This is a genomic window from Salinivibrio proteolyticus (assembly GCF_001996165.1).
Taxonomy (GTDB): Bacteria; Pseudomonadota; Gammaproteobacteria; order Enterobacterales; family Vibrionaceae; genus Salinivibrio; species Salinivibrio proteolyticus.
Genome location: NZ_MUFP01000003.1, coordinates 1 through 115,343 on the forward strand (window position 1 = coordinate 1; position 115,343 = coordinate 115,343).

Genomic DNA, 115,343 nt, shown 5'->3' on the forward strand with positions numbered 1-115,343 from the left:
TAATGCCGATCAGTTAAGCAAAAAATGATCGGTTGAACGATCCTGAGAGGGTGTCAAAATCCGAGTGTTTCTGCACACTCGGATTTTTTATGTTCTTAAGACAAGCCCTCGACCGAATACATCAATTCTCTGCTGACCAACTCAATGGTCTATCCGATCTCCTTTGCCCTGAACTCATTCACCAATGTCTTGAGGACACAGGCGTCGCGACGATTCGTAAGCGTAGGCTCCCCATGGAATTGATGGTATGGAGCGTTGTGGGAATGTCACTTTATCGGCATCTATCGATGAGTAAGGTGGTCTCTCAACTAGATATATTGCTACCGGGCAAGAAACCCTTTGTTGCGCCGAGTGCGGTTATCCATGCCCGTAAGAAGTTGGGGCACAAGCCAGTCGAAGCGGTGTTCAACCAAACTCAGCAATTGTGGCATGAGAAGACCCCACATCCTGACTGGTACGGACKCACTTTACATGCTGTTGATGGCGTAGTTTGGCGAACACCAGATACGGCCGACAACGATAAGGCTTTTAGCCGAACCGGYAATAAAACAACGACGTCAGACTATCCTCAAGTTCGCATGGTCTGCCATATGGAATTAACGAGCCATCTGCTTAACAGTGCTGCCTTTGACTCCGTCTCCGTCAGTGAGGTTGACCTCACCGCTCAGCTTATCGATAAAGCCCCAGATAATAGCCTCACCCTGTTTGACAAAGGCTTTTATGCCTTAGGGCTTCTCCATCGTTGGCAAAGCCAAGGTACGGAGAGGCACTGGCTAATTCCGTTACGAAAAGGGGCGCAATATAAGACATTGAGAAAACTGGGGCGTGGTCAGGAGCTAATTGAACTCTCGCTAACTGCTCAAGCGAAAAAGAAATGGGCTGATGCGCCAGATACACTGGAGGCGAGACTCATTACCACCAAGGTCAAAGGGAAAGAGGTCAAACTGCTGACGTCAATGACCGACCCCAAGCGGTATATAGGGACCGATATTACAGAGCTCTACAGTCATCGTTGGGAAATCGAATTAGGCTATCGAGAGATGAAGCAGTACATGCTTCAAAATAGCCTAACGCTAAGAAGTAAAACACCGGCGTTAGTTAACCAGGAGCTTTGGGGGATGTTGCTCGCCTACAACCTACTGCGTTTTATGATGTGCCAGATGGCGTATTCATTGAACACGGTAATGCCATACCAAATAGGCTTTAAGCAGGCATCAATATTTTTAGTGAGTCAGTTGCAGGTGCTCCCGGCTGTCGCACCTGGAAGGTACCCAGAAGTGCTCCGATATATCCTCGACATGGCAGAGAGCTTTGTACTTCCAGAGAGGCGAGAGAGGACATACCCAAGAGCAGTAAAGAAAAGGCCCAATCGCTATGCGACTAGGCCTTCTAAAAGACGCAACTCAGCTTAATTCACATGCATTANAGTCAGTTGCAGGTGCTCCCGGCTGTCGCACCTGGAAGGTACCCAGAAGTGCTCCGATATATCCTCGACATGGCAGAGAGCTTTGTACTTCCAGAGAGGCGAGAGAGGACATACCCAAGAGCAGTAAAGAAAAGGCCCAATCGCTATGCGACTAGGCCTTCTAAAAGACGCAACTCAGCTTAATTCACATGCATTACGCGCTAGGCGGGCTTTTTTGTGCTCACGGGATGGGCAAGTGCGATTTAGACACCGCCATCAGCGTGGGTGATCACGACCAGCGGTTGACCAAGGCTGGATTGACGCAAGGCTTCCTGCTCCAGCTCGGCACTCAGCAATGGGCTGGTATCCAGCAACGTGGTGTCTAAGGTTAAGGTGAGCGCATCACCGTCCGCACAAAGGCGACTGAGTGGCCGTACGCGGCTGTCTCGGCGGTGGCACAAAATCACCGCCAAACGCAGCAAACGTAGGAGGCGATTGGCACTTTGCGCTGACAAGGCATGTTGGCCATCAATGCGAACCAGTTGCTCACGATAGTAGCGAAGCAAGGTAGCAATCAGCTGCTTTTGAGCGCGCGTAAAGCCGGGTAAGTCGAGATGGGTGATCAAATAGGCCGCATGGTCGCCGTCTTGTTTAAAGCCAATGCTTAAGCCTATTTCGTGCACACAGGCTGCTGCATGAAGCAAGCTACTGGCGTGGGGCTCTGGCACCCAGTCAGGCGGACATTGGTGAAGTAAATCCAACGCCGTTTGTGCCACCGTCATGCCATGCGCTTCATCGAGCTGATAGCGAGATTGAATACTGGCGATGGTGCGCGCACGTATATCGCTGTGGCGCATTGCGGTCATCATTTCATACACCAGACCTTCACGGAGTGCGCCGCCAGCCAGTGTCATGCTGGTGACATCCAAGCATTCAAAAATGGCGATCAGTATCGATAACCCGCTTGGGAAAACCAAGGCGCGTTCAAGCGTGAGGCCGTCAATGTCGAGGGCATCCATTTGTCCGCACGCAATGGCTTGGTCGCGTAGACGATGGAGTTTTTCCAGCGTGATGACTTCATCCATGCCTTGCGTCACCATAATTTCTTGCAAGGCTTGCACTGTTCCGCTGGCGCCTACGCAACAATCCCATCCGAGGGCGCGATAGGCGGCCATATGAGGCGCTAATTCCGCTTTGGCTCCGGCAATCGCGGCATCGAACGCCGCTTGATTGAGTACACGGTCGGCAAAGTAGTCTTCAAGGAAGGTCACACAGCCCATGTTAAGGCTTTGCAGTAGCGCAGGCTCAAATTGTTGGCCAATGATGAGCTCGGTGCTGGCCCCGCCAATATCCACCACCAAGCGTTTTCCTGGGCCGCCCGAAGTATGGGCTACCCCTTGGTAGATGGTGCGCGCTTCTTCTTCACCAGAGATGATCTCGATGTTGTGGCCTAATAGCTGGTTCGCTTTGGCGAGAAACGCATCAGCGTTCGAGGCTCGGCGTAATGCGGCCGTCGCCACCACCCGAATATGATCGGCTTCAAAGTCTTGCAAGCGTTCAGCGAAAAGCGCGAGGCATTCCCAGCCGCGCTGCATGGCTTCGTCACTGAGCTGACGTTGTGCGTTCATTCCCGCCGCTAAGCGGACTTTGCGCTTAATTTTGGCCAGTGTTTGCACACTGCCAGCCACTTGACGCACAACCAGCATGTGAAAGCTGTTAGAGCCTAAATCAATCGCCGCATAAAGCGACGATGTGTGAGCGGTGGTTCCATCACGACGCATGGCGCGACCTTACCTCATAACTGCCGAATGTTATGCCGACTTTTGTGGGCGTCGACGTTGACGGTTGCGGTTGTTGCCGCTGTTGTTTTTGCCAGTATTACGACGACTGTTCACCTGACGCTTGGCAATCTTTTTCGGGGCCGGTAAGTCCGTGAGCAGTGCGCTGCGATCAAATTCGCTGACTGGAATACTGTGTTCAATGTATTCCTCAATGGCGGGCAAATTGATGGCGTATTCTTCACAGGCAAAGCTGATAGAGCTGCCACTGGCACCAGCACGACCGGTACGACCAATGCGGTGGACATAGTCTTCGGCATCGTCGGGCAAGTCGTAGTTAAATACGTGGGTGACTTGCGGAATATGCAAGCCGCGCGCGGCGACATCGGTGGCCACCAACAAATCAATCTCACCTTTGGTGAATTGTTCGAGGATTTTCACCCGCTTTTTCTGCGGAACGTCACCAGTCAGTAGACCAACGCGGTGATCGTCTGCAGCAAGGTGGGCCCAAATCGACTCGCAGCGATGCTTAGTGTTAGCAAAAATGATCGCGCGCTCCGGCCAGTCTTCTTCGATCAAGGTTTGCAGCAACGGCATTTTTTCGTTGTTGGAAGGCTGGAAAAGCTCTTCTTTAATGCGATGGCCGGTTTTTTGTTCTGGCTCGATCACCACATGCTCTGGGTTGGTCATGTGCTCGAAGGCCAGTTCTTGAACGCGATAAGACAAGGTGGCAGAAAACAACATGTTCAAGCGCTTGTTAGCCGCAGGCATACGGTTAAACAAGAAGCGAATATCTTTGATAAAGCCTAAATCGAACATGCGATCCGCTTCATCTAACACCACCGCCTGAATGCCATGCAAATCAATCACTTTCTTCTTGTAGAAGTCGATGATACGGCCGCAGGTGCCGATTAAAATATCAACGCCTTGTTCAAGTGTCTGTTGCTGTTTGTCATAACCTTCGCCACCATAGGCAAGCCCTGCGGTAATCGAGGTATTTGCGAGTAATGGTTCCGCATCGTTATAGATCTGAATGGCCAATTCGCGCGTAGGAGCTAATATGATTGCCCGTGGTTGGTTAGTTTTCCGTGACGCTGGTGCGTCAGTGGTTAACAAGTGATGAAACGTCGCAGCCAGAAACGCCAGGGTTTTGCCTGTCCCCGTTTGCGCCTGTCCTGCAATGTCTTGGCCGGTGAGCAGGACCGGCAATGCCTTTGCTTGGATAGGCGTACATTGGGTGAACCCTTTGGCCTCCAAGCTCTTGAGAACATCGGCGTGCAAGCCGAGCTCGGCAAATTTCTGCTCTGTGATATGCGTCATTTTCATCCGGATAGAATATCAGCTTAGGCTTGCAATACGGAAGCGAATCCAGTCAAATAGTGCCATTATTTACTGGTCGCAATTTAGCCAGTAACAAAAACATGTATTGGAGTAGAAGATGAGCGACAAAATTTTGCAGCTAACCGACGACAGCTTTGACGCAGACGTTTTAAATGCTGCAGGACCTGTACTGGTTGATTTTTGGGCAGAATGGTGTGGGCCATGTAAAATGATCGCGCCAATTCTGGACGAAATCGCTGACGAGTACGAAGGTAAAGTCACCATCGGAAAACTGAACATTGACCAGAACGCAGGTACACCGCCTAAGTTCGGCATCCGTGGTATCCCGACATTGCTGCTATTTAAAGATGGCGGCGTGGCAGCAACTAAGGTTGGTGCATTGTCAAAAACTCAGTTGAAAGAGTTCCTTGACGCTAACCTATAATGTTAAGACGGCCGCCACTGCCTCCCAGTGGCGGTCGTTTTTCTGTCAACTAGACGATACCCCATTTTGGTGCTACCTTATTGCACGGAAATTGTACTTCTGTTCATCTCTCGAACATGCCACTGGTCTCGACACGCTAACTAATTTCAGACCTCAACTTTGACAAACAAGACACTCACCACTATGAATCTTACCGAACTGAAGACTCAACCCGTCTCGACGCTGGTTGCGCTTGGCGAAAGCATGGGACTCGAAAACCTAGCTCGCTTGCGTAAACAGGACATCATTTTCTCGATCCTCAAACAGCACGCAAAAAGCGGTGAAGACATTTTCGGCAATGGCGTGCTGGAAATTCTTCAAGACGGGTTTGGCTTCCTGCGTAGCGCAGATAGCTCGTATTTGGCCGGCCCAGATGACATCTATGTGTCGCCAAGCCAAATTCGTCGCTTTAACCTGCGCACAGGCGATACCATCGCGGGTAAAATTCGTCCCCCTAAAGACGGCGAGCGCTACTTCGCGCTATTGAAAGTTAACCAAGTTAACAGCGACAAACCAGACAACGCCCGCAGTAAAATCCTCTTCGAAAACTTAACCCCTTTGCACGCCAGCGAACGTATGGTGATGGAGCGCGGAAACGGCTCGACAGAAGACATCACTGCCCGTGTGCTCGACTTAGCCTCGCCAATCGGTAAAGGCCAACGTGGTTTGATTGTTGCGCCGCCAAAAGCGGGTAAAACCATGCTGCTGCAAAACATCGCGCAAAGCATCGCTTACAACCACCCAGAATGTGAGTTGATGGTGCTGTTGATCGATGAGCGTCCGGAAGAAGTGACCGAGATGCAGCGCTTGGTGAAAGGGGAAGTGGTTGCATCGACTTTTGATGAGCCAGCGAGCCGTCACGTACAAGTGGCCGATATGGTGATTGAAAAAGCCAAGCGTTTAGTCGAACACAAAAAAGACGTAGTGATCCTGCTGGACTCAATTACTCGTCTGGCGCGTGCTTACAACACAGTTGTACCGTCTTCCGGTAAAGTATTGACCGGTGGTGTCGACGCCAACGCCTTGCACCGTCCTAAGCGCTTCTTTGGTGCGGCCCGTAACGTGGAAGAAGGTGGTAGCTTGACCATTATCGCGACTGCGCTGGTGGATACAGGCTCGAAGATGGACGAAGTCATCTACGAAGAATTTAAAGGTACAGGTAACATGGAACTGCACCTGTCACGTAAGATTGCCGAGAAGCGTGTCTTCCCAGCCATTGACTTCACGCGCTCTGGTACCCGTCGCGAAGAATTGCTGACTAAAGCGGATGAACTACAGAAGATGTGGATCCTGCGTAAGATTGTCCACCCAATGGGGGAAATCGAAGGCATGGAGTTCTTGATTGATAAGCTGGCCATGTCGAAGACCAATGATGAGTTCTTTGACGCCATGCGACGTCAAAACTCCTGATCCGGATCGTAATTGTGAGAAGCACTGTCTGCGGGCAGTGCTTTTTTATTGCCTATTGAGCGATGACTTCGCACAATGGTCTCACCCGACATGGATGTAGCCGGATTGCTACAAGTGGTACAGGATTGCAACGGATGGCAAGATGTTTTCGCGTGTTAGTGCTGATAGCATGCCTAGTCGTAGGCACAATGCCCAGCCGCGCGGCGGTCACGGAGGCGTCAACGCCGAGCGGACAAATCGTGACACAGGCGTTTATTGATGGCCTGTTAGAGACGCCTTCTACCCAGCAAGCCATGGCGATCGCGTTTCAGCGACAAATGGCTGATGATATTGACGGATTGCGTGCTCACCTGCAAAGTCTGTCGCCGCTGATCCAAGAGGCGACCTTGTACCGACTCCTTTCCACACCCACACGGTTAGATAACCCCGATTGGCGCACTTTCTTGCGCGATCTCAGTCACCAGCAACCGCATTTTTTATTACGTCATCAGCAAGACGGTTATTGGGTCACCACCCCTGCTTTCCACTATGCGGCCGCCGCACGTCAGCAATTAAACCGGTATCAGCACGAGCAACTGACCCAAGAGCTCGGCATGCTATTAAGCTATCGCCAGCTGATGATTGCTGATTGGGTGAAACCTGACGACCCTGATTATGCGCGGCGCCGTGATGCCTTGGTGGCGATGATTGGTGACTATGAGGCCAATGGTTTGGCCTATTTGGCCGAGCAATACCTGCATGACCCACGGTTGCTCTGGCTGCCTGACAACGCGATCTTGGCGGTGCTCGCCGAGAAAACGCAGCATCCGGGACTGTACGCGCGATTATGGCGTCGAGGCACGGATGTGTATAGCTTAGAGGCCTTACATGCCCTGAAAGGACAGGTGAGTGATAGCTTTTCGGTAAGCCAAATGATGGCCGCGGCAAGAAACCCCTCTTTGCGCGACACCGCGATTCGCCAGCTTGCCAGCTTGTCACCGTTGCCAGCGCCGGTTGCTGATTTTCTCGTGGCACAGTTGTCATTGCGTCAAGGTGATCAGGTAGCGCAACTGCTCGTCGAGGCGGGTAAAGGGGAATGGCTAACCGGCTTACAAGCCGAGTTGGGCCCGCTAGGCCGTCAGCACATTGCATCTGCGCTGTCGTCGCGCTAATGTCACCGCTTCACCGATCTGGATACCGGTTTGCTTGGTATCATTAAGGCGTTTATTAACCCGTTGAGCCTGATATGAAATTTTCCGATCTGCGCGATTTTATCGACTATCTTGAAGCCCAAGGCGAGCTCAAACGCATCGCCCAACCGGTGGACCCTGATCAGGAGATCACCGAGATTTGCGACCGTACCCTGCGAGAGGGCGGTCCGGCGTTATTGTTCGAAAACCCCGTTGGCTATGAGATGCCCGTGCTTGCCAACCTCTTTGGAACCCCAAAACGCGTTGCGATGGGCATGGGGCGTGAGGATGTGCTTGAGCTGCGAGAGGTGGGTAAACTGCTTGCCTACTTGAAAGAACCTGAGCCGCCCAAAGGCTTTCGAGATGCGCTCGATAAACTGCCCGTGTTTCGTCAAGTGCTCAACATGCCAGCGAAAACCGTACGGCGTCCGCGTTGCCAAGAGGTGGTGCTGAGCGGCGATGAGGTCGATCTGGATAAGATTCCGGTGATGCGTTGCTGGCCCGGTGATGTGGCACCCTTGCTGACTTGGGGACTGACCATTACCCGCGGACCCAACAAAAAACGGCAAAATCTGGGTATTTACCGCCAGCAAAAAATCGGCAAAAACAAAGTGATCATGCGTTGGCTAGCCCATCGCGGTGGCGCGTTAGATTTGCACGATTGGATGCAAACCCATCCTAATGAACCATTTCCGGTGACCGTGGCTTATGGCGCTGACCCTGCCACCATTCTCGGGGCAGTGACACCGGTGCCGGATACCTTGTCCGAGTATGCGTTTGCTGGCTTATTGCGCGGCAGTAAAACCGAAGTGGCCAAGTGTATCAGCAACGATTTGGATGTGCCTGCTAGTGCGGAAATCGTGATGGAAGGTTATATCGACCCCAATGAATACGCGGATGAAGGGCCGTATGGCGATCATACCGGTTATTACAATGAGGTTGAGCGTCACCATGTGTTCACTGTGACGCATCTGACCATGCGCAAAAAACCGATTTACCATAGCACCTACACGGGGCGCCCACCGGATGAACCTGCCGTTTTAGGCGTGGCACTTAACGAAGTGTTTGTGCCGATTTTGCAAAAGCAGTTCCCAGAGATTGTCGATTTCTACCTACCGCCTGAAGGATGCTCGTATCGCATGGCGGTGGTGACCATGAAAAAACAATACCCCGGTCATGCCAAGCGGGTGATGATGGGCGTGTGGTCGTTCTTGCGTCAGTTTATGTACACCAAGTTTGTGATAGTGTGTGACGATGACGTCAACGCACGTGATTGGAATGACGTCATTTGGGCGATTACCACGCGTATGGATCCCGCGCGCGATACCGTGATGGTGGAAAATACCCCTATCGACTCGCTCGACTTTGCTTCACCTGTGGTGGGGCTGGGCTCGAAAATGGGCCTCGATGCCACCAACAAATGGCAAGGGGAAACCGATCGCGAGTGGGGCACGCCCATTGCTAAAGACCCAGACGTGGTTGCGCGCATCGACGCGATTTGGGATGAATTAGGGATCTTAGACTAATCCTATTGGAATGCGCTAGCATTCACCGTTAACGATAAAAACACAGCCCAAGGCGGTAGTGATGCCGCCTCTTATAACCTCATCGGCTGTAGCAAAACGAACAGAGGAACAGAATGTCGATACTATGTGAAGTGACAGCCGTTGAGCCGTTGGCGTGTCACACCTACCGCATTGTCCTGAAGCCGCAGCAAGCGGTGCGTTATCAACCAGGGCAATACGTGATGGCGGTGATGGGCGAAAAAGATAAGCGCCCGTTTTCGCTGGCAAGTAGCCCTTGTCGTCAAAATGGCGGTGAACTCGAGCTGCACGTTGGTGCGGCGGACGAGAATCCGTTTGCGTTAGAAGTGGTTGAGAAAGCCAAAGCCGTACTAGAAAGCGGTGAAGCGGGCTTTGAAATTACTGAGCCTGCCGGTGATGCTTGGCTGCGAGAGAGCGATCGTCCCTTGCTACTGATTGCTGGCGGGACCGGTTTTTCTTACGTGCGCAGCATGGTCGATCACTGTATTAGTCAGAAGATACAGTCGCCGATCTTTATTTATTGGGGCGCCCGTACCCCTTGTCAGCTTTATGCCCATGACGAGATGCAAGCATTGGCGGAACAGCATCCGCACATTACCTTTATGCCTGTTGTGGAGCAAGCTGAAGGCGAGTGGCGCGGTAAAGTGGGCAATGTGTTAGAAGCGGTGATGGAAGATTTTGTCAGCCTTGGCGCTTATGACATTTATATCGCGGGCCGTTTTGAAATGGCAGGTGTGGCACGCGACATGTTCTGTAAAGAGCGCGGTGTGAGTCGTGATCATCTCTACTCAGACGCGTTTGCCTTTATCTGATTGAGCCTTCTTTATCGGCTAAGTAAACAGGCAGGGATTTCCCTGCCTGTTTTGTACTTGAGACACCGAGGTCTTGGGACGGCCTACCTACCGCTGGGCGGCACCCCGCTGGGCCTCGACGCGGCGCTTTACCCACGTTTGGTTAAACCACAGCGCGGCTAAAATCAGTATCCCACCGCTGAGTAGCGGCAGAAGGTCCGCGTCGCGGTTCCAAATCAGCACGTTCACCACAATCCCGGCTGGGATCAGCGCATTGTTCATCACCGCGAGTGCCCCCGAGTTGACCAGCGTAGCGCCCTTATTCCAAAAGAAATAGCCCAGCCCTGACGCGATAGTGCCTAGGTAAATTAATACACCCCACTGGGTTGGCGTAGCAGGCAGTTTGTCGCTGTTGCCCAACAGTGCAAAAGCCAGCACGCCCACCACTAAGGCGCCAAGATAAAACCAACCAAACACCGCATGTTGGGGAAGAGGCGTTTGTTCCTTCTCAATCAGGTATTTGTAACCGACTTGGCCAATCGCAAAGCAAAGGTTCGCCCCTTGCACCACCAAAAAGCCGATCAGAAAGTCTGGGTTGACGGTGGCGTAGCGGATCACCACGGCGCCGAGCACCGCCATCGCGGCGGTGACCAGATACCACGCGCTAAACTGACGCTTCAAGGCATCGTAAATCAATGTGACGTAGAGCGGGGTAAAGACGGTAAACAGCAGCACTTCTGGCACTGACAAGAATAGGAAAGACTGATAGAAGAAGCAGTACATGATGCCGAGCTGACATGCCCCGACCAGCATCAGTTGAGCGGCAAAGGCCGGCCTTACTTGGCGAGGACGCAAGAAGGGTAAAAAAACCAACCCAGCGAGTACAATCCGCATCAGGACTGCGAAATAACTGTCCACTTGGCCGGCGAGATACACCCCAATCAAACTAAATGAAAAGGCCCACAGCAGTGTGACCCCGCTAAGATACCCCATGACTCGGTTCCTTCGATATCGTAAATAAAAAGGCAGTGTACCGTTTCATTACGGGGACGCAATTGGTTCGCTGAACACAGTGCAATAAGGTCAAAAAGAAGGCGGATTGACCGCCTTCATCGCCCTGTGTGACGCCAGAGATTAGTCGCGGATCGGCACCATCAACAGATCGACCGGTGTTTTGTTGATAAGCTGCTTGGTAGATGAGAGCAGTGAGCTCCAAAAGTCTTGGTGATGGCCAACGACAACCAAATCAATTCCCATGTTTTGAATCGATTCTGTGATCTCTTCAGCAAGGTCGCCGCTGCTAACCAGGGTATGAGTCACTGGCACCTGTGCGTTGCCCGCCAGTTGATTTAGTTTGTGCTGAGCTTCTTCAATGACGCGGTTACGCGATTCGACCAAATTAATATCGATAAGTCCGGTATAAAGCTCGGCGTAATTCACATCGATGTGGACCAGTGATAATTTCGCGCCGACAGCTTGGGCAAGAGAATCGGCTTTGGCAACCAAACGTTCGCTGTCTTCCGACAAATCAACAGCAACCAAAATATGCTTATATGACATAGAGTTATCCTTTTTATGTGAGGTTGTCATCGCAGTCTAGCGAGCTTGCGTATTAAAAACAGTCACTGCGATCGCATTCCGATTAAGAATTCGACAATGATGTTTGTCATAAATTCGGCAGATGACTCTGCACCACACACGTTTGTCGGCGATATCCGCTTGAAAAGGGACGTGCTGCTGGTCAGAATGACAGCTAACCCCAAATAAAGAGGACGTTTTATATGTTAGCACCCGCCATGGTTGACAGGCTCAATGAGCAGATCAATTTGGAGTTTTTCTCATCAAATCTATACTTACAAATGAGTGCTTGGTGTGAAGACAAAGGATTTGAAGGCGCTGCGCGATTCCTCCATAAGCACGCGCAGGAAGAAATGCAGCATATGCAGCGTCTTTTCACCTACGTGAGCGAGACTGGTGCGATGCCTATTTTGGGCTCAATCGACGCACCGCGCCACGAGTTCGCATCATTGGGCGAAGTGTTCCGTGAAACCTATCAACACGAGCGTTTAATCACGGAAAAGATCAATAGCCTAGCGCACGTTGCGTTTACAACTCAGGATTATTCAACCTTTAATTTCCTGCAGTGGTACGTGGCTGAGCAGCACGAGGAAGAAAAGCTGTTTAAAGGCATACTCGATAAGATCGAGTTGGTGGGCGAAGATGGCAAGGCCTTGTTCTTTATTGATAAAGACTTGTCTGCCATGGCTCAAGAGGACTCATCGTCAGTGATGGACGGCACCGCAGGGCTGTAAGTTTATCTTTCTCCCTCGGCCGCCTCACTGGGTTGCGGAGGGAGATGTATATGAACGGTGATATCCTAATTGTGGCAGTGTTTGCCGTCACATTGGTTAATTTTGCGCGCTACTTGTCTTCACTACGCGCACTGGTTGTGATGTTACGCGACGCCAATCCATTGCTTTATCAGCAAATTTGTCGTGGAGATAACAACTTTTTCTCACTCTCACCCCAAGGCGATATTTCTCGTCAAAAGCGCCTGTACCAGTACATTCGTAGCCAAGAGTACTTGCACCATCATGACGAGCTGTTTGTGGGTAAGTGCAATAAAGTTCGTCACCTGTTTATGCTCAATGTGGCATTGTCCGGTGCCTTGCTCGCGACCTTTTTTCTTGTCGCTTTTGCGGGCTGGTAAGCGAACGCTCTCATATCCAACAAAATGCTGACTCAGGTCAGCATTTTTTTTGTTAGGCTGACAACATTCTGAGAAAAACCGTCTGTTGAGGAAAGCATGCAAAGCCTGATTGACTGGTGGCAGGCCCTACATCAAGCCGCCGCGTGGGAATGGATTTCCGATGTGGTCACTTTAACTGGTYTTAGTGCTATCGCGTGGGCGATTTGGCATGTACTGGTGGGGCGACTCAAAGCGCTGGCGGAAAAGACCATTACCCGCTGGGACGATATTATTTGGCCGGCTATCGATACACCGCTAAGTACGCTGATTTGGCTATGGCCTGCCTCGCACTCCATTGAAATTATCATTGATAATACCGCTGGCGATGTCTCGCTCAGTTGGCTCACCTTGGTGCAAGACTTGGTGGTGGTGTGGGTGGTCATTTGGATTTTGCTGCGCTTGGTCAACAGTGGTGAAGAAGTCATGATTGAAACTGGCAATCGTGATCACACCACCATCAACACCATGGGTAATGTGCTGCGTGCGCTGTTTGTGTGCGTGGGGATTATTTCCCTGCTGCAAAGCCTCGGGGTCAGTGTTTCCGGCCTACTGACCGTTGGTGGGGTCGGGGGTTTAATTGTTGGTTTTGCCGCCAAGGACTTGTTGTCGAACTTTTTTGGTGGGGTAATGATTTACTTTGATCGCCCATTTAAAGTGGGCGACTGGGTACGCTCCCCCGATCGCAACATTGAGGGCACGGTGGAAAAAATTGGTATTCGCATGACGGTGGTACGCACCTTTGATTTGCGCCCTTTATACGTGCCCAACTCGGTATTCAGTAACGTAGTGGTGGAAAACCCCTCGCGGATGCTGAATCGCCGCATTTATGAAACCATCGGACTGCGCTATCAAGACGCCGATAAAATCAGCGCGGTGATTGATGATGTGTATGCCATGCTGGAAGCCCACCCAGACATCGAGACGCGACAAACCTTGATTGTGAACTTCAACAGCTTTGGGCCACACTCGCTCGATTTCTTTATTTACACCTTCACCAAAACGGTGAACTGGCAACGTTATCACCGTGTGAAGCAGGACGTACTACTGCAAGTGATTGGTATTATTCATCAGCACGGTGCGGATATTGCCTTCCCAACCCGTACGTTACATATGGACCCCGGTATGATTGAGCAACACGCAGGTGCCATGATGGCACCGCCTGAGGTGCAGGCGCGTTAAAACACGCTTGCCGCTCACGTGCGGGCTGCTACAATGCCGCTCCCACAGGGTGAGCAGAGAATAAACAGGTAAGCGTGTGACTGAGTATGATGTAATTGTGATTGGCGCCGGTGCGGCAGGATTGATGTGTGCGGCACAAGCTGGCCAACGTGGCCGCCGTGTTTTGGTGGTGGACCATGCCAAAAAACCGGGCCGCAAGATCCTGATCTCTGGCGGCGGGCGCTGCAATTTCACCAACTATGACGTCACCGCCAATAACTTCTTGTGTGAGAACCCGCACTTCGTCAAATCCGCATTGGCGCAATACAGCCAATGGGACTTTATTGGCCTAGTGGCCACCCATGGTGTGGCCTATCACGAGCGTGACCACGGCCAGCTATTTTGTGATGACAGCGCCAAAGATATCGTTAACCTGCTCTTGGCTGAATGCGACCAAGCCACCATCAGTCAACGCTATCGCTGTGAAGTGCATGATATCGTGCAAGAAGAAACCGGCTTTTGCCTTAAACTCAATGGTGAGCCGGTACGCTGCCAGTCGTTGGTAGTCGCCACGGGCGGCCTTTCGATGCCCAAGCTTGGCGCTACCCCCTTTGGTTACCAGCTTGCTGAGCAATTTGGTCTAAAAGTGCTGCCCACTCGCGCCGCCTTGGTGCCGTATACCTTGCACCAAGAAGACAAAACGCGCTTTGCCGATATTTCCGGGGTGTCGGTGCCATGTTCGATCACCACTGAGTCTGGGGTGTGCTTTACCGAGAATCTGCTCTTTACCCACCGCGGTTTATCGGGACCGGCGGTATTGCAAACCTCCTCGTTTTGGCAGCCGGGCGAAGCGGTCACCATCGATTTACTCCCCAGTGAGTCGCTAAAAGACGTGCTGGTGGCGATGCGTGATAAGCACCCCAACCAAACCTTAAAAACCTCACTGTCTCGCCTATTCCCCAAACGCTTGGTCGAGGTCTTGATTGCGCGCGATAGCTTGCCGGATAAACCGCTCAAGCAGCTCGATGACAAACAGCTCGATCAACTTCATCACTACTTTCACCAGTGGTCCATTGCTCCAAACGGCACTGAAGGTTACCGCACCGCAGAAGTGACGCTTGGCGGGGTAGATACCCACGCAATTTCCTCGAAAACCCTTGAAGCGCGAGATATTCCCGGCCTGTATTTTATCGGTGAAGTGCTAGATGTTACCGGCTGGCTCGGCGGCTATAACTTCCAATGGGCCTGGAGCTCCGGCTGGGTAGCCGGGCAGTATGTGTGAATGTGCTGTGACAATAAAGCGGCGTTTGAGATAGGCTTTTAGGCTCGAACAGTATTTCGTTAGAGGAGGGTTCTTTTATTCAACAACGCCTATATGGCTCGTAAAGGCTTTCACCATTAAGTAATAGCAAGGAAGTATCAATAGGTAGTGTTGATCTCATCATCTTCACAACCGAAGGATTAGTCGAATGGCTTAAGCTATATAAACATCAATCAAGTAGAAGCTTGATCAGTTCAAATAGTTAATCATCGGTCATCTACTGGCAAAACTTATTCGTGTTAATATGTTTGGCGTTGCTAAATAACGGATCTGGATAGCTTATGGATATAAAACACGCAAGTGGTTTTTCCTTTCTTGAAGAACACGACCCACTTTTTGTTGAGCTCGCGTCGGGGGCAGAGCGTGTTTTTTCAAGCGATCCGAATACAACGTTAATCAAACTCAGACAGCTAGGGGAAGCTCTGGCACAACACATTGCAGTACTTACTGGTATTGAGTTTGATGAGAAGACTACCCAAGCCGATCTCTTATTCCGTCTTAATCGTGAACTGAGGTTAGAACCAGTTATACGCGAACTTTTCCATACCCTCCGCATCGAAGGCAACAAAGCGACTCACCAGTTCCGAACTCAACACCGAGAAGCTCTTGACGGCCTTAAGGTGGCTAGAGCTCTCGCGATTTGGTTTCATCAATCTTTTGGCAAACAAGGCTCAAGTTTTAAACCAGGGCCATTCATCCCGCCCTCGGATCCCAGTACCCAACTGCGTCAACTTCAGTCTGAAATTGAGAAGCTTAAAACGGATCTCACCAATGCCAATATAGAGTTAGATTCCAGCAAACAACTGAATGACTTAATCAAGCAAGAAAAAGTAGAGTTTGAAGCGTTGGCTTTAGCAATGGATGAAGAGTCCAAACAACTTGCTGAGCTAGCCAAAGAACACGAGCTGGCATTAGCTGAACAGAAAAAAGAATACGAAACCAAACTGCGGGCTCTTCAGAAAAAGCTAGAGTTGCAGGATGAAAAAGCCTCGGCAGCTCAGAAACAGAAAGCAAGTGCTAATGCACGCAGAGCAAGCCAGCATATTGTTTTAAGCGAAGAGTTAACGCGTATTCTGATTGACCAACAGCTCATGGAAGCGGGTTGGTCTGCGGATAGCCAAGAGCAAACCTATCAAAATGGTGCTCGCCCAGAAAAAGGTGTTAATAAGGCGATTGCAGAATGGCCAACAAAATATCACGCTGAAGGCGGCAGAGCAGACTATTTGCTGTTCCATGGCTTAATACCAATCGCTGTGGTAGAAGCAAAAAAAGAAAACACTAATGTCGCGGGTAAGATTCCTCAAGCAGAGCGTTATAGCAAAGGTTTTCAGCTCGAGGGTCAAATGCAAGGTGCGTGGGAAGTTGAGGAACAAACGGTGGCATGGCCAGATGAACTCGATGGCCACTACAAAGTACCATTCGTCTACTCCTGCAATGGTCGCCCATATATCCCACAGCTTGCGGAGCAGTCTGGGACTTGGTTTCGTGATGTGCGTGACTTTAGTAATACTAAGCGTGCTTTACAGCAGTTCCACACGCCTGATGGTTTAATTGACTTGTTGAAACGGAGTAAACAAGAGGCGGAGCAAGTTTTACAGCAAGAAGGCTTTGCGTATCTAAAGCTGCGTGATTACCAAGAAAAAGCAATTGCGGCGGTAGAAAACACATTAGCTCAAAACATTCGTCGCGCGCTACTGGCGATGGCGACGGGAACAGGAAAAACACGAACCATCATTGGTTTGATGTATCGTTTCTTAAAAGCAGAGCGTTTCAAGCGTATCTTGTTCTTGGTTGATAGAACAGCTTTGGGGCAGCAAGCAATCGATTCATTCAATGAAGCACCACTGGAGCAAAACCAAACCTTATCCAAGATCTATAATGTTGCAGAGCTAGGTGATATGGCCGCTGAAGCTGAAACTCGGGTGCAAGTGGCCACCGTTCAGGCGATGGTGAAGCGTATATTTATGGGCGATAACCCACCGCCAATGGACCAATTTGACTGTATCATTGTTGACGAAGCGCACCGAGGCTACACCCTAGATCAAGAAATGACTGAAGGAGAGTTAGCTACTCGAGATAACAGTCAGTATCTCTCAAGTTACCGCCGAGTACTCGATTACTTTGATGCTGTTAAAGTTGGTTTAACCGCTACTCCAGCGAAGCATACCAGTGAGATATTTGGTAAGCCTGTTTACACCTATTCCTATCGCGAAGCAGTCGCCGATGACTGGCTGATCGACCATGAGCCGCCGATTCGTTACGAAACGCTGCTGACTCAAAAGGGTATAGCCTTTGAAAAAGGAGCCCAAGTCTCTGCGATCAACACCCAAACAGGTGAGGTTGAATCATCAGAACTGGACGACGAACTAAAGTTTGAGGTTGATGCGTTTAACCGCAGAGTGATCAATGAGAACTTTAATCGAGTCATCTGTGAGCAACTGGTACAGGAACTTGACCCATTCGGTGACGAAAAAACCATGATCTTCTGTGCCACGGACCTACATGCCGATATGGTGAAACGTCTGTTAGACACGGCATTTAAAGCGCTTTACAACGGAGAATATAATCAAGCTGCAGTAGCTAAGATTACTGGCCAAAGTGACAAAGTCGATAAGCTCATTCGCCAATACAAAAATGAGCGCTATCCGAACATTGCTATTACGGTCGATTTACTGACGACAGGTATAGATGTACCGAAAATAGCTAATCTTGTTTTTCTTCGTCGCGTAAAGTCACGGATTTTGTATGAGCAGATGATCGGGCGTGCTACTCGTCGTTGCGATGAGATAGGCAAGACTGTATTCCGCATTTACGATCCGGTAGATATTTACGCCGCGCTGAGTGAAGTCAACACCATGAAGCCTTTGGTGAAAGATCCGAATGTCACAATTGAACAACTTGTTGATGAGTTGACGGATCCAGAAACGTTGGATAAAGCACTAAATAGTCCAGGAGAGCAGCAAGGTGAATCACATGCGGATGTCATTCTTAGCCAACTGAGTCAAAAACTCATGCGTGTATTGCGTAAGGCCGAGAAAAAATCTGAATCAACACCAGAATTGAAAGAAAAGTTAGGTGAATTACAGGAATTATGGGGAGTAGAGCCTAAGATGCTACACAAATATTTGCATCAGTTAGGCCCCAAACAAGCTGCGCAGTTTGTGAGCCAGCAAAGTGGCTTGCTAAATCAATTGGCCGAGGTATCGTTGCTGATTGGCAGCGAACGTAAACCTTTGATTTCCAACCACGAAGATGAAATCCGAGACCGTACTCAAAGTTATGGCGCTTACCAGCGTCCGGAAGATTACCTTGATAGTTTTAACCAATTCATCAAAGAGCAGTTAAATCAATCAGCTGCATTATCGGTAGTGGTAAACAAGCCAAGAGATCTAACCCGAGAGCAGCTTAAGGATGTGCGCTTACTTCTTGATGGCGCGGGATATGCCGAGGCGAAACTACAAAGCGCGGTACGCAACCAAACCAACCAAGATATTGCAGCCAGTATCATCGGCCATATTCGCCGAGCGGCTTTTGGTGAGCCATTAGTACCATTTGAACAACGTGTCGCTCAGGCGATGGATCGGATTTACACCAATCATCAGTGGACACCAGCACAGCGCAAATGGCTTGACCGACTTGCCAAACAGCTTGTGCATGAAGTGATTGTCGACCGTGAGTTTGTTAACCAACGTTTTGCCGATCATGGTGGCGCCAAGCAGTTAGATAAAATTTTGGTAAACCAATTGGATACCGTACTCGCTGAGCTGAGTGAAGCTATGTGGCCAGTACAAAGCGCCAGTTAATCAGCAACCATTTAAATCACTTGGCGCATCTTATCGATGAGTTAAGAAAGAGAATTAGGAAACAAAATGACTAACGATAATATCGTACAAAAACTCTGGAACCTCTGTGACGTGCTGCGCGATGACGGTATCAACTACTCCGACTATGTAACTGAACTAGTACTGCTACTGTTCATTAAGATGGTGCACGAGAATACCGAAGCCGAAATATTGGATAAGCATATTTTGCCAGAAGGTTGTCGCTGGACGGATTTGAACGGTAAATCAGGCATTAACTTGCTCAACCACTATAAGCAAATGTTGCTCGACCTCTCTAAAGACACCGATCCGCTCATTAGTGCGATTTATGCCGATGCACAAACCCGTTTGCGCGAGCCTCGCCATCTAGAGCAGCTCGTTAAATCACTCGACCAGATTAAAGATTGGTTTAGCGATGAAAAAGATGGCCTTGGCAACCTATACGAAGGCTTGCTGCAAAAGAATGCCAATGAAACTAAATCCGGTGCAGGGCAATACTTCACACCAAGAGTGCTAATTGACTCTATGGTACGTTGTATCAAGCCTCAGCCAGGAGAAGTGATTCAAGACCCTGCAGCCGGTACAGCAGGCTTCTTAATTGCCGCTGACCGCTACATGAAAGGTCTGACTGATGATTATTTCGATCTCGATGCTAAGCAGCAGGCGTTTCAAAAGAACAAAGCATTGATTGGTGTGGAGCTTGTACCGTCGACGCGTCGCCTAGCATTAATGAACTGTTTGCTGCATGGCATGGAAGGTGATGATGAAGGCGTGGTTCACTTAGGGAACGCCTTAGGTCAGGTAGGTGCAAACCTAGAAAAAGCGGATGTAATTCTGGCCAACCCACCATTTGGTACCAGCAAAGGCGGTGAGGCGTCGATTACTCGCGATGATTTGACCTACCCAACGGGCAACAAGCAACTGGCTTTCTTGCAGCATATCTACCGCAATTTGAAGCCGGGTGGACGCGCTGCAGTGGTATTGCCTGATAACGTGCTGTTTGAAGCAGGGGTCGGAACGGATGTTCGTCGGGACCTGATGAACAAATGCAACCTCCACACTATTTTGCGACTACCAACCGGCATTTTCTATGCCCAAGGAGTTAAAACCAATGTGCTCTTTTTCACCAAAGGCAGCGCAAAGGACAAGTTGCAAGAGGAAAACTGCACAGAGAATGTGTGGGTATACGATCTTCGTACCAATATGCCTAGCTTTGGTAAACGCAATCCATTTAATGACAGCCATCTTGCGCCTTTCGAAAAGGTCTATGGTGAAGATGCCAATGGCCAAAGTCCGCGCCAAGAGGGGGATTGGTCATTCGATGCGTTTGAAATTGAAGTCGACAAGTCCGCTAGCGAAGAAAACCAACACGTTGATAACGATTTAGCTCACAGCCGCTGGCGTTGCTTTAGCCGTGATTGGATTCGTCAAAGCAAAGGCGATTCTCTTGATATTAGCTGGCTAAAGGACAAGGACAGTGTCGATGCCTCAAGTCTTCCTGAGCCTAGTGTGTTGGCAAAAGAAGCCAAGCAACAATTGAATGATGCTTTGGCTGAAATTGACAACTTGCTTGCAGAACTTGGCGAGGAAGTATAGTCATGTCAGAAGTTAATTTTCCATCTGACTGGGTAGCTTGCTCAATCTCTGATGTAGCCCAAGTTAATCCCAAAAAAATAGATGCAGAACCAGATACAACATCTGGCTTTGTACCAATGGCCTTAGCTCCGGTTTCATTTTCTGATTCATTGCGTTATGAAGAGAAATACTGGAAAGAAATCAAGAAGTCTTACACTAACTTTCAAAACGGAGATGTTCTCTTTGCCAAGGTAACACCTTGTTTTGAAAATGGTAAAGCAGCTATTGTTGATGGGTTGCCCAATGGTATAGGTGCAGGAAGCTCGGAGTTTTATGTCTTAAGACCTCATACTCCTTACTTCTTGCCTGAGATTTTATTTGCGCTAATCAAAACACAAAAATTTGCGAATGATGGTGCGGCAAATATGACTGGGGCAGTTGGCCTACGACGTGTACCAAGAGCCTTTGTTGAAAGCTTTGATGCTCCGATGATTCCAATAGCTGAACAAAAAGTCATTGCCGAAAAGTTGGGCAACCTGCTAGCGCAAGTTGAAGCGACCAAAGCTCGACTAGATAGTACGCTCGAAACGCTTAAGCAGTTCCGTCAATCGGTGTTGGCTGCTGCAGTTAGTGGGAAGTTGACGGAGGATTGGAGAGCAGAGAATCCTTCGCTGGACCCAATTGAATTAAGCGAAGTCGGAGCCTATTGGTCAGAGCAATATAAGAGCAGTGGAAAACGACTTCCAAAATTGAAGCTGCATGAGACTGAAGCTTTAGACGGACTACCAGATACATGGTTAGATACTAAAATCGGGCATGTTTTTGATGTGCATGTAGGTGCAACGCCTAGTCGCAGTAACCATGATTATTGGGATGGTGGTATTCATTGGGTAAGCAGCTCAGAGGTTGCTTTTTGCCGGATTTCATCAACCAAAGAGACAATCACAGAATCAGGGCTTAACAATACTTCTACTAACCTACACCCTCCAGGTACAGTTATGCTAGCGATGATTGGGCAGGGAAAAACTAGGGGACAGGTTGCAATACTTGATATAGAGGCTTGTCATAATCAAAACACGGCGGCACTTCGAGTACCTAAAGGTTTTGCAGTTTCAGAGTTTTTATACTTTTTTTTGACAAAGCAATATGAAGAGACACGAAGAGTTGGTGGTGGTAATAACCAGAAGGCTTTGAATAAGAGCTTTGTGCAATCCTTGCCACTCCCGTTGCCCCCACTAGAAGAACAGCAAGAAATCGTCAATCGTGTAGAAAAGCTCTTTGCTGGCGCAGATGCCTCCGAACAACAAGTCAACCAAGCTCTAGAGCGTGTTAACAACCTCACACAGTCTATCCTTGCCAAAGCTTTCCGTGGTGAGCTAACTGAGCAATGGCGCAAAGACAATCCTGAGCTAATATCGGGCGAGAACTCTGCCGAGGCATTGCTTGAAAAAATCAAAGCTGAGCGGGCTGCTGTGAAGCCTAAACGTAAAAAAAGGAAAGTTAACGCATGACTGAGAACCCGCAGCGAAGCGAGCAAGAGACGCTGATTGGTCAAAAGCGCGGCTTTAGTGACTTTGTCGTTTATGTTGATGAAAGTGGTGACCATAGCCTGACATCTATCGATCAGGATTACCCTGTCTTCGTGTTGGCGTTTTGCATTTTTTATAAAGGGCACTATTTATCTAACGTTGTACCCCAACTTCAACAGCTTAAGTTTGACTACTTTGGCCACGATTTGGTGATTTTACATGAGCATGAAATCCGCAAAGAGAAAGGTGATTTCACCACATTCAAAAATCGAGCGGACAAAAATCAATTCCTAGGTCGTTTAAGTGAAATCATTGACGAAAGTAATTTTATCTTGGCTTCTTGTGTGATTGAGAAGAATGAGATACGTAACCCTGAAGAAATGGGTAACCCTTATCATATTGCTCTCAAGCACTGCTTAGAGACTTTGTATGATCTGGTGACAGAAAAAGGTCAGCAAGAGCTTGAGACTCATGTCATCGTAGAGTGCCGAGGCAAGAAGGAAGACAACGAGCTCGAGTTGGAATTTCGCCGAATCTGCGATGGTGAAAACAAGTACCAGCGAGATTTTCCCTTTAAGATCCGCATGGCGTCGAAGACTTCAAACTCGGCTGGGTTACAGTTGGCAGATTTAGTGGCAAGACCTATTGGTAGGCATGTAATCTACCCAGCTCAGGTAAACCAAGCATTCGATATCTTGCAGAAGAAATTTTACTGTGAAGGTGGCCGATGTGCAGTTGGTCAAGGCTATGACCAATGGGGATTAAAGCATTTTCCGTAGTATTTGAGAGGGGCTGTACTAAGTTTACCAGCCTCCAGATAGCGAAAAACCTCGATGATACTCACCGAGGTTCCGACGCCGACCGGGCACTCCCAATCCACTTGCGCTTAGTATAGTGGACAGCCCAGAAAAAATTCAAGCACTATCTTACCACATTGCGTGGTAAATCATTTCCTCATAAGCGCGGGGTGATGACGCAAGCGTAAAGGATAACACTCGTGAAGTTACTCTCGTTAAAGCTGAACGGTCAGTACAAAGGGCTTAAAGATCAGCATTTTGATTTCTCTCGAACTCAGGGAAACATCGTTGCATTAATCGGTCTCAACGGTTCTGGTAAATCGCAGTTACTTGAGTTAGTGGCGGAAATATTTGGCTATTTAGAGCGTGATTTACGCAAAGATTTTAAATGTCGCAATTGGTTCCCATCACTGGCCATCGAAATTTGTTATACCAATCAACCCTATGACTCTGAAGATCACGTTAACCGTTATTCTGTCAACATTAATGAACAAGGTGCTGTAACTATCTATTGCGATGACATATTGATTGATCTGGATAGTGACGGAAGCTCAGGGATAGAAGAACAGATTTTACCAAGCCAAGTTATTGGTTATTCATCAGGTTTGAACGAGAACTTGCAGCGTGCTTTCATGAAGAATACGGTGCAATACTTAGACGTAATGAATGCTAGGCGAGCTTGGGAACGACGACTATCTTCAATCAATCAATCTCGAGATGAAAAAGGGAAGTACCTAACCGAAGAGGATATCGATTTAATTGGTCGTCAATCTTCAGAGGCATATAATTACTATCAGACACGATACCCATCAATATTTCCACACTTACCACAAGGCTCAACAGTAGCAGATATTACCGATATTGGTCTGAGGGCTACCCCTCTCCCACGTCTTAAATATTTTGACCAAGATACGACTGCTTTAATGTTGGCAAGCATGGGAATGTTGCCAGAAGAAGTGCAGTTGCGCGTTTGGCAAGGCAAACAGCGCTTCAACAAAATTCATTCCGTTACGTTTCGTTATGATCTGCGCAAATTCACTCACGATGCGGGTGCACTATTGGACATCGCCAAGCTGATTGAATGTTTAGCTGATAGTCCATCCTGTAGCTTTCAGCCGTTACCGAGAGTGAGTAAAACCTCAGAAGAATTTTTTAACCAGTTCGAATTGGACTACCTAGCGGGCGAAATCACGATTGATTTTAGTGACTATCGTGTGCAAGAGATTTTGGAAAGTAGCTTTTTTACTTCACAAGTATTATTTGAGAAGTTATATCGCTTGCACCTTCTGGCGGCAGAATTTTGGAAGGGTGAAACCAAGCGCGAGCTGAGACAAGATAATTTCGACCGTTCAGCAAAAAGACCACAGAAGTGGAAGTCGCCAATTCACGTTCTATCGCTCAAGTTGACGGACGGTCATCAGTGTATAGAATTTGATGACTTATCCGACGGTGAAGCTCAGCTGATTCAGATTTTATCCGTAGGTTATATCTACAAAGACAGTAGAGCATTGTTTTTACTTGATGAGCCGGAAACTCACCTCAATCCATCCTGGCGCACATACTTCCATTCTTTTGTAGAAGGTGTTGTAGGCGAAGATAATGAGAAAGGTCAGCTATTCATATCGACCCATTCACCTTTTATGGTTTCTTCACTTAAGAGAAGTAATGTCTATCAATTTCATCGTTCTGAAAACGGTTCGATAGATATGAACATGGCAAGAAATGAGACCTATGGTGCTTCGTTTGATGTATTGATTAAAGACCTGTTTGAGCTTCGCTCACTCATCTCTCAGAGTGTGATAGATGAAATCCGAGAGCAGCTAAAGTGTGGCGATAGTCACGCCGCACAATGGATAGAGCAGAACCTAGGGTTATCAGCAGAAAAAGCTTATTTGATTAGGAAATTAAGCCAGTAATGTTATTTCGTTTATCACTCAACACACCTAAATTCGAGGTGTTCAGGCTGTTGAATGCTGAACTGTTACACTTCCTTGAACATTCACTAAATAAGAATGACTTTGATCGAGGCCTATTCACTCAAGGTGATATTGGTCAATCTTGCTGGGATAACGCGAGAGAGAACGATGCTAGAGCAACAAAAGACTTAACGAGGGATAAGTTTGAAAAGCTATTTATTGCCTTAAACCAATCAGGAGAAGCGATTAAACGACAACTGTTCGAAGCAATGCGTGACCAGCAAAACATGAGAGACTTTTTCACAGCCCCGAACAGAGATCTCCTTCTCTTTCTTCCACAACCTTGCTTTGTTGCTTTGAAAAAAGTGGCAACTCATCTGTACTGCGCAACGAAAGATTTGGGGCCAATAATTGCAGCATCTGGTGGTAGTGACATTATGTCTCACTTCAATGCGTTCCGCGCACATGCTGTTAATGGAAATGTTTGTAAGGCTTGTGGGATGGAGAAGCTTGCTGTTTTTAGGGCTGGAGTGGTAGATGGAGATCAGTGGCGTGCTGATTATGATCATCAGCTTTGCAAGTCCAAATACCCTATTTTTGCTGTTCACCCAGATAATCTGATCCCTTTATGCGATGTCTGCAACCAAGACGCCAAGAAAGCAAAGGATTTATTCAGAGATTCAGATGGTCATGAGCGACTTACCTTCTATCCATTCAATGAAGAAGCGAAAGAATTGATTTCAATACAATTTGAAAACTTGCGAGATCCTGAGCCTACTATCAAAGTTAGGTGGGCAACACGTGATGATGAGCTTCTTAACAAGCTCGACACGTGGGACGAGGTTTATGAAATACGAAATCGAGTGGAAGGCCAGTTTCGCTCGCTGGAAGCAATCATTGAAGATGAAATTAGCCCAATGGATCAAGCACACCTTGAAATGAGAATACGAGATGAAGCACGCCCCAAATCGATAGATACACTGAAAAGAAAGGAGTGGGCGTTTTGGTATCAGAAGCTATTTTCGGTGCTTGAACAAATCGATATGAGCCCCTTTATTGCTAAATGGGACTTTGTACAGCAGCAAGCCTCTGATGGAGGTGACTATATTATGAACGATTAGGTTTTCCTGAACGATAGCTTTTATCGCTGATTTACAAGAGTCCGAGTGATGAAAAGTCTATCAAGTAATGACCCCGCCAACGTCGTATTGCTTGGCAAACTTGCCGCTGAACAACTGAATAAAAGGGAGCTGTCCGTTATAAACCTCCTCTCCACCAGCCCAAATTCAAATTTATCTCAAGCGAGATCAGATGTTTGCTTTTGTGTTGTTTGCAACAAACTGCCTATCATAAGCGATGGTTGGTTTATGTGATCTTTATTCTAAATATTCTCTAGTTGACTGTTTTTTGTCTAAAAAATGGCAATCTTTGTTGCGCGCTGTTACATTAGCGCGCGCTTGCCATGTCGGATAAAAATTATCCGGCGCTGTGAACCCGCGACGCGCAGGATGGGCTCGCGGTACCCTAGGGACGGGGTGACGGCTGTTCACTATTGCTACCTCGGTTATCGGGGAGTTTGGAATTAACCTGTCGTTGCTTTGAGAGCCGTTCCCATGCAGTTATCACTAAAACAAAAATTAATTGGGGCATGCTTATCTGCTGTATTGCTGATGGCCGCCTTTCTCACCTGGCTTGCTGTAAGCCAAATTCAAGCCCAAACCCAGTCGAGCATCTATAGCCGCGTCAGTGGTATCGCCGATGCGGCGACCGAGTCGATCAGCGGTTGGGTGCAAATCCGTGCTGATATCACCAGTGCCTTTACCGATTACACCAGCAGTAGCCATCGTGTGAGCTATTTACAGCAAGCGCGTGAGGCCGGTGGGTTTGACGATATCTATTATGGTACTCCCCAAGGCGCCATGTATCGCTCGCGCCCAGAACGCAACCGCGATGATTATGACCCTCGCGCCCGCCCGTGGTACAAGCAAGCCGTGAGTGCAGGTAGCCCGATTATTACCACCGCCTACAGTGATGCGATTACCGGTGCGATGTTGGTGACCTTGGCCGAGCCGGTGCGTCGTAACGGCGAATTAATCGGTGTGGTGGGCGCAGATGTGTTGATTGACCAGCTGATCCGTGACGTGACCCAATTAAAAGTGGGCAAAAATGCGAACGCGATGCTGTTAGGCGCCGATGGCACCTTCCTCGCCCACAAAGACAAAGCGCGCTTGCTAAAACCGTATCGCAGCTTGTCTCCTGAGCTGAATGAAAACCGCGTGCGTCAGGCGTTGGCACAGCAATCGCTGGTGGAACTGCCTGTCGATGGGGTTGATAAACTGTTTTATTTTGCCTCGGTTCCTAACACTGATTGGGTACTGGCCATTGAGCTGGATAAGCGCACCGAATACGCCAGCCAGCGTAATACCTTGTTCAATCTGGTGCTAACCGCGGTGGTGATCACTTTGTTGGTGGCCGGTGCCGTGACGTGGTTGATGCACGTGTTGTTCCGTGACTTGCTCAATGTATCCGCCGCGCTAGAAGAAATTGCCTCCGGTGAAGGGGATTTAACCCAGCGCCTTGAGCCACACAGCAATGATGAAATTGGCAAACTCGCCAACAACTTCAACCGCTTTGTCGGCAAAATGCACACTATGGTGTCGCATTTGCGCCAGCTGTCTGGCTCGCTCAAGCAACAAGCCGAGCTAACCGCAGCACAAGCCGAAGAGCGCTCTACCCGGATTGGTCATCAGCAAGATGAAATCAATATGGTGGCGACCGCTATTCATGAAATGGCCTCGGCGACCCAAGATATTGCCGGCAATGCCGATAATACCGCGCGCACCGCCCAAGAGACTGAAAGCGTCGCCAACGATGGCGGCCAGCAAGTGGAGCAAAGTAAGCACTCGATCACCGAGCTTGCCCGTGAAGTGGAAGCGGCGACCGGTGTGATTGGTGAGCTCGACCAGCATGCGCATAGCATTACTAGCATCTTGTCGACCATTCAAGAAGTGGCCGAGCAAACCAATCTGCTGGCGTTGAATGCCGCGATTGAAGCAGCACGCGCCGGTGAGCATGGCCGTGGCTTTGCGGTAGTGGCCGATGAGGTTCGGATTCTAAGCCAGCGCACTCATGCTTCAACCACCGAGATTCAGCAGATGATTGATACCTTGCAGCAGGCAACCGGTCGCGCGGTGACCATGATGCAAGACAGCCAGCAGCGTGCTCATGCCAGTGTCGAAGATGCTAGCGCGGCGAACGAAAGCTTGAGCCAGATTGTCGCGGCGGTGAGCCAAATTAGCGATATGGCCACCCAAATTGCCTCGGCAGCGGAAGAGCAATCGAGCGTCACCGCGGAGATCACCCGTAACTCAGAGGGCATTCGCGATGTGTCCAATGAGCTATCGACCGAAGCGGATGAAGCCGCGCGTCAAGCCGCGACGTTATCCGAGCTTTCTCATAGCCTCGAGCAAGAGATCAGCCGCTTTAAGCTGTAGCCCATAAACGACGTAAACGCCGAGCATGGCAGCGCGCTGTGCTCGGCGTTTTTTTGTTCACGCGTTTGGCGTCAGCACCTTGGGGGCGGGGAGCGGTGTAGTGTGATGGTGGCGATCGGCCTCGTAGCTCTCCATAAAGTGGACAAGAAAATGGTCCAGCTGCGTGGCGGCGTTCACGTCGCCTTGGCTTCGTAGTAATGCACTCACCGCTTCACTGGTACACAGGTGTCCCGGTGGCTGGTTGCGCCTAAGCGTATATTGCGAGGCGGCAGTCGACGGCAAACTGACCCGCGGCAGACGGTTGAGCCACGGGCTTTTATTGAGCATTTTTCGCGCCTGCTGCCAGGTTGCATCCAGCACCACAAACTGTAACGGCGCGCGAGAAACTGACCTATCCGCGCAAGAGATAGACCGAACCGCGTCAGCGAATAGTCTATCGGCGGGGACGGCATCATCACTGGGAAACAACAACCAAGGTGACACATCACCGCGCGCCCAGCTGTCGAGCAAGGCTTGCGGTGGTTGTTTGCGTTGCCAAATCTCTATCTGAGTGTGGGGTAGCGCCGCTTTAACCAGTTTGCCGGTGTTGGATTGGCGCGCCGCTTCGTTTTCGTGCATCACCAGCACGCATTGCAATTGGCTTTCTAGCGGCCAATAGCAGTGACAGATACAGTGATAGGTAAAACCGCACTGGCGGCAGGGCGAACGGGCCATCAGACTCTCCTCAAGGTGTCAGGTTGCTATTGTGCGCAAGTCCGACAAGGAATGCGAGCCCGCGTGGCACGGGCACGCGCGTCTGCGTTATTCTTCTCCCAATACCGCCCCTTGTTGGGTGGCATAGATGCCATCGGCAAATAATGCGGTGTCTGAGCCATCCGGTTTGGGCGCGCGAGGCGCAGTGCTGGGGTTGAGTGGATAACGCTGCCCATCAAATCGCATCACATGGTGGCCGGCAGGCGCACCGCCACCACCGACCGGCACGACCAAATCATGCCAACCCTGGCTTTGGCTGCGAGCTAATAAAAGGGGCACATGCACCAGTGTCATGCGGCTATTAAACTGCCAGCCTTGCGCCTCGCCTTTAAACACCAATAAGGTGCAGCCGCCACTGCCACAGCTGTCGGTCAAAACCAACAGCTCAGGCTGCCCGTCTTGATTGAGGTCGTGGGTAAGCCAGCGATAAGTGAGTGGGCCGGATTGACCGTTATCGCGAAGGTAGTCTCTGAGTGCTTGTTCAACGCGCGGGTTTTTCTCGGCGCTGCCTTTAACGCCGGTTTGGTTCGATACGTTCACGGCATCCCCGACTTTGAGCCTTAGCGTTAACCCGTCGTGACCCAGTGAATAGGTGTTGCCATTAAAGGTTTCCTCGGAGGCGGTGAGGGTAAACCCGTTGCGTGTATATATGCGCTCAGACACCACCATCTGCTCACCGCTGCGGGTGGTGAGCACTTGCACTTGATTTTCTCCGACCGGCTGCCAAATCCCGGTTTCTTTGGTCACCGTTTCCCCTTGCGGGTGGTAAGTGGTGATGGCGCTATGATCAGGCAGCAAGGTAAGCTGTGTGGTTAAAACCGGCTGACCGGGGCTTTGACTTTGCCCTTGATATTCGCCCGCCCAATGCTGCGAGTGATCATACGAGGGCAGCAGAGCACAGCCTTGGTAAGTGCGTTGGGACGTTTTTAGGGTCGCGCGCCAACCGTACAAGGTGGTATCACTTTGCTGGCAGCCAGTTGCGGTTAGCGTTAATGCGGCATTGCGCGCACGGAAATGGGCGGTGCTGTCATCCATCTGCTTTCCTGTCAGCGGTATCTCTTGGCTATCCCCGTCGCTTTCCCACGCCATATTATGTTCGCCAACGGCGGCGGACCACATGCGTGGTGATTGTCCGTCCGCCAAGACGGCGTGGCGGGGTTGCGCGCAGCTATTGAGTTCGGTAGTGACTAGATTGATACGCGTCATGGTGACTGACGCAGGGTAGTCCGCGCTGAAACCACGGCTTTCCACTGGGGTAAAGAAGCCTTCAAATTCACCATACACAGGCCCACCCAGTTGATCGAGTGCCGTGCGTTGCTCATGGCTTAAGTTCAGCCAGTATTGCTTTTGACTGCCACAGGGTGTGAAGCTGGCCGTTTCAGGGCTGACAGAGACCATACCACTGAGCATAAACGGGGTCGGTGTATGGCTGAGCCCCGAGTCTAGCGTGTCACTGCGATGCCCCAGTTCAACAGGGCCTTTCGATGAGGTACAGCCGACTAACGTGAGTAGGCTAGCGGTGGCGATCACCAGTAAGCGATGGGGACGTTGCACACGACACTCCTTGTGAATAATGGGCTCGTGCCAGACTTGCACCGACACACACTGACGGGCAAGATTGCCGACAACTGTATCGAGTGAGAGTGAGCCAACATGGGTTATTGGTTATTTAAAACAGAGCCAGATACGTTTTCGATAGACACCTTAAAGCAGCAAAAGGTTTCATGCTGGGAAGGGGTACGCAATTATCAAGCGCGTAATATGTTGCGTGATGAGGTTAAGGTAGGCGATCAGGTGTTGATTTACCATTCCTCTTGTAAGCATGTTGGAGTGGCTGGTGTGGCGACCGTGACTCGCGAGTGTTATCCCGACCATACCCAATTTGAGCCAGACAGTGGCTACTTTGACCCTAAAGCCACGCTAGAATCCCCGCGTTGGTTTATGGTGGATGTGGCGTATCAGCGTCATTTACCGTTGATTACGCTGGCGCAGATGAAGCAAAACCCTGCGCTGGCTGAGATGCCGTTGGTGAAAAAAGGTAACCGGCTGAGTGTGATGCCGGTTACCGCAGCGCAATGGCAGGCCATTCTGACGATGGCGGGGGAGTCGTGCATCGTCAGATGACATCCTTGGCTCACAGTGTGAGCCAACCGCTTAGGATTGTGGTGCGAGCAGATGCGCGTTTAAGTAGCGTGCAACTGCCTCATCGGCGTGGCTGCCAATAATTGCGTTGTCCGACAAGGTGGCTTTGACGCGCGCTTGTGCGGTAGCCATCACCAAGCCGCGACCGGCGGCGCGCAGCATCTCGACATCGTTCATGCCATCACCAAACGCGATACAGTCGGCCAGATTGAGCTGATGACGACGCGCGACTTCTTCGAGTGCGGCTCCTTTGGACACCCCATTGCCCATTACTTCCAAGCAGAAGGGAGTCGAGAAAGCGATACTGATGCTATCGCCGTATTGCGACAAAAACTGATGCTCATATTTGAGTAAGTGGTCGTGATCATGACGAATAAAGAAAATCTTCGCGATGTTATCGACCGGTGGATTCTCCACATCAAACTCTTTGGCGTTAAAGCCAGAGTCTTGGTGATAGCGTGCGAGCTCTTCATCCATTTTGCTCAACAGCCAATCATTATCGCGATATAGGTGAATGGTGACGGTTGGGTCGTGCTTCACCTCGTTAATCAGGTTTGCGACGATCGCGGGATCAACGTTGTGCTGATACACCAGTTGGTCATTGCTGTCGTGTACACGGGCACCGTTAGAAGTGATCATGTAAGCAGGGATCCCCACGGTTTCACGAATGCTTGCCACATCAACATGATGACGTCCGGTGGCGAACACAAAGTGAATGCCTTGCTGGTGGAGTTGTTGCAGCACCTGCTTGGTATAGGGGGCGATACGGTGCTCGGGGGTTAGCAAGGTACCGTCCAAATCAGAAGCGACGAGTTTGTACATCATGTCCTCATTGGTTCAGGCGATCATAATCACAGTATGCTCTGAGTCTACTGCAACTTATTGGGGTTAAAAAGGGAACAGTATCACTGTCTTTTTTCCGCTTTTACTCGCCAACATAGCGCGAGAAAAAGGCATCAATCTCACGCAGTGCTGTGACTCTGTGATTATCCGTTTCGAATAAAATTTCATGCCGAGCACCGTCGAACGTTCGCCATTGGCTGGATTGACCGGCTTGTTTACGCACGGCGTGAAATTGCGACATCGCTGGATTAGAAACGATCAATTCTTCGCCCGCTTGGCAGATAAACGTCGGGGTGGTCAGCGAGGGAGCAAGGGCCAGACAGCGCGTCCCCGCGGCTAATCCTTCCGCTATCCAACGCGCGCTGGGCCCACCGATTTGTAGCTGTGGTTGGTTGATATAAAGCTGGCGAAACCACGCATAACGGGCACGAGAATGCGTGAGACGATTTTGCTCAAAGGGTACGTGGCGATAGCCGACTTGGCCGGGTCCAAAGCGTGGAGGATGTTGATAGCGCGCTAAGGAGCGACATAACCAAGGTGCGATACGTCCAAGCCAAGGGCTCACTTGCACACCAAACATGGGGGCCGTCAGCGCGATAGCCTGCACAGCCCCCGGATACTGGTGGGCGTATAAGGTGGCAATTGCCCCGCCCATTGAATGGCCGAGCATAAACCAATCATCATAATGACGGTGGGCGCGGACTTGTTGCATGAAGGTCGCCACATCCGCGACATAATCATCAAAGCGTTCGACATGGCCCAGATCGCGTGGCTTTAAGACCAAGCGTTGAGACAAGCCTTGGCCGCGGTGGTCAAAGCTGTAGACGTCATAGCCCATCTGAAAGAGATCGTAGAAGATCTCTTGGTATTTCATCACGCTTTCAATCCGGCCATTAATCACCACCACCGCTTTGGTGTGCTTGGGGTGAGTAAAACTGCACCAATGCAGTCTCAGGCCGCCTTCGCCATGAAATGTGCCTTGTTCGCGCTGTTGCCAAAAGGGGGTAATGGCGTCTTTAAAGGCATCGGTAAATTGGGCTTCCCGCGCCATTGCGTCAGGGTCAAAGGCCGCCGGTTTATCGGCATGAGCTGGGGTTGTCATTGTCATTGCTTACCATCGCTGTGATAAAGCTACTATAACCGCCTTCGGGTAGGGATGAAAATGACGGGATAATGAAAAGAAAAAGGCAAGCATGGCTGCATGCTTGCCGAAATCATCCCGCTGGGGGAATTACTGATTGAAGTTGTAATACGTTTCTGCGCCGGGGCCGACAGGCAAACCTAGCACAAAGACCCAGACGTAGAACAAGATGCTCCATCCCACCATAAAGATCATCGAGTAGGGCAGCATGGTCGCAATCAAGGTGCCCATACCGAGGTTTTTCACATAACGGGAGGCGACCGCCAGAATCAGGCCAAAGTAGCTCATCATCGGCGTAATAATGTTGGTGACGGAGTCGCCAATCCGATACGCCGCCTGAATGGTTTCTGGGGCATACCCCACCAGCATCAACATAGGCACAAAAATCGGTGCGGTGATAGCCCATTGCGCGGACGCCGAGCCGAGCGAGAGGTTAATCAGGCCACACATCAAGATGAAGGCAAAGAATAATGCTGGCCCGGTTAAACCGATGGTCTGTAAAAAGTCAGCGCCGCCGACCGCAATCACTTGGCCAAAGTTGGTCCATTTGAAGAAGGCGACAAATTGGGCGGCGAAAAATACCAATACGATGTACATGCCCATAGCGCTCATCGACTTAGACATTGAATCAATCACGTCGCGATCGTTATTGATGGTGCCGACGGTGCGACCAAATACAATACCGGGAACGGCAAAGAACACCATGATAAAGGCAACAATCCCTTTCAAAAACGGTGACCCTGCCACTTCACCGGTTTCTGGGTGACGAAGTGGTCCCCACTCTGGGACGATGGTCAGCGCCAAGATACCACTGACAATCAACATCGAAATGCCGGCATTACGAAGACCGCGCTTCTCGTCCTCACTCAGTTTGCTGGCAGAGGCAGCGGTGACATCTTCCGAGGCTTGGTTGTGGTCATATGCCCCTAACTTGGGCTCGACAATTTTATCGGTGATCCACGCGCCGACAGAGGCGATAAAGAAGGTGGAGACAAACATGAAGTACCAGTTCATCTCTGGGCCGACGCTGTAGTCTGGGTCAATCATTTGTGCTGCCGACTCGGTGATCCCAGACAATAAAGGGTCGACCGTGCCTAACAATAAGTTCGCCGAGTAACCGCCGGACACGCCTGCAAACGCGGCGGCAAGGCCAGCCAATGGATGACGACCCAATGAGTGGAAGATCATTGCGGCAAGTGGGATCAGAACGACATAACCTAGCTCCGCAGCGGTATTCGACACGATACCGGCAAACACGATGGTAAAGGTCACGGTACGGCGCGATGCCCCCATTACCAGCCCGCGCATCGAGGCCGACAATAGCCCCGAATGCTCTGCGACCGATACACCCAGCATGGCTACTAGCACGGTGCCGAGTGGGGCAAAGCCTGTAAAGTTTTTCACCAAGTTGGTGACTATCATTTGCAAGCCTTCGGCGTTTAGTAGGCTTTGCACATAAATCATGCCATCAGCGGCACGTCCTTTCGCGCCCTCAGGGCGAGGGTCGGCGACGGCAAGATCAAAGTAACCGGCAATACCGGACGCGAGTAGAATCGCGACACAGAAGATTGCGAACAGTGTCACTGGGTGAGGAAGCAAGTTGCCGAGCCATTCGACGGTATCGAGAAAGCGCGTAAACAGCGTGCGCTTGTGCGGCCCACCTTGTTGCTCAGTGGTACTTGAGTGCATGTCATCGTCTCCTTGGTTGAACTGCATTTTCCCGTCTCTGGGAAAAGGAGGCCGGATGTTAATTGTTTTTTTAACTATATTGCAAGATTAAACACTAATTTTTAACTCAATAACCCGATCCGTGTACTGGTTTTATGGATAAAAACTGACATATTTGACTGTATCTTTGCGCATTTGTCGGTTATCTCACCGTAAGTTCGCGTAATATGTTGGGAGCGTCTGACAACCTGAAGCGTAAAAAGGTGTTAACAAATGCAGGATGATTCTTCCCAAGGGCATATCGACTATCTCGATGGCTTACGTGTGCTGGCCGCCCTGTTTGTGGTGGCGATTCATGTATTGGGCCCCTATCGTATGGAACTGGGTCAAATTCCAGACAGTGATTGGCTGGTGGCGGTAGGACTCAATACCGCCAGCCGCTGGGCAGTACCGGTGTTTATCATGATCTCGGGCTTGCTGTTGTTGTCGGCGAGTAAACCCTTTAACTGGTCACACTTTTTGCGTCGGCGGGTGATGAAAGTCGTGGTGCCTTTTGTGGTGTGGTCTGGCGTGTTTGCGGTGATTGCGGGGCTTTCAGCGCAAGGCTTTTCCCTAGCGACCACGCTCTCGACTCTACAAGCGGCGCCATGGCATGAAACCTATTACCACTTGGGCTTTTTCTATTACTACATTCCCTTGCTGCTTTGGGTGCCGGTGTTGCGACCAGCATTAGCTCGTTTGCCGTCTGCCGCCGTCGCACTGGTCGGCTTACTGTGGATTGGCGTGACAGCTTGGTATTTAGCCGGAGGACAAGGATGGTGGCGTAATGACTTCATCTTGTATGGCGGCTATTTATGGCTAGGTTTTTGGTTGCACCAGTACCCGCGTGCTCGGGGGTTGTGGTGGGGCTTGGGCCTGGCGGCACTGGGTGCAACCATGTATCAGGTTTTAGCGACCAGCCTTGCCCACCAACGCTATATCACCCAAGGTTGGCTGTCATACACCACGGTGAATACCGTTTTAATTAGCGCCGCAGTGTTTCTGGCTGTGCGTGCGTTGATGGCGGGGCGGGCAAGCCCGGCATGGCTCGCGAAACTGAGTCGTTATAGCTTGGGCATTTACCTTCTCCATCCGCTATTTTTGTGGCCAATACGTGCTTATTGGCCCACGTTATCGCCGGCGTGGTGGTGGATCCCAGTGCTCACTCTGTATGCCTTCAGTGGCGCCGCCTTAGTCACGGCGTGGCTGCAGCGCCACCGAGGCACTGCTTGGCTGGTTCCTTGATGGGCGGCCAAGCGGTCAGACGTGTAGGGTTAATCTGTTGGTCAAGATCGCAATCGTGATAGACCCGCCATCCAATCGACACAAAAACCGCCATACTGTATAAACTGGTTAGTGACCAGCGAAGGGAGAAACCATGGATGAAGTAGCAGTGGTGATCAAACACAGTCGGCGTTTAGAAAGCCTGCTGCGTCAGCATTACCACGCGGATGGAAAAGGCTTGCATCAGCTTATCGATAGCTGCCAAAAACGTTTGCCCAATGATGTGATCGGCAAGCTGCGTTTTGTGGCGACGATCCGCAACAAAGTGGTGCATGAAGAAGGCTTTGAAGTGGACGACTTACGCCAATTCGTGTCCGTGTGCAAAGCGTGTGAAGCGGAGCTGGTCCCGCGCAGTCATCGTTTGATTTGGCGGCTGGCAGCCGGTCTTATTTTTCTCTTTACTGCCGGCGCGCTTTGGTTTTATGCACAAGTATGGCCTCAGTGGAGTGGCTAACACCAAAGGCGAATGGCGTTGCTTTCTCTTACCATCATTTTTTCTAACTGGATCTTGTTCTCACCAAGGGTAGCTGGACATCTGCCCAACGCGGCATAGACTTGGCGTCCTTGTCGTGAAAGGAATGATAATCATGTGGAGCTGGTTCGCTGTCTGTTGTTCTGGACTGCTACATATCTCCGCAGCCTACCGTGGTCCTCGCTGGCAGTTTTATCTGTTTAAGCCGCTCACTATAGTGCTGCTGGTACTGATTGGCAGTACCCAGATTACCGAGTCGACTTACGCTCAGCTCGTGCTCTCGGCACTGCTGCTTTCGCTGGTCGGTGACATCTTCTTAATGCTGCCCAAAGATCGGTTTGTGCAGGGGCTCACCAGCTTTTTGTTTGCCCATATCGTCTATACCGTCGCGTTCTGGTATCAGTTTGATGGCCATATTGTGTGGTGGTTGCCGTCCTTGCTATCCGGGCTCGGGATCATTGTCTTTTTGTTATTGCTGCCCAGCCTCGGTAAGTTAGCGTTGCCAGTGGCTGTTTATATTGCCGTGATCGTACAAATGGCTTGGGCGGCCGGCGAGTATTGGCTCAATACCCACTCGACGCCCGCAGCATTGGCATTTGGCGGGGCCATTTTGTTTATGATCTCAGATACGGTGTTGGCGTTTTCACGCTTCAAAGGTGAATTTCGTGCTTCTCAGGCAGTGGTGATGACGACCTACTTTATGGCTCAAGCCCTGATCACCGCGTCAGTGATTTACGCATCGTGAGGCGACGGGGTGGAAAAGGTCTATCAAGCCAGTAATACACTTGAAGCACACAGCCTGAAGGGGTTGCTGGCGAGCCATAATATCCCGTGTTTGCTAAAAGGTGAGGCCTTAAGCGCTGCAGTCGGTGAGCTGCCGACCGACGTACAAGGTGTCACGCTTTGGGTGGCACCAGAGCATACCCATCAAGCGCGCGTGTTACTCCAAGAGTACGAAGCACAAAGTCAGACGCGCTGGGTGTGCGGTCATTGTGGTGAGGATAATGCGGGCAGTTTTGAGTTGTGCTGGCAATGCCAACACAACCGTGATGACTAGCTCAGACCATATATTTTCGACGAATATCGAGCAGCGCGAAAATACCAAAAATCAAAATGGACCACTTCTCCCAACGCGTCATCGCAATTTTATCGCCAAACGCGCCTAAGAAGATCAGCATCTGCAATCCATGCATCACCAATAAAAAGCCAGTCATAATATACAGCGCCATCGCGGCCACGCCCGGGAAGGGGTGAAACATATTGGCAATCAATACCAACCAGACAAAGGCGATGGCAGCTTTAGCCAGAATAATCAGTGCTTTCATGCATCCTCTCTAAAATACAGTCGATAGTTGACTTGGCCCGCGGATTTATCTCGGTGCAACCGCCAATTCGCCGGTGCATCGTGCGTGCTGAGTTCATTCTCGGCTTCGACATAAATACAGGCATCGGGTGACAGCCAACCTTGCGATTCTAGCGCATTCAGGGTGTCTGCCAGTAATCCTTCTCGAAAGGGAGGATCAACAAAGACGATATCAAACGGTTCACCCTGATGGCCTGCGCGCAGTTTGGCTAAGGCGTCGCCTTGTACCACATTCGCCTGCGCTGCATGTAACTGGGTGAGGTTGGTGCTCAGCTGTTTGGCCGCTTGAGGATTCATTTCGCAAAATGTGACCCATGCAGCACCGCGTGAGAGAGCTTCAAACCCCAACCCGCCGCTACCGGCAAAAACATCCAAGCAGCGGGCACCAGGCAGATAGGGGGCTAACCAGTTAAACACCGTTTCTTTGACTCTGTCTGTGGTGGGGCGCAGGCCTTGCGCATCCTGTACTGCCAACTTACGGCCACGCCAGCGGCCAGCAATAATTCTCACAGTACCTGCCGCACGTGATGGCGAAGCAGATGAAGGTTTCCGGGAGGCGCGTTTAACCATAGATTTTTTGACCGTAAAGAAGGTGATAGACTATGCCGATTCGGTAATGTGCCGCTGATTGTACCAAGCATGCTTTAGGATTTGCCAATGGCAGAAAAAAAGAAACGTGGATTAATGTCGTGGCTGGGTTTCGGCCGCAAAAAAGAACAGCCAGAACCAGAACAAGAATCGCATACTCAGCCGTCAGACGTGGCGGAAGACGCGGTGGAGTCAGCCACATCGGTTGATAGCCTCAATGATCAGGCTGCATCACAAAATGAACAAGAAAGCCTTGCGCCTGAGGTAGAAAGCGACACGCATACCGTGCCAGAGCCAGAGCCAGAGCCAGAGCCAGAGCCAGAGCCAGAGCCAGAGCCAGAGCCAGAGCCAGAGCCAGAGCCAGAGCCAGAGCCAGAGCCAGAGCCNNGAGCCAGAGCCAGAGCCAGAGCCAGAGCCAGAGCCAGAGCCAGAGCCAGAGCCAGACTCACACTCACAATCTACTGCGATTCGCGAGCGGGAAAAACCGCAGCGCGAAGGCTTTTTTGCCCGCCTAAAACGTGGCTTACAAAAAACCAAGACCAACTTAGGATCTGGGTTCTTTGGCCTATTTAGTGGCAAAAAGATCGATGATGAACTGTTCGAAGAGCTTGAAGAACAGTTGCTGATTGCCGATGTGGGCATGGAAGCAACCACCAAAATCATTGATAACCTGACCGATAAAGCTAGCCGTCGCGATCTGAAAGATGGGGAAGCCCTGTATGGCATTCTCAAACAAGAAATGGCGCAGATGCTGGAAAAAGTCGAACAGCCGCTGGTGATTAGCGATCAAAAGCCCTATGTGATCTTAATGGTTGGCGTGAACGGGGTGGGCAAAACCACCACCATCGRCAAGATGGCGCGTCAATTCCAAGACCAAGGCAAATCGGTGATGCTAGCTGCTGGTGACACCTTCCGAGCCGCCGCTGTCGAGCAACTTCAGGCTTGGGGCGAGCGTAATCACGTACCTGTGATTGCCCAGCACACCGGCGCTGACAGTGCCTCTGTGCTTTATGATGCGATTGAGGCGGCGAAAGCCCGTAATGTGGATGTGGTAATTGCCGACACCGCGGGACGCTTGCAAAACAAAGCCAACTTGATGGAAGAGCTGCGTAAAATTGTGCGTGTAATGCAAAAACTGGATGTTGGCGCGCCGCATGAAGTGATGCTGACCCTTGATGCTGGCACCGGACAAAACGCGATCAGCCAAGCGAAACTGTTTAATGACATTGCGCCGCTAACCGGTATTACCCTCACAAAATTGGACGGGACCGCCAAAGGTGGCGTCATTTTTGCCGTGGCTGAACAATTTAATATTCCCATCCGCTATATTGGGGTAGGCGAAGGCATTGAGGATCTTCGCACCTTCAATGCCAATGACTTTATCGAGGCCTTATTTAGCCGGGAGGAGTAACCGTGATCCAGTTTCAGCAGGTCAGCAAAGCCTATCGAGGCGGCCGCCAAGCACTGCAAAAAGTGAATTTCGACTTGCCTAAGGGTGATATGGCGCTACTTACCGGCCACTCTGGCGCGGGAAAGAGCACCTTGCTGAAGCTGATTTGTGCCATTGAGCGGCCCAGTGATGGGCAGATTTTTTTCAATGGTCATGATATTTCTCGGATCCCTCGTCAAGATGTTCCCTTTTTGCGCCGTCATTTAGGGATCATCTTTCAAGATCACAAGCTATTGATGGACGCGACTGTGTATGAAAACGTCGCGCTCCCTTTGCGTATTGAGCAACAGTCAGACAACGAGATCAAAAAGCGGGTTTCGGCGGCGCTGGATAAAGTCGGCTTACTGGATAAAGCGCGTTGTTATCCTATTCAGTTGTCAGGGGGTGAACAGCAACGTGTTGGAATTGCCCGTGCGGTGGTGAATCGTCCCCAAGTGCTGCTGGCCGATGAGCCAACCGGTAATTTGGATGCTGCATTATCGGCGCAAATCATGGAGCTCTTTCGCTTGTTCAACCAAGTGGGCGTTACCATTCTAATGGCCACCCATGATACGTCCTTGCTTGAACAATATCGCCATTTGCGTCGTTTTGAACTCAATCAAGGCAGCTTGGCGGAGGTACGTCATGGCTGAAGGCTTTGTACAAACCCAGCGCCGACACGCACGCGCGGCATGGCAAGATCTCTTTCAACGCCCGGTTGGGAATTTGCTCACTCTGACGGTACTGGCCGTTGCCCTGTCTTTGCCAGTCACTTTCTACTTACTGGCTAAAAACGTCTTGGCAGTGACCGACCAATGGCACAACCCAGCGGAGTTGAGTGTCTATCTTGATAAAGCGCAGACCGAGGCACAATCGCAAGCCCTTGCTAGCGATATTCGCGGTTGGTCTGATGTGGCCAGTGTGACCTATATTTCGCCTTCACAAGGGCTCGATACTTTGCGTGTCCAACGTGGCTTTGAGCAGGCCGTTAGCTTGCTCGACAACAACCCACTTCCGGCGGTGTTAGTGGTCGTGCCGCGCGTCGATGTGTCTGACTCTGACAGCGGAACACAGGTTGCGCTCAGCCAAGTGGCGCAAGGGTTATCGGCGAAGCTCACTGCATTGGATGGTGTCGAAGAGGTTCGTCTCGACAGCGATTGGCTAGCCAGACTGGAAGCGATCAAGCACATTGCTATCACCTTGGCTTGGTTGTTCTCGGGGCTGATGCTGGCAGCGGTGCTGCTAGTGGTCGGCAATACCCTGAGGCTACAGGTGCTCCATCATCAATCCCGTATTCAAGTGATGAAGATGGTGGGGGCAACCGACAGCTTTATTTTGCGTCCCTATCTCTACATGGGCGCTTGGTTAGGCGGATTGGCGGCGGTGTTGGCATGGGTGATTACCGCATTAAATACGTTTTTAATGGATGCGGCGGTTAGTCAATTGGCACAGCTTTATGACAATCGCTTTACGCTCACCGGACTTGGTTGGGATGAATCTTTGCTATTGTTGATGGTGTCCACCTTATTAGGGGTGTTGGCCGCGGTGTTGGCGACACGTCGTCATCTAAAAGAAATTGAACCTGTGTAGACTTATTGCGGTCATAGAGCACGAGACACACAACAGGGCTTGCAGTTTTACCCCGCTTGGGTATATTTTTGCATGCTTAATCAGCAATTCGGTCTTCGACGATTCGGAAACGAGGTTTGAATGACAAAAGAGATGTACGCACTGGCCCCCATCGCACAGGATAACTTAGACAGTTACCTGCAGGCGGTGAATAGCCACCCCATGCTCACTGCCGAAGAGGAGCATGCGTTGGCCGAGCGTCTCCATTACCATGGTGATCTTGAGGCAGCGAAATCGCTGATCCTCTCACACTTGCGTTTTGTTGTTCATATCGCCCGTGGATACACCGGATACGGCTTACCCATGGCAGATTTAGTGCAAGAGGGTAACATCGGCTTGATGAAAGCGGTCAAACGCTTTAACCCAGAAGTCGGCGTTCGCCTTGTCTCCTTTGCGGTGCACTGGATCAAAGCCGAAATTCACGAGTACGTGCTGCGTAACTGGCGTATCGTTAAAGTGGCAACCACCAAAGCACAGCGTAAGCTGTTCTTTAACCTGCGCAAAAACAAAAAGCGCTTGGGGTGGTTTAACAACGATGAAGTGAACATGGTGGCGGAGCAACTTGGTGTTGATGCAGCAGAAGTCCGCGAGATGGAAGCACGTCTCGCCGCGCAAGATGCGACCTTCGAAGCCCCAGCAAACGCCGATGATGAGCGTGATGGCGCCGCCATGGCTCCAGTCTACTATTTAGAAGACAAGAGCTCTGACGTTGCGGCCTCGCTAGAGGCGGAAAACTGGGAATCGCACGCGAACCGTCGTCTTGCCCATGCACTGGCTGCATTGGATGAGCGAAGCCAACACATTGTTCGCGCACGTTGGTTGGATGATGACAAGGCCACGTTGCAAGACTTGGCGGATCATTACCAAGTGTCGGCTGAGCGGATTCGCCAGCTTGAAAAAAATGCGATGAAGAAATTGAAACACGCCATGGGTGACGCTCTATAGCGCTATCCATGCGAATAAACCGGCCTGCGGGCCGGTTTTTTTATATCTGTTGATCATCAGAGTCGGAAAGTTTCACGCAACTTATTCACAGCTTATCCATGATCAGATCTATATCTAGTGGATCCTCTTCGACGATCTTCGCTTATCAACGCAATCCACACCTTTTTCCACAGACGATCAATAAATAACCATAACCTAACCTGTCTAACAAGCGAGGCGGCCTAAACTCAGGTACAATGCCGCTTATAACGAGCGGCGCGATAGCATCGTGCTACATAACTTTGGGAATAACTCTGTGAGTGGAGTGGAATTAGGTATGGATCAGTTTGCTCATATCTCTGTGACCGATGCGTGGGAAATGCTGCGTGATGATCAGCAAAATGCAGTATTAGTGGATATTCGCGATCCACAAACCTTTCAAGTGGCGCACTCTCAAGGTGCCTTTCACTTAACCAACGACACCTTGGTCGCCTTTATGGATCAGGTCGACTTTGATCAACCCGTACTGGTGATGTGCTACCACGGCATTAGCAGCCAAGGGGCGGCACAGTATTTAATTAACCAAGGGTTCGAGTCTGTCTACAGTGTCGATGGTGGCTTTGAGGCTTGGCATCGTCAGGCCCTGCCGACTGAGTCAGGACTGGAATAGGCGCAAGGAGCCTCTATGCAAAAAATGGCGGTACTGCCTAACGCTCGGCTGGCGCAGGCATTTGTCGATTATGCAGCAGCGCATAAGGTGGCGATTGAACTGGCTCCGGAAGCGGATGCCCAAGTGGCGTTATGGCTGGTCGATGACAGCCAAGCCGCCTGGGTTGAACAAGAACTGGCCCGTTTTGTGGCGGAGCCTATGCATAGCCGCTATCAAGCTGCTTCTTGGCAGGTAGCGGAAACCCGTCACGCTCGGTTTCATTATCCCTCCGCAGGGTTATGGCAAACGGTGAAAGACAAATCTGGACCAGTGACGATTACCGTGATGATCGCGTGTGCCGCCTTGTTTGCCATGATGATCTTGGGCGGGTTTGAGGTCGTCGTGCGCAGCTTGCTGTTTCCCGCTGACAGCGAGCAGCGCTGGCAATTGTGGCGGTTGTTTAGTCACGCCTTGCTTCATTTCTCGGCGCTACACATCGTCTTTAACTTGCTGTGGTGGTGGGTACTTGGGGGACGTATCGAGCAACGGGCTGGTGGCAGCAAGCTGATGCAGATTTTCCTCTTTGCCGCCCTTTTTTCCGGTCTGGGGCAATATTGGCTGGAAGGGCCTTATTTTGGCGGCTTATCCGGCGTGGTTTACGCGCTTTTAGGCTATTTATGGTGGTTAACGTGGCTCGCCCCCGAGCGCGGGTTAACCATTGAGAAACCGTATGTCGTGTTTATGTTGGCATGGTTAGTGATTGGGTTCTTCCAACCACTGGGTATGAATATCGCCAATATGGCGCACGTGTTTGGTTTAGGCGTCGGTTGCTTACTCGGCCTTTGGGATGCCAAACGCGCGGCCTAACATTGTCCGTCAAACAAACGCAAACGAAAAAGAGCAGATTACTGCTCTTTTTTTATTCGAACGCACATTTTTATTGTTCTAGATCGATAATTTATGTTCGGATTCACGGTTTTTGTTTTCATTTTGAGTAAATATTCCACCCGTTGAGCGTATTCGAATATTTCAATGCTCACTCTTTTGATTTGTAACCCTTTTACCTATCCATCGCGTACATCTTACTGAGGAACCCTCTCATGTTTGGAATCTTTCGTCCGGCACCTCACCGGCAAAGATTGCCAGAATCGCAAGTCGGCTCAACCTACACCCGACTGCGTTGGCAATTGTTTATTGGTATTTTTATCGGTTATGCCGGTTACTACCTAGTGCGTAAAAACTTCAGCTTGGCGATGCCATTTCTTATTGAAGAATATGGTTTTAGCCGCGGCGATCTTGGCTTTGCATTAGCTGCTGTCTCGATCGCTTACGGTCTGTCCAAGTTCCTCATGGGCAGCGTGTCTGACCGCTCTAACCCTCGCTACTTCTTAAGTGCTGGCCTGTTAATGTCATCGTTGGTGATGTTCTGCTTTGGCTTTATGCCGTGGGCAACCAGCAGTATTACCATCATGTTTATCCTGCTGTTTATTAACGGTTGGGTGCAAGGCATGGGCTGGCCGGCTTGCGGGCGTACCATGGTGCACTGGTGGTCACGCCGCGAGCGTGGTGAGTTGGTGTCTGTTTGGAACGTGGCGCATAACGTGGGGGGCGGCTTGATTGGTCCGCTATTCTTGCTTGGCCTGTGGCTGTTCAATGACGACTGGCGTGCCTCTTTCTATGTCCCGGCGTTTTTTGCAGCCTTGGTCGCGGTATTCATCTGGTTAACCCTACGCGATACCCCGCAATCATGTGGTTTGCCACCGATTGAAGAATACAAAAACGACTATCCAGAAAACTACGACGAAGAAGCCTTTGAGAAGGAAATGACCGCCAAAGATATCTTCGTGACGTATGTGCTGAAAAACCGTCTTTTGTGGTACATCGCGATTGCTAACGCCTTTGTCTACTTGATTCGCTATGGCGTATTGGACTGGGCACCTGTGTATCTGGATGAAGCCAAAGGCTTTACCGTCGATAAGTCCTCATGGGCTTACTTCCTCTACGAGTGGGCGGGGATTCCGGGCACACTGCTGTGTGGTTGGATGTCAGATAAGTTCTTCAAAGGGGCACGAGCGCCGGCGGGTGTGCTGTTCATGGTCTTAGTCACCTTGGCGGTATTAGTCTATTGGTTTAACCCTGCAGGCAATCCGGGCGTCGATATGGTCGCGCTGGTGGCGATTGGCTTCTTGATTTATGGTCCTGTGATGCTGATCGGCTTATATGCGCTTGAGCTTGCACCGAAAAAAGCGGCCGGTACGGCGGCAGGTTTAACCGGACTATTCGGTTACCTCGGTGGTGCTGTGGTGGCCAATATTGCATTGGGTTATACCGTGGATCACTTTGGTTGGGACGGTGGCTTTATGCTCCTTACCGGTGGCTGTATCTTGGCGATTTTCTTCCTATGCTTAGCATGGGTAGGTGAGAGCCGAGTGCGTCGTGAGTCACCGGCACATGCTGCCTAAACAATCAGTCTTGGCATTGCCCATAGGCAATGAGTAAACTAGAAAGCCCCCGTGACCGCGGGGGCTTTTTGTAAGGGGAGATGCAGTGAAGCAAAACAAACGTCATCAGCAAATCATTGATCTGGTTAAGTCACAAGGATACGTGAGCACGGAAGACTTGGTTGAGCGCTTCAATGTCAGCCCGCAGACGATTCGACGCGATCTCAATGAATTGGCCGCAGAGAACCACATTCGCCGCCATCACGGTGGGGCGACCGTACCGTCGAGTTCGGAAAACACCGCGTATGCAACGCGTAAGGTCTTACAGCAGCACGAAAAAGACACCATTGCTCAAGCTTTGGTGAAGCACATTCCGGATGGCGCAACCTTGTTTATTGATATCGGCACCACACCGGAGGCGGTCGCGCGCGCGTTACTCAATCACCATAACTTACGGGTGGTGACCAATAACTTAAATGCCGCTGCTATCTTAATGCCCAAGCAGGATTTCACCCTGATTATTGCAGGGGGCGAAGTGCGCAACCGTGACGGGGGTATTGTGGGTGAAGCTACCCTCGATTTTATCTCCCAGTTCCGCCTCGACTTCGGCATTTTGGGGATCAGTGGCATTGATGATGATGGGTCGCTGCTCGATTTTGACTACCACGAGGTACGTGTCAAAAAAGCGATTCTAGATAACAGCCGCTGTGTGATGCTGGCTGCCGACCATACCAAGTTTGGTCGTAATGCCATGGTGAATCTTGGCAACATTACCCAACTCGATATGGTCTTTACCGATGCCGAGCCACCGAGCAATGTGCGCGATATGTTGTTAGCGCAAGGTGGCCACCTTGAAGTGGTGCCCAGTGATGCTGAGCAAGATGCGTTATCCGCGTAGCGGATAACGATCGCTTATTGGTATAGGTACTTGGTAAACAAGAGATCGGCGAGAATGCGTCGATTGGTTTCTGCTAATAAGAGCTCATTGACGCGCTCTAGGCAGGCTTTACGGATTGCTTCTCGACCGGATAGCGATTTTATCTTGGTGACGGTTTGCTGACTCAAGGTCTCGATGATGGCATCACGGATCAGCGGCGCATGATATTCCAGCTCACGCACCAGTTTCGGGTCATCGACCATCAGCTCCACTTTGACATTGATAAAGCCGAGCCGGCTCCCCTCAGTGACATAGTTGGTGGTGATCTCAGGCTCTAGGGAAAAGTAGCTGTATTTGGGCGCTTGTCCATCACCCTCTGCTTCAGCGAACACGGCCGAGCTGGTCAGTAATAATAGGCCGACCAAGGCCATCCATAAGGTTTGAATCTTTCTCATATCCACCCAGCAATTCAGTTGCTCATATGATAGGGTTAGGCCGCCCTGCATTCTCCAATCGGGACTGGCTTGCTACAATTGCCAGCCGAGTATAGCAATATTGTAAGCCACCGAGGGGATGAAGCGGGCGAATTTTGCGCGATGTGGCACAGGAAACAATGTCGGATTTAAATCAAACCTATTTGGCGGCGCTGAAACAAGCGCGCTGGGAACGACCAGATATCGCCGCGTTAAAACGCTCTCAACATGGGAGTTGGTTACTCGAATCGCATTCGATGACGGCTCGACTCAAGCGCCACTGTCAGCGCTTTGATGTGGATGTGGTCAACGTGTATCAACTGACGCCGGATAAACTTACCACGGATGAAGTGGCATTAATCGGTCACGAGGCGTGCGTGGTGCGTGAAGTGATCTTAAAGGGAGACGGCCACGCATGGGTTTGTGGGCGCACGCTGTTGCCCGCTTCCACGCTTGAAGGACAAGGCGGTTACTTGAACGCCCTAGGCGCCGTGCCGTTAGGCCAGCATGTCTTTAAACAGCGCGCATCGCGCCGTGATGCGATTGAAGTGGCGGAAGTAACGATGCCAACGGGTGGCCTTCAGGCGCGTCGCTCGCGGCTTTGGCTACATAACCGTCCGATGTTGGTGGCGGAATTGTTTTTACCTGATTCGCCCATGTACGGAAAGGAGATCCCCGCATGAGCCCTAAGTTAGTGGCGCTGGCTCAACTAGCCCGCCTTGACCGCCCGATTGGGACCTTATTATTTTTATGGCCAACCTTGTGGGCCTTATTTTTGGCTGCCGACGGTCTACCGCCCTTCGATGTGTTGGCAGTTTTTGTACTGGGCGTATACATGATGCGAGCCGCCGGATGCGTGATTAATGACTATGCGGACCGTCATTTTGATGGCCATGTTAAACGCACCAAGGACAGGCCACTGCCGTCTGGACGTATTAGCGAAAAAGAGGCGCTCGCGCTCTTTTTTGGCTTGGTTCTCGCCTCGTTTGCGCTGGTATTAACGCAAAACCTGTTGACCATTCAACTGTCCTTTGTCGGCGTCGCCTTGGCGTTTGTCTATCCCTTTATGAAGCGTTATACCCACCTTCCTCAATTGGTATTGGGGCTGGCGTTTAGTTGGGGGATCCCGATGGGATTTGCCGCCGTACAAGACACCATTCCTCCCGTTGCGTGGCTTTTGTTTATGGCAAATAACTGTTGGATCATTGCCTACGACACCCTTTATGCCATGGTCGACCGAGATGATGATTTGAAGATCGGGGTGAAATCGACCGCCATTTTATTTGGCCGTTGGGACAAAGCGGCGATTGGTGGTTTGCAATTATCGACACTGTTACTGCTGATGTTGGTGGGGAATTGGCTGTCCCTATCGGCAGGTTTTCATTGGAGCTTGCTGGCCGCGTTTGTGTTGTTTGTTTACCAGCAGTATTTAGTGCGTGAGCGAGAAAGAATGCCTTGCTTTCAGGCGTTTATGAACAATAACTATGTGGGTTTGGTGATTTTTATGGGCGTCTTAGCCGGCGTATACCTCTAGGCAATCACTGACCCTGACACATAAAAAAGGCGCATCATGCGCCTTTTTTAGTGCTCAATATCGGGTGCTTATTGCCCGCTATCGGACTCGGTGTTTTCTGCGCGGCCCGTCAGTGGCTGGTTCAGCACGGCCTGAATGGTGAGCTGGACTTCCGGTGAAATCAGCCCACATACCAAATCATTCAGTGCTTGGATGCGCTCAGCATTGGCTTTGGCATCATCATCGAGATAGCCTTGCTCACGGAGTGTATCCACAAAGGTACTGAACACGCCTTTATCAAAAAACTCTGGCGCGTTGATCCCGTGTAGGCGGCTTAAACGCTGTGCCAACATTTGGCTGTGTTTTTCCAGTTCACGCTTTTCAATATGCGGCTGGTGGGTGTACAAGGTCAACGTAATTGCATAGCGCTGCAAGGTTTCGACGATGGTACGCCCCAGCAATTGCAACTCACCCAGCTTGGCATTGTTCATGGTCACTTTATCGTCGTTACAACAAATCAGCGACTGTGCCTGCATAGCATGCAATAGCGCATCAAAGTAGCTATCTAAGCTGGCTTGGTCAAAACTCATAAACAGCTCGGCTTTGAGCAGCGGATAAAGCTGCTGTACGCAGGCGCGTAAGCCACTTTGGCTGATGGTTTTGTGGGTGATCAGGATCTGCGCAATCAATGAAGGCAGCGCCACCAAATGGATCACGTTGTTGCGATAATAGGTCATCAAAATCGCTTGCTGACGGTTCAGCGAGATCACATCGCCCATGGTGTCTTTCTCGACCACAAACTTATTCAGTGACAACGCATGGTCGACTAAGTCCGCGGGACTGTCTTGCGGCACACTGCAACAGGCCGAATACGGCGCTTGTGTAAGCAGCTGTTGATACACCGCCAGTTGGGTCTCCAATGCCTCACGGCTTAAGGCGCGCTGGCGCGAGGCCAGCAGCGCGGTGGCACAAAGGGTCAGGGCATTAGTGGCGGCCGCATCGTTAATCCGAGTCATCACTTTTTCAGCCAAGTCATTGACCACTGGGTTCATCCAAGCGGGTTTCTGCGGCTCGATCGGATTGATGTAATCATGCCAGTCCGGCACCTTGTCGTTTAGGTGTTGGTTCAGTGGAATAGGCTCGCCAAAGTTGACGTACCCCAGTCCGTAGTCACGCAGCTTGCGCACAATGCCTACCACTTGACCAAAGCTTTCTTTCTCTTTGCGTTGGCCTTGCAGCTCTTTGGCGTAGGTGCTGACCTCCATCACGTGTTCGTAGCCAATATAGACGGGCACCAAGGTGATTGGGCGTTGTTGACCGCGAAGCATGGCTTGCAAGGTCATGGCAAGCATCCCCGTTTTCGCCGGTAGCAAGCGGCCTGTGCGTGAGCGGCCGCCCTCGGAGAAGTACTCGACCGAATAGCCGCGGGCAAATAACTCTGCCAGGTATTCACGGAAAACGGTGGAATACAGGCGGTTGCCTTTAAAGCTGCGACGAATAAAGAAGGCGCCACCACGGCGGAATAAGGGCCCAGCCGGGAAGAAGTTAAGGTTTACGCCGGCGGCAATATGCGGCGGTACCAGCCCTTCTTTATACAGCACATACGACAGCAATAAGTAGTCCATGTGTGAGCGGTGGCAGGGCACATAGACAATTTCATGGCCGTCTTGCGCCAACTGACGCACGCGCTCGGCGTTATTGACATTGATGCCTTGGTATAGCTTGTTCCACAACCAAGTCAGCAGGCGATCACTATAGCGAATCAAGCGATAGGAGAAGTTGGCGGCGATCTCTTCCATCATATCGACCGCTTCTTTGCGCACTTTCTCAACCGAAACATTGCGGCTTTGCGCTTCATCATGAACCACTTTGTCGATCGCTTTCGACGCCAGCAGACGCTTAAAGAGTAAGGCGCGATTCGGGAGGCGAGGTCCCGAGGCAGCGAGTTTTTGACGCGAGAAGTGGATCATCGCCACCCGCGCGAGTTTATGCGCGATCGCTTGGTCGGTGCCGTGCTTGTCGGCCATATAGCGTAGCGATACCGCTTGGCTGATACGCACCATGCCATCACGGCCACGGGTCAGAATGGTCCACAGTTTCTCAGGGCCATTCATGGCGCGCAAAATCGCTTGATCACGCTGCGTTTCGTTGCCCGGGTCCCGTTGCCACAGCACCGAGGCGGGGACGAGCTGAATATCTAGCTCACTATCTTGACGATGAAGATTGAGTAAATCTTTAAAATGCGCCAATGAACGGGCAGGTAAATCTTGCTGACCACTAAATACCTTACGGCCGTGGCTAATAAACACGTAGCGCGGCAAGGTAGTATCCCCAATGGTAAGGGGCTTTAACGGATCAGGTAGCCCTTGACGCAAACAGGTGCGCCTGAGGGTCAGCAAATCCGTGTGGGAGTGAAACGGCAGCACATAGACGATGGGCCGTGTTAACGATAGATTGAGCTGCTCAATTGGTTCGGATGGAATACAGTGGGTTTTTACCCATGCAGAGAGCGGCAAATTCAATAGCTTATAATAGAGTTTTTGCCAGAGAGCCATAACGGTTAGCGCCTCAAAATCAAAATGCGCGCCAAGGATAGCAGAAAAGTACGGCGAACTCGCAACGAAAGGTCGGGAAATTACGCTAACCCGCCGTTTCAAGCCACAATGAGATCCGCTTCTCGCTGCGCGAATTAGGCCTTTTCAAGCATTTAATTACTGGATATACTCACAGTTAACTGTATAAAAAGACAGGTAAGAGCATGAAGCCGTTAACCGCGAGACAACAGCAGGTTTTTGATTTAATCAAAGCCCATATCGAAGAGACAGGGATGCCGCCGACCCGTGCCGAGATTGCTCGTCAGTTGGGTTTTCGTTCCGCGAACGCGGCGGAAGAGCATCTAAAAGCCTTAGCCCGTAAAGGGGTGCTGGAGATTATTCCCGGCGCGTCACGAGGCATTCGTTTGATTTGCGAAGAAGAAGTGGTCGCCCCAGAAGATCAAGGTTTGCCGCTGATTGGTCGCGTGGCGGCTGGTGAGCCGATATTGGCGCAAGAGCATGTCGAAAGTCATTACCAAGTTGACCCTGCCTTGTTCAAACCGCGCGCTGACTTTTTATTACGCGTCAATGGCATGAGCATGAAAGACATCGGCATCCTAGATGGCGATTTACTGGCGGTGCACAAGACCCAAGATGTGCACAATGGCCAAGTCGTTGTTGCTCGCGTTGATGACGATGTGACCGTGAAGCGTCTTGAGAAAAAAGGCGCGCAAGTGGTATTGCACGCTGAAAATGATGAATTTATGCCGATCTCGGTGGATTTAACCGCACAATCACTGACCATTGAAGGCGTGGCTGTGGGTGTGATCCGTAACGCCGATTGGATGTAATAGGTTTCTGGCACGGTCGCCGCTCGCCCGTGATTTGACCGCGGTTAAAAAAACACCTTTGCATTATTGCTCAAGCAAACGATAATTATTATCATCTATAATTATCGTATGTGGAGGTGTCCGTGCGTACTCAACAGCATTCTGTTCCTAGCAAGCTATTTAAGCCGATGTGGCTGCGCAGCCGTGAGAGCCTTACCGATGATGGGGTGATTTACGATCCGGTGGCGGCTGCAGCCTGTCAGGGATGTGTTCTCCAGCCTGAATGTGATTGGCACAACTTGGATCAAACCCAGTTGCTTTATGCCACGCTTACCAGTCAATGTGATGCGATTGTAAAACAATTCTTAGCCCAGCATCCCACCGCGTGGATTATCAACGTGGGAGGCGGACTCGATACCCGTTTTTACCGTCTCGACAATGGCCGTTGCCGTTGGCTAGAAGTAGATGTCGACGAAACCTTACTCTGGCGTGAGCGACTCTTTCATACCAGTGAACGGTTTCGGATGGTGCAGGGCTCGGTCAGGCAGCTTGATTGGCTGGATCAGTTAGCGGTACCTGCCGGTCACCCCACCATGCTAATTTGTGACCAAGCCTTACTGGAGTGCAGTAACCGCGAAATTTCAGCCTTTTGCCATCATATCAGCCGCCACTTTCCGCAAATGGAAGCATGTTTAGTGCTGGCGGGGGACAAATGTCATACTCGCATGGGACAAAAGCTGGGCTGCGAACAGTACCAACATGGTTTTGCCGACCCGAGAATGGCGATCGTGAACGCATTGCCGTGGGCGTGCCGTGTAGAAGAAAAATCACCGCTCGATAAACCCTGTCCCCGTTGGCGGTTGTGGCAACGTGCATTAGCGGCCATGCCACGCTATCGTCTCCGTTTCACGCCTGTTGTCCTTCATATCGAGTTATAGCTTTTCGCACTATCGTTTTTCTGCCGTCGTGCTCACACTAGGTGGGCACGTGTCTGGCTTTATGATCTTTTTCGCCGCGATTCTTTGTCCTTTTCGCCATCCTTGCCTAACTTAATTGTAAATAAAACGTTAACTATCGTTAGTGATTGTATCTGTGCGTATTCTCGCCAGCGTCAGTCATGAGTGAGGCAGGAGGAAGCCGTGTTGAGGCGCCGATTACTACTTTTGATAGGGACAATGCTCCTTCCTGCAGTGGGTGTGCATGCTGCAGAACGAGAAGGTTGGAACCTCACCCAAGGGGTCACGGCCATCAGTCAGCAGGTGTATGACCTGCACATGACCATCTTTTATATCTGCGTTGCGATTGGTGTGCTGGTGTTCGGGGTGATGTTTTGGGCCATTATCCGCCATCGTAAATCCAAAGGCGCTAAACCTGCCTCATTCCATGAAAGCACTAAGGTAGAAATTGCGTGGACGCTCGTGCCGTTTTTGATTTTGGTGGGTATGGCAATTCCGGCCACCCGAGTGTTACTCGATATGGAAGACACCACCGAGCCGGACCTGACGGTGCAGGTCACGGGCTCACAATGGAAATGGCATTACCGCTATTTTGACCATGACGTTGCCTTTTTTTCTCTGCTTGCCTCCAGCCCCGAACAAATCCGCAATGAAAGACAAAAGCGTGACACCTATTTACTCGAGGTCGATCAGCCTCTGGTGTTGCCAGTCGGGCGCAAGGTGCGCTTTTTAATCACCTCACAAGATGTGATTCATTCGTGGTGGGTGCCCGCCTTTGCGGTGAAGAAAGACGCTAACCCCGGTTTTATTAATGAGGCATGGACCAAAATTGATAAGCCCGGCATTTATCGCGGCCAATGTGCAGAGCTGTGCGGTAAAGACCACGGCTTTATGCCGATTGTGGTGATCGCCAAGCCGCAAGAGGAATTTGATGCTTGGGTGCAAAAAACGGCGCTAGCACAGCAAAAAGCGCGCGAAGAGGAGCAACGTTTGCTGGACATGGAAATGCCGATGGATGAGCTGATGGCACTTGGCAAAGAGGTGTATGACAGCCGCTGTGGCATGTGTCACCAAAGCGAAGGACAAGGGATGCCGGGCGTGTTCCCCGCGTTGGCCGGCGCTGAGATTGCCATTCAACCGGATAGGTTGGTCGATCATATTGATATTGTCGTCAACGGCAAAGCAGGCACCGCCATGCAAGCGTTTGGTCCGCAATTGTCGCTCAAAGAATTGGCGGCGGTGGTGACCTATGAGCGCAATGCGTGGGGCAATGACACCGGTGATACCGTACAAGCTGCGCAAATCAACGCGGTGAAGTCAGGTGAAGATCTTTAGGAGCGCGTGATGACAGATACTACCCCAGATACCTTGCATGACGATCATCACCACAAACCGCGTGGGATCATGCGTTGGGTGTTGACCACCAACCACAAAGATATTGGCTCCATGTATCTGATTTTTAGCTTCACCATGTTTTTACTGGGTGGGGCGATGGCGATGGTTATTCGTGCTGAGCTTTTCCAGCCCGGCCTGCAACTGGTTGAGCCTAACTTTTTCAACCAAATGACTACAGTACACGGCCTGATCATGGTGTTTGGCGCGGTGATGCCCGCGTTTACCGGTTTGGCTAACTGGATGGTGCCGATGATGATAGGGGCGCCGGACATGGCGCTGCCGCGGATGAATAACTGGAGCTTTTGGATCCTGCCGTTCGCGTTTTTACTGCTTATTGGTTCCTTGTTTATGGAAGGCGGCGGCCCTAACTTTGGCTGGACGTTTTACGCGCCGCTGTCGACCACTTATAGCCCAGACAGTACTGGCCTGTTTGTCTTCGCCCTGCATATTATGGGGATAAGCTCGATCATGGGGGCCATCAATGTGATTGTCACCATCACCAATATGCGTGCGCCGGGCATGACCTACATGAAAATGCCGCTGTTTGTTTGGACGTGGCTGATCACCGCCTTTTTGCTCATTGCAGTGATGCCCGTATTGGCGGGCGCAGCCACCATGGTGCTTACCGATAAATACTTTGGGACCAGCTTTTTCGATGCCGCGGGGGGCGGCGATCCAGTTTTGTTTCAGCATATTTTCTGGTTCTTTGGTCACCCCGAGGTCTACATCATGATTTTGCCAAGCTTTGGCATTATCTCGGCCATTGTCCCTGCGTTTTCACGGAAGCGCCTGTTCGGCTATAGCTCGATGGTGTATGCCACCGCCTCGATTGCGGGGTTAAGCTTTTTGGTGTGGGCGCACCATATGTTCACCACCGGGATGCCTGTGTTTGCCGAATTGTTTTTCATGTTCTGCACCATGCTGATCTCGGTGCCGACTGGGGTGAAAGTCTTTAACTGGGTCGCCACCATGTGGCGGGGATCCTTGACCTTTGAAGTACCCATGTTGTTTGCAATTGCCTTTATTGTGCTGTTCACCATCGGCGGGTTTTCGGGCTTGATGCTGGCAATCACGCCGGTCGATTTTCAGTATCACGATACTTATTTTGTGGTCGCGCATTTCCACTATGTGCTGGTTTCGGGGGCGGTGTTCTCGATTATGGCTGCGGCTTACTACTGGCTCCCCAAGTGGACCGGCCATATGTTTAATGAAACCTTGGCCAAGTGGCACTTTTGGTGCTCGGTGATTTCGGTCAATGTGCTTTTCTTCCCCATGCACTTTCTGGGACTGGCGGGGATGCCACGCCGGATCCCCGATTATGCCCTGCAGTTTGCCGATGTGAACGCCATTGTCAGCATCGGTGGCTTTGCCTTTGGTTTATCGCAACTTATTTTCCTCGTGGTGGTGATCAAATGCGCGCGCGGCGGTGAACCTGCTGCGGCGAAGCCGTGGGAGGGTGCCGAAGGGCTGGAGTGGACCGTGCCTTCACCCGCACCGTATCACACCTTTGAGACACCACCGGATCTAGAGGAGACGCGCCATGGCCACTGAGTCTGCGCGCTCCGTGCGCCGCTTACTGCTGCTCGCCGTGGCGATGTTTGGCTTTGCCTTTGCCTTGGTGCCTTTGTATGACGTGTTCTGTGAAGTCACTGGGATCAACGGTAAAACCGACAATGAGGCCGCCGCATCCAGTGCGGGTATTGACCAAGATCGCTTGGTGACCATTGAATTTATTGCCTACATCAACCCGGGAATGCGCTGGACGTTCGAGCCCCAAGTTAAACGTATGCAGGTACACCCCGGTGAAACCCATACCATCAACTACCTAGCCACCAACAATGCGCGCTATGACACCATTGGCCAAGCGGTGCCTTCGGTCTCACCCGGGATAGCCGCGCAATACTTGAACAAAATTGAATGCTTTTGTTTTAACCGTCAGCCTTTACCGCGTGGCGAGGATGCGGCTTTGCCCCTCGTGTTTTACGTGGATCCTGAGCTGCCGGATGACATTAACCACTTAACGCTGGCCTACACCTTGTTTGATGTGACCGCCAGCGCCAAGGAATAAGGAGGCGCTCATGGCGACGCCTGAACGTTATTATGTCCCTGCGGCGAGTATTTGGCCGATTGTTGGTGCGGTGGCGCTGTTCTTGATTGCCGCTGGCGCAGGTGCCACGGTGGGCGGTTTATTTGGTGGCAATGGCCCTTGGCTGTTGCTGGCCGGCACCGTACTTATTTTGGTTATGCTCACCGGTTGGTTTCGCGACGTGATCCGCGAATCCATGCAAGGGCTGTACTCGGCCCAAATGGACCGCTCTTTTCGCCAAGGAATGAGTTGGTTTATTTTCTCTGAAGTGATGTTTTTTGGCGCCTTTATTGGTGCGCTCTTTTATGCCCGCTTTATCGCCGTTCCGTGGCTGGGGGGCGCGAGTAACAATGCGATGACGGCCGCGGTATTGTGGCCAGATTTCGTCGCTCAGTGGCCACTCACGTTGACCCCGGGCGGGATTGAAACCACTGCGATGCCTGCGATGGGGTTACCGCTGTTAAACACCTTTATCCTCCTGACCTCTTCTGTGACGCTCCAGATTGCCCATACCGCGATGGAGAAAAATCAACGGGGGCGAATTAAAAGCTTCCTATTGGCCACGGTGTTATTAGGCGCATTGTTTATGTTTTTTCAGGGTGAAGAATATATCCATGCTTACCAAGAAATGGATCTACGTCTCGACTCTGGGGTCTATGGCAACACCTTTTATTTATTAACTGGGTTTCATGGCCTACACGTTACATTAGGCACCATCATGTTGTTTGTGATTTGGTTACGTGTATTACGCGGCCACTTCACGCCGACACAACACTTTGGTTTTCAAGCCAGTGCTTGGTATTGGCACTTTGTTGATGTGGTGTGGTTATGCTTGTTCGTTTTTGTATACATCTTATAGCTCAATAGGGGCGTGGGTTGGGGGTAATCCAGCCCATTGAGAGCGCCAATAAAAGCAGTAAGAAGATACAGACGGAAAATAAAACGCGACGGCCCAAAAAGCGAGATAAAGGCACGGAGCGATCGCCATTGAGCAAGACAGGAATGGCACGAAATAAGTTAAACAAAATAAAGATCAGCAAACAAATCAGAATAGCTTTGACCAGCATAAGCGCTCCTTAGCGCAATAGGTAATCATGAAACAAGGACGGCGAATGGGGTTTCTGATATTGACTGTGGTTGTGGTCGCGCTACTCGTCAAGTTAAGTCATTGGCAATGGACGCGTGGCGTGCAAAAAGCCCAACACTTGGCACAGTTTGATGCCAATCAAGCCCCCAACTCACTTTCAGGCATGGTGCGAAAAGGCCAACGGTTGGCGCTCGACGGCCAGTTTCGCCCTGAATTTGCCGTGTGGCTGGATAATCAGACCCACCAAGGTCAGGTTGGCTATCGCCTTTTTCTTCCTTTTGTGCCGAGCCAACAGCCATCGCCGAGTCAACAGCCATCGCAATGGTGGCTGGTGGAATTGGGCTGGGTGGCCGCGCCAGCATTGCGCCGCTTGCCGGCCGTGCCCGCGTTGGCATCGCGCTACCAACTGTCTGGCTTTGTCGATACACCCTCTGAGCGGGTGGTACTCAAGGAAGAAACGGCATCGCACGCCTGGCCCGCTCGGGTTCAGCGCATTGATTTAAAAGTACTTAACGCCCAACTGACAACGCTGAATACGCAGTGGTTGATACGGACAGAAACATTGATGGATGTGACCACGCCGAGTCGGGATGCCTTGGCGCAAGCGGGGATTACGCCGGTGTGGCAGCCGGTGGTGATGCCACCGGTAAAACATTATGGCTATGCCTTGCAATGGGCACTCATGGCGCTCGCAGTCAGTATTGGCGCGGGCATCTGGTGGCACAAAACAAAACAGAGGGAAGCGGTGTGAAAGGACGCATGACGCTCCTAGCATTGATTGGTATTTTTGTCCTGCCTGTGGTGGTGGCGAAATTGGTGCTAGAGCAAAGCTGGTATGAAAAAGGGGTCACTAATTACGGACAGTTTCTCGCTGAGCCGGCGACCTTGAATTGGTTGCCTGAGCAAGGTCATTGGCGATTAATATACCGAGTGCCAGAGCAATGTGATTCGGTATGTGAGCAAGCCCTGTTTCAGTTAACACAAATTCCGATTGCGGTCGGCAAAGAGCGCGATCGGGTCACTAGCGTGGCACTGACAAGCTCGATCCCTAACGCACCGGAGGTACTGACATGGCAAATCCTGACGACGGAGCAGGCGCAGGCATGGCAGCAGCAAGCATTTGATAAAAATACCATTTATCTTAGCGATCCGATGAATAATGTGGTGCTGGCCTATCCTGTCAGTGACGATAAAACGAAGTGGGTGGCGCAAGGCAAAGGTTTATTGCGTGATCTCAAACGGCTTCTTAAATTGTCGAAGGTAGGCTGATTATGGCAACGCGTCGCTACCAACTCGCCGTCTTATCGACACTGATACTGGCCGTGCTGGTGGTTGGGCTTGGCGCGTTTACCCGCCTTACTGAAGCGGGGCTGGGCTGCCCAGACTGGCCCGGATGCTATGGCCATTTGGCAGTACCGGCCAGTGAAAGCGCGCAATCGGTCGCCATGTCGCGTTTTCCTGATGCGCCGCTTGATATCAATAAAGCATGGAATGAAATGTTGCACCGCTACGTGGCGGGCACCTTAGGGCTGGCGATTTTTGCGTTGGCGTGGATCAGCTGGCGACGTCCTGACTATCAGGCTTTACGACCACTGACCACCTTGCTCAGTGTAGTGGTCATCGCGCAAGCCGCCCTAGGGATGTGGACCGTGACTTTAAGTTTGATGCCGGTGGTGGTGATGGCGCACTTACTCGGTGGTTTCACCACGGTATGCTTGCTAGTTTGGCTGGCGGTGGCGACAGGCGCGCTCCGATTGCCTGTGTTTTCGATGTCGTCATCGGCGCGCCGCGTGGGCACGTTGGCTTTGGTCGCGGTGATTGTGCAAATCGGTCTCGGTGGCTGGACCTCCGCCAACTATGCCGCCACCGTCTGCACTCAGCTACCTATCTGCGAAAGCCCTTGGTGGCAGCTTTTCACCCCCTCCGCTTTTCATCCCGTCAGTCCTCTTAGCGAAACCTATCAATTTGGCGTGCTGAACCATGCCGAGCGGGTGACCATTCATGCCACCCACCGTCTGGGCGCCATGGTGGTCACTGTATTCGTGCTCGCTTGGGCATGGATGCTGTGGCGTGCTGGGGGGCGCGCGCTGGCAATGGCAGTGAGTGGTGTGCTGGCGATGCAAATTACGTTAGGGGTGACCAATGTGGTTGCGCTACTGCCGCTGAGTGTGGCGGTGGCACACAACTTAGGGGGATTATCACTGTTGGTTACGTTGCTGATCACTCGGCGTTTATCTCTTTCCTCGTCACTATCCCAAGGAGCTCGTGATGGCACAGTTTCAACGTACCGCTAGTGTTTCGACACGGGTTGGCGCCAATTGGCGTGATTATTACGAGCTGACCAAACCGCGTGTGGTTGCTATGTTGCTTCTCACCGCGTTGGTGGGCATGTGCTTAGCCACTCCCGGCTGGCCACCTTGGTCGGCGGTGCTGGTGGGATTATTTGGCATTGGTGCGCAAGCCAGTGCCGCGGCGGTGTTTAATCACGTTATCGACTGGAAAATTGACACGAAAATGCAGCGTACCCGCCATCGCCCCGTAGCCGAGGGACGAGTCAGTCAAGGCGCCGCGTTGGCCTTTGCGGTGATACTGATGGTGATGGGATTCATTGCCTGTTGGTGGCTGAACCCACTCACGGCTTGGCTAACGTTTGCCAGTCTAGTCGGGTATGCGTTGGTGTATACCCAATGGCTTAAACCCGCGACCCCGCAAAATATCGTGATTGGCGGGTTGGCGGGTGCAATGCCGCCTTTGCTAGGCTGGACCGCGGTGACCGGAGAGCTTCACGCCCACGCGCTGCTGCTGGTGATGATCATTTTTACGTGGACGCCGCCTCACTTTTGGGCGTTAGCGATACATCGCCGCCATGATTATGCCAAAGCCGATGTGCCGATGCTGCCTGTCACTCATGGGGTAGGGTTTACCCAAACTATGGTCTTGCTTTACACCCTACTGCTGGTCATCGTGGGCATTTTCCCTTGGCTGACCGGGATGAGTGGTTGGTTGTATCTGGTAGGGGCGACCACGTTAAATCTGGTCTTTGTCGGTTACGCTTGGCGACTGAAAACCCAGTCGCAAAAAGGCATCGCGTGGCAGACCTTTAAGTTCTCGATATGGCATATCTTCGCGACCTTTGTGGTGCTCCTTGCCGACCACGCGTTGCGCTATTAAGGGGCTACTTTAGCCCTTGCGCCGACAGCACGGTGGCTTTGTCGGCGACAAAAGACACTTTGATATGCTTACCATCGCCGCCCCACACACAGTGGGTTAAGCCCATGGTGTCGTCGCATTGGCTAGGCTCGCCAATGTGGCTCACAACCGCGTCATAGCTCATGCCCACTTCGAGCTGATCGTAGTTTTGCTTGGTCACTTTCGAGCAACCCGCTAGCAATACCGCCAACACACAGGCAAAAAATACACGCATAACCTTTCCTTTTTTACAGAGGTGATGAGCCTAGTTGGCGCAATGCAACTGATGCAGTGCAATGGCCGCTCGTCGATTAGATTGTCGCAATGGTACACTGCTGCATCGATAAGGGCCACCCGCTGACCTTGCCGGTTATCGCTGCAATCGTGTTCTTTATCAAAAATGATACATCATCCTGACGCATAGCGTGGCGTCCAATATTGAGAACGAGGAAGTATGTGGCAGTCTCTCACTCAGCGTGAGCTTCATTGGCGGGTCTTATCGCTGGCTTTACCTATGGTGATCTCCAATATCACCGTCCCCCTGTTAGGGTTAGTGGATGCCGCGGTGATCGGCCACTTAGACCATGCATGGTATTTAGGTGGTGTGGCGGTTGGCAGCACCATGATAAATGTGACCTTTTGGCTGTTGGGCTTTTTGCGTATGGCGACCACCGGGTTTACCGCGCAAGCCTATGGCGCGAGTGATAACCGTGAGTTGGCGGCCACCTTTGTGCGTGGCGCGTCCTTAGCGGGCTTGCTGGCTGTACTGTTGATCGCGCTGCATGTGCCTATTTTAGAGGGGGTGATGCACTTTAGTGATGCCAGCGCCGAGGTGAAACATTACGCGAGCCAGTACTTCTCCATTCGGATCTTTAGTGCGCCGGCGACCTTGATGAACTTGGTGATCATGGGTTGGCTACTGGGGGCGCAAAATGCGCGCCAGCCGATGTGGCTGCTGATTGTGGTTAACAGTGCCAATATTGTCCTTGATTTGCTGTTTGTGGTGGGTCTCGATATGAAAGTCGAAGGAGCTGCTGCAGCGAGTGTGGCTGCCGATTATCTCGGCCTCATGTTGGGGCTCTATTTTGTCAAAGGTATCTGGCAATCGCGTCAGTTACCGACCGTTCGGTCGGTGTTTGAGCGCGGGCTAACTGGGATGAGCCGCTTGCTTAAGCTTAATCGAGACATCTTTTTACGCAGCCTTAGCTTGCAGTTGGCGTTTACCTTTATGACCTTCCAAGGGGCGACACTCGGTGATGACATTGTGGCCGCCAATGCGGTGCTGATGAGTTTTCTGATGCTGATTTCTTTTGCAATGGACGGCTTTGCCTATGCGATGGAGGCAATGGTGGGTAGAGCGATTGGCGCGCAGAGCAAGTCTGCGTTGTTGGTGTCATTGATAGGTAGCACGTTTTGGTCGTTGGTGATTTGCCTGGCTATCACGCTGGCATTTGGTGTGGCAGGCCGTCACATCATTGCGCTGATTTCTGACATCGAGGCGGTGCGTGACCAAGCGGCGCGTTATTTACCTTGGCTAGTGGCCATGCCTTTAGTGTCGATGTGGTGCTTTTTGCTCGATGGTATCTTTATTGGTGCGACGCGGGGTAAAGACATGCGCAATGGGATGTTCGTCGCCACCGCCGGCTTTTTTGTTGCATGGTGGCTAGCGCAAGATTGGGGCAATCACGCCCTGTGGTTAGCGATGCTTACTTTTATGGCGCTACGAGGGCTCAGTCTCGCGGTGTGCTTTGTTTACCACTGGCGACGAGATAGCTTTTTTGACGTCACGCACTGAGACCTATCAACAAAAAAACAGGCCAGTTGGCCTGTTTTTGCGATGGAAGGGCAGCGTCTTAATAGTAAGAGTGATCGCCACGCGCGTGCTCGGTCACATCGCGCACACCCTTTAGCTCGCCGCTGAACTCGGCCAGCAACTGCTTTTCGATCCCTTCTTTTAAGGTCACGTCTACCATTGAACAGCCATTGCAACCGCCACCGAATTGCAAAATCGCCACGGCGTCATCGGTGATTTCAATCAAGTTAACATGGCCGCCATGGCTGGCAAGCTGTGGGTTGACTTGGCTTTGAATCACGTAATCAACACGCTCCATCAAAGGCGCATCGGAGGCCACTTTCCGCATTTTCGCATTCGGTGCTTTCAGCGTCAGCTGTGAGCCCATTTTATCGGTGACAAAGTCGATTTCCGCTTCGTCTAAAAACGGTAGGCTTAGCTCATCAATGAAAGCAGAGAAGCCGTTGAATTTGAGTTCGGTATCGCTGCTTTCTACTGCTTCGGGTGGACAATAAGAAACACCGCACTCGGCGTTTGGCGTGCCTGGGTTAACCACAAACACGCGAATATTGGTGCCCTCGGGCTGTTGCTCAAGCAACTTCACAAAGTGGCTTTGTGCATTTTCTGAAATTTTGACTTCTGACACGACAAATACCTGACTAATCCAGTGTGTTTTGTACAGTGTACTCCGGTTTTTACTTGCTATCACCCCTTGTTCAATGTGGCTAATTTATGGTCACTGCGGTTTATCTCAAGGGAGCTTGGTCCGCGCAATACAATAAATATCGACCCGTTTCGCACCCGCTCGGCGCAACAAACGGCAAAGTTGACTGACCGTTTCTCCGGTTGTCACCACGTCGTCGACAAGCGCAACATGCTCTGCCGGCAATGCACCGTGCAAGCGAAATGCCCCGCGCAGGTTCTTCAGTCGCGCAGATCTATCCAACCCTTGCTGAGGCGAGGTATGGCGAGTACGCCTTAGATAGTGATTGACGACTTGGCTGCCGAGCCGCTGTTGTAGCGCCCATGCCAGATGGGCGCTTTGGTTAAAGCCGCGTTGTAGCCGTCGCCGCCAGTGTAAGGGAACAGGCAGTAAGACTGGGGCTGGCGTGTCGATTTTCTCGCTGAGCAGCGTGGCGAACGGAAGGGCCAGCTCGAAGTCTCCTTGATATTTAAAGCGGTGAACCAAATCAGGGAGCGGGTCGAGGTAGGCACTGATCGCGGTAAGCGTATGCCACGCAGGTGGATGGCTGAGGCACTGACCACAATGTGTTTGAGGGGTGAGCACCGGCAAGCCACAACATTGACACCCGTAGGCCTGATGATGTTTATCCCAGCACGCATCGCAGCACAAGGTGTGATCGGCAGGGAGGGATAAGCGACACACGGGGCACTGATGGGGCAAAGATTTGCCCCTAATGCTTTGCCAAACGCCAGCAAGGCGAGGGGGATGAATTGCTGGTATCATAGCCATCCTGATGAAAAAGAGTACAAAGGCAGTGTAAAGCATGGCGTTATGTGATTGGCAATCTTACGGACAAGGCCCCGATCTGGTTCTCATTCATGGTTGGGGAATGAACAGTGCTGTTTGGTCGCTTATCTTGCCGTATCTCACTGCAAACTACCGAGTTCATTGTGTTGACTTGCCCGGATTTGGGTTGAGCCCCGCACAGCCGGGGCTTGATTTAGAACAACTGGCACAAGTGTTGCTTAAAGAATCACCAGCGCAAGCAACTTGGTTGGGCTGGTCACTGGGCGGATTGGTGGCCACGCAAGCGGCCCTGCTCGCGCCCCATCGTTTGACGGGGCTCGTGACGGTCGCAAGCTCACCCAAGTTTGTCGCGGAACCGGGATGGCGAGGCATTAAACCCGCGGTGCTGAATGCATTTGCCTCACAGCTTGAGCAGGATTTTTCTTTGACCGTGGAGCGATTTATGGCGCTGCAGGCCATGGGGTCGCCCACTGCGAAGAAAGACATTAAAGCGCTCAAGCAGGCAGTGTTTTCACGACCTGCACCGGATCCTCAGGCTCTGGCCGATGGTTTGCAAATACTGGCTTCGGCGGATTTACGTCAAGCATGCCAGTCAATTCGCTTACCTTGGCTGCGGTTGTACGGTCGCCTCGACGGGTTGGTACCTGTCGCCGTGGCGGGACAGATGGACGCTTGGGTACCTCATTCACCGAGTGAGGTCTTTGCACACAGTGCCCATGCCCCTTTTGTCACTGAGCCTGACGGTGTGGTAGACAGGCTCACCGCCTTTCTGGCAACCAATTGCCGCCCTGACTGCGCGCGCTGAACGATTTTTGGCAGAATTGACTAAATCTTGTCATTCCTCTGCCGATAAGTTAACTATGTCACTTGCTCTGGTATGAGGAGAGACCATAATGAACGTAGGCAACGTTGGGCAGTCTCAGGCCTATCATCCACAGTCGATGAAGCCAAAATCGCCGCCGCAAACGCAACCAAATGCGGACAAAGAGGTCAAAGATACAAAGCCCGCTGAGACAGCGGCCACCCCAGCGGTGAAAGACGTCAAGGATGCGAAAGCAGCCAAAAACGCTGAAGGCGTTGACAAGTCTAAAGAGAAATCATCGGTCGAATCCTTTACTTATGGCGCGTTGGGCATGGACCATCCGGAAAAAGTGAAGGAAAACGATGATACCGCCTATAACGCAGGACAATTTTTGTCTGCGCTGGGAACAATAGGCACAATACTCGCGGTTGTCGTCTAAACTATAAGGAGACGAGGCCGGACTGACAACGAGGCCTTCAGCTGATGTTGGGAGGTAGCATCAGATGAATATATCGCCAGCAAGCGTCAGTATCCCAACTGTCGCGCCATCGGTGAACCCGCCAACTGAGCAAGTTGCGCGGGAAAATCGCGTGCGCGAAAAAATTGTTCCGACCAAACAGCCACCCGCGTTGGATCATGAAAAACCCGCGACGGAGCAAGACAAGCAACTGCGTAATCCCTCTTGGGATCCGTCACAGCATCCCAATTATTCTTTCGACTATACCCCCGAGTCCTTTCAAGACGCAGACTACAACGGCGCCAATGTTGCTAACCGCATTGATGCTATCACTCGTAGCGAGCCCGGAGACGAGGCGCGACCAGAAAACGGCTATCCGTTGGGGCTAAAAATGCCCGAAGAGGTGTTGGAGAAAATTGAGCAACTGCAAAGATTTGAACGCACTCGTGCGGTGGTCGCGATGCGCTACCAGCAAGCGACCGTGGCGAATATGCCTTCAGAAGTGTTGATTGTGATTTAAGCTCTGTCCATTGAGCCGATTGACGTTAAAGCCCCGCCAAGACGAGCGGGGCTTTTTTGCGTCGTTAAGAGCGCTTGGCGCGGGCAAAGGCATCAGCCATGCTTCCGCCGATAGGTGCGGCGGGTTGACGAGGCGCCTTGCGTGATGGGCGATACTGTCCCGCTTTGTGGTTATCGCCTTGTCCTTGGGACGCACTGTCGCCTGAAGGGGTATCGTCCAAACGCATGGATAAGCCAATCCGTTTGCGCGGAACATCCACCTCCATCACTTTGACCTTAACCACATCTCCGGCTTTGACCACCTCGCGAGGGTCACTGACAAAGCGATTCGATAGGGCGGAGATGTGCACCAAACCGTCTTGGTGAACCCCAACATCGACAAAGGCGCCAAAGTGCGTCACGTTGGTCACTACACCTTCCAGTTGCATACCGGGCTTCAGATCGCTGACTTGATTGATGCCTTCCGCAAAGGTGGCGGTCTTAAACTCAGGACGCGGATCGCGGCCGGGTTTTGCCAGCTCGTTAAGCACGTCGGTGACCGTGATTGCCCCAAAGCTGTCATCCGCAAACTCTTTCGCGTTCAGGCCTTGCAAGAAACGGCTGTTACCGACCAGCGCCTCGACGGCTTTGCCGGTTTTCTCCGCAATGCGTTTGACCAAAGAATAGGTTTCTGGGTGAACGCCAGAGCGATCCAGCGGGTTGGCACCATCCATTACCCGTAAAAAGCCCGCACATTGTTCGAATGCTTTAGGGCCAAGACGCGGCACTTTCAGCAGGGTTTTACGATCGCCAAAGCGGCCATTTTCATCACGAAAAGCGACAATATTTTGCGCCATGGTTTGGCTTAAGCCAGCGACACGAGTCAGGAGTGGCGCCGATGCACTGTTCAGATCCACCCCGACCGCGTTCACACAGTCTTCGACCACAGCATCGAGTTTTTTGGCAAGCTGACTTTGAGAGACATCGTGTTGATATTGGCCTACGCCAATTGATTTCGGGTCAATTTTAACCAGTTCGGCCAGTGGATCTTGCAAGCGGCGGGCGATAGAAACGGCACCACGCAGCGAGACATCAAGGTCTGGAAACTCATTGGCGGCTAATTCCGATGCCGAATACACAGAGGCACCTGCCTCACTGACCATGACGGTCTGAATGGCTAAACCAGCCTGACTTAGCATGGTTTTGGCAAACGCTTCAGTCTCGCGGGAGGCGGTGCCGTTGCCGATCGCGATGAGGTTGACCTGATGACGTTTAATTAAATTGAGCACCGTCTTGCTCGCGCCATCTACGTCGTGACGTGGGGCGGTAGGATAAATGGTGGCAGTATCGAGCAATTTCCCCGTACCGTCCACTACGGCCACTTTACAGCCAGTACGCAAACCCGGATCGATGCCGAGCGTACAGCGTGGTCCCGCGGGAGCGGCCATCAGAACGTCTTTTAGGTTGGCGGCAAAGACATCAATGGCGTCGCTTTCGGCCCGCTCTTTCAAACTGGCCATAAGCTCAGTCTCAAGGTGCATGAGTATTTTGACTCGCCACGCGAACGCGATAACTTGCTTACGCCAACGATCGGCGGGCGCACTGCCCAAGGATAAGCCGTAATGCTCGGCAATCATGGTTTCGCAGATACTGCCTTTACTGTCTGCTTCTTGGTCTGGGTCAGCGACTAAGGCCAGTTGTAAGACGCCTTCGTTACGGCCACGGAGCATGGCTAAGGCACGGTGAGAAGGCACTTTAGCGATCGGCTCTTGATGATCGAAGTAGTCTTTAAATTTCGCCCCAGCCTCTTCTTGGCCTGTGACAACACTTGCGCGTAACACCGCGTATTGGTTGAGATATTGACGAATTTTATCGAGCAAGGCGGCATCTTCAGCGAGGCGCTCCATCATGATGGCGCGGGCGCCGTCGAGTGCTGCCTTGGTGTCGGCGATGCTCAGCTCGGGATTGAGATAGGATTGGGCGAGTGTGTCAGGGTCTTGCGACGCGTCTTGCCATAAGGCCTCGGCCAAGGGTTCTAGGCCTGCTTCAATGGCAATCTGTCCTTTGGTACGACGCTTGGGTTTATAGGGCAGATAGAGATCTTCCAAGCGGTTCTTGCTGTCTGCCGCCAAAATGTCGCGACGCAAGCTATCGGTCAGTTTACCTTGCTCATCAATCGATTTTAGGATGGTATCACGCCGAGCCTCCATTTCGCGCAAGTACACTAAGCGTGTTTCCAGCGTGCGCAGTTGGCTGTCATCCAGCCCTTGGGTGGCTTCTTTTCGATAGCGAGCAATAAAGGGGACGGTATTTCCGTCATCGAGCAGCGCAACGGCGGTTGCGACCTGGTTGGGTGAGACATTGAGCTCTTTAGCCAGGGTTTGAGTCAGTTGACTGTGCATGCATATCCTTTTGTAAACAAGCACGGCAGTACCGCAGTACTGCCATTGAATCTGTTTCTTTGACCCTTGTGGTCGTTAAGGTTCCCGTGAGTCGGTCTCTGTTGGGTAAGTGATTGCATTGACGAACCAATGCTTCTCGCCTTCAGGGGTTCGGACCACCACCTCATCATCGACCGCTTTTTTGAGCAGGGCGCGCGCCATGGGCGCATCAATGGAGATGTAGTCTTTGCGATCGTAAATCTCATCAGGGCCAACAATCCGAAAGCGTTTGATATCGCCCGCCTCGTTTTCAATTTCTACCCAAGCGCCAAAAAAGACCCGCCCTTCTTGTTGGGGCGAGTAGTCGACAATGGTGAGTTCATTCAGCCGCTTGCGCAGATAACGGACGCGGCGGTCAATTTGCCGCAGCAAGCGCTTGTTGTAGGTGTAGTCGGCATTCTCTGAGCGGTCGCCTAAACTTGCCGCCCAACTGACAATTTTGGTGATCTCTGGGCGTTTTTCATGCCACAGGTGGTCATGTTCCGCTTTGAGTGCGTTAAACCCTTCACGGGTGACCAGTTTGGTTTTCACGCAGCGTCTCCTTAACCCTCGCGAAGCCTCAATAAGTGGTGCAATCTCAACGAGCAAATTACAAGAACCGAGCAAGCTTGTCGAGGCAACACTCGGTAACAATTTCTTCGTTGTTTCGTGGCGGAACCATCAGTGTCAATCCGCGCAAATGTGGCAAAATCCGGTATGATTACAGCAATGACTGCTTGATTTGTCGGCAGATAACCGCATTGAGTATGAGGGTTAACCATGCAAGAAAACTATAAAATCCTAGTGGTGGATGATGATATGCGTCTGCGTTCGCTACTGGAGCGTTACCTAACTGAGCAGGGCTTCCAAGTGCGCAGTGTGGCCAATGCCGAACAGATGGATCGCTTGCTCGCGCGGGAAGCCTTTCACCTGATGGTCTTGGATCTGATGCTGCCGGGTGAAGATGGCTTATCTATCTGCCGCCGTTTGCGTCAGGCGAACAACCAATTACCGATTTTAATGCTCACCGCAAAGGGTGATGAAATTGACCGCATTGTCGGATTAGAAGTGGGTGCGGACGATTACTTGCCCAAGCCATTTAATCCACGGGAGCTATTGGCGCGCCTCCGTGCTGTCTTGCGCCGCCAAACCATTGAAGCGCCGGGCGCACCGAGTGCAGACACCAAGGTGGTCGAATTTGGCGAGTTTCGCCTAAACCTCGGTACACGGGAAATGTTCCGCAACGACGACCCGATGACGTTAACCTCGGGCGAATTTGCAGTCCTCAAAGCGCTGGTAACCAATGCGCGCGAGCCGTTATCACGCGACAAGTTGATGAATATGGCGCGCGGACGTGAGTACTCCGCGATGGAACGCTCCATTGACGTGCAAATCTCGCGATTGCGCCGCATGATTGAAGAAGATCCGAGCAAGCCACGTTATATCCAAACGGTGTGGGGGCTGGGCTACGTGTTTGTCCCTGACGGCGAGGTCTAAGCGATGCGGATGTCGCCGCGCACCAACTTTGCCCGCACGCTTTTGATTTTGGCTGGCCTATTGATTGCCAGCCAAGTTTTTTCTTATCTCACCATCGTCAATTATGCCCTGCTCCCCAGCTTGCAGCAGTTTAATAAGATCTTGGCTTTTGAAGTGCGCTTGATGCTGGAAGAGGATTGGACGCTGAAAGACGGGGAAGTGCTGCACTTGGGTGAGCCTGTGCGGCGGCAACTGCTGGAACAAATTGGGGTGACCTTACATGCTCCTAACAGTGACGCCGCAGGTGCTTACCAAGACGCGATGCAGATAGATTATCTCAGTGCGCGGATGAGCGAAGAGCTGGGAACGCCGACCGAAGTGCGCCTTGTCAGTGGTGAAGACAGCTATGTGCTGTGGTTAAAGTTTGACGCCATTGATGACTTTTTGATGCGTATTCCGCTTTCCGAACTGCATCAAGACGATTTTGCGCCCCTTTTCCAATACAGCCTGATTATTGCGTTGCTGGTGATTGCAGGTGGTTGGCTGTTTATCAAGATGCAAAATCGCCCACTGGTGACCTTAGAGCGTGCTGCGTTAGATGTGGCTGAAGGCCGGTTTCCTGAGCCAGTCGCCCCAAAAGGCGCCTCTGAAATTCAAGCGGTAACAGTGGCGTTTAATAAAATGTCTGCAGGCATACGTAAACTCGAAGAAGATCGCGCCTTGCTGATGGCAGGGGTGAGCCATGATTTGCGTACGCCGCTGACGCGCATTCGCTTGGCGACCGAAATGATGTCGCCGGACGATGAATACCTTGCCGATAGCATCACTAAAGATACCGAAGAGTGCAACGAGATCATCAATCAGTTTATGGATTATCTGCGCTCGGTGCAGCAGCAAGACCCTGATCCGGTGGATTTAGCGAGCATTTGTCGTGATGTAGCGAATAGCCAACAGCTGGTGGGTATCGAGATGGATACCGAGTTGCTGCCTTTGTATGGCGAGTTGTATGCCAACTCAGTGGCGCTTAAGCGAGCCGTGACTAACTTGGTGGTTAATGCGGTCCGCTATGGCAACGGTTGGGTACGTATTCGTTGTGGCAGTACCGCCGATCATACCCATCAATGGGTCGAAGTTGAGGACAATGGGCCGGGCATTGATGCGAGCCTCGAAGCGTCGCTTTTCCAGCCGTTCACGCGGGGGGATTCGGCTCGTGGTAGCGAGGGAACCGGACTGGGACTCGCCATTGTGAAACGGATTGTGGAACAACTGCGCGGCGATATTCGCTTGTCTTCCCGTACCGAAGGAGGGCTGAGGATCCAGATGACATTTCCGGTCAATCAAGGGCGAGCTAAAAGCTAGTGTGCGCGTTGCCACGTTTTCTTCATGGCCTATTCGCGAAGGCGGATAGGCCGACCATACTGTCGTATAGAACTAATACACATACTATGGCCTATGCGACTTTGTTTAGATAAAAACGATCCTACCCCGAAATTTCAGCAATTGATTGAGCAAATCCAGCGTCAGATCGCCAGTGGTGCGCTGCGCTCTGGCGAGCGGTTGCCGTCGGTACGCGTGCTGGCGCGAGAGTTAAAGATGAATCCGATGACGGTCTCGCGCAGTTATCAGCAACTTGCCGAGCAAGGATGGTTAGAGCGAGTGCGAGGCGTTGGGATGAAAGTCAGCCAGCAAGCGCGTCCTGCTGAGCCTCATCAACGGTTGCAATATGTACAAGCGCCATTGGCACATTTTATTCAGGTGGCCAATCAAGCCGGATATAGCAAATCCGAGGCCATGGCGTTAGTCATGGCCCACTGGGAGAGCGATATCGGCGATCATGCGTTGGAATAATGGGTTTTATGGCCAAGCCAACGTGCGATGATTGCGGCGGCGTGTTGCGGATAGTGTTGATGCAGGTGGTGCGCTAACTTCTGTACCTCAGGGATCAGCGCTTGGTCACGCACCAGATCGGCAATTTTAAACTCGGCCAAGCCGGTTTGTCGGGTGCCGAGAAGCTCGCCGGGCCCACGAATATCGAGATCGCGCTGTGCGATCACAAAGCCATCATTGCTTTCGCGCAGGACGCCCAAGCGTTGACTGGCGGTTTTAGACAAAGGGGCATGATACAAGAGCACACAGTGACTGGCGACGGAGCCTCGACCGACACGGCCCCGTAGTTGGTGGAGCTGTGCCAACCCGAGCCGCTCGGGGTTTTCAATGATCATCAAACTGGCATTAGGGACATCGACGCCCACTTCAATCACGGTAGTCGCTACCAACAAATGCAGCTCCCCTTGCTTAAAGGCTTGCATGACTGCWTGTTTTTCCGCCGCTTTCATGCGTCCGTGGACAAGGCCGACGGCAAGATGAGGTAGCGCCGCTTTGAGTGCGGTGGCGGTATCCTCAGCAGCTTGCGCTTCGAGAGCGTCGGATTCCTCAATCAAGGTACATACCCAATACGCTTGGCGGCCTTCACTGCAGGCGGCACTGACACGCGCAATAATGTCATCGCGACGCGTATCTGGCACGGCAACGGTTTGGATCGGAGTGCGCCCCGGGGGGAGCTCATCGATAATCGAGGTATCGAGATCGGCATACGCAGTCATCGCGAGAGTACGCGGGATCGGAGTGGCTGTCATGATCAATTGATGCGGATGCGCCCCTTGTTGCTCGCCTTTCTCTCGCAGGGCGAGGCGTTGGTGAACACCAAAGCGGTGTTGCTCATCAATGATCACCAAGGCTAACTGGTCAAAGTCGACATGGGCTTGAAACAACGCATGCGTGCCGACCACCATTTTCGCCTCACCGCTGGCAATCCGTGCAAGTTCAGCGTCGCGCGCTTTGCCTTTAAGCTTACCGGCGAGCCAACCGACCTGAATACCCAACGGCTCCAGCCATTGGGCAAAATTCACCGCATGCTGTTCGGCCAATAGCTCCGTGGGGGCCATTAATGCGACTTGGTAACCATGTTCGATAGCTTGCAGTGCCGCCAATACCGCAACCAGCGTCTTACCCGCGCCCACATCGCCTTGTACCAAGCGCATCATGGGGATGGGCTTAGCCAGGTCGTGACTGATTTCATCGACCACGCGCGATTGTGCCCCTGTGGGGGAGAATGGCAGGTTGGCCAGCAATTGTTGGCTCAGCGCCCCATTCGGCGGCAACGGTGTGGCACTGACCGCTTGCGCTTGATGACGAACGGACAGCATCGACAGATGTTGGGCGAGCAATTCTTCAATGATTAAGCGACGTTGGGCAGGATGTTGCCCGGCAAGCAGGGCCTCTAGTGACACCTCTGGTGGCGGACGATGCAAAAGGTGTAAGGCATCGCGTAATGAAAGCTGTCTATCATATAAGCCCTCAGGGAGTAACTCTTGTACACCACTTTTGTCCAGCAATGCCAACGCTTGGTCGGTTAGACTGCGCAAGGTAGCTTGGCGCAGCCCTTCGGTGGTGGGATAGACAGGTGTCAGGGTTTCTTCTAGCGCAAGCTCGGTAGGCTCAGAAAAGACTTGATAGTCAGGGTGAATGATTTCTAGGCCATGCTTACCGCGTTTTAGCTCGCCATAGGCCTTCACATGTTTGCCGAGGGCGAGGCTGTTTTTCATCGCGGCGTTAAAGTTAAAAAAGCGTAGCGTCAGCGCACCATTGCCGTCATGGATCCGCACGGTCAGCATGCGGCGGCGCCCAAACACAGTGTCATTGTGGGTCACTTCACCCTCAACGGTCGCGGTTTGTCCGGGGAGCAAACTGGCGATCGGCCAGACGCGTGTGCGATCTTCATAACGGTACGGCAAGTGAAACAAGACATCTTGAACCGTATACAACCCCAGCTTGGTCAGCTTTTCCGCCATTTTGGCGCCGACACCGGCCAGTGTTTCGACTGAGACAGCATTGAGCATGGATGATCGCATCAAAATAGTCCGTTATTTACTACGTTTGTGTTTGGCTGCCTGCATCGCAGACCACCATGCCTCATCAGCAACGATTTGCCCGTGTTCATCCAGCGGTGGATAGGGCAGCCCTTTTTGTTTAGCCACGCGTGCTAAAACAGGATGGCCCCGTTCAAACAGAATCTTGTGGACTTCTTCATCCGGAATACGGGTGTGAGCCCGCTGGTACATACCCGCTAATTGGCGCTGTCGCTGGGCCTCATACAGAATAAGAGCACTCGCCACTGACACGTTTAATGACTGTACCATACCCACCATTGGGATGAGGATATCTTGATCCGCCTTATCGAGCGCTTCGCGACTGATGCCTTCTTTTTCTTGGCCTAATACGATAGCGGTGGGGCGGGTGTAATCGACGTCGCGAAAATCGATGGCGGTGTCGGATAAGTTGGTGACTAAGATCTGCATGCCTTGAGCGTGAAGCGCATCAAAGGCTTCGGCCGTCGAATCATGGGTTTGTACATCGACCCAATTGCGAGAGCCTGCTGAGGTGCCACCTAAAGCGCGCATTTTACTGCCTTTTGGCCAGACGGCATGAAGGCGATGCACGCCGACGGCATCTGCGGTGCGAATAATGGCAGAGATATTATTTGGCTTATGGACTTGTTCCATACACACGGTGAGATCAGGCTGGCGCTGAGCAAGCACTTGATGAATTCGTTCAAACCGTTCTGGTGTCATGGTGAGGTTCCGTTAGTTACACGATAGGAGAGAAACAAACTCGCCCACCAAAAGGCGGGCGAGTGATAGCCTGAGCACGAAATGGCAACATGGCTAGTTCTTTTGACGGCTGACCTTGACCACGTTTGGCATCACACGAATGCGGCGCATAATATTGGCAAGGTGAACCCTGTCTGTGGTGGTGAGGCGAACAAAGATGGTGTACAAGCGACCATCTTTTTCTTCGGTCGTCAGTCCCTGAATATTCGATCCCGTCGCGGCGATGGTGTTGGTTAAATCCGCCAGCGCCCCTTGATGGTTCTGCATATCCACGCGTAGACGAGTACTGAACTCCTGATCGAAATCGTCTGCCCACTCAACAGGCATATATTTATCCGGCTCTTGACGGTAGCCGCGAATGTTTGAACAGGTTTCACGGTGGATCACCAAGCCTTTACCAGGGCTGACATGCGCGATAATCGGATCGCCCGGAATAGGGCGGCAACAGTTGGCATAAGTGACCAAGATACCATCTGCGCCACGGATAGGCATTTTTCCGTCCGAAGGTTCTGCGTCCGTGTTTTCATCGTCCAGCAGGCGGCGAGCGATCACGACACTCATTAACTCACCCAAGCCGATCGCGGCGAGCAAATCATCGCTGCTTTCTAGCTTTAGGTCGGTCAAAATCGCATTGAGGCGGTCAGGATCGACATCGGGTAGGTTTTTCTCACCCAACGCATGGTTGAGCAAACGACGTCCCAATGTGACTGATTCTTCACGGCGCATGGTTTTGAGCACTTGGCGGATCTTGGTCCGTGCCCGAGCAGTCACCACATAATTGAGCCATGCGGCATTCGGACGAGCGCCCGGTGCGGTAATGATCTCAATGGTTTGGCCGTTTTTCAGAGGCTGGCTTAGTGGATACGGTTGACGATTGACTCGCGCGCCGACACAGGTGTTACCCACATCAGTATGAACCGCATAGGCAAAGTCAACGGCTGTGGCGCCCACAGGGAGCTCGACGATACGCCCTTTCGGGGTAAAGACATACAGCTCATCGGGGAAAAGATCGGATTTAACGCTTTCGATAAACTCGAAGGAGTTCCCCGCGCTTTGCTGCAGCTCAATCAAGTTTTGCATCCAGCGCTGAGCACGTTTCTGTGCCGTGGTACCGGATGGACGTTCGGCGCCGCTCTTATACGCCCAGTGCGCAGCAACCCCTTTGTCCGCCATCTGGTCCATGTCTTCGGTGCGAATTTGCACTTCAACTGGCACACCATGCGGACCAATCATTGACGTATGCAGTGATTGATAACCGTTCGCCTTCGGCACGGCGATGTAATCTTTCAAGCGGCCGGGACGCGGTTTATACAGATTGTGCATTTGCCCTAAGACGCGATAACAGGTGTCGAGGTCGTCGACGATCACGCGAAAGGCATACAAATCCATAATGGTATGAAAGCGCTGTTCTTTATTCTTCATCTTGTTATAGATGGAATAAAGGTTCTTCTCTCGGCCAAGCACGCGCGCGTTGATCCCGGCATCTTCCAAGCGGCCTTCGATTTCCGCATGGATTTTTTGGATCATTTCTTTGCGATTGCCCCGCGCTTGCGCAATCACTTTTTTGAGGACGCGATAGCGGTTGGGGTAGAGCGCTTCAAAGCCGAGCTCTTCGAGCTCCACTTTAATATTGTGAATACCGAGGCGGTGAGCGAGTGGGGCAAAAATTTCCAGTGTTTCGCGGGCAATACGGCGACGTTTATCGGGGCGCAGGGCACCCAAGGTACGCATATTATGGGTGCGGTCGCTGAGCTTAATCAGAATGACGCGAATGTCATGGGCCATTGCCATGACCATTTTGCGGAAGTTTTCCGCCTGCGCTTCTTTGCGATCGCGAAACTTGAGCTTGTCGAGCTTGGAAACGCCATCCACCAGATCCGCAACCACATCACCAAAGCGTTGTTGCAGATCCTCTTTGGTCACGTCTGTGTCTTCAATCACATCGTGCAGCAACGCCGCCATTAAGGTTTCGCAGTCCAAGCGCATCTCTGCGAGGATCCGCGCAACGGCGATAGGGTGGATGATGTAGGGCTCACCGGTGGAGCGGGTTTGCCCGTCATGGGCATCGCGCGCAACCAGATACGCTTGCCGGAGCGCTTCAAGCTGCGATTCCGGCAAGTATTGGTTCGCGACTTCTTTCAGGCTATCAAAGAGGTACAAACGGCCTGTTCCCTGATGATGACGCGATTAACGATGACCAGAAATGGTGCTAACAGCGGCCATTTCGGCAGCTTCTTGCTCCTGCTTTTCTTGACGCTCACGCGCGTCTAGCACTTCTTTGTTGATCAGTCCTTCTTCGATCTCACGCAGTGAGATCACGGTGTACTTGTCATTTTCTTCTGGTACTAGAGGATCTTTACCACCCGTTTGCATTTGGCGGGCGCGGCGGGCCGCAACCAGAACGAGATCGAAACGGTTACCAATTTTTTCAACGGCGTCTTGAACAGTTACGCGTGCCATGAAGGACTCCAGCTGTAGTGATAAACAGGTCTTAAAAATGACCGAAAATTATACAAAAGGCGGCCGTCCATTGCTAGCACTGGGTGCGCTGCAATCGAACAAACGCCAATATTCATGATTAGTCGGCCAGCAAGTCGTCAATCATTGCATGATATTTGCTGGCTTGTTTAGGCTGACGCATCCGCTCTGCACGGAGGATTGCTTTAAGATCCATTAATGCGACATCAAAGTCATCATTAATGATCAAATAGTCATATTCAGCATAGTGAGAGATCTCTGAACGTGCTTCTTGCATGCGTTTGGCGATCACCTCTTCGCTATCTTGGCCGCGAGCGGTGAGACGGCGCTCTAACTCTTCGCGGCTAGGCGGCAAAATAAAGATGCTTTTACTGTTCGGCATCTGTTGACGAATTTGCTGCGCCCCTTGCCAATCAATGTCCAAAAAGATGTCGATGCCTTTATTAAGCATCTCTTCAATCCATACGCGCGATGTCCCGTAATAGTTGCCAAAGACTTCCGCGTGTTCCAAAAAGGCGCCTTGATCAATTAAGGCCTTGAATTCTTCTACTGCGACAAAATGGTAATGCACGCCGTTTTCTTCACCGGGGCGCATAGCGCGTGTGGTGTGTGAAACCGACACTTTCATGTCATAGCGTGGATTGTCATTCAGCAGTGCTGAAATCAGGCTTGATTTGCCTGCACCACTCGGGGCAGAAACAATATAAAGCGTACCTTGACTCATGGATTGATCACTTTAACCGGCTGATGCCAATACCAAAGCATAGCGCAATCGTATTGACGGAGATCGACGAATAGATAGTAGTCTCCCGATGGGAGGCGCGCAGGTTAGCACGAACCGGCGGGGATTTGAACGCTAGAGCGTGAAGTTACTGACTTGATACATGCGTGCGCGATTACCGGTGTGACACAAACTGTGCGCTAAGTCGATAAAGCATGGCTTTGTCTAGAACATGCTTGCATATACGTAATTATTAATGATAATTGTTAGCGTTTGTATTGAGTGGTCGGTTTAGGTGTAGGGAGCACATTCAATGATAGGGAGTCAGCAGGCGTTACATCAGGGTGTTACCTCGCTGTATGTGTCACATCAGCGCTGGCTTTCGGGCTTTATTCAGCGACGCATGGGGTGCCCGTCAACGTCGGCCGACTTAGTTCAAGATACCTATTTGCGTTTGCTTAATTCCGGCCGTTTGCCTGATACAGACAGTGCGCGTGCTTACCTTACCCATATCGCCAAAGGCTTGATCGTCGATTGGTATCGCCGTCGTCGCGTTGAGCAAGCTTACTTAGACTATCTGCAAGCGCAGCCGGAACTCATGGCCAGCTCTCCCGAGCAACACCAACAAACCATGGAAGCCTTGGTGGCGGTTGATACTTTATTAGGGCATTTGCCGGTCAAGGTGCGGCAGGCTTTGCTGATGCGCCAGCTCGAGAGAATGAGCTATAAAGACATCGCAAAGGCGCTTTCTGTCTCAGTTTCCTCGGTAGAGAAATATGTTGCCAAGGCACTGACTGCCTGTGTACTCGCCGCGCAAGAGTGATTCACGATGTCATCTTTATCGCCTCATGTGGTTGAGCAAGCGGCACAATGGATGGCCCGTATGTGGGCGGACGACGTGTCTGAGCAGGATAAACAAGCACTATCACAGTGGCGACGAGCTCACCCTCATCATGAAAAGGCATGGCAAGCGCTGGAAGGTGTGCAATCCCAGCTTCAGGATGTCTCGGGACATCATTCGGTCTTATTACGACAAAGTGGCCTGTCGCGCCGGCGGTTTTTGATGCTCGGTGGTATTGGTATCGGAGCGGGGTGCTTATTGGCATGGCGCTCTAATGCGCAGCGTTACGAACAGGGCGCTGCCTTGGCAAGCCGAGTCGGGGAGCTCAAGCAGTTCACCTTGCCGGATCAGAGCCGTGTCGCGTTAAACACAGATTCGCGGGTGTGGGTCGATTATCAAGGCGGGCAAAAACAGATTTTCCTTGAGCGGGGTGAAGTGATGCTCGAAGCGGCATCGCCTTTATCGGTTCTCACCGCCCATGGTCAGGTGTGGGTTGAGGAGCAAGGCCAGCTTGCTGTGCGCCAGTTTGCGCGTTTCAGTGCTATACAAGTCTTATCGACCAATGCGCGTATTCAGCCATTCCAAGGGCAACTGCGCCACATTCCCGCCGGGCATTCGGTGCAATGCACGGACGATAAAGTGCAGCATCTTGCGCCCTTAGAAACTCACGCGGTGAGCTGGTTGGAGCAAAAGCTCGTGGCTGAACGCATGCCGCTTTCGGTGCTGGTTGAAGAGCTCTCACGGTATTTCTCAGGCTGGTTGCGCTTAGATGCGCAATTGGATGATCTCGTCGTGACGGGGGTATTTTCCACCCGCAATATCCAGCAAACCCTGGCGCATTTAGAAACCATTCTGCCTATTGCCCTGCGCTTTCGCACTGCGCTCTGGGTACAAATTATTCCAGCCCAATAAAAAATGACACTCACCTTTACGGATCCCACGCCTTCGTTCGGTGTATCGGTTAGTTAATTCACTTAAGTGGAGCCGTATTGTGAAACTGCAGTCATCGATATTGTGTCTATCGTTAACCTTGGGCATGCCTTTTTATTCCCCCGTTTATGCCCAAACAGACACGGTAAACACCTACCAAATCCCTGCCGGAGAGCTTGACGCAGTACTAAAAGCCTTTGCGCTGGCATCGGGTATCGAATTTCATCTGGATGCGCGTTTGTCCGAAGGTTTTTACAGTGCGGGGCTCGACGGACAGTTTACTCCAGAGCAAGGCCTCAATACCCTGCTGGCCAGTACGGGGTTGTCGGCACATCGACAAGCCGATGGCAGCTATCAAATTACCGACAGCACAGAGTCGCTGACGCTCGATACCCTAGATGTGTCGTTTTCGGAAGGGGATATTAGCCGCGATGAAGCGGGTAAATATGCTGTTTACGATGACAACCGGTCAACGGTGTACGCGGGCAAAAAAGAGGTTGAGCGATATAAAGGTAAAGATGCGGCTGATCTCTTTAAAGGTATGCCCAATGTGTACAGTGGAGATGCGCGCAACGGCGGAGGCATTGACCCAAACATTCGAGGTGTTCAAGGGCCGGGTCGTGTGCCTGTCCTCATTGATGGCACAGAGCAAGGGCTGACTGTCTGGCGTGGATATCGTGGTGTCTCGAATCGCAGCTACATTGATCCCAACTTAATTGGTGGTGTGCAGGTCATCAAAGGCCCCAATACTGTGGCGAATGTCAAAACATCCACAGGCGGTGCGGTGGTCGTCAATACCCTCTCAGCGCAAGATATTTTGCTGCCGGGAAAAGACTTTGGCGGTGAGTTCTTGATTGAAGGAAGCAACAATGCGGTTGCGCCCACGTTAGGGACCTTATACACAGGGCAAGATTATCGCGAGGTCGACGGGTTTCCGTCCACGCCCCAATACCCTTACGCCGATCCTTCGCTGTGGCAGCCGATGAGCCACAACAAAAACAACAATCCTTTCTCCGGGGATGACTACGCTTACCGTCTTGCGCTGGCAAAACGAGACGAAAGCATGGAATGGTTGGCTGCTTACGCTTATCGCTATAAAGGCAATTATTATGGGGGCAAACATGATAGTGGTTTTTATAAAAGCGGCGATTCGAAAGAAGCCTATATGACCAAGGTCGACCCAGAGACCTTGGCGCTGCGCCATCTGCCGGGCGCGGAAATTCCTAACACGTCCAGCGAAACCGAATCTGTGTTGCTGAAAAGCACATTCCTTTTCGAGGGCGCGCAGCAATTGAGCCTTGGCGCGCGCTACACCGATGCCGAGTATGGTGAAATCATGGCAAGTCGCTCTGGTGACTTAATCGATGGCAATAAAATGGCGCAATGGCCACTTAGCCGCGTGCGTGCCCAAGCTTACAACCTTGATTATCACTGGTCGCCAAAGGACCCTTGGATTGATTTAACGGCCAAGTTGTGGACCACCTACACCGTCAGCGATACTAATACCCGAGGTGGGTTTCCTAACTATGCCAATAACCATGACCTGTTACCGGGCTACAGCAMCCTGTTGCGCAATACTGCTGCGTCTAATGCAAAAGATAGCCGTATTGGCCTGAATATCAGCAATACCATGGCGTTCAGTGACACCTTATCTATGACTGCCGCAGGACGATACCAATACCGAGAACAACGTTCTGATGATACTTATGATGCGAACAAAGCCGATGGTTGGGTGCACTTTCCACAAGAAGGGACCTATCAAGAATTTGATGCCAGCTTACAAGCCACTTGGCAGCCACATACCCAATGGACGCTCAACGCTGGTGTGAAGTTTCAAGGCTTTGATGTCAAAGATGACTTCCTTGCAGCGCGCCAAGCCGAAGGGGGCGATACCCTGTTCACGCAGCAGGCTGTCTCGCCGGGGCTTGAAGCCAGCTATAAAGTGCGCGTATTCCTGAGTGAGGCTGAAATTCAGGCGATACTGGACAGTTATCGTAGAATGCTGGAGGATTTTGGGTTCCCTGAGAGCCAGATCTTGGCTGATCTTGCTGAAGAAAAAGCCAAGCTGCGCGAAGAAGGTGAAATTGAAGAGCGCACACAAGCTTGGTTACATGATGGAAACGGTAAATATAGCCGTGCGCAAAATCCCTGTGACCCCGCTAATGGACTATTACCAGACAACTACATTGAAGGGACGTGTCGTGCGACCAATCAATTGAATACCAAAGTGAACATGCGTCCCAAAACACACGATCACGGGCAGGGCTGGTCACCGTTTGCCTCCRTGGCATTTTCTCCTACGCCGCAAGACCGTATTTACTACCGCTACAGCCAAATGTTGCGCTTTCCAAGCCTCTTTGAAAGCACGCTTAGCTTTTCCGCGTTAAATAATGCGTATACCAGCCTCAAACCCGAAGCAACGGTGAATCACGAGTTAGGCTACATTCATCATTTTACTCACGGTGATCTGAAACTGGCTTACTTTCACCACCTCACTGAAAACGTGATCGAGCGAGATGACATGCTGCGCTTTAGCAATATTGATTCGCAGACGCTGGCAGGATTGGAGCTGCAAGCGAACTACGATGATGGTGATTGGTTTGCCGATTTAAATGGCGCTTACATGCTCACCAATAAAGTCTGTGATGAGAGCTCCGTCGTCACACGTTATCGCCCCGACGAGCCAGAATATTACCGCAATTGTCTGTTTGGCGGTTTTCCAGGTGGATATTTAGAATCGCAAGTCCCCCCAGCGTGGTCGACGTCACTGCAACTGGGCCATCGCTTTTTCAATCGTCAGTTAGAAGCTGGGATCAAAGGCGCGTACCTTGCTAAAGCCAAGTCAGATGAGGTGGTCCAGCGCGACGATACCTTAACGTTTGATGCATTTGCCAATTATCAGTTATCACGCCACATCGCGCTTGAAGTCGTAGGGACCAATTTAACCGATGTCTACCACATTGACCCACTGGTGCGTTCCAGTGTACCGGCGCCAGGGCGCACTATTAAATTGATGCTAAAAGCAAAATTTTAACGACGCGGTTACGGGTTTGCCTGAACTAAACGGTAAAGAGGATGAAGCAAATAATTTGCTGGACGTYGAAATCATTTACCTAGGAGTCACATTATGCCTTACAAAACCGTCGTGATAGCACTAAGTGCCATTTTAACTACCACATCTGCTTTGGCTGATATTGTTGGCACACAAAGCGATGACGCCAACATTGAAGTCGGCACATCCAATGTGCCTTTTGGCCCCCATACAATGGGTAAGGCGGGGATTGGTAATGACAACCGTATTTCCTCGACATTTAAGGTGGACTTTGAAGGGTTGACCCGTGCCAGCAGTACCCAAAAGCAAGGCGACATTTACACCAATGGCACATCACATTCCGGGGATGCGGGAGTGTTTAACTTTGCGAAGGCCGGTGCGGGCGACGTGTGGTTTGGTGAATGGTCGCAAGACTTTGCCGGTAATGGTCAAGATCGCAGTGTGTATTATGTGGGCGATAACACCCAAACGAGTCTGCCCACATCGGGCACGGCATCTTATGCAGTGACTGGCTTGAACCGCTTTACTGGCAATAATGCGTTGACTGGTGAGTTTAACGCAGACTTTTCCGCTAAAACCGTTCGCGGCACCATCAGTAATGCTGCGATGAAACTAAGCATTGATGCAGGTATTGATGCGAAAACTGCGGCGTTTGAGGGTAAAGCGGTTGCTTTACATGGAGGTCAASGGGTTAAAGGTGCTACACAAGGCCATTTCTTTGGTGCAGACGCCGCAGCCCTTGCTGGGATTGCAACCTTTGCCGACCGCGATCTAAATACCGCCTTTGGTGGCACCAAAAAATAGCGTTTATTTTTTTATGATGCAGAGGCGATGTGCCTCTGCTTTTTATTTGCGGGTGTTGCATGCGGTTTTATTTACTCGTCGGCGTTATTAGCTTGATGATCACGCCCACGTTGGTATTCAGTAGCCAATCCGAAACAGACCTTCGTATTGAACAGCGTCAGAGACAACAACAAAAACAATCGGAAGACAAAGCGCTGGCAGAGGCCGATTTAGCACTGCCCAGCACACCATCATGGCATGTTCCTTTGGAAACATTGGATGTGAATGCATTGGGAAGAGCGCTCTACCAAGCGATACAGCAACACGCTTGGGATAGGGTGGCTGAAGGACTGCCTTACTATCAAACATTACCCGGCCACGATGCGATGTTAATCCTTTATGCCAAGGGGGGCTTAGCCCGACAGGCAGGAAACCTCGCCCAAGCCGTGCATTTCTATCAAGCTCTACTTGAGCTTAAGCCTGATTTTTTACTGGCGCAGTTATCATTAGCGCGCGTGTTATTTGAAGATTACCAAAGCCGAGAGGCCAAACAGTACTTTGAGGCTATCGCGACAAGCATTGCTGGTATGCCTCACGCAGCTGGTGTTCAGCGAACCGTCTCGGCCTATTTACAAGCACTGTCTTTGCGTCAGTCATGGCAAGGCTCGTTGGCGATTGGGCCTGAGTATCACACCAATATCAATAAAACGTCTCACAGTGAAACCTGTTTGCTATCGGTGGCTACAGGGTGTGCTTACGTACGAAAAACGCCGGACGCGATTGCCAGTTATGGCTGGGGAGCCACGCTCTCGGCAGCAAAAACATGGGCTGTATCTGGTCATCATCATGGCTTTATCCGTGGTATGGCATATGGTGTGGATTACGATAAAAACGATACCTATAACCAGTGGGACACCCAGTGGTTGATTGGATATCGGTATCAAAATGCGGCGAATCAACTCTCAATAGGCCCCTTATTGGAAGGCACTTGGCAAGGAGGCTCTTGGATCTCCCATAGCTTTGGCGTCAACCTTGACTACTTACGTATCCTTACTCCTGCATCGACGTTTAAGGGAACGGTTGTCAGCAAAGATATCCGTTATCAAGGCGCACAGCTGAAGGCGCTGTCGGGGCAGGAAACCTATTTGTCTGCAACATGGTTCTCTCAGCTTCATCCCAACTGGTTAGCTTTTATCGGTGCAAACTACACGGATAGCCAAAGTGAGGATACTGTCTTTGACTGGCGCAGCCTAGGAGGACGAGTCGGGGTGAGTTTTCAGCCGACGCCCGAACTCGATGGTCTGTTTAGTTATGCTTATCAAGATCGTAACTATCGAGAATACAACGCCATGTTGGGGAACAAGCGGCATGATATTCAACATACGCTGGTATTGAGTTTGCGCCTGCCTACGCTAACTGTGGCGGGTTTTTCTCCGGTGATCACCGGCCAGTATCATCAAACACGAAGCAATGTTGATTGGCTCTACAGCCATGATTACACGCGTATCCAAGTCCAGTTTGAAAAACAATTTTAAAAATTTTTACGGGTTTTCGTTATTCGTTCGGTATAGCGGGTAGATAACCGATATGGCGTATTAGGCATGGATAATAAGGACTCAAAATGAAGCGATATTGGATAGGACTGGGACTGTGGCTCTTGGTCATCATGGGGCATGTGCAGGCGAGTGAATCCACGGTACCTGCGGAGATCGGGTCAGTGGTGACCGCTTCAGGCTCGCAGACCACCCATTTGTCCGTTGATGCACTGTCTCCGCTCGGTATGTATCAGGCTGCGGATCCTATCGTCAAAGCGGTCATGCTGATATTGCTGGCGGCTTCAGGCGTGACATGGGCTGTGCTCGTCACTAAGCAGTGGCAACTCGGTCGTGCGCGTCGCCGCTTAGCGCCACTGGTGTCACTTTGCGCTCACGCTGAAAGCTTTGCGGCGGCCAAAGCGGCGGCATCGTCTCACCAGGGCACTGGGCTGGCGTTTCTCAGTGCGGCGCAAACCGAGCTTACCCTATCCGAACAAGTAGATGCAGTGAGTCAAGGCGTTAAAGAGCGGGTACAAGCACGGTTGGAGCGGGTACAGGTGGCACAGGCTAGCATGATGAATCGTGGCACAGGGGTGCTGGCATCGATCGGGTCCGTGGCTCCCTTTGTGGGGCTGTTTGGTACCGTGTGGGGGATCATGAATGCGTTTATTGGCATTGCGCATACGCAAACGACCAATTTAGCCGTGGTGGCTCCCGGGATTGCTGAAGCCCTGCTGGCAACGGCTCTTGGCTTGGTTGCGGCGATCCCAGCTGTGATTGTTTACAACTATTTTACCCGTGCATTGGCTGCGTATCGTGCTCAAATGGGGGATTTAGCGGTGGCTATTTTGGTGCTGGTGAGCCGTGATCTCGACAGTGAGCGCAATGCGCAAACTGAACTTGCGTGGCGACAGGCAGGGTAGAGAGATGAGCTTTCAATTTTCCTCGTCAGACCATGAACTACAAGAAAACCATGAGATCAATGTGACACCCTTTATTGATGTAATGTTGGTGTTATTGATCATTTTTATGGTTGCGGCCCCGCTTGCAACCGTCAGCGTGCCGGTGGATTTACCCTCCTCTTCAGCGAAGCCGAATGCCTCGCCCAGTCAGCCTGTGTATTTGTCTGTAGGGGCTGGACAAATGTTGCAAGTGGATGAGCATCCTGCGTTTTCCCTTAAGGAAGCCAGTCAGAAGTTGCCTCAATGGGTGGCGAACAAGCAAACCCGTTTATATTTGCGGGCCGATAAAACCTTGCCTTATCAGTCACTGTTGGAAGTGATTAATACGCTTAGTCAAGCGGGTTATCAGCAAGTCGGGCTGGTGGGTATTGCGCAGTCAGCATCGAGTTCCTCATGACGGTATTGGCTGGGTTGCCGCAAGGCTTTGAGTTAGACCGCACGCGAAAAGGCTGGTTGGTGGGGGCGCTAGTGAGCGTCAGTCTCCATTTTGGCGTGGCGATCGCGTACTTTTGGACACCAGCGCGCACGCTCGCACCGCCTCCCGCCGCGGTGCCGATTGCTATTTCTGTCATCGCACCAGAAGTGTCTGCCCCAAAGGTGGAAAAGCACGATGTGAAAGAGGGCAAACCGCAACGCGCCAGTCAGCCTGCTGATGCATCTGAGACGGTGGCGGAAAAAGTGATGCCGACGCCAAACGCGACGCCTGTGGTTGAAGATGAGAAAAATGCGCAAGTCCAAAAACAGCCGCAGTCTGTCTCACGTTCTGCCAAGAAGCCGCCTAAAGCGGTAGAGACGAAAAAGACGGTTGAGACACACAAGGTGCAAACGACTGAGCCTCGCCCTAAGCCAAAGGAAAGCTCCAAATCGTCACGTGCGTCGTCGGCCGCGCAAGAGGCGAGTGCGCCGAAACATGTTGACGCGCCAACACACAGTGAAAAAGTGACAGGCCCAGCGCAAGGACAGCTAACCATAAAGGGGAAAGTTGCCAAGTTGAATTGGCAGCGACGGGTTCACGCGCATTTGGCGCACTATAAGCGCTATCCTCGATTTGCTCGGCGACTTAAGCAGCAAGGCTCGCCTCGGGTAACCTTTACCGTCAATCGCCAAGGCGAGGTGCAATCGGTCAAACTCCAAACTTCGAGCCACTTTGAGAGTTTGGACGAAGAGGCTAAGGCGCTGGTACAGCGTGCGTCCCCGTTGCCGACGCCGCCAGATGCCTTGCCAGGGCTAACAATCACCGTCACAGTGCCGATTCGTTTTTCGCTTTGACAAAACCTCGATAGTTTTAGACGTAAACGGGCAACAACAGTCGATAGTGGCCGTTTAACCGTGTGAATACCCATATTTGTCGTGGGCGTTTGGAGTTTGCTTTCTCTTTAAATCAGGCTTTTGCTATGCTGTCTCGATAATTGAACAAGCGTTTAATTATCTCGCCAATTTCAACGACATTAAGGAGTATCCGTTGAATACAACATCAAAAGCGACCCTGAGCTTGACCGTTGCCGCACTGAGTGTGGCCAGTGCCTTATCTTTCTCTTCTTCAGTTCAAGCCAGTGACAGCGCGCTTAGCGAAAAGCTTGGCATTGCCGATCACGCCGTTATTGCCCACCGTGGTGATTCCTACAACGCCCCCGAGTCCACGCTGCCTGCGTATCAGCTCGCGTGTGAAGTGGGGGCCGATTACCTCGAGCTTGACCTGCAGCGCACCAAAGACGGCAAATTGATTGCTGTGCATGACGATAACCTCAAGCGCAATACCAATATCGAGACGGTCTACCCTGAGCGTGCCGACGATCCGGTCAATACCTTTACATGGGCAGAGCTGGAAAAACTGGATGCGGGTAGCTGGTTTAATGAATCATACCCAGAGCGCGCGCGTGAAAGCTTCCGTGGCTTGAAGCTTGTTACTTTAGATCAAGTGCGTGAAATCGCTGAAGGCTGTGCGCATCAGCCCGGTCTGTATATCGAGACCAAGGTGCCGGAGTTCTTCCCAGGCATTGAGAAAGATTTGAAAGACGATTTGACCAAGCATGGCTGGCTAGATGACGATGCCAAGGGCAAAGTGATCCTACAAACTTTTAATAAATCGAGCCTTGAAACGCTGCAAAGTGTGATGCCAACCGTGCCAAAAATCTTGCTGCTTTGGGCGGGTGATGGCTACATTCCCACCAAGGACAGTGCGCCGAAAGCAGACGATGAGTCTTACGCCCAATACTATGCGCGCCAAGAAGTGGCTTCGAAAGAAGGCTACGCAGAATGGTTGGATTATGCCAAACAGCATGGCGCGATCGGTGTGGGTCCATCCACTATCCAAACGCAGCACGATGATGCATGGTCAAGCCAGTTTAGCTACATGGAGCTTGCAGCACCTTGGATGGTAGAGATGAGCCATGAGAAAGACTTGCTGATGCATGTTTACACCGTGGWTCAAGAGGTAGACTTTGAGCGCTATCGTGACCGTGGTGTGGATGGCTTTTTCACCAACCGTCCTAACCTTGCGGTGAAAACGCTCTCTGGCGGTGAAGGCAAAGATATTCAAGCGACACTTGCCAAGCTGGGTTATTAGTCCCGTATGCGCTAAGCGCATTATGGTCACAAGCCCGCTCTGTTGTGGCGGGCTTTTTAGTGGTATCCAGTCGATGATAGCGGTGACTGTTGAGTCAGTTTAGAGGGGCTCGCGTGTCATAAGCTTAGCTATTGCGCGTCGATACATACCATAAGCCACTGCGCCAGCGAGAATATTGCCGACTATAGCGCCCACAAATAATCCATATAACTCAGCCAGTTGTGCACCCAACCATAAGCATGGCAAGAAAAATGCGAACAGACGAAGGGCGGAGATGGTCAAGGCAGTGTATGAACGGCCTAATGCATTAGTAATGGAGACCATCAACATGCACACGCCCAAAGCGCCTAAGCTAAACGGCACTAAGGTCAGGTGCCAATGCAAAATGTCAGTCACTTGCTGATCGCTGGTCATGAGTTGAGCGAGTGGATCGGCGGCAAACCAGGTCACTACAGCGATCAGCAATTGAAAGCCTAAGACAAACTGACAGGCCAGTTTCACCAAATGACGGATCTCGGTGAGATCACCTTTACCCAGTAGGCGACCCACCATAGGTGGCATCGACATGGTTAATGCAAGCACAGATACAATCGCAAAAAATTCAAAGCGAGATCCCACCGCCCATGCCGCAACTGCCGCAGGGCCAAAGCCGGCGAGTAGTTTGGTTGCCAGCATGGACGAGACGGGCGGTAGCAGCTGGCTTATCATCGCTGGCCCCATAATATGGCCGATGGATTTGACGCTTTTGGCAATGTCTAAATCGTGCCACGCCATCGAGATCCAACCTTTGCGAATAACCCGTGGCGCGACAATGACCACACCGCTACCAAAAGCGATCAGGGTTGCGACGGCGGCGCCATTTATGCCCCAATCGAGCCAGAAAATGAACACAGGATCGAGGACCAAGTTTAACAGGCTAGTGACCACCATCATGGAGCCGGGCAGCAAGGTGTTTCCGTTGGCCCGCGCAATACTGTAAAAGAAATACAGCACCGCCCCCGCCCAAGCGCTGACCAGCCAAATAATCCAATAACTATCAATCACCGGAAATACACTCTGAGGGGCATCGAGTAACATTAATATCGGGTGACGTAGCGCATACAAAAGCAGGGCGAAACCCGCGACACCGAGGGTCCCTATCAGGAGGATTAAGCCGCCGAGTTGCTTGGCGTAATTGCACTTATCCGCGCCGAGCGCGCGTGAAATGACCGCGGTCGTGGCAATACCTAACCCGACCTGAATCCCGATAATGATCATTTGAATGGGCAAGGTAAAGCCTTGCGCAGCAAGGGGAAGCACCCCAAGTTGGCCGATAAATGCACTGTCGACTAACTGAAAACTCATCAGTGACAGCACCCCGAATAGCATGGGCAGGGTGGTAGAAAACAAGCGCTTCGCGCGAGAGACAGACTCCATCAGGCACTCTTTGGGTTAATAGGGTGAAAAAAGCCGAGCATTTGCATGCTCGGCATAACCCAACCAATTGTAGAGGATTGCTGGAAATTACCAACCCTCTTCCTGTAGGGGCATTTAATGAGGAGAGACGCTTTCCATTAACGCAAATAGAGACAAGGGCTTTTGTCTTTTTGGTCAATGTGAGTGACTGTGACGCAATACATAGGTGCTTCATTTAATTTATAGTTTTGTTATTAATGTGCCTATTGGTCTAGAGCTAAATGTCGAATAGGGAAAATTTTTTAGTGAATACTACCAACTCTATGCGCTTATATCGGTTTGAATGGTTATGAAATTTAATAGTCGCAAAGCTAAGTGCTTTACAATTGGCTTGTATTGGATTTCATGCAGGCTTGGTCAAGGTTTGTTACAAGGATCTTTCTCAATAGAGCGGCGTGTTGGGTGACATGAAATATCATCCTTAGTGCATTTTATTCCAAACTTTTTCTTCTATTGACTGTGTTGTTTATTGCTTTTGATGATAACGTGATTAGAGAAATATCGCGTTATAGGTTGATTTGAGGCAGGTCGGCAGTTTTCAAAAAATCACACGGTGACAGGCTGTTATCGTTGATCGACAGGGCGAATCAAGATAAATATAGACCACTTAATTGAAGCGTGTCATACGGATAAATGTTTTTACGCCTAGGATGGCATAAAACCATTTGTGAGAAGGTAGGCCAATGTCGCCTGCCCAAGCATCAGTTAGCTGAAACATAGTTAACAGGGAGTAGTGGACTATGCTGTCGTACTTTTTACGTCGGTTGTTGTTGGTGGTGCCGACTTTTCTTGGCATTACCATTTTGATCTTTGGTATCACCCGTCTCGTGCCTGGGGGACCGGTCGAGCGGATGATGACGCAAATGCAAGCACAAGCCGATGGTGGCTCTAGCATGCAGCGAGCCGGTGACAGCTCGGCGTTGTCGGAAGACCAAATTGCCGAGTTGCGCGCCTTTTACGGGCTCGATAAACCCGTGCTAGAAGCCTATGTTGATTGGCTGGGCAAACTGGCCAACTTGGACTTGGGCGAGTCGACGCGCTATTACGAGCCGGTCACCGACATGATCGCCGAGCGTCTGCCCGTCTCGTTGTTTTACGGCGGAATGACCTTCTTTATCAGTTATTTTATTTCTCTTCCGCTCGGTTATTACAAAGCCCTCAAACACGGTTCGGTGTTTGACTCCTCTTCCTCTGTGCTGATCTTTATTGGGTTTGCCTTACCCGGCTATGTGGTGGGGGTATTGCTGATCACCTTGTTTAGCTATCACCTCGAATGGTTCCCGATGGGGGGCTTTGTTGGCGATGCCTACTACGACGCGACCAGTTTTTGGGAGCGCGCCAAAGATGTGATGTGGCATGCGGTACTGCCGCTGATTTGTTATCTGATTGGTGACTTCGCTACTTTGACCATGACGATGAAAAACAACCTGATGGAAAATTTATCTGCCGATTATATCCGCACAGCCATCGCCAAAGGATTACCGTTCCGTTCGGCGGTGCGCAAGCACGCGCTGCGCAACAGCTTAATTCCGATAGCTAGCCATTTTGGTAACTCTTTATTGTTCTTTATGACTGGCGCTTTTTTGATTGAAGTGATTTTTAATATCAACGGCATTGGCTTGCTTGGCTATGAGTCCATTATGGAGCGTGACTATCCGGTGGTGATGGGCATTGTCGCCATCAATGCGCTTTTACTACTGGCTGGCAACATTATCTCAGATATCTGTGTTGCTATGGTTGACCCTCGCGTGAAGTTTGGATCTTGATATGTTGACGTTTAGCCCTTTAACTCAAAAGAAAATCCGCAGCTTTAAGCAAATTAAACGCGGTTACTGGTCGTTTATCATCCTTGCCTTGATGCTGGTGTTATCGCTGTTCGCCGAGTTTTTCATTAACAGTAAAGCGTTAATGGTCAAATACGACGGCGAGTATTATTTCCCCGTACTGAGTGATGTGCACTTGGCGAGTGACTTTGGTCAAGTGGGCACTAGCGAAGCTAACTATCGTCAACTCGCCAAAGCCTTTACCGCGCAAGGCGGTGATAATTATGTGGTGATGCCACTGGTGCCGTGGAACCCGCTTGAACAAGACTTTAGCGGAGACTTCCCGCCGACCGCGCCAAGCGCAGCGGACAAGCACTATCTTGGCACTGATGAGATCGGACGCGATATTCTCGCCCGCCTTGTCTATGGCTTTCGTACCGCAATGGGTTTTGCATTGTTGACCATGGCCGCCTCGTATGCGATCGGCACTGCGGTAGGCTGCGCGATGGGCTTTTGGGGCGGCAAGTTTGATTTGTTTTTCCAGCGCTTTATCGAAATCTGGTCGATGGTGCCGTTTTTGTACGTGATCATGATATTGGTCTCGATTCTCCAGCCGACTTTTGCCCTGTTTGTGGGGATTAACGTACTGTTTGGTTGGATGGCGATCACTTGGTATATGCGCACCATGACCTATAAAGAGTCGGCCCGTGATTATGTGATGGCTGCTCGGGCGCTGGGGGCGTCGACCAGCCGGATCCTCTTCAGGCATATTTTACCCAACACCATGGTGATGATTGTTACCTTGGCGCCTTTTACCATTGCCCTCAATATTACCGCGCTAACGGCGTTGGATTATCTCGGCTTGGGGCTGATGCCACCGACGCCAAGCTGGGGGGAGCTGTTACAGCAAGGCAAATCGAATTTGGACGCGCCATGGATTGTTGCGTCCGTGGTGACCTCACTGGTGGTGGTATTGGTGATGGTGACCTTCATTGGTGAAGCGGTGCGCGCCGCGTTTGATCCGAAAAAATTCACCCGTTACGACTAACTTTAAACACAACGCGCAGTGTATGAATCACGATAAGGAAATCACGATGAAAAAACTGATCCTTGCGACCTCAATCTCGATGTTTAGCCTCAGCGGCTGGGCGGGGGATTTACCTGAAAACCTTAATTGGCAAACCAATTGGGATGCGCCCAAAATTGGCTCACCTGAGGCAAAGCGCGGTGGTACTCTGCGCTCACACTTAAACTCTTTTCCTCAAACTTTGCGCACGGTGGGTCCAGACTCCAACTCAGGCCTGCGTAGCTATTTTCTCGATGAAATGCCCTCATTGGTAAAACGTCATCCAGATACGCTGGAATGGATCCCTGATTTGGCCAATGAGTGGGCTTATGGTGACGATAATAAAACCATCTACTTTAAGCTGAATCCAGACGCGACCTGGTCGGACGGTGAGCCCGTCACCGCCGATGATTTTGTCTTTATGATGCAGTTTTATCGCTCCAAAGATATTGTTGCGCCTTGGTACAACGAGTACTACACCAACACCATTGGTGGGGTAGAGAAAATTGATCAACACACTATTGCGGTATCGGCCGCGGTAGAGAAAAACGATGATGAGTTGATGTATACCTTGGGTAGTTTGATCCCACGCCCAGCGCACTTTTACGCCAATCCAAGTAAAGATGAAAACCAAGATGGTATTGCTGACGACTTTGTGCGCCGCTACAACTTTAAGGCCGAGCCTACAGTGGGGCCTTATGCGTTAGGGCGGGTGCAAAAAGGCCGTAGTGTCACCTTTGAGCATGTGGATGACTGGTGGGGTTACACCAACCCGTATTATCAACATCGCTATAACGTCGACAAAATTCGCCTACGTGTGATCCGGGATAACGACATTGCCATGAAGCACTTTGAGAAGGGCAACCTGGATGTGTTCGACCTGCTATTGCCGGATGTGTGGCATGATAAAACCCAATCTGACCCTTATAAAAAAGGCTATATCACCAAGTTTTGGGGGTATAACGAGGTTCCTGTTGGCGCGGGCGGCCTGTGGCTGAACACTGCAATGCCATTGCTGGATGACATCAATGTACGCAAAGGCATCATCTATGCCACTGACTTTGATGGCATGATCAAAAAAATCACTCGAGGCGACTACTCGCGTAAGCCGCATGCAATGGGCTTTGGTCATGGTGAATACGATAACGATGGGGCGACACCGCCAGCGTTTGATCCTAAAAAAGCGATCAGCTATTTCGAAAAAGCCGGCTTTAATCAGGTGGGGCCAGACGGTATTCGTATCAACGACAAAGGCGAGCGTTTAAGCTTTGCGATCACTTATGGTTATCAACACCACACGCCGCGTATTGCTTACTTAAAAGAGCAAGCGAAGAAAGCGGGTTTGGATTTTACCATTCATCTGGTTGATGGTTCATCGGCGTTTAAATACGTGCTGGAGAAAAAGCATCAAATTGCCTTTCTCAATATGGGCACCTCAGAGATCCCTGCCTACTGGGAATATTTCCACTCAGATAATGCCAATAAAGCGCAAACCAATAACCATACCAATTACAGCGCTCCAGAGTTGGATGCGTTAATTATGGCGTACAAAACGGAGTTTGATCTGGAGAAGAAGTATCAGCTGTCGCACCAGATCCGCGCTAAGATTTCTGAGGCGAGCGTGATTGCCCCCGGTTATATGGTGCCGTATGTGCGTCAAGGTTTTTGGCGTTATGTACAAATCCCAGATAACGCGATGACCAAGCGCACCGAAAACATGGTCACCAGTGGCCGCGTGATGGGCTTTGGCACCTTCTGGATTGATGAAGAGATGAAAGAAGCCACCGAAGAAGCTATGGACGAAGGTAAAACGTTTGAGCCGGTGACCATCATTGATGACAGATACAAGCTGTAGAGGCGATTATGACGCAGGATGTCATTCTTTCGGTTAAGGATTTGACCGTTAATTTTACCACTGACGATGGCCCCCGTGAGGTACTTCACGGGGTGAGTTTTGAGGTCAAAGCCGGGCGCACGCTCGGCTTAGTGGGCGAGTCGGGCAGCGGCAAAAGTGTTACTGCGATGTCAATTATGGGCTTACTCCCTAAGCCATATGGGCAAATCACGGGCGGCGAAATCTTGTACCGCGGGACCGACTTGGTCACTCTGCCAGCCAAAGAGCGCTACGCAATGCGCGGCAATCGGATCTCGATTATCTTTCAAGACCCGATGACAGCGTTAAACCCTGTGCACACCATTGGTCGGCAAATCAATGAAGTCTTGACGCTACACCGCCCAGAGCTCGACAAAAAAGCCCGCGCGGCGTGTGCGCTCGACATGCTGGCTAAGGTGAAAATCCCGATGCCAGAAAAGCGGCTGAACGAGTATCCGCATAACCTGTCCGGCGGGATGCGTCAACGGGTAATGATCGCGATGGCACTGGCCTGCAAGCCCGATATCTTGATTTGTGATGAGCCAACCACCGCCTTGGATGTAACGGTGCAGGCCTCGATTCTGGATCTGATTAACGAGCTGCAAGAAGAAACCGGCATGGCGGTGATTTTTATCACCCATGATCTGGGAGTGGTCGCTGAGGTATGTGACGATGTGGCGGTGATGTACGATGGCCAAATTCGCGAACGGGCTGATATTTTCACACTCTTTGATCACCCAGCCCATCCGTATACCAAGCGTTTGTTGGGATTAATGCCAGGGCGTCACCATCAACCCAAGCAGATGATTGATATTCGTCCGTTGGAAGACTTTGATGCTGCGCCATCATCCACGTAGTTGCAGGAGAACGAGATGAGCAAGGAAGTCCTCAGAGTAGAAAATCTGAAGCAGTATTTTGTCTCGGGCAAAGGCCTGCTTCGTCAAGGCTACACCATTAAAGCCGTCGATGACGTATCGCTCTCGGTGTCACAAGGCGAAACGCTCGGGCTGGTGGGCGAGTCGGGGTGTGGCAAAAGTACCCTTGGCCGTACCATGCTTAAGCTGTTTGAGCCGACCGAAGGGAAAATTTTCTTTGAAGGTAAAGACATCACGCATTTATCGCCACGCCAGATGCGGCCACTGCGTAAAGACATGCAGATTGTCTTTCAAGACCCGCTCGAATCGCTAAACCAGCGCCATACCATTGGCGGGATCTTAGAAGAGCCCTTTATTATTCACAATATTGGCACCGCGAAAGAGCGTCGTCAGTGGGTACTTGAGCTATTAGACAAAGTCGGCTTGCCCCACGATGCGGTTAACCGCTATCCGCATGAGTTTTCGGGCGGTCAGCGCCAGCGGATTGGTATTGCACGGGCAATTGCCCTTAAACCGAAGCTGCTTATTTGTGACGAATCCGTCTCTGCCTTGGATGTGTCGGTGCAGGCACAGATTCTTAACTTGCTGCTGAAGTTACAGCAAGAGATGAACTTGGCGATGATTTTTATCTCCCATGACTTATCGGTGGTCCGCCATATCTCCGATAAGGTGGCAGTGATGTACTTTGGTCATGTGGTAGAAGAGGGGCCGACCGAAACCGTCTACCATCATCCCCGGCATGAGTACACCCAAAAGCTACTCTCCGCGATCCCAATCACCCACCCCAAATATCGCAAACACAAGCGCCGCGCCGAGCAACCGGTGGCCGAAAAAAAGCCTGAAGCGGTCAGTTAAGCACACGCCCCTCTGATGAGGGGCGTGGTTGTTTTTCTAACATTCGTTTTTTACTATGGTCTCGGCTTCGCGTTCGTGCCTTAGCCCACCTTTGCGGCGCCATTGGTCATTTCCTGCGGGGCGCGGCGGGCTGGTCGTGGTGGGTTAGGCGACTTTTTCGCTCTTATCGCGTTGGCAAGCTGTTTGTATTGCAGGCGCCATCAGTTTAGCTACGGCTCTAAAGACGGGTACGACTACTGAGTTACCGAATTGCTTATACGCACTGGTGTCTGCGCATACGATATTAAAATCACGATCAGTGGGGCTGCGATCATACTCGGGCTTTTCGAATCCCATTAAACGGGCGCATTCTTTGGGGGTTAAGCGTCTTGGTGTTTTGTAGCTTGCATCAAATTCTGGGGCATAGCGACCGTACTGCTCATCATAGCTTTGCTCTGCTTCTTTTATCCATGCTTTAAATTCATGTTCACGGTAGTTCGCTTTTTGTTCAGCCTGTTGCAGTGCGTACGCTTGGGCAAATTGCTCCCTTTCCATATTCTTTGCAATGGCATATTGCCGTTTGTTCGCGAGGTAATCGACCGAGAGCCCATCTTGGTTGATCAGTATTTCAGAGCCGTCTTTGTAATAACGTGCGGAAAGTGTACGTGTAATAGCTTGGGGGTCTCTTGGGTCGACAAGCCCAAAGCCAAAACCATTGCCTTTGCTTTGGTGCTTCAAGGCGTAGTGGTACAGATAGTTCCACAGATTTTCCGTCAGCGTGTAGCGTTTCTTCTCTTGGTCAGAAAGCACACACAGGATTTCCTGCACGGTATAGTGTTTTTTAGGGACAGGGATATCGTTCATATCCAGTGATTTTATCGAGGGATATTGCGCGATGAGATCGCGACGAATGCCCACCAATACGATGCGTTCCCGGTGTTGCGGTGTAAAGTGCGCGCCGTCGATGATGGTTGGATCCTGGCGGCGTTGTCTGACCGTGCGAATAGCCTCTTCGATATTACGTCCTTGATCCGAGATGTTTAGCAAGTGGTAACCTTGGCTATCAAGCGCTCGAACAATGGTGGCGAAGGTATTGCCTTTATCGTGGCTTTTTAAGTTTTTAACGTTTTCGAGTACGAAAAATTTCGGCTTTTTATAGTGGAGGATACGCTCTACATCAAAAAACAAGGTGCCTTGGGTATCGCACTGAAAACCATGTGCGCGGCCCAGGGAGTTTTTCTTAGAAACGCCGGCGAGCGAAAAGGGCTGGCAAGGAAAACCAGCCAATAATACGTCGTGATCTGGGATATGAAAGTCAATACTACGCTGAATATCTTGTGGTAAGGCTTCGGGCTCACCACTGAGTGTGACCTTTGTTATATCCATCATCCCAGTGTGACGATGTGGGTTTTCTTGTTCGTTGTTGATGAAATACGGTAACTCTTTTTCATCTACGTAGTGGTTGGCCAAGTAGGTGCGACGGGCGTTCTTATCCCACTCGCTGGTAAAAACACATTTACCACCAATGTCCTCAAAGCCTTTACGTAGCCCACCTATCCCCGCAAAGAGGTCAATAAAGGTAAATTCTGGGTTATCCCAATGCGCTGGTTTGGGGGGCAGTAGTGCTTCCCGGATCTTATCTAGGGTTTGTGGCTCGATAAGAATAGGGTTCGCTTGCGGGTCCTTATGCCAGCGGTTGAGCTTTTCGCGAAAAATACCGGTTTGTAGGCCCGTTTCCTCGCAATTTAGTTTCTGGCTGAGGTTTTTCTGATCGTAAATTTCTACCAGTAGCTTTAACAGCGCATCGGATGCTTTTTGTTGTTCTAAAATGCGCTGTTCGTCGGCCTGATCACCAAGCACGTATTCTTTTTTCAGCATGGTGGCTGTCTTCTTTGGGATTTATGAGTGAAAATTTATCACACAAAATTCCCTTTTTCTATTTTTCACTGATCATGTATACAGCCTTTTGGTGTTACATCACGATTTAATAGACAGTGTCTTAGCCTAGTTGGCGTACCTCATCTATAAAGTCGCGCAGTGTCATTAACCAAGAGGCCTGCGCTTGCGTGTATGTTTTGTGGAATGCTTCTGGGACGACGAGTTGCAGGTTCTGATCGCGCATCTGTGATGTCTGTGCTTCAGTGATGGCATGTTCCATGGTGATCAGGTGTTTTTTCGGTATGCGAGCGCCTTCGGCTAGGACCTGTCGCCAGCGATCTTTACAAGTGGTTTTCGCCCCGAGGATACGTAGCTTATCTGCAGGGAAACTGAGGTCTTGATAGGCTGCCGATCCTGGGAATAAAAAGTCTGGCTTCTGGCGCCCTTCGGTTAGCGCTCCGCGTTCAAAGGTGAGCTGGTTCGCGGTAAGAATGTGTTCGATATGGTTTTCAAACGCATGGCCGCTGCGTGATTTTCTCCGATTTTGTACGCTCAGTGAAAAGCTAACGAAGAGATCAACATCGTCACCGTGCTCTCCAAACCCTTCTTTAAGTCTTTCCCGGACGATGTGTCGCTCTAGCTGCCTGAAGGCGCTTTCTTCAAGCTCCATCCAATCGATAAGTGCTTTGTCGGGTGTTTCGACCGGGCTGACATCTTGCGCATGATCACGAGCAAACTGGGAAAATTCGCGTGTTTTAGGGAATGTATTGCCAAAGCGCTCGAGAATCTCATCAAGTAGGTCCGCTCTTGTATGTCCAATTTCAATGCCGTAACGGGCAAAAATTAGGCGAATAGGCACTGCTAAGCGGCTATCTATCTGGACTTTTTTCAAGCCGGTTTTTGCTGCATCGGTGGTTTGCGCACCAAAGATGGCGCGGATTTGTGTTTCTTGCTCACTATCGGGCGGGCAAAAGATGATAAGCAGAGTTCGCTCGTGGGTAAGCGTAATCATCATAAAGTCGCCGGGCTGAAACCTGCTAGTGATGTCGTTCGACTTATAATAAAGCCGCCACTCCGCACCTCTTTTCGGATCGGTATAACGGCTGTCATACCAAGTTACGTTATCGTCATAGATCAACGGCGAGTCGTCATCATCAAGGTAAACAAATGTAGCAGGGATAGAAAGCTGAGTTCCATCGTCGGGCATGCCTAAATGCTCACCTATACCCGCTTTGGGGAGGCCACCGATTTCGTGTTGATTTGATGCTTTGGGGTCGGCATCGACATTCGACAAATACTTAAAGGCGGCATGCGTAAACACATCAGACAACTGCTCAAACATTCTGAACTCCGGGCTCATCCCATTATTGGCTACCCACTATGTTACTAAGATCTTGTTTTGCAAGATAGCTATCTGATGGATGATTGATAGGGAGGGTCTAGTTATGGTGTTTCGGGTTCATACTTCAGAGCCAATAGCCGACACACTTGCGATCGGCTGTAGCCGGCCGCGTTGCCTATTTTGAATTTTCGGGTAAGCCTAATCGGTGTCATCTTTTTGGCTAGTAATTAACGACTTTCGGGTAATTTGAATCGCATCTTTCATTCCAGCGTCGGGGGAGTAAAATCTAGCTACTCAAAATAGCGAGAAAGTACACCCCACTGACTACACTTGACCCTCAGAATGTAAGGGTTACGTGAACAGGTTAGTTTTAGTTATAGAGTTTATGTAATCCATAATTATTGGGTATGGATTGATGTCCACGAGCATTACTCAATATTCTGGATCTGCTCGCGCATTTGTTCGATAAGCACCTTGAGCTCGACGCCGGAGGCGGTGATTTCGGTGCTGATTGATTTGGAGGCGAGGGTGTTGGCTTCGCGGTTGAACTCTTGCATCATAAAGTCCAAGCGTCGGCCGCAGGCGCCGCCTTTTTTGAGGATTTTGCGCGCCTCTGAAACGTGTGAGTCCAAGCGGTCAAGCTCTTCCGCAACGTCTACTTTTTGCGCCAGCATCACCATTTCTTGCTCGATGCGAGTTGGATCGAGCTCCACTTTGGCTTCTTCTAACCGTGTGGTTAAGCGTTCACGCTGCCATTCAATCACGGTAGGCATCTTTTCGCGCACTTTGATGACTTCAGCGCTAATCGCATCTAATCGCTGTTCAATCAGCGCCTTCATGTTGTCACCTTCGCTCGCACGCGCGGCGATAAAGGCGTCGAGTGCTTCATCAAGACCAGTCATTAGGGCGCGATGCAGCTCGTCGGTATCTTGCTCTGGGGCTTCCATTACCCCCGGCCAATTCAGGACCTGAAACGGATTGATGTTGCCTTCTCCAGCGGTTTCTTTCACCCATTTGGCGGCGTGAATTACTTGCTTGGCTAAGGCTTCGTTAATGGTGAGCTTGTCTTGATTGGCTTGCGAGGTATCAAAGCGTAAGTTGCATTCCACTTTGCCGCGCGCAAGGCGCTTGCGGAAGCGCTCACGCACGACGGGCTCAAGGCTGCGCAGTTGTTCGGGCATGCGAATGTAGGTTTCGAGATAGCGCTGGTTGACGGAACGAATTTCCCAAACGGCGTTGCCCCAATCGCCCTTGATTTCGTGTCGTGCGTAGGCGGTCATGCTGTGGATCATTGGTACCTGCTTGTGTGTGCAAAGAGTGAATGGCTTGATTATACGCATCCACCTGCAATGCGTCAGCTGTGTTGGCAAGATGTGCCGACAGGGATCGCAAGCGTGGCAAGAAACACGTATAATCGCGGGCAAATTTCATCTGCCCAAAAGGTTACTTGCATGCGTCCAAGTGGAAGAGCGCTCGACCAAATTCGTCCCGTTAGCTTTACCCGCGGTTTTACTGCCCACGCAGAAGGCTCTGTGCTGGTTTGCTTTGGCGACACAAAAGTCATTTGTAACGCCACTGTCGAAGAGGGTGTGCCACGCTTTTTAAAAGGCAAGGGCCAAGGCTGGGTGACGGCAGAATATGGTATGTTGCCACGTGCCACGCATACGCGTAACCGTCGAGAAGCGTCGACCGGTAAACAAGGTGGCCGCACGATGGAAATTCAGCGTCTGATCGCGCGCAGCCTGCGTGCAGCGGTTGATTTAACCGCGCTGGGTGAGTACACCATTACAGTCGATTGTGATGTGATTCAGGCCGACGGCGGCACGCGTACTGCATCTATCTCGGGAGCGAGCGTTGCTCTGGCTGACGCACTCAATGCCATGGTGCGTGATGGCAAACTTGCCGCGAACCCTATGAAAGGTCACGTCGCAGCGGTGTCGGTGGGTATTTATCAGCAAACGCCAATTTGCGATCTGGAATACGTCGAAGACTCCGCGGCAGACACCGACATGAATGTGGTGATGCTCGAAGATGGCCGTATGATTGAGGTACAAGGTACCGCTGAGGCAGAGCCATTTACTCCCGATGAGCTCAATGCCATGTTGGTACTGGCCAAGAAGGGCATTGATGACATTGTCGTTGCCCAAAAATCGGCGTTAGCCGACGCATAACAGATTGAATAGCTCCCACATTGGGGGCTATTTTTTTGCCCTGAGAACAGGATGGAGCCCGTGACATAACCGTCACAACCGTTTTAATAGTGAGAGGATGGAATGAAAGCCTACCAGCGCCAGTTTATTGAGTTTGCCCTTGAAAAGCAGGTTTTAAAGTTTGGTGAATTCACCCTGAAATCCGGCCGTAAGAGCCCGTATTTCTTTAATGCAGGTTTGTTTAATACCGGACGTGATTTAGCAAAATTGGGTCGTTTTTATGCCGCTGCATTAATGGATGCTGGGATTGATTACGATGTGCTATTTGGCCCTGCGTACAAGGGGATCCCGATTGCAACCACCACCGCGGTCGCGCTTGCCGATCATCATGATGTGGATACGCCTTACTGTTTTAACCGCAAAGAGGCAAAAGATCATGGCGAGGGCGGCCAGTTAGTGGGCAGTGCGCTCGAAGGTCGCGTGATGTTGGTGGATGATGTGATCACCGCTGGTACTGCTATTCGTGAATCTATGGCGCTGATCCAGGCGCAAGGTGCGCAACTTGCCGGTGTTTTGGTGGCGATTGACCGCCAAGAACGGGGCCAAGGAGAGCTGTCTGCGATTCAAGAAGTGGAGCGTGATTTTGCCTGCCGCGTTGTCTCTATCATTAGTTTAAGCGACTTAGTGACCTATCTAGAGCAAAGCGAGGCTGATCCGGCACAGCTGGCAGCGGTCAAAACCTATCAAGCAGAGTATGGTATTTAACCTTGACTGGGCGCGCCACGGCGCGCCTGATTGCTTGCATGGCTTATTGCAGCTGACTGGTGAGCAATTGCCAGTACTGTTCAAAGTTGGCGGTAGGCAGTTGTTTGAAAGATGAGCGCACATAACGGCACAAACTGCCTTCAACTTGGCCAATTAGTTGGCTCGCAAGCACCGCTTCATCGAGCGGAAAGCCTTTCCCTTCTCGTAAACGTCTTTCCCGAAGTACTTGCTTGAGCTGTGCTTCAACACGCTCAAACAATTGGTTGATGCGACCTTGTAAGCGGTCTTGCTCGAACATCAACGCATGGCCTGTCATGATACGCGTCAGCCCTGGGTTGCGCTCACCAAATCCAAGCAGCAACTGCAGAATGAGCTTAAGACGCACTAAGGTGTCTTTCTCTTCATCAATAATCAGGTTGATGCGGGACAGTAATGAGTCCTCAATAAACTCAATTAAGCCCTCAAACATGCGTGCTTTGCTGGGAAAGTGGCGATAGAGTGCGGCCTCGGAGACGCCAACTTGGGCGGCCAATTTGGCGGTCGTGATGCGCTGGCTGCCTTGCGTGGATTCCAGCATTTGCGCGAGCGCTTGGAGGATCTCTTCGCGGCGATTATTTTTTTTCGGGGCTGCCATTCATGCGATTCCTTTGTCTTTTATTCTCACGTTGGCGGGCGGTAAAGGAAGCATCAGGACGAGGTGCCACCAAGCGTGTTAGTCATGCTCTTTATCTTAGCGGTGAGGTGCCTGTATTAAAAGCAAAAAGCGTGGCCTTGGCGCACGCTTTTACACTTGATGTAACGGCGTTTTTTTACGTTACGCTTTGGTATCCGCCGCGTGATAACGGCTGGCGATATGTGTCATCACAGTGCGTGCCAAGGATGCTTTCTCTGTTAACGGTAGTGCGAGATCACCGTTCGGCCAGAAAAGGTGTAAGGCGTTGTGATCGCTATTAAATCCTTGGTCTGAAAGCGAGACATCGTTAGCACAAATCATGTCGAGCCCTTTACGTGCAAGCTTATCGCGTGCATAGGTCTCGATATCCTGTGTTTCTGCCGCAAAGCCAACGGTAAAAGGCCTTGTATCCGACAGCGCAGCTACCGAGGCGATAATGTCAGGGTTTTTCACCATGGTGACTGTCATGGCATCTTTATCGGCTTGTTTTTTCAGCTTTTGCTCGGCAACGGTTTGGGGACGATAATCCGCTACGGCCGCACAGCCGATAAAAATGTCTTGTGAGGCAATGCTGGCATGGACGGCTTCATACATTTGTTGTGCACTGGTCACATCAACACGGTGCACGCCGGTGGGCGTTGGCAGTGCGACTGGCCCACTGACTAGGGTGACCGTGGCACCCAGTGCTCGGGCGGCTTCTGCGAGCGCATAGCCCATTTTTCCCGAACTATGGTTGGAAAGATAGCGCACCGGGTCGAGTGCTTCTCGGGTTGGCCCGGCGGTGATCATGATGTGCTTGCCAACTAGAGGTGTAGGGCCGGCCCAGTGCTCACATTCTGCCACTAACGCCATCGGCTCTAGCATGCGCCCCGGGCCGACATCGCCACAGGCTTGTGCACCACTGTCGGGCCCCCAAATCAGGCAACCGCGCGCGCCCAAGGCGGCGATATTGGCTTGCGTGACAGCTGCACGATACATCTGTTGATTCATTGCAGGTGCAATCGCAATCGGCGCATCGGTGGCGAGACACACCGTGGTGAGCAGATCATTGCCCATGCCAGCATGGACGCGTGCAATTAAGTCGGCGGTCGCGGGGGCGAGCAAGACTAAATCTGCCCACTTGGCTAATTCAATGTGGCCCATCGACGCTTCAGCGGCGGGGTCAAGTAAGCTATCTGATACCGGATGACCGGAAACGGCTTGCATGGTCAGCGGGGTGATGAATTCTTTTGCTGCGCGAGTCATCACCACCTTGACCGTCGCCCCACGTTCAATAAGACGTCGAGTGAGGTCGGCACATTTATACGCGGCAATGCCGCCGCCCATACCGAGCAGTATACGTTTTCCTGCCAGCGTCTGGGCTGGCTGTTGTGAAGAACTGGCCATAATGCGTGATATCGTTGTCAGTGAATGGCGCAACCATACCATAATCCTTAGCGTAAAAATCTTGTTCAAGCGCATGAATCCTCGCACGGTGTGAGCCAGGTTGGCTGTGATATGGGCTGATGTCTGCTGAAAAGCACACGCAACGGGGAATAAAAATAGGCGACTGTAACGCAACCTTGCCATGATGCGCTTGTATCAAGGCGGCGCTCTCTTCCTACTATCGGCGTTGTCGTAGCCGACGACTGGCTCAGTAAAGGGAGAACGATCATGAGCTTAAAAACCATGCCGCAAGATTGCCGCCCACGAGAGCGTTTGCTGAGTAGAGGGGCACAGAGCTTGTCTGATGCCGAGTTACTGGCGATTTTTTTGCGAACTGGGGTGACGGGGATGAGTGCGGTCGAGCTGGCCGACTACCTATTAAATGACTTTGGCTCGTTGCGTGCGCTGATGGGTGCTGACCAAGCTGCGTTTTGTCAGCACAAAGGGCTAGGCAGCGCGAAATATGCCCAGCTTCAGGCGGTATTGGAGCTTAGCCGCCGTTATTTAAAAGAAACGTTAAGTAAAACCGATGCACTGACCAGCCCTGATCATACCCGCCGTTATTTGTCGACGTTGCTTCGAGATCGGCCCCGCGAAGCGTTTTATGTGTTATTTCTCGACAATCAACACCGTGTCATTGCCGATGAGCAACTCTTTGAGGGCACTCACAATGCGGCGAGTGTGTATCCGCGTGAAATTGTGCGCCGCGCACTCGAATTGCATGCGTCGGCGCTGATATTGGCCCACAATCACCCTTCGGGTGTGGCAGAGCCGAGTCAGGCCGATCGCCAAATCACCGAAAGAATTGTTCAAGCGTTGGGATTAGTCGACATTCGTGTGCTTGATCATCTGGTGGTTGGGGACGGAGAAGTGGTATCCTTCGCCGAACGAGGTTGGTTGTTATCCCTTTGAGGATCGCCTTTGGCGAAAAAAACGATCAAAAAGAGCGCAAAAGGATCTGCTCGGGACTTGAGCAATGTGAATTCAGTTAGTATAATGCGCCACCTTTGATAGCCTTGACCTTGAGCCTGACCTTGAATTTGCAGGACTGGCGGACAAGGTTGATATCGAGCTGAAACGATTTTGGAGAGACTTTCATGTCACGAGTATGCCAAGTAACTGGCAAGCGTCCTGTAGTTGGTAACAACCGCTCTCACGCTAATAACGCCACCAAGCGTCGTTTTCTGCCGAACCTGCAAACTCATCGTTTCTGGGTAGAAAGCGAAAAACGCTTCGTTAAACTGCGTCTATCTACTAAAGGTATGCGCATCATCGACAAAAAAGGTATCGATTCTGTACTAGCAGAAATGCGTGCCCGCGGTGAGAAAGTATAAGAGGACTTAGAGAATGGCTAAAGGCATTCGCGAGAAGATTCGTCTAGTATCCTCTGCTGGTACTGGTCACTTCTACACCACAGATAAGAACAAACGTAACATGCCAAGCAAGTTCGAGATCAAAAAATTTGATCCCGTAGTTCGCAAGCACGTTATGTATAAAGAAGCCAAAATCAAGTAATTGGTTGAAAGTTTCGAGAAAGACCCAGCCTAGGCTGGGTTTTTTTATAACTATTTTTCCTCGCTGGGCCATCCGGTCGCTTAGCTATCAACGCCAGCCTCATTTGTGTATATACTGCTGATTAACAAAGTCGGGTATCCAGTGGCGGTGTCTCATGAAGCTAAAACGAAAAACGTGGAACAACATCCTCATTTTTTCCGTGGTGATCTTTTTCGGTTTAATGCTATTGCCTGACTACCTGCGCCACCAACGCCACGCCCGAGATATGCCTGACGGTGTGATTGCCTTGGTGACGTCGCGCAGTGAGGTGCTCGCGCTGCGCTTCTCTCACTTAACCTTGACGCGTACGCTCGATGGTTGGCAAACCGATAAGCCGTTATTGATTAGCCCCACGGAGCTCGCTCAGCGTTGGCTGGGGCTGAAAGGGACACAAGTGAATGACGCCACCTTGCAATCGCTGCGGCCGCAACTAACCGCACCGCGGACCCTTGAGCTACTGCGTAGTCCTGATCAAGAACCTATCCGTATTACTTATTATCAGCAGCCGCAATTTTGGTTAATGCAAAATGAGCAAGGCCAATGGCTGGCGGTGTCTGTTGATAGCCGTTACCTTTTTCCGTTGACTAAGTCGTAAGTAAAAGTCCTTATCATGCCTGAATTACCTGAAGTTGAAGTCAGTCGCATGGGGATCACTCCCTATGTTGAAGGTCAGACCGTCACCCAAATTATTGTTCGCCAACCACAGCTGCGCTGGCTGGTGCCTGATGAATTGCAATTGCTCCAAGGCCAAGTGATTCGCCGGATAACACGTCGTGCCAAATATTTGTTGCTCGAGTGCGATCTGGGGACGGCGCTTGTGCATCTTGGGATGTCGGGCAGTTTACGGGTATTACCCGCCAGCTTAGCCCCAGAAAAGCATGACCATGTGGATGTCATCCTCAGCAACAATATGATGATCCGTTATCACGACCCAAGACGATTTGGCGCTTGGCTGTGGCAAGCGCAGGATACAATGCATCAAGTGCTGAGCAAGCTTGGCCCTGAGCCATTAAGTGACGCTTTTAACGCTGATTATTTACTGGCGCGTGCGAAGGGTAAAAAACTGGCGATGAAATCCTTCATTATGGATAACGCGGTGGTCGTTGGCGTGGGGAATATCTATGCCAATGAATCTCTTTTTTGTGCCGGGATCCACCCCAAACGCCCAGCAGGGAGCCTGACGCACTCAGAAGCAGCGTGTCTTGTCGATGAGATAAAAACCGTGCTCGCGGCGGCGATTGCCCAAGGGGGTACGACCTTAAAAGACTTTACCAATGCAGATGGCAAAGCAGGTTATTTTGCTCAGGAGCTTCGGGTGTACGGCAAAGCCGGCGAACCTTGCCCGCAATGCGAGACGGTATTAGAGCGTGTGGTGATTGGGCAGCGGGCAACGGTATTCTGCCCGCATTGCCAGCCACTATGATGGCGTATTGACGTGAAGCTTATTGCAAAGTGCGGTTAAGACATCAGGGTGTACAAACTCACTGGTGTCGCCGCCGTGCAGTGCCACTTCTTTGACCAAGGTCGATGAGATAAACGAGTGTTCTTCGGATGGGGTGAGAAACACGCTTTCAAGCTCAGGCATCAAACGGCGATTCATGTTAGCCAGTTGGAACTCGTACTCGAAATCAGAGACAGCACGTAGACCGCGTACCAAAATGTTGGCTTGGTATTGCCTGGCAAAATTCACCAGTAGTCCAGAAAAACCGACCACAGAGACATTGGGCAAATGACTGGTTACCGCTTGGGTTAAGGCGACGCGTTCGTCCAGGTCGAACAGGGGTTTTTTACTGGGGCTTGCGGCAATACCGACGATGACCTCATCGAACATGCTTGCAGCGCGTTCGACTAAATCGAGATGGCCATTAGTGATAGGGTCAAACGTGCCCGGGTAAATCACACGGGTCAGTTGTTTCTTGGTCACAGGGTTGTCCTTTTGATGTGTTATCTGGGCAGAGGTTATCAAATCATGCATCGAGACGCATTGTTCTTCATCGTGGCGCGTCTGTGAATCTGAAAATAGGCACGTTACACTGATAGGCGCTGCAGCGACCGCAAGATAGGAAAAACAGTGAGTATAGAAGTAGAACAGCGCGACAACGAATGTATTTGGTTTGACCCTGAGTTGGTGGAAGGGGATCCACGCCACTATTTCGATATTCACTATTGGCATCAGCAAGCCGCGGTGACGGGATCAGCAAAGGGACGCGGTACGACGTTTTTTGTGCGTGGTCCTAAGATGGAAATGGCATTGCGCCATTATTATCGGGGCGGTTTGTTCGGTAAGCTGGTAAAAGATCAGTACTGGTTCACCGGTTGGGAGACAACCCGTTGCGGGGCGGAGCTGACGTTACTCGCCTACTTGCGGGCGAAAAAGTTGCCAGTGCCTCGACCGGTTGCGGCGCGCGCGGTCAAATCTGGGCGCACGTATCGGGCAGATATTCTGGTTGAAAAAGTGCCAGGCGCGCGCGATCTTGTGGCTATTCTCTGTGAACATGCACTATTGGCTCATGATTATCGAGCCATCGGACGACTCGTTCGACGGCTTCACGATGCCGGTGTTTGTCACACTGACCTCAATATTCATAACATTCTTCGCGATAAGAAAGGCAAGTTGTGGTTAATTGATTTCGACAAATGCCAGCAGCGTGATGGTGAACAATGGAAAGAAGACAACTTAGCGCGTTTGCATCGCTCGTTTAAAAAAGAGAAGGAAAAACGTCAAATCCATTGGCAGCCCGAAGATTGGGCCGCCGTGCTAAAAGGCTATAACAAGATTCGCAAATAGGGGTTAGCGATTTAACCAAGGCGACAGTGCTTGCAAGGTGCGTTCGACCGCCCCTCGGTTTTGCTCAACAACCTGTAATCCGGCTTGTCCTGCTTGCGCGCCCAGTGGTGGCGATGAGAAAAAGGCACCGATCTTCGCGGCAATATCGCGGCTGTCGTTGCACACTTGCAAGGCGCCCGCTTCAATCAAGGTGTCACCAATCACTTGGAAATTGTAGTAGCTGGGTCCCGTTAATTGTGGCTTGGCGAGCGCGGCAGGCTCGAGCAAGTTATGCCCACCGACTTTAGGGCCGAGAAAGCTACCCGCCATGACAACCACGTTCGCAGCAGCTAGATATGTCATCATTTCTCCCATGGTATCCCCTAAATAGACTTGCGAGGATAGGGCGATTGGCGCGTCACTCGTACGGCGCTGGACGCTGAGTCCGTGGGTGTGGATCTGCGCTTCTACGCCATCAAACCGCTCCGGATGACGGGGAACCAAAATTAACAAGGCATCGGGATAATCACGGAGCAAAGCGGCATGGGCGTCGAGCATGACGGCATCTTCGCCCTCATGCGTACTGGCGGCGACCCAGCATGGACGCGCTCCAATGTCATCAATCAGTGATTGGCCCAGATGTGGGTCCGTAGCTTTAATATCAAATTTGACCGAGCCGACCGTCGCCAGCTTATTGTCAGCAACCCCCAATTCGGCAAAACGGGCCTTATCGCTGTCGTGCTGACATAAAATCACATCGATATTTTGGCTCATGGTACGAAATAGCGGTGCGATCCGTTTATAGCCGCGGCATGCTTTCTCGGACAAGCGCGCATTGATGACCACGATAGGCACACCGGCTTGATGGACGTTAACGAGGGTGTTGGGCCACAGCTCGGTTTCCATAATCACGCACAGGCGGGGTTTTACTGCGCGCAAAAACCCACGGACAGCGAAGTTAAAATCGACTGGCATGTAGCGATGGATAATACCTTCTATTTTTTCTGCCTGCTCTGCGCCGGTTGGGGTCGTGGTGGTGACGAGCAGAGGAATGGACGGATAGGCCTGCTGCAACGCGGCAATTACGGGTTTCGCGGCGAGCACTTCGCCCACAGAAACCGCATGCAGCCAAATCGGCTGCCCCTCAACAGCTGGCGTACGGCCAAAGTGCTCCCGCCATCGCGCACCGACGGCCGGTTTCCCGGGACGCTTTCGATATAGGCCCACTAATAACAATGGGGCAACAAGAGTCAGGATAAAGGTGTATAGCCAGCGCAAAGGAAGCTCCTATCGACGATTTATTGCCATGATACCGATTTGTCCCTCATTTGTTGATAACCCGCCATGGTATTTCATTCCGGAGCAGCTCACGTGTTGGGCGGGGAATCCACTATCTCCTCAAAAAACTATGCTAGAGTTGGCGACATTTAAGGACGTTGTATAAAAAAAGACATGGGTATCGCGAAAAAACTCAAAAAAATCATTAGAGAGCGAAAAACGCGTCACCGTAATATGCGGGACATTGAAGGGATTATCGCCACGCGCTTACGACAAGAGCAACTGCATCAGCAAATGGTGGTTGGCGACCAGCCGCTAACCTCTGAAGCAGCGTACTTTGATAGTCCGTTAGTGGTGAGTTTGACGTCTTTTGCCGAGAAGGTCCATGAAGTCTATCTAGTGATTGAATCGCTTGCCCAGCAAACCTGTCGACCTAACCGCATTATTCTCTGGCTGGACGAAGAGGAATATAACGACACGACGCTTCCCCTCTCATTGCAAAAGCAGTGTGAGCGAGGACTTGAAGTGAAGTTTTGCGCCAACACTAAATCCTATAAGAAAATTATTCCCACGCTTGAGCTGCTGCCGGATGCTTATATTGTGACGGTCGATGACGATGTCTTGTATCCTCACAGTATGATTGAAGGCTTAATTCGCACATGCCGCTGCCTTCCAGGGTATATCTATGGTCATCGTGGCCATGAAATTAGCGTTAGTCACGACTCTATCCGTCCTTATAAGCGTTGGCAGTATTGTGCGCGCCCTGAGAAGCCGTCCCATCAACTGATGTTGACCGGATGTGAGGGCATCTTGTATCCGCCACACTCGCTCCATAACGACGTTTTGGATCAGGCTTTATTTACAAAGCTCGCGCCCAGTGCGGATGACTTATGGTTAAAAGTCATGGCAATACGTCAAGGAAGCTTGTGCATGAAAGTGCCGTACAGTGATCCGTCGTTTGCGCTAAAACGGCATCGCTCGCTGGGATTGGCTCAGTTTAATATTCGGCAGGGCGGTAATGATAAGCAGCTGGCCGCCTTGCTTAGCCACTTCCCTGAGGCTAAGAAGGCGTTACTTGGTCAAGCCTGCGATGACAAAATCTGACGGTAGAGGGTCTGATAAGTCAGCGCGGTTTGACGGATATCGCAGGCTCTGGCTTGCTCAAGACTACCGGCAATAAGGCGCTCTCGAAGCGCTTCATCATTGGCAATATCTGCGATAGCGCTGGCGAGCTGGTCTGGCTTGCCTACTTCGATAAGTCGTCCTGATATATCATCTTTGATGATATCGGGGATCCCGCCGGCATTCGTACCTACCACAGGCAAGCCTGCAGCCATCGCTTCGAGGATCACAGAGCCCAGCCCTTCACTATACGAAGGGTGAACCAACAAGTCGGCGGCTGCGAACCAATTCCCCATTGCGCTTTGTTTACCCATAAAGCTAATGTTGCCAAGCCCTTGTGCCTGTTTTTCGAGCTCAGCGCGCGCTTTACCATCGCCTAGTAAGCAGATGTGAATCTGAGGGGCGTGCTTCTCGAGCACCTTGGCGGCGCCAATAGTGACATCAAAGCCTTTATGGGCGTACATATTCGCGGCTTGAATGACCAAAAACTTATTAGCAAACTGCGCCTTAATCGCGTCGACGTCAGCGTCTGAAACCGGATACTGAACCGGAGAGCTAGGAATGGTTGCGACATTCGCTTGAGGGTGGCGCCGAGTTATCTGGCGGACAATCTCCGAACTAAGCCCAACTAACGTACTTGCGCGTGTATAGGCAAGTTGAGATAGCCATTTACGCTTTAGGGGGTTATCAATACGTCGCGTGACGATATAGGGTACGCTATGTATCAAGCGCTGGAGAAGCGCCCAATAAATGGCTCTGCCTTCATGAACATGGACCACATCGCAGTCAGCGGTGATTGAACGCTGATGCGAGCGAGTATAATGCTTACAAAGCACTAATTGGCACTGTTCAAGCGCGCGAATTTCATCAGCAAACGGGCTTTTGGGGTTAGCGACCACAGTGAGTTGGTAACCCATTGCGAGCTGTTGTTTGATCAGTGTGAGTGTTTGTCGCTCACCGCCGCTAAACCCAGATGCAAGATTGACGTGGCAAATGTGCATGATCACCACACCTTATTGAAGTCTTCGTTTTCTAACACTTTTGGATCGCGTTGGAACTCGAGTAATTTGGCATATTTCAGATAACTGTTTACTGCAGAGCTGAGTGCGACTGTCATACCATCGACGCCACCTAAAAAGCCGCGTTGAAAAATATACTTACGAATAAAGGCGTTAAGGCCATGCACAAAGGGAGAAAACGCATTGGCACGTTTGCCTTTTTGGTACATGATTTTAGCGGCTCGCCCGCTAAAGTTGCGTCCCGGTTTGGCGAAAAGCTGTCCGATATTATCAAAAGAGTAATGAATCAGGTCACAATCTAGCGGCTTAGGATTGCTAGCTTGCACCGCGGCATGCTGTTTGACTTCGGCAAAGCGAGTTTTGGTTTTATCGTACAGACGAATACAGTAATCAGGGTACCAACCACACTGTTTGATCCATCGGCTACCAATATGGTTACGGCGACGAAAGGCGAACGCATCATGTGGTGTATTGGCTAAATCGAGTGCTTGGATCTGTTTGACTGCTTCATTGGTTAAGCGTTCGTCCGCATCTATGCTCAGGATCCACTGGTTTTCAGTATGCGCCAATCCCACGTTTTTTTGGATGCCATCGCCAAGGTAAGGTTGGATAACGACGGTAGCGCCGAGCTCTTTCGCAATCGCTGTTGTCTTGTCGGAGCTTTGTGAGTCAACAATCACGATGTCAGAACACACTTGCTGTAGCGACTCGATACAAGCTTTAATGTTTTTTTCTTCGTTGAGCGTAATAACGACGCCTGTGATCATGATGTTACCTTTAAACGTTCGTGAACTGTCCTCAACAGAGAGTGTATGAGGCCGATATCGATTTTTATTGAATATTATTGTGGTACAGCGCTTTGTATTTTTGCACGATGTTTTCTTGACTGAACTCTGCGAGCTTATTCTCTATGGCAGTCTGTTCAGATGGACTCCAATGATGCGTTAGAGCAATGTGCATTTTTTCAGCCATGTCAGCGGGTGCTTGCTCACAAAGATAGTGTGCCAACTCACCAGACATAATTTGTCTTACTCCACCTTCTGAGTCCGTGCAAACGATGCGAGTGTTACAGGCTAAGGCTTCGAGTAGGACCATTCCCAGCCCTTCAAACCGTGAGCTGAGCACAAACAAGTCGGCTTGCTTAAACCAAGGGAAGGGGTTCTTGCGAGCGCCTTTAAAGAAAACACGATCCTCGATACCGAGTTGCTTGACGCGTGCTTCAATGTTTTCCCTGTCTTTGCCTTCTCCCACAATGACAAGATCATGCGTGACATGATGCTCTGCAATTAACTGGGAATAGGCATCCACTAACAGGGTGAAATTCTTCACTTGAGTGAGGCGCCCCAAGCCGAGTATAAACGGGCGAGGATGCATGTCCGGCTCATCCCTCTCCGCTTGTTGACGAATATAGGCCGCGTTATTAGGGTTACTGATCACCTGAGAATGAGAGGGAGAGAGTGCGTACTGTTGTTTAAGTGCTTGAAAACTTTCATGAGCGCCATCAGAGACACAAACGATGCTTTTGTGATCAAAGAGTGCGTGATAAACCCGATTTGAAAATGCACCGTAATGGCTGGGTTTTATAATGTTTTCACAGACGTAGACAAAGCGCGGGTCTTGAAGAGGCCAAAGTTGCTCGAAGGTGCCTTGTCCGCGAAAAATGATTAAATCGAACTTGCCCTTCTCAGCCTCTAGCTTTTTAAGCTTTTTTTGAAAGAAATAGCCAGTCAAATAAGCAAATAATAGCGGGAATGATTTACTCACCACGCTATTTATAAGCTTACAGAGTAGGTAGTAAAGTGCGCCAATCCCTGTCGTCATCGCTGCCTTTTTAAGGTTAAACAGCTGAACGTCTACCTTTTCGTTAGGCTGGATATCGATGGGACGATCTTTTAAGTAAATGAGCGTTGCCTCATGCCCTTGAGCAGTAAACGCTTCTGCAAGGTTCACAGCGACACGCTCCATGCCGCCGAGTTTTAAGCAGTTAACAACCACAGCAATACGCATCAGTCATTATCTCTTTTTAGTCGCTTTACTTGAGTAAGACTGTATACAACCCCTGAGATAACCACAAAGCTAAACACGCCATAGCTACGACTATTAAAGGTTTCAAATCCATTGATGATAAACCAAAAGAGGTAGAAACATAGCGCAAGGATGAGCGTCCATTGAGGCGTCATACCAGCTTGATAGCCTTTGTAGGCCTTTATACAAGGTAGAATATACAGCGCTAATATAAGCGCAAAACCGATGATGCCGTATGCGACCAGCAACTCAATGTGATTGCTATGCAAATGGGCAAGATCTTTTAAAGAACCACTCGTGCTATTTTTTAACGCCATCAGTTTATCTGATGAAGTAATGACATGCTTGATCCCATTTTCACCCAATCCTAGGATAGGGTGCTCAGCAATACTTTTCGAAGCGTCAAGCCATGAATTGATGCGTATTCCGATACTTGTCATTGGAATATTATCCCAGTCACCGGATATCACCTTGGTCAAGACCGATTGCTCTTCTGACGCTCGGCTTTGAATGTATTCGGACTGGGATGCGGCGAGCAAAACGAGTAGGACAATGGCGTAGCTAATAAATACCGATTTTTTTGACTTTATGATCCCTGACAGGGTAAGTATCAGCGGCAACATAAACATAACCGCAACCATGGCAAGCCAGACTTGACGAGATTGGCTGACGATGGCAAGCACAACAGAAAAAGCAAGTGCGGTTATTAAAAGTAAACTCAATATACTTTTTACTTTAAAGCTTGTCTTTGCATGCTTGACGGCAAAAAATAGTCCAAAGCAAACTAAGACGACGGTTCCTGCAAACATGGAGGTAAATTGCGCGTTTTTCAAACCAAAGCTGACGCGCCTAAGCTGCAATGCCAAATCGACTTGATGGCGAAAGTCACTTTGTGTAACACAAGCAATAAAAATACCGATAGCAAAAAGTACCAGTGTTGTAATGGCGGCTTTGCTATTACCTTGAAGTACTAAGCCAATCGGTATAAATATAAATAACTTCGCTAATCTATCAAAGTGTGGGTAATCATTGGCGAGTTGCGGAATATGAATGGTTCCATTGAGCCATCCTAATCCTTGAATCACTATTGCACCAACAAATATCCAAAAAAAGACATCTTTCTTAAGAAAGTGTCGGTGTGTAATTAATAATGGCACACTCAGCGTGAGAAAGAGTGCACGAAATAACTCGCCAGCGTCCGGAAACGCAACGGCAGTCAGGGCATAGCCAAAAAGAAAAAGGCGCGCTAAGTGATAATAGCGCTTGTCTTCAAATAAATTAAAAAACGATGGGGCTGTGACTTGGTTCATTGGAGGATCCTAGTTACTACTTGGTCAGGGTCCAAATCGTTTAAACATTTTAAATGCCCTAACGGACATTCGCGTTTAAAGCATGGGCGGCAGTCGATATCGGTGTGCATAATATCGACCTTATGGGT

108 protein-coding genes and 1 pseudogene (1 of these 109 running past the window's edge) are annotated in these 115,343 nt (G+C 51.0%); 72 read left to right on the plus strand and 37 right to left on the minus strand.

Annotation, left to right across the window (positions count from 1 at the left end):
- Nucleotides 1–89: 89 nt before the first annotated feature.
- Nucleotides 90–1,412, plus strand: a complete 1,323-nt coding sequence (locus tag BZJ19_RS02300; RefSeq protein WP_077674497.1) for an IS4 family transposase — start codon at nucleotides 90–92, stop codon at nucleotides 1,410–1,412.
- 256 nt (nucleotides 1,413–1,668) lie between these two features.
- On the opposite strand, the gene gppA is transcribed toward BZJ19_RS02300, so the two are convergent.
- Both gppA and rhlB read right to left on the minus strand, forming a co-directional pair.
- Nucleotides 1,669–3,186, minus strand: a complete 1,518-nt coding sequence (gppA, locus tag BZJ19_RS02305) for a guanosine-5'-triphosphate,3'-diphosphate diphosphatase (protein WP_077674498.1) — start codon at nucleotides 3,184–3,186, stop codon at nucleotides 1,669–1,671.
- Between the two features lie 30 nt (nucleotides 3,187–3,216).
- Nucleotides 3,217–4,509, minus strand: coding sequence for an ATP-dependent RNA helicase RhlB (gene rhlB / locus BZJ19_RS02310; RefSeq protein ID WP_077456815.1), 1,293 nt, complete (start codon nucleotides 4,507–4,509; stop codon nucleotides 3,217–3,219).
- A gap of 112 nt (nucleotides 4,510–4,621) precedes the next feature.
- On the opposite strand from rhlB, the gene trxA reads away from it, so the two are divergent.
- The 5 genes and pseudogenes from trxA to fre all read left to right on the plus strand — a co-directional run bounded on the left by trxA (nucleotide 4,622) and on the right by fre (nucleotide 9,922).
- Nucleotides 4,622–4,948 carry a thioredoxin TrxA gene (gene trxA / locus BZJ19_RS02315; RefSeq protein WP_069590219.1) on the plus strand — a complete coding sequence of 109 codons (327 nt, stop codon included), beginning with the start codon at nucleotides 4,622–4,624 and terminating at the stop codon, nucleotides 4,946–4,948.
- A 183-nt stretch (nucleotides 4,949–5,131) separates the two neighbouring features.
- Nucleotides 5,132–6,397 (plus strand): transcription termination factor Rho, encoded by a 1,266-nt coding sequence (gene rho / locus BZJ19_RS02320; protein WP_077674499.1) that lies wholly within the window; start codon nucleotides 5,132–5,134, stop codon nucleotides 6,395–6,397.
- A gap of 188 nt (nucleotides 6,398–6,585) precedes the next feature.
- A complete protein-coding gene (locus BZJ19_RS02325; protein ID WP_077674500.1) occupies nucleotides 6,586–7,548 on the plus strand; it encodes a hypothetical protein in 963 nt (320 codons plus the stop codon).
- A 74-nt stretch (nucleotides 7,549–7,622) separates the two neighbouring features.
- Nucleotides 7,623–9,074: pseudogene (gene ubiD / locus BZJ19_RS02330) on the plus strand (4-hydroxy-3-polyprenylbenzoate decarboxylase); the annotation flags it as partial.
- Between the two features lie 131 nt (nucleotides 9,075–9,205).
- A complete protein-coding gene (gene fre, locus BZJ19_RS02335) occupies nucleotides 9,206–9,922 on the plus strand; it encodes an NAD(P)H-flavin reductase (protein WP_069590225.1) in 717 nt (238 codons plus the stop codon).
- A gap of 87 nt (nucleotides 9,923–10,009) precedes the next feature.
- Here fre and BZJ19_RS02340 read toward each other — a convergent pair whose 3' ends face one another.
- Both BZJ19_RS02340 and BZJ19_RS02345 read right to left on the minus strand, forming a co-directional pair.
- Nucleotides 10,010–10,894, minus strand: coding sequence for a carboxylate/amino acid/amine transporter (locus BZJ19_RS02340; RefSeq protein WP_077456807.1), 885 nt, complete (start codon nucleotides 10,892–10,894; stop codon nucleotides 10,010–10,012).
- Between the two features lie 141 nt (nucleotides 10,895–11,035).
- Nucleotides 11,036–11,461, minus strand: a complete 426-nt coding sequence (locus BZJ19_RS02345) for a universal stress protein (RefSeq protein ID WP_069590228.1) — start codon at nucleotides 11,459–11,461, stop codon at nucleotides 11,036–11,038.
- 221 nt (nucleotides 11,462–11,682) lie between these two features.
- Here BZJ19_RS02345 and ftnA point away from each other — a divergent pair, with 221 nt between their 5' ends.
- From ftnA to BZJ19_RS02400, 11 genes are all read left to right on the plus strand, one after another.
- Nucleotides 11,683–12,213 (plus strand): non-heme ferritin, encoded by a 531-nt coding sequence (gene ftnA, locus BZJ19_RS02350; protein ID WP_069590230.1) that lies wholly within the window; start codon nucleotides 11,683–11,685, stop codon nucleotides 12,211–12,213.
- Between the two features lie 50 nt (nucleotides 12,214–12,263).
- On the plus strand, nucleotides 12,264–12,611 hold the full coding sequence (locus tag BZJ19_RS02355; protein ID WP_077456805.1) for a universal stress protein UspB: 348 nt from the start codon (nucleotides 12,264–12,266) through the stop codon (nucleotides 12,609–12,611).
- 96 nt (nucleotides 12,612–12,707) lie between these two features.
- Complete coding sequence (locus BZJ19_RS02360) at nucleotides 12,708–13,829, plus strand: mechanosensitive ion channel family protein (RefSeq protein ID WP_077674502.1); 1,122 nt, start codon at nucleotides 12,708–12,710, stop codon at nucleotides 13,827–13,829.
- Between the two features lie 76 nt (nucleotides 13,830–13,905).
- The gene (locus tag BZJ19_RS02365) at nucleotides 13,906–15,090 is read left to right on the plus strand and encodes a BaiN/RdsA family NAD(P)/FAD-dependent oxidoreductase (protein WP_077674503.1); all 1,185 of its coding nucleotides are present in this window, start codon (nucleotides 13,906–13,908) and stop codon (nucleotides 15,088–15,090) included.
- A gap of 320 nt (nucleotides 15,091–15,410) precedes the next feature.
- Nucleotides 15,411–18,932 carry a type I restriction-modification system endonuclease gene (gene hsdR, locus BZJ19_RS02370; RefSeq protein ID WP_077674504.1) on the plus strand — a complete coding sequence of 1,174 codons (3,522 nt, stop codon included), beginning with the start codon at nucleotides 15,411–15,413 and terminating at the stop codon, nucleotides 18,930–18,932.
- A 66-nt stretch (nucleotides 18,933–18,998) separates the two neighbouring features.
- Entirely contained in the window at nucleotides 18,999–20,546 is a 1,548-nt protein-coding gene (locus BZJ19_RS02375; RefSeq protein WP_077674505.1) for a type I restriction-modification system subunit M, read from the plus strand.
- A gap of 2 nt (nucleotides 20,547–20,548) precedes the next feature.
- A complete protein-coding gene (locus BZJ19_RS02380; protein WP_077674506.1) occupies nucleotides 20,549–22,036 on the plus strand; it encodes a restriction endonuclease subunit S in 1,488 nt (495 codons plus the stop codon).
- Nucleotides 22,033–22,833 carry a DUF3800 domain-containing protein gene (locus BZJ19_RS02385; RefSeq protein WP_077674507.1) on the plus strand — a complete coding sequence of 267 codons (801 nt, stop codon included), beginning with the start codon at nucleotides 22,033–22,035 and terminating at the stop codon, nucleotides 22,831–22,833. Before BZJ19_RS02380 ends, BZJ19_RS02385 begins: the two co-directional genes overlap by 4 nt.
- Nucleotides 22,834–23,051: 218 nt before the next feature.
- Nucleotides 23,052–24,767 (plus strand): AAA family ATPase, encoded by a 1,716-nt coding sequence (locus BZJ19_RS02390; RefSeq protein WP_077674508.1) that lies wholly within the window; start codon nucleotides 23,052–23,054, stop codon nucleotides 24,765–24,767.
- Nucleotides 24,767–25,888, plus strand: a complete 1,122-nt coding sequence (locus BZJ19_RS02395) for a hypothetical protein (protein WP_077674509.1) — start codon at nucleotides 24,767–24,769, stop codon at nucleotides 25,886–25,888. The genes BZJ19_RS02390 and BZJ19_RS02395 overlap by 1 nt, the downstream gene beginning before the upstream one ends.
- Before the next feature lie 492 nt (nucleotides 25,889–26,380).
- Complete coding sequence (locus BZJ19_RS02400) at nucleotides 26,381–28,261, plus strand: methyl-accepting chemotaxis protein (RefSeq protein ID WP_077674510.1); 1,881 nt, start codon at nucleotides 26,381–26,383, stop codon at nucleotides 28,259–28,261.
- Nucleotides 28,262–28,318: 57 nt separating this feature from the next.
- Here the strand turns inward: BZJ19_RS02400 and BZJ19_RS02405 are convergent, their stop codons facing one another.
- The gene (locus tag BZJ19_RS02405; protein ID WP_077674511.1) at nucleotides 28,319–28,975 is read right to left on the minus strand and encodes a tRNA-uridine aminocarboxypropyltransferase; all 657 of its coding nucleotides are present in this window, start codon (nucleotides 28,973–28,975) and stop codon (nucleotides 28,319–28,321) included.
- Between the two features lie 87 nt (nucleotides 28,976–29,062).
- The gene (locus BZJ19_RS02410; protein ID WP_077674512.1) at nucleotides 29,063–30,568 is read right to left on the minus strand and encodes a hypothetical protein; all 1,506 of its coding nucleotides are present in this window, start codon (nucleotides 30,566–30,568) and stop codon (nucleotides 29,063–29,065) included.
- Between the two features lie 99 nt (nucleotides 30,569–30,667).
- Here BZJ19_RS02410 and BZJ19_RS02415 point away from each other — a divergent pair, with 99 nt between their 5' ends.
- Complete coding sequence (locus tag BZJ19_RS02415; RefSeq protein ID WP_077454995.1) at nucleotides 30,668–31,138, plus strand: EVE domain-containing protein; 471 nt, start codon at nucleotides 30,668–30,670, stop codon at nucleotides 31,136–31,138.
- 30 nt (nucleotides 31,139–31,168) lie between these two features.
- Here BZJ19_RS02415 and BZJ19_RS02420 read toward each other — a convergent pair whose 3' ends face one another.
- The 3 genes from BZJ19_RS02420 to BZJ19_RS02430 form a co-directional block, all read right to left on the minus strand.
- A complete protein-coding gene (locus tag BZJ19_RS02420; protein ID WP_077674513.1) occupies nucleotides 31,169–31,978 on the minus strand; it encodes a Cof-type HAD-IIB family hydrolase in 810 nt (269 codons plus the stop codon).
- 103 nt (nucleotides 31,979–32,081) lie between these two features.
- On the minus strand, nucleotides 32,082–33,101 hold the full coding sequence (locus tag BZJ19_RS02425) for an alpha/beta fold hydrolase (protein WP_157891153.1): 1,020 nt from the start codon (nucleotides 33,099–33,101) through the stop codon (nucleotides 32,082–32,084).
- A gap of 129 nt (nucleotides 33,102–33,230) precedes the next feature.
- Nucleotides 33,231–34,829 carry an AbgT family transporter gene (locus tag BZJ19_RS02430; protein WP_077674514.1) on the minus strand — a complete coding sequence of 533 codons (1,599 nt, stop codon included), beginning with the start codon at nucleotides 34,827–34,829 and terminating at the stop codon, nucleotides 33,231–33,233.
- 252 nt (nucleotides 34,830–35,081) lie between these two features.
- On the opposite strand from BZJ19_RS02430, the gene BZJ19_RS02435 reads away from it, so the two are divergent.
- The 4 genes from BZJ19_RS02435 (at nucleotide 35,082) to BZJ19_RS02450 (ending at nucleotide 37,660) form a co-directional block, all read left to right on the plus strand.
- Entirely contained in the window at nucleotides 35,082–36,092 is a 1,011-nt protein-coding gene (locus tag BZJ19_RS02435; protein ID WP_077674515.1) for an acyltransferase, read from the plus strand.
- 133 nt (nucleotides 36,093–36,225) lie between these two features.
- A complete protein-coding gene (locus BZJ19_RS02440) occupies nucleotides 36,226–36,585 on the plus strand; it encodes a DUF4145 domain-containing protein (RefSeq protein WP_069590252.1) in 360 nt (119 codons plus the stop codon).
- Between the two features lie 133 nt (nucleotides 36,586–36,718).
- Nucleotides 36,719–37,348, plus strand: coding sequence for a lysoplasmalogenase (locus BZJ19_RS02445; RefSeq protein WP_077454998.1), 630 nt, complete (start codon nucleotides 36,719–36,721; stop codon nucleotides 37,346–37,348).
- 9 nt (nucleotides 37,349–37,357) lie between these two features.
- A complete protein-coding gene (locus tag BZJ19_RS02450; RefSeq protein WP_069590256.1) occupies nucleotides 37,358–37,660 on the plus strand; it encodes a putative signal transducing protein in 303 nt (100 codons plus the stop codon).
- A 1-nt stretch (nucleotide 37,661) separates the two neighbouring features.
- Here the strand turns inward: BZJ19_RS02450 and BZJ19_RS02455 are convergent, their stop codons facing one another.
- Nucleotides 37,662–37,928, minus strand: coding sequence for a DUF1145 domain-containing protein (locus BZJ19_RS02455; RefSeq protein WP_069590257.1), 267 nt, complete (start codon nucleotides 37,926–37,928; stop codon nucleotides 37,662–37,664).
- Nucleotides 37,925–38,536, minus strand: coding sequence for a 16S rRNA (guanine(966)-N(2))-methyltransferase RsmD (gene rsmD / locus BZJ19_RS02460; RefSeq protein WP_069590258.1), 612 nt, complete (start codon nucleotides 38,534–38,536; stop codon nucleotides 37,925–37,927). Before rsmD ends, BZJ19_RS02455 begins: the two co-directional genes overlap by 4 nt.
- Before the next feature lie 613 nt (nucleotides 38,537–39,149).
- On the opposite strand from rsmD, the gene ftsY reads away from it, so the two are divergent.
- The 8 genes from ftsY (at nucleotide 39,150) to BZJ19_RS02500 (ending at nucleotide 46,524) form a co-directional block, all read left to right on the plus strand.
- Nucleotides 39,150–39,965, plus strand: a complete 816-nt coding sequence (gene ftsY, locus BZJ19_RS17420; RefSeq protein ID WP_420876424.1) for a signal recognition particle-docking protein FtsY — start codon at nucleotides 39,150–39,152, stop codon at nucleotides 39,963–39,965.
- Nucleotides 39,966–39,967: 2 nt separating this feature from the next.
- Nucleotides 39,968–40,636, plus strand: coding sequence for a cell division ATP-binding protein FtsE (ftsE, locus tag BZJ19_RS02470; protein WP_069589049.1), 669 nt, complete (start codon nucleotides 39,968–39,970; stop codon nucleotides 40,634–40,636).
- Nucleotides 40,551–41,573 carry a permease-like cell division protein FtsX gene (ftsX, locus tag BZJ19_RS02475; RefSeq protein ID WP_420876421.1) on the plus strand — a complete coding sequence of 341 codons (1,023 nt, stop codon included), beginning with the start codon at nucleotides 40,551–40,553 and terminating at the stop codon, nucleotides 41,571–41,573. The genes ftsE and ftsX overlap by 86 nt, the downstream gene beginning before the upstream one ends.
- Nucleotides 41,574–41,693: 120 nt before the next feature.
- Nucleotides 41,694–42,557, plus strand: coding sequence for an RNA polymerase sigma factor RpoH (gene rpoH / locus BZJ19_RS02480; protein ID WP_069589047.1), 864 nt, complete (start codon nucleotides 41,694–41,696; stop codon nucleotides 42,555–42,557).
- A 316-nt stretch (nucleotides 42,558–42,873) separates the two neighbouring features.
- The gene (gene glpE, locus BZJ19_RS02485; RefSeq protein ID WP_069589045.1) at nucleotides 42,874–43,206 is read left to right on the plus strand and encodes a thiosulfate sulfurtransferase GlpE; all 333 of its coding nucleotides are present in this window, start codon (nucleotides 42,874–42,876) and stop codon (nucleotides 43,204–43,206) included.
- Nucleotides 43,207–43,221: 15 nt separating this feature from the next.
- Nucleotides 43,222–44,052: a rhomboid family intramembrane serine protease GlpG gene (glpG, locus tag BZJ19_RS02490; protein ID WP_077639817.1), complete on the plus strand. Its 831-nt coding sequence runs from the start codon at nucleotides 43,222–43,224 to the stop codon at nucleotides 44,050–44,052.
- A gap of 233 nt (nucleotides 44,053–44,285) precedes the next feature.
- Complete coding sequence (glpT, locus tag BZJ19_RS02495; protein ID WP_077639818.1) at nucleotides 44,286–45,647, plus strand: glycerol-3-phosphate transporter; 1,362 nt, start codon at nucleotides 44,286–44,288, stop codon at nucleotides 45,645–45,647.
- Nucleotides 45,648–45,732: 85 nt separating this feature from the next.
- Complete coding sequence (locus tag BZJ19_RS02500; RefSeq protein WP_077480948.1) at nucleotides 45,733–46,524, plus strand: DeoR/GlpR family transcriptional regulator; 792 nt, start codon at nucleotides 45,733–45,735, stop codon at nucleotides 46,522–46,524.
- A gap of 14 nt (nucleotides 46,525–46,538) precedes the next feature.
- Here BZJ19_RS02500 and BZJ19_RS02505 read toward each other — a convergent pair whose 3' ends face one another.
- Entirely contained in the window at nucleotides 46,539–46,958 is a 420-nt protein-coding gene (locus tag BZJ19_RS02505; RefSeq protein ID WP_069589058.1) for a flagellar basal body-associated protein FliL, read from the minus strand.
- 158 nt (nucleotides 46,959–47,116) lie between these two features.
- Here BZJ19_RS02505 and BZJ19_RS02510 point away from each other — a divergent pair, with 158 nt between their 5' ends.
- Together BZJ19_RS02510 and ubiA are read left to right on the plus strand one after the other, a co-directional pair.
- A complete protein-coding gene (locus BZJ19_RS02510) occupies nucleotides 47,117–47,659 on the plus strand; it encodes a chorismate lyase (protein ID WP_069589039.1) in 543 nt (180 codons plus the stop codon).
- Nucleotides 47,656–48,510, plus strand: coding sequence for a 4-hydroxybenzoate octaprenyltransferase (ubiA, locus tag BZJ19_RS02515; RefSeq protein WP_077674517.1), 855 nt, complete (start codon nucleotides 47,656–47,658; stop codon nucleotides 48,508–48,510). Before BZJ19_RS02510 ends, ubiA begins: the two co-directional genes overlap by 4 nt.
- A gap of 68 nt (nucleotides 48,511–48,578) precedes the next feature.
- Here ubiA and plsB read toward each other — a convergent pair whose 3' ends face one another.
- Complete coding sequence (plsB, locus tag BZJ19_RS02520; RefSeq protein ID WP_077674518.1) at nucleotides 48,579–51,044, minus strand: glycerol-3-phosphate 1-O-acyltransferase PlsB; 2,466 nt, start codon at nucleotides 51,042–51,044, stop codon at nucleotides 48,579–48,581.
- A 203-nt stretch (nucleotides 51,045–51,247) separates the two neighbouring features.
- On the opposite strand from plsB, the gene lexA reads away from it, so the two are divergent.
- The 6 genes from lexA to BZJ19_RS02550 all read left to right on the plus strand — a co-directional run bounded on the left by lexA (nucleotide 51,248) and on the right by BZJ19_RS02550 (nucleotide 57,149).
- A complete protein-coding gene (gene lexA, locus BZJ19_RS02525) occupies nucleotides 51,248–51,874 on the plus strand; it encodes a transcriptional repressor LexA (protein WP_069589035.1) in 627 nt (208 codons plus the stop codon).
- 122 nt (nucleotides 51,875–51,996) lie between these two features.
- On the plus strand, nucleotides 51,997–52,791 hold the full coding sequence (locus tag BZJ19_RS02530) for a class I SAM-dependent methyltransferase (RefSeq protein ID WP_420876422.1): 795 nt from the start codon (nucleotides 51,997–51,999) through the stop codon (nucleotides 52,789–52,791).
- A 237-nt stretch (nucleotides 52,792–53,028) separates the two neighbouring features.
- Complete coding sequence (gene coxB, locus BZJ19_RS02535) at nucleotides 53,029–54,144, plus strand: cytochrome c oxidase subunit II (protein ID WP_077674519.1); 1,116 nt, start codon at nucleotides 53,029–53,031, stop codon at nucleotides 54,142–54,144.
- A gap of 9 nt (nucleotides 54,145–54,153) precedes the next feature.
- Complete coding sequence (gene ctaD, locus BZJ19_RS02540) at nucleotides 54,154–55,755, plus strand: cytochrome c oxidase subunit I (protein ID WP_077674520.1); 1,602 nt, start codon at nucleotides 54,154–54,156, stop codon at nucleotides 55,753–55,755.
- Nucleotides 55,745–56,272: a cytochrome c oxidase assembly protein gene (locus tag BZJ19_RS02545; protein WP_077674521.1), complete on the plus strand. Its 528-nt coding sequence runs from the start codon at nucleotides 55,745–55,747 to the stop codon at nucleotides 56,270–56,272. The genes ctaD and BZJ19_RS02545 overlap by 11 nt, the downstream gene beginning before the upstream one ends.
- Before the next feature lie 10 nt (nucleotides 56,273–56,282).
- The gene (locus BZJ19_RS02550; protein WP_077674522.1) at nucleotides 56,283–57,149 is read left to right on the plus strand and encodes a cytochrome c oxidase subunit 3; all 867 of its coding nucleotides are present in this window, start codon (nucleotides 56,283–56,285) and stop codon (nucleotides 57,147–57,149) included.
- 1 nt (nucleotide 57,150) lies between these two features.
- Here the strand turns inward: BZJ19_RS02550 and BZJ19_RS02555 are convergent, their stop codons facing one another.
- On the minus strand, nucleotides 57,151–57,357 hold the full coding sequence (locus BZJ19_RS02555; RefSeq protein WP_077455019.1) for a DUF2909 family protein: 207 nt from the start codon (nucleotides 57,355–57,357) through the stop codon (nucleotides 57,151–57,153).
- Nucleotides 57,358–57,402: 45 nt separating this feature from the next.
- On the opposite strand from BZJ19_RS02555, the gene BZJ19_RS02560 reads away from it, so the two are divergent.
- From BZJ19_RS02560 to cyoE, 4 genes are read left to right on the plus strand one after another with little or no spacing between them, the layout of a single operon-like run.
- Entirely contained in the window at nucleotides 57,403–58,128 is a 726-nt protein-coding gene (locus BZJ19_RS02560) for an SURF1 family protein (protein ID WP_157891154.1), read from the plus strand.
- An 8-nt stretch (nucleotides 58,129–58,136) separates the two neighbouring features.
- The gene (locus tag BZJ19_RS02565) at nucleotides 58,137–58,646 is read left to right on the plus strand and encodes a hypothetical protein (RefSeq protein ID WP_077674605.1); all 510 of its coding nucleotides are present in this window, start codon (nucleotides 58,137–58,139) and stop codon (nucleotides 58,644–58,646) included.
- A gap of 2 nt (nucleotides 58,647–58,648) precedes the next feature.
- On the plus strand, nucleotides 58,649–59,671 hold the full coding sequence (locus tag BZJ19_RS02570; protein ID WP_077674524.1) for a COX15/CtaA family protein: 1,023 nt from the start codon (nucleotides 58,649–58,651) through the stop codon (nucleotides 59,669–59,671).
- Complete coding sequence (gene cyoE, locus BZJ19_RS02575; RefSeq protein WP_077455022.1) at nucleotides 59,646–60,548, plus strand: heme o synthase; 903 nt, start codon at nucleotides 59,646–59,648, stop codon at nucleotides 60,546–60,548. Before BZJ19_RS02570 ends, cyoE begins: the two co-directional genes overlap by 26 nt.
- Nucleotides 60,549–60,552: 4 nt before the next feature.
- Here cyoE and BZJ19_RS02580 read toward each other — a convergent pair whose 3' ends face one another.
- Nucleotides 60,553–60,801: a DUF3862 domain-containing protein gene (locus BZJ19_RS02580; RefSeq protein WP_069589015.1), complete on the minus strand. Its 249-nt coding sequence runs from the start codon at nucleotides 60,799–60,801 to the stop codon at nucleotides 60,553–60,555.
- Between the two features lie 219 nt (nucleotides 60,802–61,020).
- Here BZJ19_RS02580 and dinF point away from each other — a divergent pair, with 219 nt between their 5' ends.
- The gene (dinF, locus tag BZJ19_RS02585; RefSeq protein ID WP_077455023.1) at nucleotides 61,021–62,361 is read left to right on the plus strand and encodes an MATE family efflux transporter DinF; all 1,341 of its coding nucleotides are present in this window, start codon (nucleotides 61,021–61,023) and stop codon (nucleotides 62,359–62,361) included.
- A gap of 58 nt (nucleotides 62,362–62,419) precedes the next feature.
- On the opposite strand, the gene nfuA is transcribed toward dinF, so the two are convergent.
- Entirely contained in the window at nucleotides 62,420–63,004 is a 585-nt protein-coding gene (nfuA, locus tag BZJ19_RS02590) for a Fe-S biogenesis protein NfuA (RefSeq protein WP_077455024.1), read from the minus strand.
- A gap of 105 nt (nucleotides 63,005–63,109) precedes the next feature.
- Nucleotides 63,110–63,826: a ComF family protein gene (locus tag BZJ19_RS02595; protein WP_077674525.1), complete on the minus strand. Its 717-nt coding sequence runs from the start codon at nucleotides 63,824–63,826 to the stop codon at nucleotides 63,110–63,112.
- 40 nt (nucleotides 63,827–63,866) lie between these two features.
- Between BZJ19_RS02595 and bioH the strand changes: the two genes are divergently transcribed.
- From bioH to BZJ19_RS02610, 3 genes are all read left to right on the plus strand, one after another.
- The gene (gene bioH / locus BZJ19_RS02600) at nucleotides 63,867–64,655 is read left to right on the plus strand and encodes a pimeloyl-ACP methyl ester esterase BioH (RefSeq protein ID WP_077639828.1); all 789 of its coding nucleotides are present in this window, start codon (nucleotides 63,867–63,869) and stop codon (nucleotides 64,653–64,655) included.
- A gap of 136 nt (nucleotides 64,656–64,791) precedes the next feature.
- Nucleotides 64,792–65,091 (plus strand): hypothetical protein, encoded by a 300-nt coding sequence (locus BZJ19_RS02605; protein WP_420876425.1) that lies wholly within the window; start codon nucleotides 64,792–64,794, stop codon nucleotides 65,089–65,091.
- A 64-nt stretch (nucleotides 65,092–65,155) separates the two neighbouring features.
- Nucleotides 65,156–65,629 (plus strand): ATP-dependent Lon protease, encoded by a 474-nt coding sequence (locus tag BZJ19_RS02610; RefSeq protein WP_077674526.1) that lies wholly within the window; start codon nucleotides 65,156–65,158, stop codon nucleotides 65,627–65,629.
- A 64-nt stretch (nucleotides 65,630–65,693) separates the two neighbouring features.
- On the opposite strand, the gene BZJ19_RS02615 is transcribed toward BZJ19_RS02610, so the two are convergent.
- On the minus strand, nucleotides 65,694–68,009 hold the full coding sequence (locus BZJ19_RS02615; protein WP_077674527.1) for a Tex family protein: 2,316 nt from the start codon (nucleotides 68,007–68,009) through the stop codon (nucleotides 65,694–65,696).
- A gap of 75 nt (nucleotides 68,010–68,084) precedes the next feature.
- On the minus strand, nucleotides 68,085–68,579 hold the full coding sequence (greB, locus tag BZJ19_RS02620) for a transcription elongation factor GreB (protein ID WP_077479797.1): 495 nt from the start codon (nucleotides 68,577–68,579) through the stop codon (nucleotides 68,085–68,087).
- Between the two features lie 228 nt (nucleotides 68,580–68,807).
- Between greB and ompR the strand changes: the two genes are divergently transcribed.
- The 3 genes from ompR to BZJ19_RS02635 all read left to right on the plus strand — a co-directional run bounded on the left by ompR (nucleotide 68,808) and on the right by BZJ19_RS02635 (nucleotide 71,351).
- Nucleotides 68,808–69,524: an osmolarity response regulator transcription factor OmpR gene (ompR, locus tag BZJ19_RS02625; protein ID WP_069588994.1), complete on the plus strand. Its 717-nt coding sequence runs from the start codon at nucleotides 68,808–68,810 to the stop codon at nucleotides 69,522–69,524.
- A 3-nt stretch (nucleotides 69,525–69,527) separates the two neighbouring features.
- Nucleotides 69,528–70,862 carry a two-component system sensor histidine kinase EnvZ gene (gene envZ / locus BZJ19_RS02630; RefSeq protein WP_077674528.1) on the plus strand — a complete coding sequence of 445 codons (1,335 nt, stop codon included), beginning with the start codon at nucleotides 69,528–69,530 and terminating at the stop codon, nucleotides 70,860–70,862.
- A 93-nt stretch (nucleotides 70,863–70,955) separates the two neighbouring features.
- On the plus strand, nucleotides 70,956–71,351 hold the full coding sequence (locus BZJ19_RS02635) for a GntR family transcriptional regulator (RefSeq protein WP_077479794.1): 396 nt from the start codon (nucleotides 70,956–70,958) through the stop codon (nucleotides 71,349–71,351).
- Here BZJ19_RS02635 and recG read toward each other — a convergent pair.
- The 5 genes from recG to gmk all read right to left on the minus strand — a co-directional run bounded on the left by recG (nucleotide 71,336) and on the right by gmk (nucleotide 77,375).
- Complete coding sequence (gene recG, locus BZJ19_RS02640; protein ID WP_077674529.1) at nucleotides 71,336–73,414, minus strand: ATP-dependent DNA helicase RecG; 2,079 nt, start codon at nucleotides 73,412–73,414, stop codon at nucleotides 71,336–71,338. The two genes, BZJ19_RS02635 and recG, sit on opposite strands and share 16 nt — an antisense overlap.
- A 12-nt stretch (nucleotides 73,415–73,426) precedes the next feature.
- Nucleotides 73,427–74,134 (minus strand): tRNA (guanosine(18)-2'-O)-methyltransferase TrmH, encoded by a 708-nt coding sequence (gene trmH / locus BZJ19_RS02645; RefSeq protein ID WP_077639834.1) that lies wholly within the window; start codon nucleotides 74,132–74,134, stop codon nucleotides 73,427–73,429.
- A gap of 93 nt (nucleotides 74,135–74,227) precedes the next feature.
- A complete protein-coding gene (gene spoT, locus BZJ19_RS02650; RefSeq protein WP_069588984.1) occupies nucleotides 74,228–76,333 on the minus strand; it encodes a bifunctional GTP diphosphokinase/guanosine-3',5'-bis pyrophosphate 3'-pyrophosphohydrolase in 2,106 nt (701 codons plus the stop codon).
- 27 nt (nucleotides 76,334–76,360) lie between these two features.
- Entirely contained in the window at nucleotides 76,361–76,633 is a 273-nt protein-coding gene (gene rpoZ, locus BZJ19_RS02655; protein WP_069588983.1) for a DNA-directed RNA polymerase subunit omega, read from the minus strand.
- 118 nt (nucleotides 76,634–76,751) lie between these two features.
- On the minus strand, nucleotides 76,752–77,375 hold the full coding sequence (gene gmk, locus BZJ19_RS02660) for a guanylate kinase (protein WP_069588981.1): 624 nt from the start codon (nucleotides 77,373–77,375) through the stop codon (nucleotides 76,752–76,754).
- 310 nt (nucleotides 77,376–77,685) lie between these two features.
- Here gmk and BZJ19_RS02665 point away from each other — a divergent pair, with 310 nt between their 5' ends.
- The 9 genes from BZJ19_RS02665 (at nucleotide 77,686) to BZJ19_RS02705 (ending at nucleotide 88,041) form a co-directional block, all read left to right on the plus strand.
- Nucleotides 77,686–78,195 carry a sigma-70 family RNA polymerase sigma factor gene (locus BZJ19_RS02665; protein ID WP_077674530.1) on the plus strand — a complete coding sequence of 170 codons (510 nt, stop codon included), beginning with the start codon at nucleotides 77,686–77,688 and terminating at the stop codon, nucleotides 78,193–78,195.
- A 6-nt stretch (nucleotides 78,196–78,201) separates the two neighbouring features.
- On the plus strand, nucleotides 78,202–79,125 hold the full coding sequence (locus BZJ19_RS02670) for a DUF4880 domain-containing protein (protein WP_077674531.1): 924 nt from the start codon (nucleotides 78,202–78,204) through the stop codon (nucleotides 79,123–79,125).
- A gap of 79 nt (nucleotides 79,126–79,204) precedes the next feature.
- A complete protein-coding gene (locus tag BZJ19_RS02675) occupies nucleotides 79,205–82,177 on the plus strand; it encodes a TonB-dependent receptor (protein WP_077674532.1) in 2,973 nt (990 codons plus the stop codon).
- A 93-nt stretch (nucleotides 82,178–82,270) separates the two neighbouring features.
- Complete coding sequence (locus tag BZJ19_RS02680) at nucleotides 82,271–82,999, plus strand: Slam-dependent surface lipoprotein (RefSeq protein ID WP_077674533.1); 729 nt, start codon at nucleotides 82,271–82,273, stop codon at nucleotides 82,997–82,999.
- 59 nt (nucleotides 83,000–83,058) lie between these two features.
- On the plus strand, nucleotides 83,059–84,513 hold the full coding sequence (locus BZJ19_RS02685) for a surface lipoprotein assembly modifier (protein WP_077674534.1): 1,455 nt from the start codon (nucleotides 83,059–83,061) through the stop codon (nucleotides 84,511–84,513).
- Nucleotides 84,514–84,599: 86 nt separating this feature from the next.
- Complete coding sequence (exbB, locus tag BZJ19_RS02690) at nucleotides 84,600–85,436, plus strand: tonB-system energizer ExbB (protein ID WP_201249166.1); 837 nt, start codon at nucleotides 84,600–84,602, stop codon at nucleotides 85,434–85,436.
- Nucleotides 85,437–85,440: 4 nt separating this feature from the next.
- Nucleotides 85,441–85,872: a biopolymer transporter ExbD gene (locus BZJ19_RS02695; protein ID WP_077674535.1), complete on the plus strand. Its 432-nt coding sequence runs from the start codon at nucleotides 85,441–85,443 to the stop codon at nucleotides 85,870–85,872.
- Nucleotides 85,869–86,744 (plus strand): energy transducer TonB, encoded by an 876-nt coding sequence (locus tag BZJ19_RS02700; RefSeq protein ID WP_077674536.1) that lies wholly within the window; start codon nucleotides 85,869–85,871, stop codon nucleotides 86,742–86,744. The genes BZJ19_RS02695 and BZJ19_RS02700 overlap by 4 nt, the downstream gene beginning before the upstream one ends.
- Nucleotides 86,745–86,937: 193 nt before the next feature.
- Nucleotides 86,938–88,041 (plus strand): glycerophosphodiester phosphodiesterase, encoded by a 1,104-nt coding sequence (locus BZJ19_RS02705; protein WP_235608130.1) that lies wholly within the window; start codon nucleotides 86,938–86,940, stop codon nucleotides 88,039–88,041.
- Between the two features lie 99 nt (nucleotides 88,042–88,140).
- On the opposite strand, the gene BZJ19_RS02710 is transcribed toward BZJ19_RS02705, so the two are convergent.
- Complete coding sequence (locus BZJ19_RS02710; protein WP_077674537.1) at nucleotides 88,141–89,457, minus strand: MATE family efflux transporter; 1,317 nt, start codon at nucleotides 89,455–89,457, stop codon at nucleotides 88,141–88,143.
- 779 nt (nucleotides 89,458–90,236) lie between these two features.
- On the opposite strand from BZJ19_RS02710, the gene BZJ19_RS02715 reads away from it, so the two are divergent.
- From BZJ19_RS02715 to BZJ19_RS02735, 5 genes are read left to right on the plus strand one after another with little or no spacing between them, the layout of a single operon-like run.
- A complete protein-coding gene (locus BZJ19_RS02715; RefSeq protein WP_069588953.1) occupies nucleotides 90,237–91,262 on the plus strand; it encodes an ABC transporter permease in 1,026 nt (341 codons plus the stop codon).
- A 1-nt stretch (nucleotide 91,263) separates the two neighbouring features.
- Nucleotides 91,264–92,307, plus strand: a complete 1,044-nt coding sequence (locus BZJ19_RS02720; RefSeq protein ID WP_069588952.1) for an ABC transporter permease — start codon at nucleotides 91,264–91,266, stop codon at nucleotides 92,305–92,307.
- Between the two features lie 46 nt (nucleotides 92,308–92,353).
- Nucleotides 92,354–94,180, plus strand: a complete 1,827-nt coding sequence (locus BZJ19_RS02725; RefSeq protein WP_077674538.1) for an extracellular solute-binding protein — start codon at nucleotides 92,354–92,356, stop codon at nucleotides 94,178–94,180.
- 8 nt (nucleotides 94,181–94,188) lie between these two features.
- Complete coding sequence (locus tag BZJ19_RS02730; RefSeq protein WP_069588948.1) at nucleotides 94,189–95,055, plus strand: ABC transporter ATP-binding protein; 867 nt, start codon at nucleotides 94,189–94,191, stop codon at nucleotides 95,053–95,055.
- A gap of 15 nt (nucleotides 95,056–95,070) precedes the next feature.
- A complete protein-coding gene (locus tag BZJ19_RS02735) occupies nucleotides 95,071–95,928 on the plus strand; it encodes an ABC transporter ATP-binding protein (protein WP_077674539.1) in 858 nt (285 codons plus the stop codon).
- 144 nt (nucleotides 95,929–96,072) lie between these two features.
- Here BZJ19_RS02735 and dcm read toward each other — a convergent pair whose 3' ends face one another.
- The 3 genes from dcm to BZJ19_RS02750 all read right to left on the minus strand — a co-directional run bounded on the left by dcm (nucleotide 96,073) and on the right by BZJ19_RS02750 (nucleotide 100,419).
- Complete coding sequence (gene dcm / locus BZJ19_RS02740; protein WP_069588946.1) at nucleotides 96,073–97,785, minus strand: DNA (cytosine-5-)-methyltransferase; 1,713 nt, start codon at nucleotides 97,783–97,785, stop codon at nucleotides 96,073–96,075.
- Nucleotides 97,786–97,906: 121 nt separating this feature from the next.
- Nucleotides 97,907–99,127: a type II restriction endonuclease gene (locus BZJ19_RS02745; RefSeq protein ID WP_069588944.1), complete on the minus strand. Its 1,221-nt coding sequence runs from the start codon at nucleotides 99,125–99,127 to the stop codon at nucleotides 97,907–97,909.
- Between the two features lie 428 nt (nucleotides 99,128–99,555).
- Nucleotides 99,556–100,419 carry a YicC/YloC family endoribonuclease gene (locus tag BZJ19_RS02750; protein WP_069588942.1) on the minus strand — a complete coding sequence of 288 codons (864 nt, stop codon included), beginning with the start codon at nucleotides 100,417–100,419 and terminating at the stop codon, nucleotides 99,556–99,558.
- Between the two features lie 159 nt (nucleotides 100,420–100,578).
- On the opposite strand from BZJ19_RS02750, the gene rph reads away from it, so the two are divergent.
- A complete protein-coding gene (gene rph, locus BZJ19_RS02755) occupies nucleotides 100,579–101,298 on the plus strand; it encodes a ribonuclease PH (RefSeq protein ID WP_069589051.1) in 720 nt (239 codons plus the stop codon).
- 102 nt (nucleotides 101,299–101,400) lie between these two features.
- Nucleotides 101,401–102,042 carry an orotate phosphoribosyltransferase gene (pyrE, locus tag BZJ19_RS02760; RefSeq protein ID WP_069590903.1) on the plus strand — a complete coding sequence of 214 codons (642 nt, stop codon included), beginning with the start codon at nucleotides 101,401–101,403 and terminating at the stop codon, nucleotides 102,040–102,042.
- Between the two features lie 43 nt (nucleotides 102,043–102,085).
- On the opposite strand, the gene slmA is transcribed toward pyrE, so the two are convergent.
- Both slmA and coaBC read right to left on the minus strand, forming a co-directional pair.
- On the minus strand, nucleotides 102,086–102,676 hold the full coding sequence (gene slmA / locus BZJ19_RS02765) for a nucleoid occlusion factor SlmA (protein WP_069590901.1): 591 nt from the start codon (nucleotides 102,674–102,676) through the stop codon (nucleotides 102,086–102,088).
- A gap of 180 nt (nucleotides 102,677–102,856) precedes the next feature.
- Nucleotides 102,857–104,101 carry a bifunctional phosphopantothenoylcysteine decarboxylase/phosphopantothenate--cysteine ligase CoaBC gene (gene coaBC, locus BZJ19_RS02770; RefSeq protein WP_069590911.1) on the minus strand — a complete coding sequence of 415 codons (1,245 nt, stop codon included), beginning with the start codon at nucleotides 104,099–104,101 and terminating at the stop codon, nucleotides 102,857–102,859.
- A gap of 267 nt (nucleotides 104,102–104,368) precedes the next feature.
- Between coaBC and radC the strand changes: the two genes are divergently transcribed.
- The 5 genes from radC (at nucleotide 104,369) to mutM (ending at nucleotide 107,117) form a co-directional block, all read left to right on the plus strand.
- The gene (radC, locus tag BZJ19_RS02775) at nucleotides 104,369–105,052 is read left to right on the plus strand and encodes a RadC family protein (RefSeq protein ID WP_077455068.1); all 684 of its coding nucleotides are present in this window, start codon (nucleotides 104,369–104,371) and stop codon (nucleotides 105,050–105,052) included.
- Nucleotides 105,053–105,237: 185 nt separating this feature from the next.
- A complete protein-coding gene (gene rpmB, locus BZJ19_RS02780) occupies nucleotides 105,238–105,474 on the plus strand; it encodes a 50S ribosomal protein L28 (protein WP_069590897.1) in 237 nt (78 codons plus the stop codon).
- A 13-nt stretch (nucleotides 105,475–105,487) separates the two neighbouring features.
- Complete coding sequence (gene rpmG, locus BZJ19_RS02785; RefSeq protein WP_069590895.1) at nucleotides 105,488–105,655, plus strand: 50S ribosomal protein L33; 168 nt, start codon at nucleotides 105,488–105,490, stop codon at nucleotides 105,653–105,655.
- Between the two features lie 154 nt (nucleotides 105,656–105,809).
- Nucleotides 105,810–106,289, plus strand: coding sequence for a hypothetical protein (locus BZJ19_RS02790; RefSeq protein ID WP_077455069.1), 480 nt, complete (start codon nucleotides 105,810–105,812; stop codon nucleotides 106,287–106,289).
- 15 nt (nucleotides 106,290–106,304) lie between these two features.
- Nucleotides 106,305–107,117: a bifunctional DNA-formamidopyrimidine glycosylase/DNA-(apurinic or apyrimidinic site) lyase gene (gene mutM / locus BZJ19_RS02795; protein WP_077674541.1), complete on the plus strand. Its 813-nt coding sequence runs from the start codon at nucleotides 106,305–106,307 to the stop codon at nucleotides 107,115–107,117.
- Here mutM and coaD read toward each other — a convergent pair.
- The gene (coaD, locus tag BZJ19_RS02800; RefSeq protein WP_077674542.1) at nucleotides 107,112–107,669 is read right to left on the minus strand and encodes a pantetheine-phosphate adenylyltransferase; all 558 of its coding nucleotides are present in this window, start codon (nucleotides 107,667–107,669) and stop codon (nucleotides 107,112–107,114) included. The genes mutM and coaD overlap by 6 nt on opposite strands.
- Nucleotides 107,670–107,771: 102 nt before the next feature.
- Here coaD and BZJ19_RS02805 point away from each other — a divergent pair, with 102 nt between their 5' ends.
- Nucleotides 107,772–108,482 carry a 3-deoxy-D-manno-octulosonic acid kinase gene (locus BZJ19_RS02805; RefSeq protein WP_077674608.1) on the plus strand — a complete coding sequence of 237 codons (711 nt, stop codon included), beginning with the start codon at nucleotides 107,772–107,774 and terminating at the stop codon, nucleotides 108,480–108,482.
- Nucleotides 108,483–108,485: 3 nt separating this feature from the next.
- On the opposite strand, the gene waaA is transcribed toward BZJ19_RS02805, so the two are convergent.
- A complete protein-coding gene (gene waaA / locus BZJ19_RS02810) occupies nucleotides 108,486–109,739 on the minus strand; it encodes a lipid IV(A) 3-deoxy-D-manno-octulosonic acid transferase (protein WP_077674543.1) in 1,254 nt (417 codons plus the stop codon).
- A 234-nt stretch (nucleotides 109,740–109,973) separates the two neighbouring features.
- Here waaA and BZJ19_RS02815 point away from each other — a divergent pair, with 234 nt between their 5' ends.
- Nucleotides 109,974–110,843, plus strand: coding sequence for a hypothetical protein (locus BZJ19_RS02815; RefSeq protein ID WP_131826380.1), 870 nt, complete (start codon nucleotides 109,974–109,976; stop codon nucleotides 110,841–110,843).
- Here the strand turns inward: BZJ19_RS02815 and BZJ19_RS02820 are convergent.
- From BZJ19_RS02820 to waaF, 5 genes are all read right to left on the minus strand, one after another.
- Nucleotides 110,819–111,862, minus strand: coding sequence for a glycosyltransferase family 4 protein (locus tag BZJ19_RS02820; protein WP_077674545.1), 1,044 nt, complete (start codon nucleotides 111,860–111,862; stop codon nucleotides 110,819–110,821). The genes BZJ19_RS02815 and BZJ19_RS02820 overlap by 25 nt on opposite strands.
- A 2-nt stretch (nucleotides 111,863–111,864) precedes the next feature.
- Entirely contained in the window at nucleotides 111,865–112,647 is a 783-nt protein-coding gene (locus BZJ19_RS02825) for a glycosyltransferase family 2 protein (protein ID WP_077674546.1), read from the minus strand.
- Nucleotides 112,648–112,711: 64 nt separating this feature from the next.
- Entirely contained in the window at nucleotides 112,712–113,887 is a 1,176-nt protein-coding gene (locus BZJ19_RS02830) for a glycosyltransferase (protein ID WP_077674547.1), read from the minus strand.
- Nucleotides 113,887–115,215 carry an O-antigen ligase family protein gene (locus tag BZJ19_RS02835; protein ID WP_077674548.1) on the minus strand — a complete coding sequence of 443 codons (1,329 nt, stop codon included), beginning with the start codon at nucleotides 115,213–115,215 and terminating at the stop codon, nucleotides 113,887–113,889. Before BZJ19_RS02835 ends, BZJ19_RS02830 begins: the two co-directional genes overlap by 1 nt.
- A protein-coding gene (gene waaF, locus BZJ19_RS02840) for a lipopolysaccharide heptosyltransferase II (protein WP_077674549.1) crosses the window boundary here: on the minus strand, nucleotides 115,212–115,343 show its end. The gene runs 894 nt beyond the window's last position; 132 of the gene's 1,026 nt are visible here — the last part of the coding sequence; the start codon falls outside the window, past its right edge; it ends in the stop codon at nucleotides 115,212–115,214. Before waaF ends, BZJ19_RS02835 begins: the two co-directional genes overlap by 4 nt.

Bases quoted from the DNA above. Each gene is read 5' to 3' on its own strand.
- gppA (WP_077674498.1), bottom strand. From the start codon at position 3,186: ATGCGTCGTGATGGAACCACCGCTCACACATCGTCGCTTTATGCGGCG.
- rhlB (WP_077456815.1), bottom strand. From the start codon at position 4,509: ATGAAAATGACGCATATCACAGAGCAGAAATTTGCCGAGCTCGGCTTG.
- trxA (WP_069590219.1), top strand. From the start codon at position 4,622: ATGAGCGACAAAATTTTGCAGCTAACCGACGACAGCTTTGACGCAGAC.
- rho (WP_077674499.1), top strand. From the start codon at position 5,132: ATGAATCTTACCGAACTGAAGACTCAACCCGTCTCGACGCTGGTTGCG.
- BZJ19_RS02325 (WP_077674500.1), top strand. From the start codon at position 6,586: ATGCCCAGCCGCGCGGCGGTCACGGAGGCGTCAACGCCGAGCGGACAA.
- fre (WP_069590225.1), top strand. From the start codon at position 9,206: ATGTCGATACTATGTGAAGTGACAGCCGTTGAGCCGTTGGCGTGTCAC.
- BZJ19_RS02340 (WP_077456807.1), bottom strand. From the start codon at position 10,894: ATGGGGTATCTTAGCGGGGTCACACTGCTGTGGGCCTTTTCATTTAGT.
- BZJ19_RS02345 (WP_069590228.1), bottom strand. From the start codon at position 11,461: ATGTCATATAAGCATATTTTGGTTGCTGTTGATTTGTCGGAAGACAGC.
- ftnA (WP_069590230.1), top strand. From the start codon at position 11,683: ATGTTAGCACCCGCCATGGTTGACAGGCTCAATGAGCAGATCAATTTG.
- BZJ19_RS02355 (WP_077456805.1), top strand. From the start codon at position 12,264: ATGAACGGTGATATCCTAATTGTGGCAGTGTTTGCCGTCACATTGGTT.
- hsdR (WP_077674504.1), top strand. From the start codon at position 15,411: ATGGATATAAAACACGCAAGTGGTTTTTCCTTTCTTGAAGAACACGAC.
- BZJ19_RS02375 (WP_077674505.1), top strand. From the start codon at position 18,999: ATGACTAACGATAATATCGTACAAAAACTCTGGAACCTCTGTGACGTG.
- BZJ19_RS02380 (WP_077674506.1), top strand. From the start codon at position 20,549: ATGTCAGAAGTTAATTTTCCATCTGACTGGGTAGCTTGCTCAATCTCT.
- BZJ19_RS02385 (WP_077674507.1), top strand. From the start codon at position 22,033: ATGACTGAGAACCCGCAGCGAAGCGAGCAAGAGACGCTGATTGGTCAA.
- BZJ19_RS02395 (WP_077674509.1), top strand. From the start codon at position 24,767: ATGTTATTTCGTTTATCACTCAACACACCTAAATTCGAGGTGTTCAGG.
- BZJ19_RS02400 (WP_077674510.1), top strand. From the start codon at position 26,381: ATGCAGTTATCACTAAAACAAAAATTAATTGGGGCATGCTTATCTGCT.
- BZJ19_RS02405 (WP_077674511.1), bottom strand. From the start codon at position 28,975: ATGGCCCGTTCGCCCTGCCGCCAGTGCGGTTTTACCTATCACTGTATC.
- BZJ19_RS02415 (WP_077454995.1), top strand. From the start codon at position 30,668: ATGGGTTATTGGTTATTTAAAACAGAGCCAGATACGTTTTCGATAGAC.
- BZJ19_RS02420 (WP_077674513.1), bottom strand. From the start codon at position 31,978: ATGTACAAACTCGTCGCTTCTGATTTGGACGGTACCTTGCTAACCCCC.
- BZJ19_RS02425 (WP_157891153.1), bottom strand. From the start codon at position 33,101: ATGACAACCCCAGCTCATGCCGATAAACCGGCGGCCTTTGACCCTGAC.
- BZJ19_RS02430 (WP_077674514.1), bottom strand. From the start codon at position 34,829: ATGCACTCAAGTACCACTGAGCAACAAGGTGGGCCGCACAAGCGCACG.
- BZJ19_RS02435 (WP_077674515.1), top strand. From the start codon at position 35,082: ATGCAGGATGATTCTTCCCAAGGGCATATCGACTATCTCGATGGCTTA.
- BZJ19_RS02440 (WP_069590252.1), top strand. From the start codon at position 36,226: ATGGATGAAGTAGCAGTGGTGATCAAACACAGTCGGCGTTTAGAAAGC.
- BZJ19_RS02445 (WP_077454998.1), top strand. From the start codon at position 36,719: ATGTGGAGCTGGTTCGCTGTCTGTTGTTCTGGACTGCTACATATCTCC.
- BZJ19_RS02455 (WP_069590257.1), bottom strand. From the start codon at position 37,928: ATGAAAGCACTGATTATTCTGGCTAAAGCTGCCATCGCCTTTGTCTGG.
- rsmD (WP_069590258.1), bottom strand. From the start codon at position 38,536: ATGGTTAAACGCGCCTCCCGGAAACCTTCATCTGCTTCGCCATCACGT.
- ftsX (WP_420876421.1), top strand. From the start codon at position 40,551: ATGATACGTCCTTGCTTGAACAATATCGCCATTTGCGTCGTTTTGAAC.
- rpoH (WP_069589047.1), top strand. From the start codon at position 41,694: ATGACAAAAGAGATGTACGCACTGGCCCCCATCGCACAGGATAACTTA.
- glpE (WP_069589045.1), top strand. From the start codon at position 42,874: ATGGATCAGTTTGCTCATATCTCTGTGACCGATGCGTGGGAAATGCTG.
- glpG (WP_077639817.1), top strand. From the start codon at position 43,222: ATGCAAAAAATGGCGGTACTGCCTAACGCTCGGCTGGCGCAGGCATTT.
- glpT (WP_077639818.1), top strand. From the start codon at position 44,286: ATGTTTGGAATCTTTCGTCCGGCACCTCACCGGCAAAGATTGCCAGAA.
- BZJ19_RS02505 (WP_069589058.1), bottom strand. From the start codon at position 46,958: ATGAGAAAGATTCAAACCTTATGGATGGCCTTGGTCGGCCTATTATTA.
- BZJ19_RS02510 (WP_069589039.1), top strand. From the start codon at position 47,117: ATGTCGGATTTAAATCAAACCTATTTGGCGGCGCTGAAACAAGCGCGC.
- ubiA (WP_077674517.1), top strand. From the start codon at position 47,656: ATGAGCCCTAAGTTAGTGGCGCTGGCTCAACTAGCCCGCCTTGACCGC.
- plsB (WP_077674518.1), bottom strand. From the start codon at position 51,044: ATGGCTCTCTGGCAAAAACTCTATTATAAGCTATTGAATTTGCCGCTC.
- lexA (WP_069589035.1), top strand. From the start codon at position 51,248: ATGAAGCCGTTAACCGCGAGACAACAGCAGGTTTTTGATTTAATCAAA.
- coxB (WP_077674519.1), top strand. From the start codon at position 53,029: ATGCTCCTTCCTGCAGTGGGTGTGCATGCTGCAGAACGAGAAGGTTGG.
- ctaD (WP_077674520.1), top strand. From the start codon at position 54,154: ATGACAGATACTACCCCAGATACCTTGCATGACGATCATCACCACAAA.
- BZJ19_RS02545 (WP_077674521.1), top strand. From the start codon at position 55,745: ATGGCCACTGAGTCTGCGCGCTCCGTGCGCCGCTTACTGCTGCTCGCC.
- BZJ19_RS02550 (WP_077674522.1), top strand. From the start codon at position 56,283: ATGGCGACGCCTGAACGTTATTATGTCCCTGCGGCGAGTATTTGGCCG.
- BZJ19_RS02555 (WP_077455019.1), bottom strand. From the start codon at position 57,357: ATGCTGGTCAAAGCTATTCTGATTTGTTTGCTGATCTTTATTTTGTTT.
- BZJ19_RS02560 (WP_157891154.1), top strand. From the start codon at position 57,403: ATGGGGTTTCTGATATTGACTGTGGTTGTGGTCGCGCTACTCGTCAAG.
- BZJ19_RS02565 (WP_077674605.1), top strand. From the start codon at position 58,137: ATGACGCTCCTAGCATTGATTGGTATTTTTGTCCTGCCTGTGGTGGTG.
- BZJ19_RS02570 (WP_077674524.1), top strand. From the start codon at position 58,649: ATGGCAACGCGTCGCTACCAACTCGCCGTCTTATCGACACTGATACTG.
- cyoE (WP_077455022.1), top strand. From the start codon at position 59,646: ATGGCACAGTTTCAACGTACCGCTAGTGTTTCGACACGGGTTGGCGCC.
- BZJ19_RS02580 (WP_069589015.1), bottom strand. From the start codon at position 60,801: ATGCGTGTATTTTTTGCCTGTGTGTTGGCGGTATTGCTAGCGGGTTGC.
- dinF (WP_077455023.1), top strand. From the start codon at position 61,021: ATGTGGCAGTCTCTCACTCAGCGTGAGCTTCATTGGCGGGTCTTATCG.
- BZJ19_RS02595 (WP_077674525.1), bottom strand. From the start codon at position 63,826: ATGATACCAGCAATTCATCCCCCTCGCCTTGCTGGCGTTTGGCAAAGC.
- bioH (WP_077639828.1), top strand. From the start codon at position 63,867: ATGGCGTTATGTGATTGGCAATCTTACGGACAAGGCCCCGATCTGGTT.
- BZJ19_RS02605 (WP_420876425.1), top strand. From the start codon at position 64,792: ATGAAGCCAAAATCGCCGCCGCAAACGCAACCAAATGCGGACAAAGAG.
- BZJ19_RS02610 (WP_077674526.1), top strand. From the start codon at position 65,156: ATGAATATATCGCCAGCAAGCGTCAGTATCCCAACTGTCGCGCCATCG.
- BZJ19_RS02615 (WP_077674527.1), bottom strand. From the start codon at position 68,009: ATGCACAGTCAACTGACTCAAACCCTGGCTAAAGAGCTCAATGTCTCA.
- ompR (WP_069588994.1), top strand. From the start codon at position 68,808: ATGCAAGAAAACTATAAAATCCTAGTGGTGGATGATGATATGCGTCTG.
- envZ (WP_077674528.1), top strand. From the start codon at position 69,528: ATGCGGATGTCGCCGCGCACCAACTTTGCCCGCACGCTTTTGATTTTG.
- BZJ19_RS02635 (WP_077479794.1), top strand. From the start codon at position 70,956: ATGCGACTTTGTTTAGATAAAAACGATCCTACCCCGAAATTTCAGCAA.
- trmH (WP_077639834.1), bottom strand. From the start codon at position 74,134: ATGACACCAGAACGGTTTGAACGAATTCATCAAGTGCTTGCTCAGCGC.
- rpoZ (WP_069588983.1), bottom strand. From the start codon at position 76,633: ATGGCACGCGTAACTGTTCAAGACGCCGTTGAAAAAATTGGTAACCGT.
- gmk (WP_069588981.1), bottom strand. From the start codon at position 77,375: ATGAGTCAAGGTACGCTTTATATTGTTTCTGCCCCGAGTGGTGCAGGC.
- BZJ19_RS02665 (WP_077674530.1), top strand. From the start codon at position 77,686: ATGATAGGGAGTCAGCAGGCGTTACATCAGGGTGTTACCTCGCTGTAT.
- BZJ19_RS02670 (WP_077674531.1), top strand. From the start codon at position 78,202: ATGTCATCTTTATCGCCTCATGTGGTTGAGCAAGCGGCACAATGGATG.
- BZJ19_RS02685 (WP_077674534.1), top strand. From the start codon at position 83,059: ATGCGGTTTTATTTACTCGTCGGCGTTATTAGCTTGATGATCACGCCC.
- exbB (WP_201249166.1), top strand. From the start codon at position 84,600: ATGAAGCGATATTGGATAGGACTGGGACTGTGGCTCTTGGTCATCATG.
- BZJ19_RS02695 (WP_077674535.1), top strand. From the start codon at position 85,441: ATGAGCTTTCAATTTTCCTCGTCAGACCATGAACTACAAGAAAACCAT.
- BZJ19_RS02700 (WP_077674536.1), top strand. From the start codon at position 85,869: ATGACGGTATTGGCTGGGTTGCCGCAAGGCTTTGAGTTAGACCGCACG.
- BZJ19_RS02710 (WP_077674537.1), bottom strand. From the start codon at position 89,457: ATGGAGTCTGTCTCTCGCGCGAAGCGCTTGTTTTCTACCACCCTGCCC.
- BZJ19_RS02715 (WP_069588953.1), top strand. From the start codon at position 90,237: ATGCTGTCGTACTTTTTACGTCGGTTGTTGTTGGTGGTGCCGACTTTT.
- BZJ19_RS02720 (WP_069588952.1), top strand. From the start codon at position 91,264: ATGTTGACGTTTAGCCCTTTAACTCAAAAGAAAATCCGCAGCTTTAAG.
- BZJ19_RS02725 (WP_077674538.1), top strand. From the start codon at position 92,354: ATGAAAAAACTGATCCTTGCGACCTCAATCTCGATGTTTAGCCTCAGC.
- BZJ19_RS02730 (WP_069588948.1), top strand. From the start codon at position 94,189: ATGACGCAGGATGTCATTCTTTCGGTTAAGGATTTGACCGTTAATTTT.
- BZJ19_RS02735 (WP_077674539.1), top strand. From the start codon at position 95,071: ATGAGCAAGGAAGTCCTCAGAGTAGAAAATCTGAAGCAGTATTTTGTC.
- dcm (WP_069588946.1), bottom strand. From the start codon at position 97,785: ATGCTGAAAAAAGAATACGTGCTTGGTGATCAGGCCGACGAACAGCGC.
- BZJ19_RS02745 (WP_069588944.1), bottom strand. From the start codon at position 99,127: ATGTTTGAGCAGTTGTCTGATGTGTTTACGCATGCCGCCTTTAAGTAT.
- BZJ19_RS02750 (WP_069588942.1), bottom strand. From the start codon at position 100,419: ATGATCCACAGCATGACCGCCTACGCACGACACGAAATCAAGGGCGAT.
- rph (WP_069589051.1), top strand. From the start codon at position 100,579: ATGCGTCCAAGTGGAAGAGCGCTCGACCAAATTCGTCCCGTTAGCTTT.
- pyrE (WP_069590903.1), top strand. From the start codon at position 101,401: ATGAAAGCCTACCAGCGCCAGTTTATTGAGTTTGCCCTTGAAAAGCAG.
- slmA (WP_069590901.1), bottom strand. From the start codon at position 102,676: ATGGCAGCCCCGAAAAAAAATAATCGCCGCGAAGAGATCCTCCAAGCG.
- coaBC (WP_069590911.1), bottom strand. From the start codon at position 104,101: ATGGCCAGTTCTTCACAACAGCCAGCCCAGACGCTGGCAGGAAAACGT.
- radC (WP_077455068.1), top strand. From the start codon at position 104,369: ATGAGCTTAAAAACCATGCCGCAAGATTGCCGCCCACGAGAGCGTTTG.
- rpmB (WP_069590897.1), top strand. From the start codon at position 105,238: ATGTCACGAGTATGCCAAGTAACTGGCAAGCGTCCTGTAGTTGGTAAC.
- rpmG (WP_069590895.1), top strand. From the start codon at position 105,488: ATGGCTAAAGGCATTCGCGAGAAGATTCGTCTAGTATCCTCTGCTGGT.
- BZJ19_RS02790 (WP_077455069.1), top strand. From the start codon at position 105,810: ATGAAGCTAAAACGAAAAACGTGGAACAACATCCTCATTTTTTCCGTG.
- mutM (WP_077674541.1), top strand. From the start codon at position 106,305: ATGCCTGAATTACCTGAAGTTGAAGTCAGTCGCATGGGGATCACTCCC.
- coaD (WP_077674542.1), bottom strand. From the start codon at position 107,669: ATGCATGATTTGATAACCTCTGCCCAGATAACACATCAAAAGGACAAC.
- BZJ19_RS02815 (WP_131826380.1), top strand. From the start codon at position 109,974: ATGCGGGACATTGAAGGGATTATCGCCACGCGCTTACGACAAGAGCAA.
- BZJ19_RS02820 (WP_077674545.1), bottom strand. From the start codon at position 111,862: ATGCACATTTGCCACGTCAATCTTGCATCTGGGTTTAGCGGCGGTGAG.
- BZJ19_RS02825 (WP_077674546.1), bottom strand. From the start codon at position 112,647: ATGATCACAGGCGTCGTTATTACGCTCAACGAAGAAAAAAACATTAAA.
- BZJ19_RS02830 (WP_077674547.1), bottom strand. From the start codon at position 113,887: ATGCGTATTGCTGTGGTTGTTAACTGCTTAAAACTCGGCGGCATGGAG.
- BZJ19_RS02835 (WP_077674548.1), bottom strand. From the start codon at position 115,215: ATGAACCAAGTCACAGCCCCATCGTTTTTTAATTTATTTGAAGACAAG.